Raw genomic sequence first — 115,343 nt, 5'->3', positions numbered from 1 at the left:
TGGATAAGTATTCATTGATTGACATGCCAGAGCTCACAACTAGCACGTTACCACCGCCATTTTTAGCCGTGGTTTTAGCGATATGATTCAGTTCAGTTGTCATCCGTTGTTGCACTGCTTTGGCACTCTCAGCACGGTCTGCAGTCGCCAACTTAGTTTGTTGACTGTTTTCAGCATCTAGCTTGTGGTAAGCATCTTGTAGTTTATTCCAGTAATCTTTGCCCGTTTTTTGCATAAATTCGTCACCATTCTGGTAACCATCTACCTGGGCAAGTTTGTCATTATCCGCAGCAATGGGGTCACCTTCAAAGCTACCATAACCACCTTCACGTAGGTCCTTATTTTGGGTCACATGAATTTTTTTATTACCAGAGTATCGCAACACCTCTTGGGCAGTAACTGTTTGACGGGTTAAATTACCTGAATAGGCAGCCTTAAAATCAGTATGTTTTAACCCTCGGCCTAAGTTGTCAGCCACCTCAACACCATTCTTGGTTAACGGAAAATCACTCCAACCTTGAACGCGCATCATCACGTTGGCGGTTGTCTCACCATGACGTGTAAGATAAATCGTAACGGGCTTGCTACTAGCTAAAATTGGCTGCGGTCGATATGTACCCACCGCAAAGGCTAGGCCGGCAGTTATTGTCGTCAATAAAAGTGCAAAGCGTTGTTTGAATGACATTTGAACACCCCTCAAATATGTTTTTTAGAAACCGCTTACTCATATCCTATCAGAGATTTTTCAGTCAGAACGAATGATTAGAGAGTTCTCTAAAAGTACGCGGCTTCCTATCATTATTTGTTAATCCGTCCGGTTTGAAATGCGCAAGCCGACAGGTCATAATGAGGTTATCAGTCATATTTACTTCTGGAGGTTAAAATGATGCAGCCAATGACGACAACGGTTTCATTAATCAACGATGTCAAGATGCCACAACTTGGCGTCGGCGTTTTCCAAGTTACCGATCAAAAATTAGCTTACCAAACCGTAACCACCGCTTTAAAAATCGGATATCGGCATATCGACACGGCCAGTTACTATGGCAATGAAGCCGCAGTGGGACAAGCGGTTAGTGAAAGCCATCTACCAAGAACTGATCTCTTCATTACCTCAAAGCTGTGGAATAATGTCCGGGGCTACGATGAAACAATTCAGCAGTTTCAAACAACGTTAACCACAATGGGATTGGACTATTTAGATCTATACCTTATTCACTGGCCAGCACCAGGTTATGAAAGTGCTTGGCGAGCCATGGAAGATCTGTACCACGATGGTCAGATCCGGGCAATCGGCGTGGCAAACTTTGAACCTGCCCACATTGAGCACCTGATGAGCACAGCCAATGTGCCGCCGATGGTCGATCAAATTGAAACTCATCCATATTTTCAGCAAACTGAATTGCACGATTATTTAAAAACCAACCAGATTGTTCATGAAGCTTGGAGCCCCTTAGGTGGGGGAAAGAGTCATGAGTTACAAGATCCAGTGATCCAAGGTATGGCAACCAAACATCAAGTGACACCGGCCCAAGTAATTTTGCGATGGCAACTGCAACGAGGTGAAGTTGTCATTCCTAAATCGATCCATGAAAAGCGGTTAATTGAAAATCTTAATTTGGCAGATTTTTCATTAACGACAGCGGACATGACCAAATTGGCCGAATTAGATCGTGGGGGACGGATCGGCCCTGACCCTTTTGATCAAGCATTTTTGCAACGATCGAGTCAATATGCGGATTGGCGCCACTAGCTGGGAGGACCGAAAATGACCATTAACGTAGGTGTTGAAGATTATCAGGAACACTTTGGTCAGCCCACGCATGACGATCAACGACTATTTGAACTACTAACAGTTGGCGTATTTCAAGTCGGCCTTAGCTGGCGAATAGCTGCCAGTAAGTTACCGGTGTACCGTCGAGATTTCGCTGGTATGCAAATTTCGCAAGTAGCTGCTCTAGATGAGCCAGACATTGAACGAATTTCTGCCGATCCAGAAATGATTCGGAATCCACGAAAAATTCGCGCCGTTATCCAAAATGCTAGGGCGATTCGAACCATTCAAGAAAGTGGTACAACATTTGCCGATTATATGTGGGGCTTTGTCAACTTGATGCCAGTAATAACAGACGATTCGACGCTGACGCATTCACGATTTGCCAGTTTGGTTGCTAAACAAATGAAGCAACAAGGGTTTACTTTCGTTGGCCAAACGGTGACGCACATGTTCATGAAAGCAGCGGGGATCATCCAATCATGAGATATGAGATTTTTGATTGTCGTTTAACTTCACCACAGCGTTTTTACAGCAAGAGTGACCAGATCTGCCACAATGGCAACAGGGGTAAGATCCAGTGATTCAATACCTGTTTTAACCAATTGCCCACTCGGGATGTCTTTAACGCTGGTGGGGTAGAAATCGTCGTTTGTTGGTCAACGGCCGGTAGACTAACGGCATTAAAAGACTGTGGCGTCAAACGAACTTGGTAGGCTTGATGACCAGATACAACTGTAATTTTCTCAACGTGGCGGTGGCGGTTATTGATCAGGAGTCGAACGCTATGATCTGGTTGTTGAATTGCTGTTTGATCAATGCCAGTAACATTACTGCGGCTCTTGACACTCACCGTACCTGGTTGAACATCGCGACTGACGCGTTTTAAAATATAATAACTTGGGTTAATCACGACTCGTTCATGTGAAGTGCCAGGATGCAACACATTAATCGGTGCACTGCATGGATTAGTGACCTTATGGGTTGGACCACCGGCGCCGTTTAAAACAAGATTCCAATCTAGATAACCAGTTACGTCATGATTGAAATCGTTAATCATGTCGTAACTGTATCGGGCAGCGGGCGTCCAGCTATGCAACCAAACGCCACGTTCTTGAGTTGCTTCTGTTGCCATAATCTGCTGCGTCGGTTCCTGTCGATGAAAAGTAGTTAAATTGGTAAAATTATCGTCCCAGGCGGGCTGCTTGAATAAGTTGCCCAAGGCCATCTGGGGGTCAAGATTCGCGGCATACCAATGGACGCCAATTCCGGTAACGTATTTTTTCACGCCTGGGTGACGATAAAATGCCGTCGTCCACTGATTAAAGCCCATCATGACCGGTTCAGTCTGATTACTGCGAACATAATCCCAGACGATTATTTTGGTAGGTAAACCAGCTTGTCGCAACTTGGGACCTAGATCATGAGTAATGAAGGACGCTGCCTGATCTGGCGACCAGGTCATTGACTCCCATGCTGAACTCGCTTGTAGTTCGTTTTGCAAAGATAGTGTCTCGATATTAATCCCATAAGCACGTTGATTTTGCAAATACTTGACTAAATACGCGGCATAAACCGTCTTCATCGAGGGTTTTAGCTGATTATTGACCAGAAAATCTTGTCCGGCCCGACGTTGACTCACTTTCATCCAAGCAGGTGGTGCCCAAGGAGCCGCTGATAATGCCAGGTGCGGTTGAATCGCTTGAATCTGTTGTAACATGGGCCGGATGTTGCGATTTTCTGCTTTCATTGAAAAATGACGCAAGCTTGGATCTGACTGTTTGGACTCATAATCATAATTAAATGTTGAAAAATCACAGGAGCCGATCGTTAAGCGAACGTTGGTATAGTGGGCACCGGTTGAACTAAAGTAGGCGTGTAAAATTTGTCGACGATGCGCCGGTGTCGTCTGACGCAATACAGCGGCCGCACTATCAGTTAACGCACCACCAACACCGGTCATGTGCTGGCGTCGCTGATGAGGCAAGACTTGAATGTAGCGTGTATTGGCGGGGAGTTGCTTCATTGTGGTGCCATGAACTTGATGAACGCGATCCCGTTGACCAGCCTGGTTGGTTGTTCTCATAGAAGTGGTTAAGTTGGCCGATTTTAAGGGAACGCTTCTTAAAACGTGGGGTCGGACAAGACCTAATACCGCAATTGTTACCACCAATAGTCCGATCATTGTGGCTAGCCAAGGTCGTTTATTCAAGGTGTTCATCTCCTAATCAGTTTTGATATTAGCCAGCATTGCTGGAAATAACTAGGTTTAACTCAGTTTTTAGTCCTTTGTTCGGCACTTAAACTATGGTTTTTGATGCAGTCGTTAATTTACGAAAGGGGTTCATTTTATGAAAACTGTTAGTATTAATGGCAAACAATTGCCATCGATTGGGCTTGGGACCTGGCATATGGGAGACCAAATTGGTCAACGTTCACAAGAACTTGCGGCCTTACAGGCGGGAATTTCCGCCGGTGCTAGCGTCATTGACACCGCGGAAATGTACGGTAACGGACGTTCAGAAAAATTGGTTGGTGAAGCCATTCGCAACATGCAACGCGACAGTTTATATTTAATCTCCAAAGTCTTGCCAGAAAATGCTAGTGCAAAACGACTGCCGCAACGACTAGATCGCTCATTAATGGCGTTAGGCACTGATTACCTAGATTTATATTTGTTACATTGGCGCGGAATGATTCCATTGTCCGAAACCGTTCAGGCCTTAGAGGATGCCAAGCAGGCGGGGAAGATTCGTGCTTGGGGCGTCTCTAATTTTGACGTCGACGATCTTCAGGAATTACTGTCGGTCCCACATGGTGAAAACGTCAGCGCTAACGAAGTCCTGTTCAACTTACAAAATCGTGGACCGTTGTTTGACCTGCTACCATGGCAACAACAGCATCAGCTGCCATTAATTGCGTATTCACCGATCGCTCAAGGGGATCAATTAGGCGGACAATTGCGGCAAAACAAAATCTTACAGACAATTGCGCTCGCACACCAGACAACTGTGTTTACCATCATGTTGGCGTGGGTGGTCGATCACCCGCACCGCAAGTCTTGGCCATTCCGCAAACAAGCCAACGCCAGCATGCGTTGGCTAATGTAGCCGCTGGTGAAATTCAGCTAACGGATCAAGAGCGCCAACAATTAACGGCTGCCTTTCCAACCCCGACCCGCAAACAACCGCTGGCGGTATTGTAGCCGATCATTAATTGCCTAGTTGTTAGTCATGACTTTAGTTTAACAGGCGCAGTGAACAATTGGGGGACTTTGTTTATTGGCGATTCAAGATCTGTCAACTATACTGAGCGTGGCGGCGAAAACTGGATTAAGTAACCAAAAATAATGCAAAAATAAATGGAGGCAACAACTATGACAGATAAGAATTGGACAACCGCGCAGCTAGAAGCTTTTAAATCACTGGATGATTTTCACGTCGCGCCATTCCACGAAGACATGAAAACAACTGGCACACCAACTTATATTTGGTCAGTTGTCGTTGGGGATGGTCTTTACATCCGTGCTGGCTACGGTCAAAAATCACGGTGGTTCGCTGCCGCGAAACAGCAACGGGCCGGTAAAATTGAACTCGGTGGTCAAACTTATACAGTCAACTTTCAGTGGATCCCTGAAACTGATGACGAAACCTTAATGACCAATATTGATCAGGCTTATCAAGATAAGTATGGGGCGAAGGATCAAACCTCAACCAACATTATGATTGCTAAAGAACCTGATGGGCCGCGAACGACGACGGTGCGAATTTTGCCGGCATAGGCTTTTTGCGCTTCACGTGATGACATGTAAACGTCAACGTGAAGCATTTTTTATTAGTATAGGGTTATGGGGCTTGATTGAGTTGAGCTTGATTGAGTTGATATGAAGTGAAAAAAGATGACTCGAACGAAAAAAAAGCAACTTATCGGAAGTTTGTTGACAGATTTTTGTTTCATTGCGCTGGCGATTTGGGCACTACTGACAAAGGCATTAAGTGGATGGCTTATGATCGCTGTGATCAGCGGAATCGTCGTTTTTATCGGTCTCAGTTGTCTAACGATTAGCAAGCTAATGAAACAAGGCAAATATTGAAGCACGTTCTGACTATGATTTGAGATGATACAGTTAATAAGCAGGTAAGTCGGATAAGCTAAATTTTTCGCTGAAACTTTTGTAAGCCATTTTCTGGTTTACATAATATATATTATACTAAGTTGTATTTCGAGCTGATTGCATGCCGACCATCTCTAAAAGCCGTTTACTAAAGTTGCACCCACGTTAACGATGGATAAACTTTAGTAAACGGCTTTTTTCTTTTTTTATTGAATCGAATTCCATTATTTTCTATGTTCAAACACACTTGATCAATTAAAATCTTGTTGATAATTACCGCCGCCATCACTATTAGATCCAAAATAACAACGTGGCTCAATTCTGGCCGACTTAAAATCGGCCATCCATCGTTAACCAACTAAACCCAGCAATTTCGTCAGTTGTCTGTAAATCAACAAATTGAACCGAAAATATTAGCAATAATTGCTACCATTTGCTCCGCGCCGGTAGTTAAAGCGATGTTCGAAATCATCAATAACAATGTCAGCAATTTCCTTTTTCAATTTAATTAACCCATTTTATCAATTCAATTATGCTTCTTCGATAGTTCTGCTAAGCGTGCCCGCAATTGGTCATCGTAGGCCGTTAGATACAGACCGTACTTGCCCCGTTTCATCAATACATTGAGCACATTAGCAATGAACATCTTATATTGTTGCTGAGTGAACTTCATATCCGGTCGTTTTTTAAAAATCTCTTTGTGTGAATATTTATCTGGCAAAATGGTCATCGTATCCGTCTTTTGATCATAACCAAAGGATGGACCAATGATCATGCCGACATAGTTTAGATCGAACCCCTGCAACGTATAAATCGTCCCAACCTGGTTGATCGAATATTCCCGCTTGGCCCAGGGCGTTCGCTGTGGATCCCATTCATCCCATGGTAATGAAAAAGAGTCCATTTCGACATTGTGTCGCCCCTCAACCCGTGGGAAGCCAGAGGTCGCCACCATTCGACTCATGCCAACAGTTTTGTTTTTCGCCTTAATTGCTTCAAACATCGCGCCAGCAGTGTCAAAAAACTGGTAATCAAACGGCGGTTGTTCTGGAAACGGCTGTAATGGTCGTTGGGCGGTTAAATCATCGATCCATTTAACCTGCTTCTCAGTGGCCACCATTCGATACTGAAAATTCAGATCAAATTGTTTGAACGGATGCTGCCCAATGGTTTTGAATAACAGATCTTTGGACCAGTACATTTTGGATTGAAAGACTTGGTCGAAATCGTAAACGACTACGACGACTTTGGCTAAATTAATCAGATCTGTGAGCTGATTTTGTCCGCGATAATGTGCGTAGGGTTCAGATTTTGAGTATAACAAATGTGCTTCATCCACAAAAATCACATCGTAGTGTTGATGTTGCTTTTGCGCCTCATTAATTAAGGACGTTGGTCGGCGAATATCACGAAGGTTAATCCCCGCAATGCCAGTCGCTAAATCACGATAGGCTTTGTAGAGTTCGGGATGATTAACGACCAACGCACTTTTATAACGGCCGTCAGCGAGATATTGTTTGACCAAGTCCATCAAAACAACGGACTTCCCTGTCCCAGCTGCCCCTTGAATGATCGCCACAGCGTGCTCAGAGCCAGGCAAAGATTGTCCAATATAGTTGTTTATCTCTTTGATCGTGTGCTGTTGTTCATTTGAAAGTTCAGAAACTAAAAATTGTTCTGCCAAAATTTCGTTCATATCAATATAAGTCCAATTCTAATTTGATTGTTTAAGCGATTAAAAACGACCTCAGCGTTTGTCTTATGCCAAGGTCGAAATTACACGACTCGTTTACACGTTGATTATTTTTTAAACCACTGTCGGATTCGTTGCCACCAAGTTAACTTATCAGCAACTTTAGCCGCATTATTGGCAACCCGCGACTCAGATGTGTGCCGTAAGCTATGCCGCAAGCTTTGGGCTGCTAAAATTTGCGTCTCCGTCAGTGGTTCACCACGTTGACCCACCGGCATCGTCCACGCTGCCGTACTATTGAGGGGACGCAAAATTTCTGGGAGTACCTGTAATGTTGGGTGGACGGTGGCAACCGATCCATTAACCTCCAGACTAAGACGAACATCATAAGTTCCCGGCAATTGGTGATTCGCCGTCGGATCCAGATAAGTCATCGCCGTCCAGCGGGTTCGGTCACGACCATTTTGATCACGTGCTAGCGCGACGTAACGAGCTGGAATGGGATCGCCGTCGCCGACGACAATAATTTGATTATGAGCCGTTAATTCAAAAATGTTTTCATAAGCGGTTCGATGAATGGATTTCCCATGATCTGTATAGGAAATTTCCACCGGATAACGTCCAGCACGATTCCAGTCAACGGCTGACATATCAACAACCGCCTTTTCAGCCGGAATTAAACGCCCATCTGCATCGCATAAAGTCCGAATAAACCGTTCGGAATTTGTTTTAGGTCCATTAACATAAGTCGTCTGATTGGCTGTGATAATTGAGACTAAATTAGGCAAAAGCTGGAGAACTTGATGAGCAGCAGCAGTAATACCATTGACGGTGTAGGTTAACATCGCTCCGTAGCGATTACCGGGCTGGAAACTAGCCACGGGTTCATCAAACACCAGTTGAACGTTTTGACGTGCATCAGGATGTCCAGGATCCACTAATTCACTAACAAACTCACTGCTGACTGGCAAGGATTCACCAGCATGAATCGTCACATCACGACCGGCCAGCGAAAATAGATGTAAGTGAGCGGTCGCGGACACTGTTTTCCCCGGATTAGCATATTGTAAGTTAATGCGATAATTGTCCGGGCGATCCCAGTTGATATTGCTGAGATCAACACTGACTTGGTTGGGATCAATTGCCTGACCGGTTGCATCAAACACCGCTTTCACAAAACTTGTTTTGTTCAGACGCGGACCGCCAACATAACTTGTTTGATCGTTGGCAATGACCGTTGCTTGATTCGTGATAACTCGCAATTGATTAGGCAATTCGGCATCAGCTTGTTCGGTTTGTTTTTGATGTGGATCAATCATGTGAGTCACCTCGAATAAGTTGCGGTCATTGACCGTTTGAAAATATTAAATATTTGCTAAGACCATTGTACTCAATTACGGCGTCAATGACTAGGGGCTTCCCACTGAATCCGATTTATTCGTGCGCCTCCCACTCGTTTTCTAGTGTTGAAAAGAGGACTAGACTTCGAAATTCATGGTTCACTAACACATGATCACGAAGCACGCCCTCTTGTTGCATTCCTAATCGTTGGGCAACCGCTTGGCTCGGATAATTGTCAACATCAGCGCTTAGCATAATCTTGTGGAGATTTAATTCATCAAAGCCGATTGTCAGTAAACGATTGACTGAGCGAGTCATGACGCCATGACCCTGGGCTTGGGCTTTCAACCAATACCCAACTTCGGCATGGTGCTGTTCATGATCAATATGATGTAAATCAATACAGCCAACTGGTAAGCCATCGATGACAATCGTCAATGGTAGCATTTCATTGCTGACAAATTTCTGACGTGCATACCGAATGAATTTCAGCTCATCAGCAACCGTCTGTGTCGCATCAGCCCACGGCATCCATCTTCGGAGTTGCTGACGATCTTGCTCGATAATGTCAAAAAGATAATCCGCATCTTCCTCAGTCATGAGTTTAAGTGCCAGATGCGCGTCTATTTGGTGTGTAAACATAAGCTTAGCCTCCGATAGCCATCCACGAAATTAATTGAGTTCAATTAATCACAACTTTTTGTTTGATAGTTTCTAATTTACCACAAATGCTCAATGATAATCATTCGTATTTAGGCCAGTTGACCACAAAAAGGCACTTCACATGAGGTGAGTGCCCTTCCAAACTGGTTTAATTCACATAGAAATATGATAAGCACAATCAGATGTTGGCTCATTTCAGGGGCCTAACATCCCTTTTAGCCTAAATTTTATCAATGACTGACTCCAAGTAGCTCGAACTATCGGCATGATCATGATGAATCGTGTCATAATGGAACCACCGAATTGATTGATGACCAATTCCGAGATCTTTAAAAATAACATTGATCAATGTACTTTCAACATTAGCAGCGTTGATTTGCTGGAAATGTTTCTTAGATAATCCCGCGGTCGTCAATACTGTTGCGCGTTTAATATTGGTTAGTTTCCCAGTTAACAGCCCATTATCGTCCGAATCGTAAGAAACGTTCGGCAACATGACTCGATCAAGAAAACCTTTTAACATAGCAGGTAGACCATACCACCAGATAGGAAAAATTAAGATTAATTCATCTGTTTTAGCTAACGCTGCTTGATATTTTTCGACGAGTGGATCGGTTGAAATACCTTGATTGTAATTATACAAATCCTGCGACGATAATACTGGGTTGAACGAATCTGCGTAAAGATTCAACACTTGATAATCGTCTTGGTTTTCCTTAAACTTGCCGGTGATTTCATTTAACAAGGCGTGATTTAAACTGCCTTCATACGGATGAGCATAGACAATTGTTTTCAATAAAAATGTCCTCCCTAAATTTGATAAGAAAAATATCTCATATCAAATAATGTCGAACAAGTACGCAATTTATTGTAAGTAACTTACCTAAAGGAGAGTAATACCGTTATGTCTAACGAATTTAAGGACTGCCTTTTACCGGCAGGATTAAGCCAAACTGGCTTTAGCTACACACTTAATGAGATTAGGGGCAAATATAAAGTCAGGATTTTATATCTCCTAAGTATTAACGGCACCTTACGCTTCAATGAATTAAAACACGCCGTCAAATCAATTAGTTTTAAATCGTTAACCAATGCTTTGCAAGATTTAACTAATGATCACCTGATTACCCGCCACCAGTTTCCAGAAATTCCGCCGCACGTCGAATATCAATTATCTCCCCGGGGAGAGTCCTTGCTTCCTGTCCTGGATGCAATCTGTCTGTGGGGTGAAAAACATCAACCGTCAGCTAAGGAAAATCGTTCTTGACTTAAAGTTCACTTGAGGGTGTACGCTAGCCATATCCTAGTAAAAGAAGGTCATCAAATTATGAATGTTTTAGTCGTGGGCGCCACTGGGCGTAATGGAATAGCGGTCGTTAAACAACTGCAAACTCAGGGACATCATGTTATTGCAGCCGGTCATAATCCGGTCAAATTGGCGAATATATCAGCCGTTGAACGGGTGGCCATCGATTTAGTGAATGAAAATGTTTCAACTTTAGTCAAAAAAATGCCCGGAAACATTGATGCGCTCATTTTTACCGCTGGCGCAAGCCAATCTCGGCCACAAGATGCCGTTTGGATCGATTTAGATGGTGCCGTAAAAATGATGGATGTTGCTCGTCAACTTAATATTCCCCAATTTATTATGGAGTCGGCTGCCGGCGCAGGATCTCGATCAACTTTTGATGTTTATGATATTCCTTTATATTACGTTACTAAATATTATGCTGAGCGAATTTTAAAGAGTTGTGGACTAATTTACACAATCGTTCGACCAGCAATATTGACCGATCAAGCACCCAGCCATACTGCTGGTTTAGCAAACGAGATGCCACAGATCTCGCGGGCCGATGTCGCCGAAGTTCTTGTTGATGCACTGACCAACGAAAATTTCAAAAATAAATCATTTGATTTATTTGCTGGCACGACACCGCTACAGCTATTGGAGCCTAAATAATGAAAATTCAAACTGCCGCTGAGCTAACTGCCCTAACTGTTTCCACGATTCGCTACTATGATTCAGAGGGACTTCTATGTACTATTCCACGAGATGCCAATGGCTTTCGCGAATTTCGTGACATTGATGTTAAATGGCTTCAAAACATTGAGTTGCTGCGAGAGGGCGGTGTTTCGATTACCACACTAAAGAAAATTGCCCAGTTGAATCATAACGATCCAGAGCTTCGCAATAAACGGGCGATGCTATTAACTGATGAACTGAGGAAGCTCGAACAACGAATAATAAAACTACAGCAGGCTGAACGAATGTTAAAAGATGAAATCGCCAGTCCTACATTCGTGGATTGATCAATTTGGAGTTAACCAAAGGCATGGCCCCCAACTAATCAGAATCGTCTTGCGTCAGTTATATTTAAAACAGTTCCACGCACGTCCAGCCCAGCCTTTTGTAGTATTAAATGTAACGAAACTAGCTTTTATTCCCTGCTAAGATGATTCATAAAGGCCTGCCAGATTTATAATTTGCTTGTCAACGATGAGATAAAATGAACACAAAAGCACCTCAACCAACTAGGTCGAGGTGCTTTAATCAATTACATTTAGGCCTGTTCATCATGAAAAAGGCGCTTCACATTAGGTGAGTGCCTTTTCAAACCACATATACAGCATATATAACCCATGCTGACATCTCAGCACCATATTGATAACCGTCTTCCCAAACCCATTTACCGTCGGCTATTAATTTCCGATGGTTGACCAGAAACGTATCGATCAAAGAGCAAAGTTAATCGTTCAGCTACTGGCGTTGATTCTTCTGATAACGTTTCGGCATGATTAAATCGTCTGATTGTATGCTCGAACTGCCGGCAAAAATCCTCAAAGTGGGCTTGCTCATGAAAGAAAATACTAATGAAGCCTTCTCCTTGATATAAATCATCAGCGTACCCAATCATTTCAGGTGCTAAGATGCGTAGCCAATCAAAATCTTTAATTGGTAACTTAACAATAGCTGACATTTTTCTACTCCCCATCATTTCTAGTTATATTTATTGAGCTTTTAACTCTTGTATTTCTGTTCCCTCAGTTCGACTTAATAAATTGACTTGCTCAAAGCCACGACTGATAACTTCGCGAATTTGAAGATCATATTTTTCTAGCAATTTGTGTCCTGCTTCTGTACTGGTGATATTAATTCTTCGTCGATCCGTCTCGTCATGGTTGATAACAATGAGCTTTTGTGCCAGCAATTCTTTTAAATTAGATGAACACGTCGTCGGTGTAATATGCAAATCTCTACTGACTTTTAGAGACGTCAACGAATCCCCTTCATTATTTCTGATATAGCTCAAGATACTAAAGGCGATAATTCGTAAGCCACTAACTCTCGATACTTGATTACGAATTATTTTCATTTCTTTCTCGATATCTTCAAATCGTGTAAACTCATTCATTATGGCTGCTCTCCCCTAAGGTCTCTTATTAATTATCATTTGCATGTTTTGAAAAAGAAGCTTCAACAGTTAATCAGCTGTTGGAGCTTCTCAAAGTTAATGAATCGATCGTCCAATCCATGAACAACTCCGTAATTTTAAAGTCTTGCTTGGTTAAACGATTCCAAATGGATCTACAAAATTAGGATTTACCTGGGACAAATCTGGTTGCCATTGATGATCGTTAGCAACCCATTGATAATTTGCGCTAAGCGTCACCTCGTGGCTAACTTCATCTGTCTTTGTCACGATGATAAGACCATGATCAAATTCACTACGGTAAACTTCACCATCTTTTGCTTCGATTAAGTCGCGTTTCTGTAATGTAAATTTACTGAGATCAATTGCTGTCATATCCATAAATTAGTTTTTCACCTCTTAATTATCGTTTACGTCGTTTGCCCAAAAGTCCCAATAATCCCAAACCACTTAACAAAGTCATCCACCCAGTTAATTCTTCATTTGTAGCCGCTGAAGTATGTGGTAGCTCATTACTTACTGAAGCACCTGCGGACGTATCAGCCACTGTCTCAAGCGACTTCTTAGAGCCTGCATTATCCAGGCCGTTTTCGGAAGCGTCTTCAATGCGGTCTACCCGGGTGTTCTCTGTGGCACTGGTCTTGTTCTCAACAGCCTGATTATCATTTGGTAAAATCGGCTGTTGTCCGACTTCGATGGTGAAAATTCCCGATTTGGTCGTAACCTGATAATTTTGATTTTCATCATCCACAGCCTTCACACCAATTACATAAACACCAGCCATTTCTCCGCTAGCTCTTAAAACCGTGTATTTTGGCTGAACGCCAGCCGTTGGTTTGCCAACAATAGTTGCCGTTAATTCTGGATCATCCTCACCCTGAGCTTTATGCTGATTAGCGGCAATGATTGTAATGGATACTGGCTCAATCGTGACAACACCAGCGGTAACCGCCGATTTATTCAATGTGAAGTTTGGATTGGCTGCGTTAATTTTAGCAATTCCATGATCATTTAATGTTACAGAATATTGACCAGCATCAACACCAACGTTCGTCCAGTCGAAATCTGCTGCTGAAAGTACTGGTACAGTTGCTCCATTTGTTAATGTAACCTGAGGCAGCGCCTCAAAATGATTCGTTCCATCATAGGATTTATTAATGGTTGAGATTGTGGCAGAAGTCGTCTTAACCGGCTTCGTACTAATTTCAAGCTGTCCTGAGACGGTCTTGATCACATAATTAAGATTGGCAGCCGGATCAACGACAACATTAACTGCATACAAACCAGGAGTTTCACCAGATACACGTTCAATTTTATAGATTGGTTTGGTACCCGCAGCCGGTTGACCCTCTATCTCTGCAGTAAAAGTTGGATCAGATGTACCTGTCTGTTTACTTTGATCATGAACTTTAATTGTTATTGGAGCACGGGTAATGGTCAACCTACCAGCTGAGATATCATCCTGACTCAAAGATTTTCCAGGATTAGCGGCAAGAATCGCGGCAATTCCTGACTCACTCAGAGTGACTTGGTATTCTCCAACATTTCCATTAACCAAACGCCAAACATAATCATTGACCCCCAATTGTGGCAACGTTGCCTGCCCACTTAAAGTCAATGACGGAACTATCTTGAAGGTGCTCAACCCGTCATATACTTTACTAAGTGAGCCAACGATCGCATGCAAAGCAACGACTGGCGCTGACTTGATGGTAAATGTTCCTTTATTCTTGGTGATTTCATAATTCTGATTTTCTTGTGGGCTCGTTTGAACGGTAATCAAATAGGTGCCGAGAACTTCCCCACCTTGCCGACTGAGCACATAATCGAGCTGGTTTCCGTCTGCTGGTAAACCGGTAACTTGCGCCGTCAAGTTTGGTTCAGTCTCACCCACAAACTTACTTTGATTTTCCGGTGTGATGATCACATGGGCCTTATTAATTTGAATGTGTCCGCTGATAACATCGGTCATTGTAAGTTTTTCATCGGGATTGCTGGCATTAATCTTAGCTAACCCAGTATTGCTTAACGTAACCTCATACTCTCCCGCATCCTTACCGACAGCTTTCCAATCAAAATCCTGTGTCGCTAAAGTTGATAAGCGCTTTCCGTTTGACAACTCGACAGTCGGTACCTCAGTGAACGCCGCGTTGCCATCGTAATCCTTGGCTAGATCACCAATCTTCGCGGTAATTATTCGCGGTACCACCGTCATTATTCCTGACTTAGTCGTTAAGACATAGTTAGAATTAGCTGATTGATCAGCCTCAATCAGGATATGATATTGACCAACATGGTCGCCACTTTCTCGATTAATCGTAAAACTTGGCTTTACTCCAGCTTCGGGAACTCCTGAAACCATTGCAATTAATTCTGGGTCAGCATCACCGGCAATCTTGGTGGCATTATTAGCAACAATCGAGACCAACGCCGGAGTGATTGTTACTGAACCTGCGGTAATTTGATCGCTGGTAAGCAGCATATCGGGGTTAGCAGCCAATATTTTGGCCAGACCTTGTGAACTCAGACTTACCATATATTTACCCACATTTGAGCGAATATGTTGCCAATCAAAATCATTTTTGTTAAACGTCGGTACATTTTCAGCGCCTAACAATTGCACATCTGGCACAGTATTGAAAACAGGCGTGCCATCGTAAATTTTCGATAGGGACCCGATCGTGGCCGTTAATGCTTTCTGTACAATAGATAAATTTCCTGGCTGTGTCGTAATTTGATAATTGGGATTGTCAGCTGCGTCCGCATGAAGTTCAATTTCATATTGGCCGACTGTTTCTCCGGCAACACGACTTACCGTATAAATAAGTCGTTCGCCCGCCGCCGGTAATCCATCGATTTTGACATTCAAAACTGGATCAGTATCACCAAATGTCTTAGTTTGGTCGATTGCGTTGATCGTTACTGGTGCTGGAGTGATCGTTACCTCTCCGGGATTTATTGCTTGGATATTCAAACTAATATGATCATTTTCTGCAATAATTTTCGCTCTACCAGCGGCACTGAGCGTGATTGAATAGTCCCCAGCTGCTGCATTCACTTTTGACCAATCAAAATCTGCCCTAGTTAGTTCAGGCAACTTAATCGCACTAGTTGTCGAAATTGCAGGCAACTTTGCAAAGTCGGTCGTGCCGTCATACGTCTTTTTTAACGAACCAACGGCAATATCAACGGCCTGAACGGGCTGAGCGTTAATCACCAAATGGCCAATGTGGGTCGTAATGGCATAATTACGATTAAGCACCTGGTCAACGCTAACTGTGATCTGATAAGTTCCAACAGTTTCACCGCTTACACGACTAAGCGTGTACTTAACTTGCTTTCCATGCTCAGGTTGTCCAGTAATTGTTGCACTCAATTCAGGATCAGTCTGGCCAACGCTTTTAAACTGATCATCAGCACTGATTGATACTGGTGCGCGGGTAATGGTTACTTGGCCGCCTTTAACATCTTGTTCAGCTAAGCTAACTTGAGCGTTAGCCGCTAAAATGGCATTTATTCCCTGTTCATTTAGCGTCACAGTATATTGCCCAACGTTTGGTTCAACATCCGTCCAGTCAAAATCAGTTTGAGTCAGTTCTGGAACTTTGGCGCCATCGCTTAATGAAACTTTTGGTAAATCTGTAAACGTAGTCGTGCCATCATACTGCTTGGTAATAGGTTGGACAGCTGCAGAGATCGGCTGCTTAGGTGCATCGACAATGGTTAAAAAGCCAGATTTTGTTAAGATGTCATAGTTTGGATTATCAGTGCTCAACGCGTTAACCGTGATGGCGTATTGTCCAACAGTTTCGCCATTAGATCGGCTGAGGTGATAAACTACTGCTTGCCCCAAACGCGGCAAACCACTGACACTGGCTGTGAAAGTAGGATCTTTTTCACCAAATTTTTTGGTTACATCGTTGGCAGACACTGTAACTGATGCGCGGGTTATGATGACCTGTCCAGCAGTTACGTCATCCGTACTTAATGAAGTGTCTGGATTCTTCGCAACGATTGCTGAGCGACCCGCCTCATTTAATGTCACTGTTGTTGTTCCCGCCTCAGCACTAACTGTTGTCCAGTCAAAGTCAGCTTTACTTAAATTATCGACAATCTGACCGTTAGATAACTTTACAATCGGTAATTGATCAAAATCATTTGTTCCATCATAAATTTTTGTAAGATTCCCCACCTGGGCCGTTAATTTTTGAATTGGTTTTGGCGTAATCGTTAATTTACCAGGGATCGTTTCCACCAAATAATTGGGATTATCTTGAACGGTAGCGACAATCGAAATATCGTAGGTTCCGGCTGTCTCACCGTCTACTCGAGTCACTTGATAAACGACTTGATCACCATGATCTGGCTGACCGGTAACGCTAGCGGTTAATAAGGGATCCGGCGTACCAATCTGTTTGACCAAGTTATCGGCTGTAATTGTGATAGGTGCTTGGCTGATTCGGACTAAGCCAGCTTCCACTCGATCAGCGGCTAACACTAAGCCTGGGTTAGCCGCGTTAATCGCAGCGATCCCAGCTGCATTCAGCTCAATCTGATATTGGCCCGCAGCCGCGCTAATCTTTTTCCAACTAAAGTCAGTTGAAGCTAATTTTGGCACTTGACCGTTGTTTGTGAGTGTCACGCTAGGAAGTTGATCGAAATCAGCAGTTCCGTCATAAACCTTATTTAAGCCGCCCACCGAAGCTGAAATAGCTTGTTGTGGGGCCGCTTCAATAGACAAATAACCAGATTTTGTCGTAATGAAATAATTAGGATTATCAGCGGCCGAAAAAGTTATGGTGATCAGATAGGTTCCTGCCGCTTCACCGCTTGTTCGTGACACCGTGTATACCGGTGTCACGCCATCAACTGGCTTATTTTCGAGCGAAACGGTTAGCTTCGGATCCGCATCGCCAACAATCTTGACAGAATCATTGGCAATAATCGTAATTGGTGCTTGGACAATCGTAGCCTTGCCCTCAGTCACGCTGGCGGCCGTTAAAATATCATTCGTGTTCGCCGAATTAATCTTCCCGATACCCGATTCATTTAAGGTTACCGAATAGCTGCCGACTTCATTTTTGATTTCTTTCCAGCTGAAATCGTCTTCGGTCAATTTTGGCAATACTGCCCCGTTAGTCAATGTTACAGCTGGCAACTGAGCAAATAGTGTCGTGCCATCGTAGGTTTTGATAATCTGCCCGACGGTTGCCTGAATCGACTGCTGGGGGATAGCGGTAATCTTAAACGAAGCCGCCTTCGTGGTAATCTCATAGTTTGGATTATCACTTAACGAGGCCGTAACCGAGATCACATAGGTACCGATGGTCTCACCACTGACACGTGTCACGCGGTAGACCGGCGTCACACCCTGAAGTGGTTTGCCAGTGAGAGAAGCTGTCAATGTCGGATCGGCTTGACCTAATTGTTTGGCAGCGTTGTTAGCACTTATTAATAATGGCGCTTTATTGATCGAAATCTTGCCGGCGGTAATCGCTGAGGTGGTTAAATTGACTCGTGGATTTGATGCTATAATTTTGGCAATTCCAGTTTCACTTAGAGTCACTTGGTAATCGCCTACGTCAGATTTAACATCCGACCAATTAAAGTCAGTCTTATTCAGTGGTGGCAGAACTGCCCCTTGTGACAAACTCACGCTGGGCAGCTTGTCAAATGTATTGGTTCCGTCATATGTTTTACTGAGGTTACCGATTGTCGCGGTGATATCTTGTCGCGGCGCTTCAGTGATAGTTAGTTTTCCCTCAACAGTTTTGATGAGGTAGTTAACGTTATCTGACGATTTAGCCGTTAAATGAATGGTATATGAACCGACAGCTTCACCCGGATCTCGTTGTAACTGGTAAACAGGTGCGACACCAGCGACCGGGACATTTGCTTTTGTCACCGTAAATGTTGGATCCGCCTGGCCAGCAACTTTTGTTTGACCATCGGCGGTTAGCGTTATTGTGACTGGTTCGATAACAGCTTGACCAGCCGTCACACCACTCGAAGTTAAAGTAAAGTTGGGGTTGGCTGAAATAATCTTACTTATACCACTGGTATTCAGCGTCACAGTATATTGCCCAACTGTTGCCTTAACGTTGTGCCAATCAAAGTCTTCAGCTGAAAGCTGCGGGAGTGAGGCACCATTGCTTAACTTCACCGTTGGGACCTGTAGGAACGTACTCGTGCCATCGTAATCCTTTGAAATGGAACCAATTGACGCTGTAATGTCTTGCTTTGGCGCTGCTTCAATCGTCAATTTTCCGCTGTGGGTTGTCACGGTATAGTTCGGATTATTCGCTGCAACTAAGTTAATGGTAATCGGATAGATTCCGACATTTTCTCCGGTACTGCGAGTTAGAGTATATTTCAATTCGGCACCATTGGTCGGTTGCCCACTTATGGTTGTTGTAAAAGCTGGGTCAGTTTGACCAACCGACTTAACGGCGTCATTAACGGTGATTGTAATAGGTTGTTTTGCGACGGTTACTTTTCCGGCAACAACATTAGCTGCGATCAAAGTCATAGTTGCATTTGCGGCGTTAATCTTACTCAAACCATTAGTACTGAGAGTGACAACATACTGACCAGCGTTGGCACTTGCTTGACTCCAATCAAAGTCGCTTTGCCCTAGCGTTGGAACGATTGCACCATCCGACAAGCTTACAGTCGGCAAATCGAAATTTTCCAAACCATCATAGATCTTAGAAACAGCCCCAATTGTCGCTTGGATACTCTGTTGCGGAGCTGCCGTGATGGTTAAACTCCCAGGATTACGGTTAACAATGTAATTTGGATTATCACTGGCGGTTGTGTTTACCGTAATCTCATAAACTCCAGGAGTTTCACCCGCTTTACGAGTAACTCGATAAATTGGTGGCACACCTTTAGTAGGAACACCGGTGATCTTAACCGACCAGTCTGGATCTGCTGCGCCGGCAACTTTCGTTTGATTAAACGGTGTAATCGTAATCGATGTCGGATTAATAATATAGTGAGCACCAACTACATCACTAGCAGCCAGCGTCTTCCCAGGATTAGCTGCTAAGATAGCTGCGATACCCGTTGCATTTAGTGTAATTGCGTATTCCCCAGCATTAGCTTGAATGTTGCTAAAATCGAAATCAGCAGATGTTAAGGCTGGTACAATCGCATCATTATTCAATGTGACTTTTGGTAACACTGGTACAGCCGTGGTTCCGTCATATGACCGCCAAGCATCGGCAACGGTGGCCTTTAAGGTCTGTGATGGTGTTGCCCCCGTATACGTATAGTGATTCACGACAATTTGCATTTTTGCCGCTACATTATTCGCCGCATCTGCGTGCACATTCTGATATTCACTCTCACCGGTTGAATATGTCGTTTGAGTGAACGTATAATTTGGAATTTCCGCCGGTGTGTTAGGAATTTGCTGTGCATCAGAGACAAAAAGCTGATCATATGTCCCAGAAACAACGTTGGCAGTCACTTCTAAGTAATGGCCAGTCACGGATTTGCCTGTAACTGGATCAACTGGTAGACCGTCGTCACCCAAATAATTTCCTGCCGGCAAACCTGGCTGACTAATCGGTTGAATGAGATGTCCGTTCTGATCTACATTAACGACAACCGCAACGGACTCTCCCTGAAAGGATCGCTGATCAGAGCCTGGTGCATCTGCAAGTACCCCCCACTGGTTTCGTTGCCTAAAAATATTCATCAGTATAGCGGCATAGTACAGCGTGTCCTTTACATCACTGGCAGCATAGGCATTTTGCATCGCTTTAACGTATGGTACGAATAAATCATAGAAAGTTCGATTTGATCCAACATACATGACATCGGACTGTGATTGACTGATATCATAGCTGATACTTGGCATTTGCAAATAGCCTAAGATTCGTGCAACCGCAGTTTGTGCGAGTACCCCTAATGGATCCACGATCGCTCTAAACTGATTCGTCAGTCCCTGATTAGCGAGATCCTCGACAAACTTTTGATATAGATCTGGGTGATTCGTATTTACAACAAGATCACCATAAGCATCAAGTTCTGCACTGATGCCAGTTGGAAGACTAATCTTCTGAAAGCCACTCTGTGCCCGACGACGTTGTTCGGCCCGAACACCATTTAAGTCGAGGGCTGCTAGCGTTGTCATTTGACGTAGTTCAGAAAGTATATTGTCCTGTATTCGCCTCATATCCGTTAAGGGAGAAAGATTGAGTGCCACAGATTTTTCAGTCATCGTTGGCATTATGGTACGCGCCAAAATCGTGATTTGATCAAGTTCTTGCTGTTGATGCTGGGCTAATGCAGTTAATGCCTCATCATCAACTATTTGATCATCTGGATTAGCATCCGCATCCTGCTTTGCTTGTTGTAAAACCTGTTTTCCGGCCAGTACTGTCTGCTGAGCAGTTGACAGAATCGTTTCACTATTGGTCTGAGTTGTTGTCTCACTTGGTGTCGCGTCTTTTGATGTAGTATCACGCTCTTCTATAACCGATGGGTCAGTTTCCTTATCGTTGGTTGGCTTTGGCGCAGGTCTTGACTCATCAGCTGAAGCTGTCGCCACTGCTTTACTCGTATTTGTAGTTATTTGCCCCTCTTCACTTGACTTAGTTAAGCCTTCAGCGTTTTTATTCGCTGATATTGAAGGATTATCAGCAACCGTCGCGATTGGATCCATCTGAGCACTTGGAACTGTTTTAGCTTCGATCAATGATTCGTCGCTAGTCTGCTTAGATTGATCTAACAAGCTTACCGAGGGGTTAGAAATACCGCTGTTATCCGTATCCGCTTGGCCGACCTGCCGCATTCCAATAATGATAGCGATGGCAGAGACGCCGGCGACAACCCATTTTTTCCCCTGCTTATATAGCTTAAAATGAGTTACCTGTTCCCCTAGAATTCTTACTTGTTCATACCCAAATTTTTTCATGTTACTCCCCTCATAACTAATGGTTTTAAATTTGTTCTATGTACAACGGTGACAGCAATACACTGTCACCATCGTCGTCTTTATCGATTTTGTCGGTTCACGTGAAAGATAATTATTAATCTTCTTGTTTACGCTTCTTAGTTGCCAAAGCACCTAAGGCGCCGATCAAACTTAACATCGATAAGCCAATAATTTCACCATTATTATTCTTTTGTTGTGATTCACCGGTCTTTGGTAATCGCCGATCTGAACTTACTGGACCTGTCTTACTGGTTGGTGTATTCACTCGATGAATAACTGGTGTACTTGGTTGATTTTCACCAGGCGTTTCAGCTGGCATGCCAATATTCGGTTGTGGTTCTGGCGTTGGTTCAGGTTGTGGTTCTGGTGTTGGCTCCGGTTCAATAGGTGGCAGCACCGGCGCAGCAGAGATAGTAAAGCGCCCATCGATGACTGAAATCGCATAGTCACTATTTTCGCCACCTGAAACCATTTCGTCGTAGATACCAACTGCCTCTCCAGGTGTTCTCGTAACCGATAATTGACCCAATTCATCTCCATCAACAAGACCTCGCCCGGCCGTCTCTGTTTCAACTGTCGCAGTCAACTCTGGATCACGACTACCATAAACCTTGCCGTTATCGTTGGCCGTAACCGTCACTGGCCGCGGTGTGATAACGAATAATCCATTTTGAATATCGTCAGCAGTGACCTTGTAATTTGGATTAGCTGATTGAATCTTAGCGATTCCAGCAGCACTCAATTTAACAACGTATTTGCCAACGTGCTGACTAGTGATCCCTGATAGATCGAAATCATCAGCGGTTAATTCTGGAATGACAAAGTCTGGGTAATTACTTGGTGCAACCACTTTGTAAATCTTGGGATCAGTTGAAGCGTCGTTGTCGTAGACTTTCGTCGAGCCCTCAACAATTAAGCTGGTCATTTCTGGCGTCTTATTCTTATCTGGATTGTCTGGGTTGACTGGCTTATCCGGATTATTAGGATTAGTTGGCGGTGTCAGTGGCTGAGCCGTAATCGTAAAGGTCCCATTATTATCTGTAATGGTGTAATTACTATTTACAGCGCCGGTTACTGTTTCGACGTAACTACCAACATTTTCACCAGTTTCACGGCTAACCATGATTGTTCCCAAGCTGTCGCCTTCGACTAAGCCGTGTCCTGTTGATTTGGCCTCAATCGTTGCTGTCAATTCAGGATCTTTAGTGCCGTAGACCTTGTTATTGTCATTGGCCGTAACCGTCACTGGCCGCGGTGTGATAACAAACAATCCATTTTGGATGTCATCAGCGGTGAAGCTGTAGTTCGTGTTAGTGTCTTGTAACTTCTTCAAGCCGCTTGCACTCAGCTTGACCACGTAATTGCCAACATTTTGACTTGTGATGCCCGAGAGATCAAAATCATCAGCGGTTAATTCAGGAATCACGAAGTCTGGATAATTACCTGGTGCTAAGACTGTGTAGATCTTGGTGTTTGTCGAAGCATCGTTGTCGTAAACTTTCTTCGATCCTTCAACAACTAAACTGATACGCTCAAGCGTCTTATTCTCATCCGGATTATCCGGGTTGACTGGTTTGTCCGGATTATTCGGATCGGTTGGTGGTGTCAATGGTTGAGCCGTAATCGTGAAGGCGCCAACCTTGTTAGTGACTACATAGTTTTCATTCATTGCCCCTGTGGCGGTTTCAATGTAACTCCCAACATTCTCACCTGTTTCACGGCTAACCGTGATCGTTCCCAGACTGTCGCCGTCAACCAAGCCACGATCGGCTGACTCACCTTCAATCGTTGCCGTTAATTCAGGGTCTTTAGTGCCATAGACCTTGCTGTTGTCGTTGGCCGTAACCCTCACTGGGCGCGGTGTGATAACGAACAATCCATTTTGGATGTCATCAGCGGTTAGCTTGTAATTTGAGTTGGCAGCTTGAATCTTAGCGATTCCAGCCGTACTCAATTTAACGACATAACTACCGACATTCTGACTTGTGATGCCTGATAGGTCGAAATCATCAGCGGTTAATTCAGGAATGACGAAATCTGGGTAGTTGCTTGGCGCTAAGACCGTGTAGACCTTGGTATCCGTGGAAGTATCATTGTCATAAACCTTCTTAGCTCCTTGAACCACAAGGCTCGTGATTTCTGGTGTCTTATTTTCATCCGGATTATCCGGGTTGACTGGCTTGTCCGGATTATTCGGATCGGTTGGTGGTGTCAGCGGTTGTGCCGTAATCGTGAAGTTTCCAGCAATAGTTGTAATGCTGTAATCGGCGTTGTTGGCACCGATCGCTGTTTCGACGTAACTACCAACATTTTCACCAGTTTCACGGCTAACCGTGATCGTTCCCAGGCTGTCGCCTTCGATCAAGCCAGAGTCAGTTGCTTTGGACTCAATCGTTGACGTTAATTCAGGGTCTTTGGCGCCATAAACCTTACTGTTGTCATTTGCCGTAACCGTCACTGGCCGCGGTGTGATAACAAATAGCCCATTTTGGATGTCGTCAGCGGTGAAGGTGTAGTTTGTGTTAGCGTCTTGTAACTTCTTCAAGCCACTTTCACTCAACTTAACCACGTAATTACCGACATGCTGGCTCGTGATACCCGATAGATCAAAATCATCAGCGGTTAATTCTGGGATCACAAAGTCTGGATAAGCGCTTGGTGCCAGTACTCGATAAACTTTGGTATCCGTTGAAGCATCATTGTCATAGACCTTCTTCGAACCTTCAACGACTAAACTCGTCAGTTCTGGCGTCTTGTTTTCATCTGGATTATCTGGGTTGACTGGCTTATCCGGATTATTAGGATCGGTTGGTGGTGTTAAGGTCTGATCCGTAATCGCAAACCAGCCATCAACATTGGTAATCGCATAATTAGTGTTCATCGCACCACTAGCTTTTTCTACATATTTTCCAACTGCTTCACCGGCTTCACGAGTTACGGTGATTGTTCCAAGACTATCACCTTCAACCAAACCACTGCCTTGACTCGATGTCTGAATAGTTGCCGTCAAAATTGGGTCAGTAGAGCCAAATATCTTACTATTGTCATTCGCCGTAACCGTCACTGGCCGCGGTGTGATCACGAACAGCCCATTTTGAATATCGTCGGCGGTGAAGCTGTAGTTCGTGTTAGCAGCTTGAAGCTTCTTCAAGCCGCTTTCACTCAACTTAACCACGTAGTCGCCGACATTCTGACTATTAATACCGCTCAAATCAAAGTCGTTTTCATCTAGGTCTGGAATCACAAAGTCTGGGTAATTACTTGGTGCAACCACTTTGTAAACTTTTGTATCCGTGGAGGCATCGTTGTCATAAATCTTTTTCGACCCTTGAACAACTAAACTGGTGATCTCTGGATTCTTATTGTCATCCGGATTATCCGGGTTGACCGGCTTATCCGGATTATTAGGATTAGTTGGCGGTGTCAGTGGCTGAGCTGTAATCGTAAAGGTCCCACTAGCATTCGTAATAGTGTAATTACGATTTACCGCACCAGTTGCCGTTTCGACGTAACTACCAACATTTTCACCAGTTTCACGGCTGACTGTGATAGCGCCTAGACTGTCGCCATCAACTAACCCACGATCAGTCGACTTACTTTCAATTGTTGCCGTCAATTCAGGATCTTTAGTGCCATAGACTTTACTGTTGTCATTTGCGGTAATCGTAACTGGCCGTGGGGTGATAACGAATAACCCATTTTGTATGTCGTCGGCTGTGAATGTGTAATTTGAGTTAGCAGCTTGAATCTTAGCGATTCCAGTCGTACTCAATTTAACGACATAGCTACCGACACTCTGACTGTTAATCCCTGATAGATCGAAATCATCAGCGGTTAATTCCGGAATGACAAAGTCTGGGTAATTACTTGGTGCTAAGACCGTGTAGACCTTGGTATCCGTAGAAGCATCATTGTCATAAACCTTTTTCGACCCTTGAACCACAAGGCTCGTGATTTCTGGCGTCTTATTCTCATCCGGATTATCCGGGTTGACCGGCTTGTCAGGATTATTCGGATCGGTTGGTGGTGTCAGCGGTTGTTCCGTAATCGTGAAGACACCCTCGTTATTTGTAATCATGTAGTTCGTGTTGGCCGCGCCCGTTGCTGTTTCGACGTAACTGCCGACGTTCTCACCTGTTTCACGGCTAACCGTGATCGTTCCCAGGCTGTCGCCTTCGATCAAGCCGCGCTCAGTTGACTTGGCCTCAATCGTTGCCGTCAATTCAGGGTCTTTAGTGCCATAGACCTTGCTATTGTCGTTGGCCGTAACCGTCACTGGTCGCGGTGTAATGACGAACAATCCATTTTGAATATCATCGGCGGTGAAGCTGTAGTTTGTGTTAGCATCTTGTAACTTGTTCAAGCCACTTTCACTCAACTTAACCACGTAATTGCCAACATTCTGGCTATCAATACCACTCAAGTCAAAGTCGTTTTCACCCAGCTCTGGAATCACAAAGTCTGGGTAATTACTTGGTGCAACCACTTTATAAACTTTGGTATCCGTGGAGGCGTCATTGTCATAAACTTTCTTCGATCCTTGAACCACAAGACTCGTGATTTCTGGTGTCTTATTTTCATCCGGATTATCGGGATTAACTGGCTTATCAGGATTATTCGGATCGGTTGGTGGGGTCAAGGTCTGATCCGTAATCGTAAAGGTCCCATTAACATTCGTAATGGTGTAATCACGATTTACCGCACCAGTTGCAGTTTCCACGTAACTACCAACATTTTCACCAGTTTCACGGCTAACCGTGATGGTGCCTAGACTGTCGCCATCAACTAACCCACGATCAGTCGACTTACCTTCAATAGTTGCCGTCAATTCAGGGTCTTTAGTGCCATAGACCTTGCTATTGTCGTTGGCCGTGACCGTTACTGGCCGAGGTGTGATAACGAATAACCCATTTTGGATATCATCAGCGGTGAAGGTGTAGTTCGTGTTAGCGTCTTGAATCTTCTTCAGGCCACTTTCACTTAACTTAACCACGTAGTTGCCAACATTCTGGCTCGTGATACCTGATAGATCGAAATCATCAGCGGTTAATTCCGGAATCACAAAGTCTGGGTAATTACTTGGTGCTAAGACCGTGTAGACCTTGGTATCCGTGGAAGAATCGTTGTCATAAATCTTCTTCGATCCCTGAACTACAAGGCTCGTGATTTCTGGCGTCTTATTTTCATCCGGATTATCCGGGTTGACCGGCTTGTCTGGATTATTTGGATCGGTTGGTGGTGTTAACGGTTGTGCCGTAATTGTGAAGACACCAGCCTTAGTGGTGATGGAGTAGTTGCGATTCATTGCCCCTGCGGCGGTTTCAACATAACTACCAACGTTCTCACCAGTTTCACGGCTAACCGTGATTGTTCCTAGAGAATCGCCATCAACTAAGCCACGGTCAGCTGATTTGGCTTCAACCGTTGACGTTAATTCAGGGTCTTTAGTGCCATAGACTTTACTGTTGTCGTTTGCCGTAATCGTGACCGGTCGCGGTGTAATAACAAACAAACCGTTTTGGATATCATCGGCTGTGAAGGTGTAGTTTGTGTTAGCGTCTTGTAACTTCTTCAAGCCACTTTCACTCAGCTTAACCACATAGTTGCCAACATTTTGACTATTAATACCGCTTAAGTCAAAATCACTTTCATCCAAGTTAGGAATGATAAAGTCTGGATAAGCGCTCGGGGCCAATACCGTGTAAACTTTGGTATTTGTTGAAGCATCGTTGTCATAGATCTTCTTAGAACCCTCAACGACCAAGCTTGTCAGTTCAGGTGTTTTATTCTCATCTGGATTATCTGGATTAACCGGCTTCTCTGGGTTATTGGGGTCCGTTGGTGGCGTCAATGTCTGATCCGTAATCGCAAACCAGCCGTCAACATTGGTAATCGCGTAGTTACTATTTGCTGCCCCATTAGCTTTTTCTACATATTTGCCAACCGCTTCGCCAGGCTCACGAGTTACGGTGATTGTGCCTAATTCATCACCGTCAACCAACCCACGTCCGTCTGTCATTTGCTCAACAGTAGCAGTTAGATTTGGATCCGCTGTTCCATAAATCTTGTGATTGTCATTTGCAGTGACGTTGATCGGTCGAGGTGTAATCACCAGCAAGCCATTTTGAATATCATCGGCCGTAAAGCTGTAATTAGTGTTAGCATCTTGAAGCTTCTTCAAGCCACTTTCACTCAACTTAACCACGTAATTACCGACATTTTGACTTGTGATGCCTGAGAGATCGAAATCATCAGCGGTTAATTCTGGGATCACAAAGTCTGGATAGTTGCTTGGCGCAACCACTTTATAAACCGCCGGATCAGTAGAAGCATCGTTGTCATAAACCTTCTTCGATCCTTGAACGACTAAACTTGTCAATTCTGGCGTCTTATTTTCATCCGGATTATCCGGGTTGACTGGTTTGTCCGGATTATTCGGATCGGTTGGTGGCGTCAGGGGCTGAGCCGTAATCGTAAAGCTCCCATTAGCATTCGTAATGGTGTAATTACGATTTACCGCACCAGTTGCTGTTTCCACGTAACTCCCGACGTTCTCACCTGTTTCACGGCTAACCGTAATCGTGCCTAGACTGTCGCCATCAACTAACCCACGATCAGTCGACTTACCTTCAATCGTTGACGTTAATTCAGGGTCTTTGGTGCCATAGACCTTACTGTTGTCGTTGGCTGTCACCGTCACTGGCCGTGGTGTAATGACGAACAACCCATTTTGAATATCGTCGGCGGTGAAGCTGTAGTTTGTGTTAGCGTCTTGGAGTTTCTTCAAGCCACTTTCACTCAACTTAACCACGTAATTGCCAACATTCTGACTTGTGATCCCTGATAGATCGAAATCATCAGCGGTTAATTCAGGAATCACAAAGTCCGGATAGTTGCTTGGCGCAAGCACTTTGTAAACCTTGGTATCCGTGGAAATATCGTTGTCATAAACCTTTTTCGACCCTTGAACCACAAGACTCGTGATTTCTGGTGTCTTATTTTCATCTGGATTATCTGGGTTGACTGGCTTGTCAGGATTATTCGGATCAGTTGGTGGTGTCAGCGGTTGCGCCGTAATCGTAAAGGTCCCATTTTCACTTGTAATGGTGTAATTACTATTTCTAGCACCAGCAACAGTTTCCACATAACTTCCGACGTTCTCACCAGTTTCACGGCTAACCGTGATTGTGCCTAGGCTATCGCCTTCGACTAAGCCACGGTCAGCTGATTTGGCCTCAATCGTTGCCGTCAACTCAGGGTCTTTAGTGCCATAGACTTTACTGTTGTCATTGGCCGTAATCGTGACCGGTCGCGGTGTAATGACGAACAACCCATTTTGAATATCGTCGGCGGTGAAGGTGTAGTTCGTGTTAGCGTCTTGAAGCTTCTTCAAACCAGCTTCGCTTAACTTAACCACGTAGTTGCCGACGTTCTGACTGTTAATTCCTGAAAGATCAAAATCATCAGCGGTTAATTCAGGAATGACAAAGTCTGGGAATGCGCTCGGTGCGAGCACCGTATAAACGCTAGTATCTGTTGACGCGTCATTGTCATAGACTTTCTTAGCACCTTCAACGACTAAACTCGTCAATTCTGGTGTCTTGTTTTCATCCGGATTATCTGGGTTAACGGGCTTATCTGGGTTATTGGGGTCCGTTGGTGGTGTCAACGTCTGATCCGTAATTGCAAACTGACCCTTAACATTAGTGATCGTGTAGTTGCTATTAGCTGCCCCACTAACTGCCTCAGCATACTTACCAACCGCTTCACCAGGTTCACGGCTAACCGTAATCGTGCCCAACGAATCACCATCAACTAAACCACTTGCAGTACCTGCCGGTTCAACCGTCGCAGTCAATTCAGGATCTTTGGTGCCATAGACTTTACTGTTGTCGTTGGCCGTAATCGTGACCGGTCGCGGTGTGATCACAAACAAACCGTTTTGAATATCGTCAGCGGTGAAGCTGTAGTTTGTGTTAGCGTCTTGGAGTTTCTTTAAGCCGCTTGCACTCAGCTTAACCACGTAATTACCAACATTTTGACTTGTGATCCCTGATAGATCGAAATCATCAGCGGTTAATTCTGGAATCACAAAGTCTGGGTAGTTGCTTGGCGCAAGCACTTTGTAAACCTTGGTATCTGTGGAAATATCGTTGTCATAAACCTTTCTCGACCCTTGAACCACAAGACTCGTGATTTCTGGTGTCTTATTTTCATCCGGATTATCCGGGTTGACCGGCTTGTCAGGATTATTCGGATCGGTTGGTGGTGTCAATGGTTGAGCAGTAATTGTGAAGACACCATCGTTATTTGTAATCACGTAGTTCGTGTTGGCTGCGCCCGTTGCGGTCTCTTTATAGGAGCCAACATTTTCGCCAGATTCGCGACTCACTGTAATGGTGCCAAGACTATCGCCATCGACCAAGCCAACTTGGTTGCCGGCTGGTTGAATTGTTGCGGTTAGGATTGGATCCTGACTCCCATAGACCTTACTATTGTCGTTTGCCGTAATCGTCACTGGTCGCGGTGTGATAACGAACAAGCCATTTTGAATATCGTCAGCGGTGAAGCTGTAGTTTGTGTTAGCGTCTTGAATCTTCTGCAGGCCGCTTTCACTCAGCTTAACCACATAGTTGCCGACATTCTGACTGTTAATCCCTGATAAATCGAAATCATCGGCAGTTAATTCCGGAATCACAAAGTCTGGGTAATTACTTGGTGCTAAGACCGTGTAAACCTTGGTGTCCGTGGAAGCATCATTGTCATAAATCTTCTTCGCCCCTTGAACCACAAGGCTCGTGATTTCTGGTGTCTTATTTTCATCCGGATTATCCGGGTTGACCGGCTTGTCTGGATTATTCGGATCGGTTGGTGGTGTTAACGGTTGAGCAGTAATCGTGAAGGTCCCATTATCACTTGTAATGGTGTAATTACGATTTACCGCACCAGTTGCTGTTTCCACGTAACTCCCGACGTTCTCACCGGTTTCACGGCTAACCGTGATTGTCCCAAGACTGTCACCGTCAACCAAGCCACGGTCAGTTGATTTGGCCTCAATCGTTGACGTTAATTCAGGGTCTTTAGTGCCATAAACCTTACTGTTGTCATTTGCCGTAACCGTCACTGGGCGCGGTGTGATAACGAACAATCCATTTTGAATATCGTCAGCGGTAAAGCTGTAACTCGTATTAGCGTCTTGAATCTTCTTCAGGCCACTTTCACTTAACTTAACTACGTAATTGCCGACATTCTGGCTCGTGATACCTGATAGATCAAAATCATCAGCGGTTAATTCTGGAATGACGAAATCTGGATAGTTGCTTGGTGCAAGCACTTTATAAACTGTCGTGTCTGTCGAAGCATCATTGTCGTAAATCTTTTTAGAACCTTCAACAACCAAACTCGTTATTTCCGGGTTCTTGTTGTCATCTGGATTATCCGGGTTAACCGGCTTATCCGGATTATTCGGGTCGGTTGGCGGGGTTAGTGGAATCTTGGTGATTTCCAACGAACCTGGCATAACCGTAACCGTATAATTAGGATTATCCGTCGCTGTAGCAGTAATCGTAATTGGGTAGGTGCCAACTTCGGTCGCGTGACTAATGTCATCAATGGTATAAACCAAATCTTCACCGGCAGTTGGCTTGCCGGCCACAACGGCTACGGCTTGTTTTCCGTATTCCTTACCCGTATACACCATGGTCAATTTTGGCCCAGTGATTGTCACCGGAGCTGGTGTAATTTTATAGGTTCCAGTGACTGTAATCCCTTTACCAGATCCAGCTAAGTTCGGATCCAGCGCGCTAAAGTCAGCGCTAGGGTTAACCGCTTCTAAGTGTTTCCATCCAGTAGCTGAGAGAGAAATTGGATACTCCCCAACATTGGCACTCGTGATACCGGTTAGATCAAAGTCAGCTGCTACCCAAGTCGGCGCCACAACACCACTTGGTACGGTCAAGCCTAATTTAGACACATCGACAGTCGTCGTACCATCATACTGCTTACCACTATCGTTGATCGAAATTAACAAGTCATTAGACAATTTATATACGACAATGAACTTCTGCGTAGGTCCATTTGAGTCGGCTTTTTTGTCGAAGAGGCCGTTGGCAACTAACGCATCCTTTAATGAATCATAGATTGCCTGTCCGTTAACAACGATTGGATTGCCATTGCCGTCAACCACCTTAACTTGATAAGTCATTCCATCAATCGCAAAATCGGCATCTGTATGAGCAAAACTGATCTTATCAGTACCGGTCACTGAGCTACTGCCGTTACCGGCTTCTGGATCACCGGTAATGGTCTCATCCAGGTTCTTCATTGAATTAATTAACTCAGCCTTACTTACCGTGTAGTGATTAACAACGACCGCGCTACCGTCAGCTTTAAATGTCGTATCCCCGTCTGTCTTCACAAAGACATAACCAGGAAGGGTCGGCGGAAAGTTAAGAATTTTCCCACCAACGGGGCCTTGCGGATCAATAACAGTGTAAGAACCATCATCATTCAAGACGGCTGAGCCAACCTGATCTGGCACACCATTAATTGGTTGATTGTTCTGGTCAACGGCTTTAATCGTGGCCTTCACGTTGTACGCATCGGTGACCTTGTTAGTCAGAGTTGAATCCGGCGAAATACTGGAACTAATCGTGCTGTAGATAGTGTCTGAAAGACCTGTGTTCGTCGCGCTCGTCGGTGAATAGACGGGGACATCGTAAATGATTTTATTAAAACTCGAAATCTTATCTGCTTGTTGGATCACACTCTTAATTTGTGACCAATCGGTGACTTGGTCTGCCGTGAGCAGCTCACTTGGTAGTGAACCGCTGCCAATCGTCCACTTAGTGCCATCACTAAAGACCATTGTTTTACTACCATCCGTAAAACTAATGAGATTAGTGCTGTAATACATTTTTCCCGGCTCGTCACCTTTCGGATTATTACCGATACTGCCGAGCACAGCAGGACCAGAAATATTCAGTGTAAAACTAGCTTTAGGTTGACTTGGTTGGTTTGGATCCACCATTCCTGCTTGCGGCAGATTCGTGACGTTCCATACTGCATTTAAGTCTTTGGACCAGTTATTTGCTACCTGAACTGCTAAATTCTGAAGCCCAGTAATCGTCCCATCTTTTTCAAGAAAATCTTTCGCCGGATAATTATTCCCGGTTGAGGAAACACCGGTAAACCCATCGGCAGTGCCCTGAATGCCACCTTGGTTAACGACCTGTTGCGGGGCTAAAATGGTGACAGCATAATTTCCAGAACCAACGTATGTCGAGATCTTATCACCGTTAGCTAACGTTAATTGACTATTGCTTGTATAGTCCTTGGAATTAGATACATCCATCTGGATCGTTGAAGTCCCATTAGTAATCGCACCAGAAAGATACTTTAGTCCAGTGGTCGATACACCCATGGCTGCTAGTTGTTCAGCCGTATAGATCCCGTATGTCACACCGTTATCAGGTGTATAAACATAACCTGTTTGACTACCAAACATTTGGTCGATACCACTAATCGCGGCCGCGTCTACCGTAAAATCAACCGCTAAATTAATATATGTCGGTAACGAGAAGCCAGTACCTGTCCAGTCAAGCGTCAACACCTTTTGCCCTGATGAATTAGTGGTCATCGTCATTTTAGGTTTAACAAAACCGTTGATTGAATTTATATCTACACCCGAAGCACTAGTGCTTGCATCATTAGTGAAATAAAACGGAAGACCATTCGCATTGACAACTAAATTTGTTTGGTCAGGAATCGTTACATATAACTTTGGTTCGAAAACTGCTTTATCTGTCCAAGGGCCACGACCATTGCTGGTTTGTACAAAAGGATTATTACTAACTAACTTGTTGCCAGATCGATCAATATTTAATTGACCATTATCGGCCACACCAGAAACGCTCTGCACCGTGAAATTTGCAGTAATCTTTTGTCCTGGAGCAACAGTTCCATTAATCCCTGAGGTTGAAACGTTGACTGGTTTAGAATTTAAAATCTGTACCGCCATCGACTGTTTGATCGTCGCCGGTTGGGTCAAATTTTGAACACTTACGCCGACCGAATAAGTCTTCCCAACTTCGGCCAAATTATTGCCGCGACCTAAAATTGTGAACCCGTATTGCTGAACATGATAACCCAAACGATCATCGTAGGAATACTTGTTCAATGCCATTTCAGGTAATGTTACATAATCCCCATTACCCGAATAGTAGGTTGTCTCACCATCTCCGGCATCACTCTGCGGTGCGATCGGTGTTGATAACTTAATTTGATAACTGACTACATGTCGGCCAGAAGTAATCTTATTACCTGTTGAAAAAGTTCCGGCAGTATCTACTTGACCAGTGATTGGATTCCAGCTCTGCCCACCAGACAATGTTTGTGTCACATTTTGGCCTTCATTATCGATTGCTGTGACAAAGTACGTAGATGGAAAACGCGGTGATTCAGAAATTGGCATCGTAATTCCCGTCGTTGTCAATTGATCAGGAATTGTCACAGTAGCTTCTGCGTCTGCAGAGACGTTGCCGCTATTATAAAGGCGAAAACTGCCCAGAACTTGCCAGTTCGGCATGGAATCGTCATTTGGTACATATGCTTGATTTGTAGAAATAATGCTGCCTATTTCTGATTTTGCTTTATCTGACGATGTCTTAGGATCGAAAACTGTATCATTGATTCCCGTAAAGTCATTACTGGTATCAATCTCTGTCCCGTTTTCTAAATCAGTCTCTCCGAAATAAGTGTGCGTTCCATCTGCCAAGGTCGCATCCATCGAAGCACCTTGGCTAATTCCTGACGAAATAGAATTATAATGTCCCCAAAAATAATTAACCCACACATATGGATCAACCTGCGTTCCTTGTCCGATCAGAGATGGATTAGTCGTCTTAATAAAAATTGTCGTCCCAGGTCCACCAGGTTGTGTAATTGTCTCCAGGCTTCCCCGTTTAGACGCGTTAAGATAAAAGTTCGTCAAATTTGTATTAAGTTCAAAGTCGGCAGGAACTGATACTTGGTACGTTATAGAATTTAGTGCCGGATTTAAATCATCATGAGCAATCGGCGGATTAGTCACGGTTACTTGGTATTGATAGTCTTCTCCAACTGCTAAGGGTGTTCCAGCGGCCATTGCGGTCTTGTCTGAACTAAAATTACCAGAACTTTGATATTGACTAACCGTTCCTGTTGTATGAATAAGCAGATCATTAAATCCCTTGAAATCATCGATACCATCATCTGAATCAATCGGCAAGCCTGTTTGTAGATTACGTTCACCAAAGTACACCTTTTGCCCATTTTGATCCGTGTAGTAACCTGACAACCCCTCACTACTTGTTCCATCCGTACTCCCTGGTGCGTAAGAACCAACAAATTTCGGCCACGAACTATCGTCTGCCTTGAAATCGTTTAAAATCGTACCATCAAATACAATTGGTGTTCCAACACCACCGGGTTGCGTCCAAGTACCCGTCACAAAACTATTTGTAGCAGTGCTTTTGGCAACATTGAGGGAGAATCCAGACGGTGTCGGGAAACTAATATGCACTTGACTCGCCTTGGGCGCCCAAAGTTGTAGATTCATCGTGTAATCGTAGTTTAAACCGGGTAAATGAACGACCTTTTTGTCATATTCCGCTGGAGATTTGATACTTGAGCTAGGCTTAATCAATGGGCTTTTCATGCCAAAAGCGATTGATTGTTCGGTGTCTGTGTTCCCTAGCGTCGCTCCGGTATCAAGATTAATGACCCCAAAATAATGTTTAACGCCATTAGCATCCATCGTATAGCCAGAGGCATTTTGAGCGATATCGTTAAGTGAATCCAAATCTGTACAAACTAATTTAGGCAACTTAACTGAGGAATAAATAGCTGATCCACCGCCACCGGAGTATATCCCATAATCGCTTTGATTGAACAGGCTATCAGTGTTACTGTACAACAACGGCGTACCAACTCCGCCAGGCTGAGACCATCCAGCGAGGTCTTCAGCAATTTTTACACCTTTTGAAACAGGAATTGATAAAACCATCCCTTTGGTATAACTAAAAAATTTCGAATGACTGAATTGTACCCTTATGCCTGGAACATGATAAAAGCTATCACCTGCATTATCAATAACCGAATTTGCGATTGCACTTGGAACGTTCACAGTGATTGCATCAAATGTAATCTCATTATTAATGATCATATTCTGCTGTGCGGAACTGACCGTCATGCCATTAATGGTGACCACGATTGGAAAATTCTGTTTAACAATGCCACCTTTAAACAGATTGTTAACCACAAAATTGGCGGCAAACGTTTGACTCCCAGATTGCCCAGGAATCGTCCATGTTGCTGTCCTACCGGAAATAGTCGGATTACCATTAGTTAGCCCGAATGACCCGTTGGGCAACGTTACTGAAACCTTATCACCGGCCTGTCCAGTAATCACAACCGTTGCATTTAAAATACTAGTAAATTGGCTACTGTAAGGTGTTGTTTCATCTAGCTCTTGTAAAATCACATTATAGGCTTTGCCTTCGCCTTGCCAATCCGCTGCAGGGGTTAAAGACGCTACCGGAGTATACTTACCACTTCCACCTGCGGCCCAATTGATACTGACTTCATCTTTCCCTGTATATTCAGCTGGGTCAATCACTTGCCGGAATTGACTCACCAAACCACTCTGTTGTAATTGCTGCAAGGTTGCTTGGTAGGCTGTATCAGATGGTGCATCGATCACTAAATCACCATATGCATCGACATTGGCGTGTACGCCATCAGCTAATTTGAGCTGACTGTAAGCCGCCTGGGCTTGCCTGAAAGATTGTGAAAGAACGCCCCGTCGGTCAGCGGCAATCATTTCGGCAGCTTGTGCTAGCTCATTGGTCATGTTGGCCACAATTGAACTCGCCATGATCACTTGCGAACTTGCGGTGTTCGTCGTTGTTTGCGAGGTAGCCTCAACAGCAGCCAAAAGCGTCTTGACTTGATCACTTTCGACTTGCTGATGTTGATAAATGGCTGCTAACCCATCATCTCTGACAACATTATCTGTGGTATTCGCATCCGCAGCCGCATTAGCCTGTGATAAATAGGCACTAGCTTGCGCAACACTACTACCAACCTGACTGGTTAACGAACTTGCCGAGTTGGTTAATGAATCATTAACACCAGTTGCGACAGCTTTTTTCGTCGCGCTGTTGGCGGTTGAATCAACTTTGTCACCCGCTGCACTAGTGTTGGTTGCAATATTATCCGCTGATTTTGCTGATTTAACCTGAGTACCATCGCTGGTTGATGTATTGTGAGCAGTTTCCTCACTTGTTTGGGCCGCAGTGCTCGAACTGGCTGTCGAGGTCGCCACCGATGAGGCAGACTCACTTGCCGGAGTTTGCGCCAAACTGACGGTTGACGATGTGCTAGTCTGATCGCTAACGGTCTGACTTGCCGCCGCATCCGCTTGAACCACTAAATCCCCATGGTGGTTCATCGCAACACCTGACACAAAGACCGTTACGCCAGCAACCAGCCATAACTTCCCCTTTTTAAATAACTTATAATGTTCCTTACGATCTAAACTGTCACGAAACAGTCGATCATGATATCCATATGTTTGCATTTACCCTTCGCTCCCCTCATAGTGACCAATTTGTGGAAATGTTCCAATATTGATCGGTTGATGCGTGATCGTTCCCACAACATGCACCTCTTTTAAATGAGTTGGCGCATGTTGTTGAGCGATATTTATCTTCGCCTGTAAATGACTGCCCACTCGTCGCATCTGTCGACGTGATGGAACAATCTTTGTGTATTGCTCCATCGTCAATCTCCTCGTAAATGATGTCGTTGATAAAATGGCTCTAGGTTTTTTTCAACCAACTGCCCAACTGGATCATCGGTGGTGCCGACTAAGAAGTTGGCACCATATTTGACGTACCGATGGGCAGCGACGGCTAGTCGACGAGCTAGCTTATTCCCAAAATCTTTCGAATTGCCGCGCCAGTCAACAATCACTCCCGTTTCAAAGCGGGTTGAGTCTCGTAATTTAAGATCAATCAACCAAGCCCGTTCTGCACCAGCTTGATGTTTGAGCACGCGACTGAGATTATGGGCTAGCTGTGGCGGAACTGGCGACATCATGCGCATACGAAAATCCTCGTCAGTCTGATCTAACACTAGCGGCACAACTTGATGAATATAGTTCCAGTATTCGATCGACAAGGGAAAATTCTGATAACCTGGATTAATCAGTAAGCCGGCCACGTCCATGCGCCCAACTTCACTCATTAATTCATCGCCACTAAACTCTAACGAGCGAAACTCCATCTGACGTAGTGTCGTGTTCATGAAATTATCGAACTTACTTGCCTGTGAGAAGACGGGCACATATTGGTGACCGTCTGCTAAATAAGTGGTCACTGCTAAAGCTAACTGCAGACTAGTTTGCGGTTTTTTTGGTGTGGATTCCGTTCTTGCAATTTGGATAGGTGCCAGAAAGCTCATTGTTAATAATTCAGCAGCAAACCGGCGCTCCGCATCTTGATCTAATGGTTCACCCATGAATTTTTGAAGATAAACGTCAAAACCAGTTTTGGTGAAGGGTAAGACGTTGTGCTCCTCATTATTGGCCGCAATTAGTTCTGCTGATTCTATTTCCATAGCCTCACTCCCTCGACAACCAACTGATTTAGGCTAATAAAGTAATCGCTTTTAACAACGATTCACCTGTTGCGGCTAATTCCGCAACTTGCCGTTGATTATTATTCTTTACCGCTGTCTCTAAGGAATCAGCAATTAACTTGACATTTTCACTCAACGCTTTAACCGGGGTTAACCCGATCAACGTCTCAATCTTCAGATCACTGATTTGTGCATTTGATTGCATTGCTTGTGGTTCTTCCATAACTGTTTACCCCCAAAAGTTCGATTTATTGATTTAGTTTACGAATCGCTTGTAGTAAGTCTTGAGCCGTTCGGGCCAGCTCATTTCGTTGGTCCGTCTGATTAACCTGAGCTAATCCCTGTGCAACCTGCGCAAATGCGTGGACTAAGATCGTTAATGGTTGTTCACTGACCTCGCTTCCTAGATTGTCAGAAACCTCGTGACTTGCTGCCGACCGAGCCACCCTGGTTGTTTCAACCTGACCACTGGTTCTAGGTTGAGACGCCGCAATCGAAGTAACCTCCTGGTTAGATTCATCTGTCGCGATAACGGACAGCTTAGGTTCAGGCTGCTGTTCAATTGGTTTGGGACTAAAGATTGTTTGTACTTGGGCTGCATTTTGCATCTTCATCGCTTCCTCTTCTTTATCGGTTAAACTAATTAACTCGGTTACTGCTGTTGGGTCCTCTGCGTGATAAGCAGTAATTTCCTGGATCTTATCGCCCAGATGATCAGTCAACCAAGTGAAATAACTTGCGTCACGTCGTGGTGGTAATTCTACCGGCGCACTATCGCTAGCTTGTTGGCTATTCGTCAACTGGATTGTCTTGACTAATTCTTGCGTTGGTCCTTCAAGAATTTGAATTTTCCCCAATGGTGCATAAACCAAATCGATGGACTGAGTGTCCATTGACATCGTGCCTGTTATTGATGGTCGGTCGATCAAAACATAGCCAGACAAGACGGGTGTTGCGACCTCATATGCTTCACCAACAGCCTTAAAAATCTTCATCGGTGGAATCAACTGCTGCCCATCACGCGTTCGATAAATGACAGTGACCGCATTTTGTTGCCGTGCTTCATCAATTGGCTCAGGTTCCATAATGTTTTCTCCTTTCTTCCTTGTTAGCGAATCGTTCGCTCGATAAAACAATTGTTCGCAAAACAAATGTGCACAATTTTATTAGGGTGCTAAGCCCCGCCTTCACTTATCCAAAGACGTCAACCTGCTCATAAGTGAACTTGACATCTAATACCTCATTTATCGCGCCTCATTCCCCCTCCAAAGTTATCGAATGAATAATCCGATTGGAACGTTGAAACGCTTATGAAGCAAAGCAATCTCTGTTGATGTCCAATCTGATTTTCGGTTCATCTTACGGTTCACGGTGCTAGCATCCTTTTGTAAGACATTAGCAATTTGTTGCTGTGAAATCTTTCTAGCAGCGAACCAACCACGTAAGGGGTCAATACTTATCATAGTTTCACCTCTTATTATTCTTACAAATTAAATTATTCTTATATATGAGAAATATAAACTAATTTTCATTAAGGTTCAAGAATTAATAAATTATAACTGTGCGTCTTGTGCACGATTCTTGCTAAAATTGCACATAAAAAGAGTTTAGGAGGTCAATATGCACGTACAGTTAACGCCACAAGAAGCTTTTAAGTTTTATCGTCGCCGTCTCAACCTGACTTTGGTCATGGTTCAACAGGTTCTCAATGAGAGATACCATATCAAAATCAGTGTTGCCTCTTTAGCGCGCTTTGAAGATCCCCACAAGGATCTGACTGTCCCTGCCCGGACCTATATCGCACTATGTGATCTTTATCATATCGACATTGACGAATTTAGTGCCGACTGGCTTCAACGATTTATGTAAAGCGACACGGGGTAAACTCTATCGTGAAGGTTAAATTCATTTCATGCACCATGTACACCGTGCAATAGTCACATCAGTAACTGTCAACACTTGATTATCATTCTTATAAAAAGACCTCACCAACTGATCAGCTGATGAGGTCTTTACCTAGGGACTTATTTTGGGTTCAAAAGTGTCTGATTCATAATTTATTGCTTTAATACTTCCCAATACCACTCTTTGAACACCTAAACCGATATTTCGCTTTTTTTCGAAAAAATCGAAGTAAGAAAAGAAAGATAAACTCTTTTCCTACTCCGATTTTGTTTAAGATAGGCCACTAAAATTTCTTTTGTGGCATCAAATTTGGCATCATTTTGACGATGGACTCATTGAGTCGGTTAGCCAAAATCAGTAAAACACCGTTATATCAACGTTTGTAAGCCGCCGTTTTTACTACTGGGCAACGATTCAGCGTAAAAAGATGGACCCGAACAGATTCGAACTGTCGACCTCCTACATGCGAAGCAGGCGCTCTCCCAACTGAGCTACGGGCCCGGAACAAAATTAATTGTATCACTTTGTCAGGCTACCCGTCACAACTATTTTTCAGAAGTCGTGGTCTCAGATTTTGTGGCTGCTTGTTGGGCCAACACTGCCTTTTGTTTGCGCATTGTATAGCGTCGATAAAGCGCCACAAAGCAACCATTGAATGCCAACACAACGATGACACCCCAGATGAACGAGCCATCAAATTCAAACGGTAATAACCAGCCAACCAGTATCCCGGCGATGACACTGAGAACAATCATCAAAGTTGCAATATTGGTTGGCATGGCTGGATTAACTGGTTTTGGTCGATTTTTCATATCTTCACCTACGTCTTTAAAAGTCTGCTATAAGTGTAGACATTCTCCACCGCGGATGCAACTCAATTCAATGGCGTCTTACGCATCAAAATTGGTAAAGGCTTGGCGCAATGTTGTGGCTGTCATTTGAACATCATCAGACCGGGTCAGCATGGAAATGACCGCGGCTCCAGCTACACCGGTCTGGGCAACATTTGCTAAGTTATTTTGGTCAATGCCCCCAATAGCAACTATTGGTTTCTGACTCACTGACAAAAGTTGCGCGAGTCCTGAGATTCCTAAGGCCGGATCGGCATCAGCCTTAGATTGGGTTGGATAAACCGGACCACTACCCACATAATCCACGGCAGTAAGTTCATTTGCATGGTTAATTTGGGCGACCGTATGACAAGAATAACCAATGATCAAACCTGGTAATTCATCAATGACCTGTTCAATTCGTTGGTCTTTTTGACCAACATGAATGCCATCAGCTCGTAAAGTTTGCGCTAAGGCCACGTCATCATCAACAAAAAACGGGATGTTTGCCTGTTGACAAATTTCTTGTAACGCCTTCCCAAGGGCTACTTTTTGGTCCCCAATCAGTGCCCGTGGCCCTTTTTCACGAAATTGAAATGCTGTGATGCCACCCGCAATCGCGGCAGACAGTTGTTCCGGCAAAGTTTGTCCTTGCGGCACATCCTGACTTCCAGCTACAAAATAAGCCTGCAACATTTTCGTGTTAAATTTCATGAGCATCACCCTCGTGAATCTGTGCCCAATGGTTCAAGGGTCCGTGACCATGACCGACAACGATCCCTTGGGCAATGGTGGCGGACACATAGGCTTTACCAATTCGAATCGCCGTTTCAACATCGGCGCCCTTAGCTAGTTCTGCGGTAATGCAGGCCGACAATGTGTCACCCGTGCCATGCGTGTTGTGCGTGTTTAGTCTAGGCGAACTCAACCAAAATGATCGCCCATCGGCTAACAAGACATAATCATTCGCCAATTCAGGGTTGGCTTCGTGGCCACCCTTGACAATGACGTTTGCTGCCCCTAGCGTCTGTAACTGTTCAGCAGCCTGGCGCATCTGCTGATCGGTCGTAATCGTCAAGCCGGTCAGGGCCTCGGCCTCTGGTAAATTGGGAGTTAACACGGTCGCCAGAGGAATTAATTCATCGCGAACCGTGACCACCGCTGCCTCACTCAATAGTGGTGCGCCACCCTTTGCAATCATGACGGGATCAACAGTCAGCGGGCCAAAGTTATAACGCTTTAGATTGGCAACGACTGCTTTGACCCGTTCGACATCTGCTAACATCCCCGTTTTACAAGCTTTGATTGCTAAATCCGCCGCTAAAGAAGCAAATTGTTCATCAATCAAGGTTGTTGGCAGAGCAAAAGCATCCTGAACCCCCAGCGTATTCTGTGCGGTAATCGCGACAAGAACCGTCGCCGCAAAAACGTGACGCTCTTGAATCGTCTTGAGATCTGCTTGCATACCAGCACCACCGCCGGAATCAGATCCGGCAATGGATAATGCCTGGGGAAATTGTGCCACTGATTCAGTTAGTGCCATATTAATTGACCTCCACCTCAAGTAAAGATTTCAAATCGGTCATGCTAACGGCAGCCAAACCATCCATTAATTTAACCGCAAAGGTTCCTGGCTGCTGATGAGTTAGTTGCGCAGTCTGTGCCACCCACTGACCCGTTGCCGCGAAAATGGCAGTGCCAGTTACTGCAGCGGTTAGCGCATCCTCACTCACCGCTAAGAAGGCCCCTAAAACGCTGCTTAACATATCACCGGAACCAACATGGGTCGCAAATAGGGGCGTCCCATTATGAACCATAAACGTCTTGCTGCCATCACTGATGAAATCTTTTTTGCCGGTCATCACCGCAATACAATTAAAACGTTTCGCCACTTCTGCTGCGACTAGCGCATGGTTTACCGTTAAATCGGTCGCGTCAATGCCGCGCGTTGTATCATCTTCGCCAGCAAGAAAGGCCATTTCCCCCGCGTTGGCCCGGATGATGGCTGGCTGAACTTGTTCAACTAAATTAGTGAAGATCTGTTGTCGTTTGGGCAATGCAACCGCGACTGGGTCAATCACAACGGGAACCTGCGCTTGATTTGCAGCCTGACCAACCGCAACCATTTGCTCAACCTGAACTTTCGTCCATGTGCCCAAGTTGAGTGTTACACCGCCTGCCAGCCCCACAAGTTCAGGCGCCTCTTCTGGTGCTTTTGACATGATTGGTGAGGCGCCAATTGCATTCACGGCATTGGCAACCTCGGCAATCGTCACCGCATTTGCAACGGTTAATACAACTGGATTAAGCCGTCGAATAGCGGCTAACAATTCTGGATTCATTTTTTCCTCCTCGGCCAATTTGGACAAGAAAAAACGCTAAAACCACGAAGGCTTCAGCGTTGTCATTCCTCAATCACACTGGCCACTTTCCTTCGCAAGTCTGAACTTACAGGTTCAAAGGGTCCGACCAAGTCGTCTCAGTCCAGCCATGTGGACACCCCTAGTGGAAACTATTTACGTCTAGAATACCGATCTTTGTGCTGACCGTCAATTAGTTTACGCCTTTGTTTGATCTTTATCAGCCCATTGTTGTTTGATGAAGGCTTCGCGCCCACCCATTTCTTCCATTTGGTAGCGCAAAGGATTCTTCTTGTAGAAATCTTGATGGTAGTCCTCTGCAGCGTAAAATGGCTGCGCAGCTTCAATTTTCGTCACGATTGGCTCGTCAAATCGCCCTGAAGCGGCCAATGCAGCTTTCGAAGCCTCAGCAATTTGCCGTTGCTCTGGACTATTCACAAAGATAACGGGTCGGTAACTATCGCCACGATCTTGAAATTGGCCCATGGCATCCGTTGGGTCGGTCTGCTGCCAATAGATGTTAACTAATTGATCGTAACTAATCACGTCTGGATCAAAGGTGATCTTAACCGCCTCGGTGTGACCAGTGGTATGACTGGCAACTTGCTCGTACGTCGGGTTAGGCACATGTCCACCTGTATACCCCGACACCACCGTTTTAATACCTGGAACCGTATCAAACGGCTTTACCATACACCAAAAACATCCACCCGCAAAAATTGCTGTCGCTTCTGCCATGTAAAGTCCTCCTCGATTTAACCTACCTAAGCTAACGCGTTTACTTACTTCTGCGTTATCTGTGGAAATAGGTCAGCATATTGCCCATATCCAGCTGCCTTCAATTGATCCGCAGGAATAAATTTAAGTGCGGCCGAATTGATGCAATAACGCAACCCACCGTCTTCGGCCGGTCCATCGGTAAAAACATGTCCTAGATGGGACTCTGCCTCACGACTCACTACTTCAGTTCGTTCCATGCCAAATGAACGATCCCGATGTTCTTTAACCGATTTGGCGTCGATTGGATGCGTGAACGACGGCCAGCCACAGCCAGCGTCATACTTATCTGTCGAAGAGAACAGCGGTTTGCCACTGACGACATCCACATAAATACCATCTGCATAAAAGGCATCGTATTGACCAGAAAATGGTCGTTCAGTATCGGCATGTTGCGTAACTGCGTAAGCTTCCTTAGATAACTTAGCCAATGCTGCTGCTTTTTGATCTGGATCCATTTAATCAGCCCCCAATTCGTTTAGACCTGTTGTGTCGTGAGATCCTTTAGTTGGACATTAGGATCCAACTGTTCATGATCGCTGGTTAGTCGCAGCGTATTAAACGTGGGGTTTAAATCCAATCGCATCTGATCGGCTAACTGAGCCTTACTATACCCTTTAACCTTAATTTCGCCAAGATTTGAATCAATCGTTTCATCATAATCAGGTATGGCTTGGTCTTGGTCAACCACCAGTAGATCAAAGGCAGTATCCAGCGAGCAAAATCCGACCGCAGAATAAGGACCTACACCATCATCATAGCTTAATAATAATTGTGTATGAGGCTTCATCAAGGGTGCTAATTTTGCTTGAGCAGCCGGTGTAATCATTAATCTCATAAAAGTAGCCTCCTGATCTGTAAATTAAATTCCTTACTACAAGTAAGTATTATCACCCATCTGACCAGATAAGCAAGGGATGTGCTCAGTGCCCCATCGAACTCGTCTAGACTAAAATGATCCTATCTCCCGTTAGGATCATTTTACAAGCAGCTTTATCGAAAGGTTGTGCTCATTTGGCTGCGCTATCGTCAACAATCACAGCCACATTATCATCAATCTGTTCACCCTCGTCAGACAGCTTAATCGCGTGCATTAAGCTGTTAAACGAAGCGTGTAGTTCATGACCCAAGAAACGACCAGAATAGCCCTTGTACCGAACTGGACCAAGGTTAGATGGCAACGTTTCTTCATAATCGCTAACGTCGGCATCTTGGCCAACAATAACGAGCTGAAATGAGACTTGCAAAGCGACTAGGCCATGATGCGAATACGGACCGACCCCGTCGTCATAGCTTAATAACAGTTGATTGCCATCCTTTAACAACGGTTGCAACTGGGCCTTGACTTCATCATCAAATGATAATTCATGTTGTGCTGCCATTGTGACTACCTCCGAAAAATGATTTTAATGATCAACGCTACGAATTAATTATGGCGCGACCGTCACGCGGATACAATCTTTTAAGCTTATTCATTGAGCCTTTAAAAACCAGTCGCGAAGCAAAAACGCGGGAACCAAATCAACCAGTTCCGCTCACAGACGAACTTGCCAATTTAGATCCCGCGCAATCGATTCAAATCAAATTTTAGAAGGCATCTTGCAGTGGTGGTACCACTTGCTTCTTACGTGAAACTACCCCTGGCAAATCAGCGGTATGATTCGTAAGTGTCGTATTGAAGGCCTTCTCAACCGCCGCCGTTGGTTCACCCCAAACGAGCAGGCGAGAATTACTATCCAAAATATTCGTAACGAGCACTAAGAATAGATCATAACCGTTAGCTTGGGCTTCAGTAGCCATGGCCGCCTCAAGTTTAGCTTGGCGAGCAAAAACTTCATCCAAGTCAACCGTGTTGATTTGGTCAATGCGCACCGTCTTGCCGCCCATCTCAAATGATTTTGCGTCCTGCTGAACTAATTCAGCTTCCGTCTTAGCACTTAAATTGGTACCAGCCTTTAATTCTTCGAGGCCGTACGTTTGGTAGTCAATGTCAGCAATCTCGGCTAGTGCAATCACAGCCGCCTTATCGTCATCAGTGGTTGTCGGTGATTTTAATAACAACGTATCTGAGATAATGGCTGATAACATCAAACCAGCCAGCTGAGCTGGGATTTCAATCTTATTTTCGTCAAACAGCTTCGTTAAGATGGTACTTGTACATCCAACCGGTTCCGCCCGATAGTATAAAGGCGATGCCGTTTCAAAATTGGCAATTCGGTGATGGTCGACCACGTGCGTAACGGTGACATCATCGATATCGGCAACGCTTTGTTGATGTTCATTATGATCAACCAACATCACTGCACTAACTTCTGATCCGGCCTTTTCAATCACGCGTGGGGCTGGTTCATCAAAATAATTTAACACAAACTGTGTTTCTTCATTTGGTTCACCTAGGGCAACTGCCTCTGTATCAAAGCCGAGTTGATTTTGCAAATACGAAAATGCCTTCGCCGCAACGATAGCGTCCGTATCTGGGCTTTGGTGTCCAAAAACAAGTTCTTTTGCCATTAGTCTTTTGCTCCTTCACTATTACGATATTTTTCATCATGAATGTGAGTTAGCCGGGTAGTGTAGTCTTGTTCAGCTAAATATTGGTCAAAAGCATTGAGCACACGACCTACCCGCGGAATCTCATCTTTATCTTTACGGAAAACGAACGCTAAGTCAAATTTAATTCCTGGTTCAAATTGAGCTGAATACATGTTATCTTGCGCTCCTTTAGCCAAAATGTAGCTATTTGGCAAGGCTGTGAATGCGCCCGTAGCTGAAGAAAATTCATAAATTTGATCAGGCGTCGTGAACCGGGCAACTGAGTTTGGCGTGTCCACCATCGCATTTTTATAATTTTCACGGATAACTTGATCCAAGTAGTATTCACGCGGATAGGTCACCCAAACATTATTTAAGGTGTCCTTTAAGCGAATCTTTTTACGACCAGCAAATTTCTCATTATGATGAATGAACAATAAGTCTTCGGTAATGATCTTCTTAGACCGATACGGTTTCCAATTCTTAATGCTATCGTCAGGCAGATACATAATCGCTAAATCAATCCGGTTATTCTCCAAGCGATCCCAAATTTCCTTACGCGTTAACATGTGAAAACTGATCGTCACATCTGGATTTTCTTTATAATACTGAATTGCAAAGTCCTCAAAAACAGAATATTCAATCGAGGCGAGCAGCCCGACATTGATCTCGCCAGAGTCGGCCGAGGTCGATTGTTGGATTTCATCCGTGGCTTGATTTAACACCTCGTAAATCTCATGAGTCGCATTCAACATAGTCCGACCGGCTTCAGATAAGCGAAGCTTTTTACCCACGGAGTAAAATAATGGTGCGCCAACCGTCCGTTCTAATTTTTTGATTTGTTGAGTTAATGCTGGCTGGGTTATTCCCAGTATTTGGGCCGCTTGCGTGTAGTTCATTGTATCAGCAAGCTGTAAAAAGTAGGTTAATGTTTTCGAAGAGAAAATTGTCTCCTGCTTACTTTTCATCTTATGGCCACCTTTCTTCGTATTCACTTCATGTATAAATTATATCTTTTCAATACGATAATTGTACGCAGCAATCCCCGCTCCACGCAAGGATTAAATCTTAAACGCAATTATTTTTTAATAACCGAAACCTAATTTTTCTAATCGACCTACCATACAACGATCTGATTTGACTGAAAGGAAAAAGAGTAAGTCCCCGTTTTTGGCGACTTACTCAAAGTTAAGGCATTTTAACTGAGCATCAAAGCCAGCACTTTCATTCGAATGGCAACCGGCAGTCCCTCTGTGTCGACGTCAATTACAAAAGATCCATTTGAATATCTAGCATTCAGTGCATGATCCATGGGCAATATATCATGCCGTATGTCGTGGCTTGTAATAATTTCGACTGGCTGCTGGCTCTTGGCAGGAAAACTCACGAAATCAACGATCTCATGTGGTTCTGCCTTCAAGTCGCGCAAGCACAAGACACCCTTGCGCGCCCGGCTGGTCACAGGAACTTCACTAACAGCCATCTTCTTTAGTGCCCCACGTTGCGTTACCACCATAACTTCATCCGTTTCTGACACTAATTGCAGATTCGTCACAATGTCGCCGTCGCGCAGATCCATCGACTTAGCGCCGCTGGTTCTGGCCCCATTAGTCGGGACCTCGGCTAAGTCATAACGTAAGCCAAGTCCGTGCTGCGACATGAGCATCACCGTAAGCGGCGCCTCCTGGTCCACAAATTGAATGTTGACAACATAATCGGTAGCCGACTTAAACTTTTCATAGACTTGCGCATGTTTACGATAAGTTCGTCCTGGTAATAAATCAGCCAAGGCGGTTTGCTTAATCAATCCCATCTTCGTAGCAATCACAAAACGCCCAGTGGTATCGAGACTGTTAAAGGTGAAGGCTGCGATCAGTGATTCGTCATCAGCTAACCCAATCGATTGAGAAATATGTTCACCCGTATCTTTCCACCGTGCATCAGCCACTTCATGCACAGGTCGGTAAATCAGATTGCCACGATTGGTAAACATGTACAGATGATCTAGCGTCGACACTTTCCGCAATAAGATTGGATAATCTTCTTCCTTTAGCCCGTTATCATCAGTGGATGAAGCTTGGTATGAACGAACTGAACTGCGCTTAATGTAGCCATCGTGAGAAACCATCAAGACGACTTCTTCATCGGCTACCGTGACAGTACGATCAACCTTTAGCTCCTCAATTTCGGCTTCAATTTTAGTTAGTCGCGGTGTCGCAAAGGCCTTTTTAATTGCTTGCATTTGCGCACGCACGACTTGGCGAAGTGAGGCATCATTGGCCAAAATATCCGATAAACGCGTAATTTCTTTTGTCAGTTGATCGTGTTCCTTTTGTAACTCAGTCACGTCAGTATTCGTCAACCGATATAATTGCAGTGTCACAATTGCCTCAGCCTGTGCTTCCGTGAAGTCATACTGTTTGACCAAGTTTTGTTTAGCGTCTTTACGATTTTGGCTCGCTCTAATCGTTGCAATTACCTGATCCAAAATGGATAAGGCCTTGATTAATCCTTCAACAATATGCTGTCGTTGCTGCGCCTTGTCTAAATCAAATCGCGTTCGTTTGGTAATGATTTCACGTTGAAAATCAATATAGGCTTGCAATGCGGTCTTTAAACCGATTCGCTCTGGCCGCATATTGTGAATGGCCACCATATTGAAGTTATAGGTGATTTGTAAATCGGTGTTTTTCAATAAATAATTCAAAATACCTTGGGCGTCAGCGTCTGCCTTTAGCTCTACCATGATCGTCAAGCCCGATCGATCTGACTCGTCACGTACTTCGACGATGCCTTCGACTTTTTTAGCGATCCTGATCTCGTCCATTTTTTTAACCAGCAACGCTTTGTTTACTTCATACGGAATTTCCGTAATTTCGATGGCCTGTTTGCCACCTTTAAGTGATTTAATCGACGTTTGTGAACGGAGCACGACCCGTCCCGCCCCGGTTTCATACGCTTTTTTAAGACCAGAAAGACCCTGCAAAATCCCACCAGTGGGGTAATCAGGCCCCTTAACGTATGTCATTAATGCAGCGGTATCCGCGTTGGGATGGGCTAATAAATACACGAGTGCATCAATTAACTCGCCTAGATTATGCGGTGGGATTTCTGTTGCATAACCGGCCGAAATACCGCTGGCCCCATTCACAAGTAAATTGGGAAAACGCGCTGGTAAAACAGTTGGCTCCTGCTCGGTATCATCGAAGTTTGGCACGAAGTCAACCGTATTTTTATCGATATCCTGTAACATCATATTGGAAATCTTGCTTAACCGGGCTTCGGTATATCGCATCGCAGCCGGTGGATCAGCATCAATGGAACCATTATTTCCGTGCATCTCAACCAACGGATCACGTAACTTCCAGTCCTGACTCATCCGCACCATCGCCTCATAGATCGACGAATCGCCATGTGGATGATAATTCCCCATCACATTCCCAACGGATTTCGCCGACTTACGAAACCCCTTGTCATACGTATTGCCGTCTTTATTCATGGCATACAAAATCCGGCGTTGAACCGGTTTTAGACCATCACGAATGTCTGGCAATGCCCGATCCTGAATGATCGATTTGGAATAACGACCAAACCGTTCACCCATGACGTCTTCAAGTGTTAATTCTTGAATATTTTGTGTTTGCTCTGCCACAGATGCAGCTCCTCTCTAACTTTAGTCACGACTCATCACTTACTTAGCTTTCATCTTCTTGATCCCAAATCGTAATGGTTGGTCCGGCTGACTTTGTCTCTGACGTTGCATCAGCTGGTTGGGGATCAGTGTCAGGCGCCTGATGAGCTGAACTAACGGCCGTATTATCTAAAATGGACCCTTCTTCTTCTAAATTAAAGGCCACGTTTTCTTCAATCCACTTCCGTCGTGGTTCAACTTTATCGCCCATTAACGTTGTCACCCGTCGCTCAGCTAAAGCAGCGTCGTCAATTCGAACCCGAATCAATGTGCGCGTCGTCGGATCCATCGTGGTTTCCCATAACTGATCGGCGTTCATTTCACCAAGCCCTTTAAAACGTTGTAAGGAATAACCGCGTCCAATCTGTTTTTCCTTCTGACCTAATTCAGCGTCAGTCCAAGCGTATTCAATTTGCGTCTTAGCACCGCTACCTCGTTGTAATTTATATAAGGGCGGTAACGCAATATAGACGCGTCCAGCATCAATCATTGGACGCATATATTTATAGAAAAAGGTTAAGAGCAAAATTTGAATATGAGCGCCATCATCATCGGCATCAGTCATGATAATGATCTTGTCGTAATTGGCATCCTTTAAGTTAAAGTCAGCTCCGACACCGGCTCCAATTGTGTAGATCATCGTGTTAATTTCTTCATTTTTGACGATGTCTTGCAACTTGGCTTTTTCCGTATTGAGCACTTTACCACGTAACGGTAAAATAGCTTGAAATTTGCGATCCCGCCCTTGTTTTGCAGAGCCACCAGCTGAATCACCTTCGACTAAGAACAATTCATTTTTCGCTGCATTCTTAGACTGAGCCGGCGTTAGTTTCCCAGATAAGAGGCGTTCTTGTCGGCCCTTCTTTTTACCATTACGACTCTCGTCTCGTGCTTTTCGAGCGGCTTCTCTGGCCTGACGAGCCTGCAAAGACTTGCGAATTAGCATCTGCGCAAATTCGCCGTTTTCCATTAAATAAAAACCTAATTGTTCGTTAACCACGTTATCAACAATGGTTCGCGCCTCATTAGTTCCCAGCTTGTCCTTAGTTTGACCTTCAAATTCCAAAATAGACTCTGGAATCCGCAATGAAATAACCACGGATAGCCCCTCACGAACATCGGAACCCTCAAGATTTTTATCTTTTTCTTTCAATAAACCTACTTTACGGGCATATTCATTGAACGCTTTGGTCCAAGCAGCCCGCAGGCCAGCTTCATGCGTCCCACCACCAGGCGTACGCACATTATTAACGAACGATAACATCGTTTCTGAATAACCATCGTTATATTGCGCCGCAACTTCCACTTCAACGCCTTCCCGGCTACCATCAAAGTACATCACATCGCCTAACGTATCTTTGTCTTCGTTTAAATAGGCGACAAACTCTTTAATGCCTTCAGGATAATGAAATTCTTCCGTCCGCTCTTGTTCAGCGCGTTCATCAGTTAACGTAATCTTCACATTGGTGAGTAAAAACGCAGACTCGCGTAAGCGTTCCTCAAGTGTGCTGAAATTGTAAACAGTCGTCGTGAAGACGCTCGGATCCGGTTTAAAAGAAACAGTGGTTCCGTTAGACTCCTTGGTCTTTCCCAGCTTAACTAATGTACCAACTGGTTGTCCCCCGTTCTTAAAGTCCTCTTGATACTTGACGCCATCTTTGACGATGGTCACCGTTAACCATTCTGATAGTGCATTAACAACCGACGAACCAACCCCGTGCAAACCACCAGAGGTTTTATAACTGCTGTTGTTAAATTTGCCACCTGCATGTAATACAGTAAAGATAACTTCCGGGGTGGGAATACCAGACTCATGCATCCCGACTGGCATTCCGCGACCGTGATCCTTAACGGTAATGGCATTGTCTGGATGAATGGTGACATTGATTTCTTGACCAAAGCCGGCTAAGGCCTCGTCAACGGCGTTATCAACAATTTCATAAACTAAGTGATGAAGGCCACGAGCATCGGTAGAACCAATGTACATCCCGGGGCGTTTACGGACTGCTTCAAGACCGTGTAAAATTTGAATGCTTGTTGCGTCGTACTGTTCGGCTGAAGAAGCCATATTGGTAACATCCTCTCTTAAAAAAACAGTTGTTAATTAATTGATGCAGTTAAGCTATGCCTGTGAAAGGCTATCTAAACTAAAATACCATAGAACTGGCCGACTGACATGGGTAATTTTAACCCAGGTCGCGCATTTAGAATTGATAGTGCACCATTATTCACTTACCAGTCAAGCTGGTCACTCATGGCGGTTCATGCTAAAATGTAAGCCATTCAGTTCGAGCGAAGGAAGATAATCATGGTAAAACTACTCATTATGCTAATCGTTGCCTACCTCCTTGGTGCAATACCTTCAGGAATGTGGGTCGGCAAACTTTTTTTCCATAAAGATATTCGTCAAGAAGGTTCTGGCAACATTGGGACGACTAACACTTATCGCGTACTAGGAAGAACCGCCGGAACGACTGTCATGGCATTAGATATTTTGAAAGGTGCCCTTGCTTCAGGTCAAGTCGCCCTCTTTGGTGCACCAATGATTCATGGTTGGGCCGTCAATGGTTTGCTCATTGGACTAGCGGCTATTCTAGGTAACACTTATTCGATCTTTGATGGCTTTAAAGGTGGCAAGGCGGTGGCGACGAGTGCTGGTATTTTAGCCGGTTATAATTTTCCCTTTTTCTTATTTGCCAGTGCCGTCTTCGCCAGTTTGGTCTACCTTTCAAGCATGGTTTCTGTGGCATCAATGGGCGCGATGACTATTATCACATTTACGTCACTATTGTTGCATGATGGCATTTTGACCACCGTTGCTTTCGTTTTGACCCTGTTTATCTTTTATCGCCATCGCGCTAACATCGACCGAATTATGGCCGGCACGGAAAATCTTGTTCCCTTTGGTAGTTACTACCGCTATCGGCAAAAACACCCGCAAAAAGCTACCGATTCAGACGATCACGCGACACCCACTGACCAGACACCGACCTCGGCCAACAAAAAATAAATTGCCACCTTTGACGACAGGTAAAGACGTTTACTAGCAGTTTTAAAACCGTTAGTAAACGTCTTTTTATATCGATAAATTTAATTTAGAAAAATTCAAGACTAAAGTCAGCGTTAAACATTGATTGCGGAACTAATTGATGAATACCGAACTTGTGCTCCAGTTGACCATCACTCTTCACTGCATCAGCGATTCCCCACCATGGTTCGATGCAAACAAATGACGCTTTCTGCGGAAATGGCGACCAAATGCCCACATAGTCTGCATTCTGCAGTGTCATGGCAACGCCACGTTCGTTTAAATTTGAGGTCAACGTTAGTGTCGTTTCCTGCTGGCCTAAGTCTAGGATCTTGGCGTCCTGCTCAAATAAGTTGTGATTCAACTGTAAGGGCCGTTCCAAATTGATGGTAGTCGGATTTTCAACATCGCTAAACGGACCAGCTAAGGTCAAGGAAGGATAGACTTGCGCTGGCGTAGCTGAAATTGTGTAATCCTTAAAGGTTCCAGCCGTAGTCCCCATTGGAATATTGAAACCTGGATGCCCACCAATGGAGAAGAACAACGGCTCGTGACCAGGGTTCACAACGCGATATTCAACGCTCACTTGGCGTTCGAGCAAACTGTACATCACATCCAATTGGAAGGAAAACGGATATTGCGCGCGCGTGTCGTCATTATCTTTCAACGTAAACGTGACACTTGTTTGGCTTTGACTCGTCACCAAAAAATTCTGATCGCGAGCAAAGCCATGTTGGGTCATATGATACGTGTGATCATTAAATTGATATTGATCGTCATGAAGTCGACCCACAATTGGAAACAATACGGGTGCATGACGACCCCAAAACAACGGATCTGCCTGCCACATATATTCTGTATTTGACTCAATATCACGGACACTGGTCAATTCCGCACCCAGTTCATTAATCGTGACGCGTAACGCCCCGTTTGTTAACGTAATCATGTTCTAACCTCCAATTTTGAATCAAGCAGGCTCATTTTCAAGCGTGAAATAATCGCGTCATTGCTTAGGCTCGTTGGGGCCACCTTGACCATGGTCGACGGCGCGTGGGAAAAAGTTCCGATAATTTTCCTGAAGCTTCGCCTGACTGACGTGGGTGTAGATTTGAGTTGTGGACAAGCTAGAATGTCCCAGCAATTCCTGAACCGTCCGCAAATCCGCACCACCATTTAACATTTGGGTCGCAAATGAGTGCCGCAACATATGGGGATGAAGTGATCCCGGTAAGTGACTTCGCTGCATAACCTGTTTAAGGATATACTCAATTCCGCCCGCAGTTAAGGGATCACCCAGCCGATTAATGAAGACTTGGTCATGCTGTCGATGGTATTTGGTCATGAGTGGTGTACGACATTGTCGCTCATAGTCAGTTAAAGCTGTCGCTGCAAAATGTCCAAAGGGCACATAACGTTCTTTGTCGCCTTTCCCCCGAACTAAGACCATTAAATTTGTCCGATCCAACTGCGCGTACGTTAACTCAGCACATTCAGACACCCGCATTCCCGTCGCGTAGAGCATCTCAAGCAGTGCCCGATCGCGGAATTGTAATGGCCTAGTGCCATCGCCACTAGCTGTCTTCAACAATGTTGTGATCTCATCATCGTACAAATATTCTGGCAGGGCTTCCGGTTGTTGTTTTAAGTTGATATAAACAAACGGATTGTCATGCACTAAATCGTTCTTAACGAGGAAATTAAAAAAAGAACGCAATGAGGACAACTTGCGCGCTGTTGTCCGTCGAGCATCTTGTTGATCGTATAACTCACTTAAGTATACACGAATATCCAAGTGATCCAAGGCGTTCATGGCTGCTTGAGTCGGCTGCTCACCAGTTGACTGTAAAAAATCAAAGAATTCATCAATATCTCGTTGATAAGCGGCAATTGTATTACTGGCGTATCGCCGCTCCACACGTAGATACTCCAAAAAGAGATCTCGCCAACTAGTTGCTGACGAGCGTTGTTTTTCATTCATGATAAAACCCTCGCTAGTTGCTACGTTAGCAAATTAGCGAGGGCTTGACAAGCAATGAATCAGTCTTAATTAAGCAGCTTTTCCGCAGCGTCGCCAGTCTTAGTAGTCATACCAATCGCTGGTAAAAAGTCATCAAGCACCGATAAGGCCCGCTGGGCAACTGCTGTGTTACGTTCATGTTTGTCACGAATTCGTTGTGGCAGGCTCGGGACGATCCCAAAGTTCGCATTCATTGGTTGGAATCGATCAGCGTCGGCTGAAGTAATATAATGCGCCATTGCACCAATCATGGTTGTCTCCGGAAAAATGACCGGCTGTTGACCTAGCGCTAGTCGACCGGCATTAATCCCAGCAACGATCCCAGAAGCGGCACTTTCAATATACCCTTCCACGCCGGTCATCTGACCCGCAAAGAACAAATTCGCTCTTTGCTGAGTCTGATAGGTTGCCTGTAATAACTTTGGTGATTTCAAGAAAGAATTGCGGTGCATGACACCATAGCGAACAAATGTCGCTTGCTCTAAACCAGGAATGAGCCGAAAGACACGCTTTTGCTCGCCCCATTTCAGATGGGTCTGAAACCCAACGATGTTGTACAAATTTCCCGCTGCGTTATCCTGACGCAATTGAACCACGGCGAATGGCCGCTTGCCCGTTCGAGGATCCTCTAAGCCAACCGGCTTCAGCGGTCCATAAAGTAACGTTTGTCGACCACGTTTAGCCATCACTTCAACGGGCATACAGCCTTCGAAGACATCATTATCCTCAAAGTCGTGAACTTCCGCTGTCTCGGCGTGAATAAGGGCGTCATAAAACGCGTTGTACTGGTCTTCATCCATTGGTGCATTCAAATAAGAAGCTTCACCTTTATCATAACGAGATTTCAGATAAACCGTGTTTAAATCAAGTGACGCTTTATTTAAAATGGGCGCTGCTGCGTCAAAGAAATGTAAGTCGTCCTCACCAGTAAAATCTGTAATCGCTTGCGCTAAAGGTCCATCAGTCAATGGTCCAGTGGCAACTACCGTGATACCGGCTGGAATTTCCGTGACCTCACCACTAATAACCGTGACGTTAGGTAAGGCTTTGACTTCGGCAGTGATCTGTTCGGCAAAGGGTTTACGATCAACAGCCAACGCTCCGCCGGCTGGCACAGCATTGGCATCTGCAGACCGCAAAACAACAGAATCCAAATGGCGCATTTCTTCTTTTAATAAACCTGCCGCATTACTGATCTGATTGGCCCGTAAAGAATTTGTACAAACTAACTCGGCAAAATTACCGGTTTCGTGCGCTGGGGTTAACTTAGTCGGGCGCATCTCGTACAAGCGTACCGGCACACCCATTTTTGCAAGGTGATAGGCTGCTTCACTGCCGGCTAACCCGGCCCCAATTACGTTCACAGTGGGCGTCGATTCCATGCTGAAAACCTCTTTCTCATATATTCGTCGTTTTAAACAGTTTAAATAGCTATACTCCGTATTGTAGGCTACTTTGTTAAACGTGTCACCTAAACATTAAGTGTCTACGCACTCAAAAAGCAGCCGGTCACCTTTGACGACCAGCTGCTTGATTAAGCAGTATATTCGATTAAGCCTATTTTTGAACAGCTTCTTCGTAATCGCCATTTGGACAAACAACTTGTTTGCCACCCTTGACCTTCTTTTCAACCAGAAAATGACCATCTTTAGGACAATCACGGCCGATCGGTTTATCCCACGAGACAAAATCACAGTCTGGGAACCGTGAGCAACCATAGAAAACCCGATTACGTTTGGATTTGCGCTCAATGATCTGCCCTTCATGGCACTTGGGACAAATGACGCCAATTTCTTTAACAATTGCTTTCGTGTTCCGACAATCTGGGAACCGTGAACAAGCAAAGAATTTGCCATAACGGCCCATCTTAACCACCATCGGTGCCCCACAAATATCACAATCAAAACCAGCTGGTTCATCCTTGATTTTGATTTTCTCCATGTTGGCTTCGGCTTTTTGAACTTCCGTTGAAAATGGCTTAAAAAACGAATCGACCACTTTGACCCATTCTTCTGACCCCTTTTCAATTCCGTCCAAACGTTTTTCCAAGCCGGCTGTGAACTCAACATTTTCAATATCCGGGAAGAAATCAACAATAACGTTGTTAACAATCTCGCCAAGTTCCGTGGGGACAAACCGTCGCGCATCCAACTTAACATAATTGCGACGTTGAATGGTATCCAACGTCGGAGCGTACGTCGACGGTCGGCCAACCCCATTTTCTTCCAGCGCATGAATGAGATTAGCTTCGGAATAACGTGCCGGTGGTTGAGTAAAATGTTGTTGCGGATCATTCTTAGTCATCTTGACCGTATCACCAACCTCTAGGTCAGGTAGAACATTGTCTTTATCAGCCGCCTGCTTGTAAACTTTCGCGAACCCAGCAAACTTGACTTTTGAACCGTTGGCCCGGAATTGAACATCATTTTGGTCAATGGTCACGGTCATCGTGTCTGATACTTCTGCCGTCATCTGCGAAGCCACAAATCGATTCCAAATTAACTGATATAAGCGAAATTGATCATTAGTTAAATATTGCTTCATCTCAGCGGGCGTCCGATAAACACTAGTCGGACGAACCGCTTCGTGGGCATCCTGAGCCCCTTCAGGTAACTTGCCTTTAACCGGCTTGACCGCCGCATATTCGCCACCAAACTTTTCGTGAATATATTGTGAAGCCTCTTGCTTGGCCACGTGAGCAATTCGTGTGGAATCCGTCCGCATATAGGTGATTAAGCCAACGCTACCGCCTTTGCCAAGGTTAATGCCTTCATACAATTGTTGGGCAGCCATCATTGTCTTACGCGTACGATAGTTTAATTGGCGGTTGGCAGCTTGCTGCATCGTAGATGTCGTAAATGGTGGCTGGGGCATGCGCCGCCGTTCTTTACGAGTCACATCCGTTATGTTAAACAAGGCTTTTTGATCAAGTTGTTTTAGAACAGCCTGCACAGCCGCATTGTCTTTTAAATCAGCCTTTTTACCATGAGTTCCAAAAAAGCTAGCCGCAAATTTTGCCCGACCCTTTGCAAATTCGGAATCAATTGACCAGTATTCCACTGGCTTAAAAGCCTTAATTTCTTCCTCACGTTTAATGATCAACGCTAAGGCGACACTTTGAACTCGGCCAGCGGATAATCCCTTTTTAACTTTTTTCCACAGAATTGGGGAAATGGAATAACCAACTAGCCGATCTAACACTCGGCGCGCTTGCTGAGCATCAACTAAATCCATGTCGATATCTCGTGGCTCTTTAAACGCATTTTTCACAGTATCTTTTGTGATTTCGTTAAAAACCACGCGGTTCTTTTCCTTTGGATCTAGATTTAGCAGATGTGATAAGTGCCAGGCAATGGCTTCCCCTTCACGATCCGGGTCAGAAGCCAGGTAGACGCGTTTAGCATTTTTTGCATCTTTACGTAATTCCTTGATTGTATCGCCTTTACCACGAATAGAAATATAATGTGGTTCATAATCATGATCGACATCGACACCCATCTGAGATTTCGGCAAATCACGAATGTGTCCCTTGCTGGCAACTACTTTGTAGTTCCGACCAAGATACTTTTCAATCGTCTTTGCTTTGGATGGAGATTCGACGATGACCAAATTTTTTTTAACTTTTGATTTGGTTTTAGACGTCGCCATTAGGCCACTCCTTTTAAAAATTCATTTATGAAACATGTCTGCTTGCTCAGTCTATTTGACGTGCTTTTGCAGTCAAATCTAAATCACCATACGTCACCGACCTAACTTCTGTCAAGAATTTCAGCAGGAGTCAAGCTAAATTTCAGGTTATAACATGCCATAGTTTTACAAAATAAGTCAAAAATTTTCTTCTATATAAATGGCAGAGTTGCTTCATCGTCATTCACTCATCACGTAACTCATCCATTAGTTCAGTGGCCGTTGTAATCGGGGTAGCGCCAGCGGCAATCAATGCGTTACAACCTTGTGAGAGCGGGTCGATGATGCGACCCGGAACGGCTAATACATTGCGATTTTCTTGCAACGCAATGTTGGCGGTAATCAGACTGCCTGAATGTTGTGCGGCCTCCGTTACCAACACAGTTTGGGATAGCCCAGCAATGATTCGATTACGCTCTGGAAAACGAAATCTAGCTGGCGGTGTGCCAAGTGGATATTCACTGATCACCAGGTGCCTGGTCATCAATTCGGCTTGGAGTGATTGATGGGCAGCTGGATAAGTCACGTCTAGACCTGTACCGATTACGGCGACTGTGGTGGCCTTATATTGAATCGCCAACTGATGACTAAAGGCGTCAACCCCCGCTGCTAAACCAGAAATAATTGGCGGAGGTGATTGCTTTGTTAACAGCGGTGGCAGTAGCTTTTTCAATGCCAATCGTGAATAAGCAGTTGCCTTTCGAGCCCCCACTACGGCTAGCCCAGCATGAGTCGTTAGTTGCCAATTCCCACGACTAAATAAAACCAACGGTGCTGCATAAAGTTCGCGTAAAAAGGGTGGATAATCAGCATCCAAAATTGTTGTAACCTTGCTGGTTGCTTGATTAATCTCAATTTGCTTAGCCAGTTTAACTGATTGCCAATGGATCTGGGCTTGACGAAAATCATCCGTTGACCAATCTAGAACTTCCGCAACCCGCGTCAATGTTAGCTGTTCATTGATATGCGAACGTAAGTAGGTCCACAATCGGTGCTGCTTGGCCAAACCGGTTCTGGGTAACAAATGAAATTTAACGAGAAAAGCACGATTTGAAGCAAATAAATCGTTCATTATTTTCGGATCACCAACTTTTAAATTCAGACGATTGCTGTACCAAAACATACGTTAAATCGCCGTAAAAAAATCAAAAAAACGCCGCTAAGGCTGATCCTTCGTGCCATGCACCTGTGGTCAGTCTTAGCAGCATTTTTATTTACATTGGTTATCGTAATGCTTTGGCAACAGGACTAAAAGAACGTCGATGAATTGGCGTTACACCAAGCTCATCGATCGCCTGTAAATGCGCTTTAGTCCCATAACCATCATTTTGTTGGAAATGATAACCGGGATAAACACGATCATATAAAGACATCAAATGATCCCGATAAACTTTAGCCACGATGCTAGCCGCGCCAATACTGACGGAACGAGCATCACCTTTAATCAACTTTTCTTGGGGGATCGAGACATCAATCTGCATCGCATCAATCAATAATTGATCCGGCGTCTGTGTTAATGCCAACACCGCATCCCGCATGGCAACGCGCGTGGCTTGATAAATGTTTAACTCGTCAATTTTTTTTGGTGAAGCGACGCCAATACCAACTTGCAAACACTGCGCTAAAATCTGTGGATATAGTATTTCGCGGGTTGCTGCCGATAATTGTTTGGAGTCGTTGACAGCAGTTAAATTAAAATCAGCCGGTAATTCGATCGCACACGTCACCACTGGCCCAGCCAATGGTCCACGGCCAACCTCGTCAATGCCCACGACATGTTGGCGACCTTTAGACCAAGCCTGTCGTTCTAAGGACCAATGGTGTTCGAACTGCGCTTGAACTTGAACCGCTAATTCTAGCCGGTGCTTGGTGGTCGTTATATAATGTTGAACGCCTTCACGAGGATCTTGGTTTAGTTCCACCAACCGTGGATCATCCAGCGCCGTGATCTGGTCAAGTTGTGCTTTGATTTGAGCGATTGTCTGGCGTTTATCATTAGGTGCGTCACTCATCGTCTGGGGCTCCCTGTGTCATCATTGGTACGGTATCAAACGTAAACCGGCCAATTTTCCCTTTTCGCAAATCAAAAATCAGTCGTTCGCTACCACGATCATAATCATCTTTAAACCCTAGACGACGGGTGATGGCGAGCAAAATATCAACATTTGTCGCCTCAAGTTCCGGGGCGCTTAAATGATATCGGTCAGTTAAACGAGCCAACTGCCCTTGAGCGCGCATGAATTCAATTGCCATTAGTGCAATGTCATCCTTAGCAAATAATGCATCCTTAATTGCTCCAGTTAAGGCCAACTTCTGACCCACTTTTGGGTCTTCAAATTTCGGCCACAAAATTCCGGGCGTGTCCAACAGTTGCAAGTCATTACCCGCCTTTAGCCATTGCTGCTTTTTGGTCACCCCGGGACGGTCGCCGGTGATCGCCACTTTTTTATTGACTAGCCGATTTAACAACGTGGACTTACCAACATTGGGGATGCCAGCAACCACGGCCCGAATGACCTGTGATTGGATTCCCTTTTCGGCAGCACGAGCTTGCTGAGCTTTCAAAACTTGTCGAGCCGCTTTAGTCAGTTCACCAACTAGTTTGCGATCGTTAACATCAACGGCAATCGCTGGCTGCTGATGTTCACGATAATAACGTAACCAAGCCGCTGTCTGTCGGTGATCGGCCAAATCACTTTTTTCTAAAATTAATAAGCGAGGTTTATTGGCCACAATCTCGTCTAGTTCTGGATTTCTAGAAGATTCTGGTATCCGGGCATCGACTAATTCAAACACGATATCGATGACTTTTAAATTTTCTCGTAGTTGTCGAAGGGCTTTGGCCATATGACCAGGAAACCATTGAATCTGCGCCATCACAGCACCTACTTTCATTCTTTACATTTCTGACTCTAAGTATTGATGCCACGCATCGTCAAACACATCCATGCTTGGCAAATAATTACCATTTAATTCAAGATATCGTGATAAATCATCAAAATTCGTGGCTTGTTTGGGAAACGCTTGATCCAAAAACGCATTGTTGGCGAATTGGGCCACCGGATCATAGCTAGATGGATTTCGTTGTGTCATCAGGAACTGATAAAAGCTACGTCGCATGAAAACTCCCTTCATGAAAAAATTGGTTATTTAACCTCTTTATTAAAAGCCGCTTGTGGAATACCCGCTTTAAAGATATACGTGCCACTGTTAACATCCAATGTCTCGGCGCGAACTGATAGTGATCGTTTCGGGCCGATTTTGCCTAAATCAAGATTGACCGTATTAGTTTTGGCATCAGCCGTGACGCCCTTAGGAAACTGATAGTGGCGGGCCACAAAGGTCATCACAAAATGAACGGGTAACGGCAAACGTCCGATTGCCATTCGAGTGGCATGTAACTTGATGTTACCACCCTTTGTGACAGTTGGATCCATGATTAATCCATACGTCAGATTAGCCCCTAAGAATTTGGTTTTCCCGTATAACATCGCATGTTTGTTAATAACAAACCGATAGTTGTATTTGTTATTTTTAGTGTGGTTAATGTAATAATCGGCCAACGCATTCACCTGCTTGGTATTCAACTGTACCTGAAATGTTGCGTTGGATTGCTGGACTGGTTGCGTGACTTCCGCTGGTTGAGGAATTGGGGCCGTTGCTTCAAAACCCACCCATAAACCAACGATGATCACCAATCCCGCTAGAATCAAAGTTGCTGTGCGCCAACCGTTGTGTGAACGCGCTTTTTTTGGTGACGCTTGTTGACTTCTTTGTGCCACGTGAGGACTCTCCTTTGTTTTATGGGCGCCATTGTCGATGTTGTTGCATTGTTTTATACAAAACATTGGTCATTTGCGTATAACCGCTGTAATTTGGGTGAAAATGATCCGCTGGCGACAAATATTTATTTAACTCGCCATCTGGATTCGTCATCAGCGATTTTTCAATCGTTTGACCATCAACCCCATTCTTGTTAACTTGCGCATCCTTGCTGGCCAAGGCGGCACGCTTTGCAACCGTATCAAATTGTCCGTAAGACAAGCGTTGGTTGATATCCATAAAATACAACCGCGCAAACGGCTTACCGACTGCTTTTGTCGTTTGATTGAATTCATTGATATAGATATTGAGTTGTGGCACATTCGCAAAGTAAACGTATACCGGATTGTAAATACTAAACAAAAATATCGGCGCAGTTGGATTTAACGAGCGAACCTGCGTCAACAGACTGGTCAATTTAGCGGCATAAGTTCGCTGTGTATTAGCAACCGCAGTATTCATCTTTGCGATGCTTGTCGAGCCATCAGCTGTCGCTGCTTGAAACCCTTGCATCAAATCGTTACCGCCCACCGTCATCACAATCGCATCAGCCGCTTTTAGTTTCTTTTGCATTGCACTGGAAGCCGTTAAACGGGCCTGGATTTGATCTGACCGATCACCAGCCTTGCCGTAGTTACTGGTCGTCACTGTTAGATGATCTTTTTTAATGAGTTGTTGCTTAATTTGCCCAACATAACCACCTTGTTTGCGTTGATCGCCAACCCCTTGGGTTAATGAATCGCCTAAAGCAACTAAATGAACTGATTTAGCCTTAGCCGGTCGTTTCCGCATTTTTTTCACAGGTGTGGGGCGAGTCTGGGCGTTAATCGAAACTTGGCTACTCTGAAATAGCCACCAAGTTGCTAACCCCGCCACCGCCGTTGCAACAACTAGCAAAGTAGCAATTAAGATTTTAAACCGTTTCATATATTCCCTCCCGCCGGCGGCTATTTTAAAAAAGGTTAAGCCCCGACCGCTAGTGATTCACGATCTCGCTCAACCCCTTGAATCATGTTAAGTTTGTTGGTATCTAAGTTTATGCCGGTTAATCGGTATAATACATTAACGCAAAGGCCCCTTGACCAGCATGGGTTGAAATAATTGAGGCCGTCTGGCGAACCACAATTGGTACGTCTGGAAAAAGTTGTCGAACATGCTCGGCAATCTGATTAGCCGTATCCGGTGCGCCCGCATGAGAAATGCCGACGCTGGCGACATGGTCAGCTGCCTGCATATCGGCATACGCTTCGTTTAAAAATTTAGTGATCGTTTTCATACCGCGACCTTTTGTCGTTACTTCGATTTGGCCTTTGATAACTTCCAAACCAACTTTGATATTTAATAGGTTAGACACCAGCCCAACGGCCCGACTGATGCGACCACCGGCCACCAAATTATCCAACTTAATGACGCCCATAAATAGCCGTGAATGATCACGAACCTTAATCGTTTCCGCAACGACATCATCCAGACTGGCACCAGTAGCCGCTAATTTGGCCGCGGCTAGCACCTGAAAGGCTAACCCGCGATCCGTTGTTTGTGAGTCGATCACGGTTACGTTACTACTAGAAAGCTGGGCGGCTTGCCGAGCTGCCTCCACAGTACCAGAAATAGATGCCATCATATTAATACTCAGAACCGGTGACCCATCTGCTCCCAATTGATCAAAGACTTCCACGAAACGACCTAATGGCGGTTGACTCGTTTTGGGTAATGCTTTGGCAGCAACCATTTTCGTCATAAACGCTTCATTAGTAATCGTCTCCCGTTCTACATAAACGGTCCCATCGATCATGACTGAGAGTGGGATGATCGCGATATTATACTGGCTGATTTCCGCTTCAGTTAATCCCGCTGAAGAATCAGTAACGATTTTTACATTCGGCATAACAATTAATCCCACGCTTTCTCCCTGTAATCTTCACTATGTTCCATGCCGTGCTACAATGAAAATTACGAAACAATTAGTACGATCAGTATACCAAATTTTCTGATACTTTTCAGACTTCTCACGTTTTATGCGTTATCTTTGATATTTCACAAGAAAATGAAACTCACGAATTTTGGAGGCAACTCATGGAGCACCCTGTACGCTCGCGGACTTATGAAATCGTAAACGAAATTTTTAACGCGATCACTCACGGAATTGGTTTTGGCTTAGCTATCGCCGGCCTCGTTATTTTGGTTGTTCACGCCGTCCATACCGGATCGTCCTTACGCGTGACAACTTTTGCCATTTATGGCAGTATTCTGGTCTTATTCTACCTGGCCTCAACTCTGTTTCACGCCCTAATTTTTACCCGTGCCAAACATCTTTTTCAAATTTTCGATCATAGTGCAATCTACCTACTCATCGCTGGCACTTATACGCCCTATTGTCTGCTGGTAATTGGCGGTGTTAAAGGTTGTTGGATTCTCAGTGCCATTGTCCTGATGGCGATCTGTGGCGTCATCTATAAAGCACTGTGGTTAGGACGCTATAACGTTATCTCAACCGTCATTTACGTGATCATGGGCTGGATGTGCGTCCTCGCTTTTCCCCAACTCTATCACGGCCTAGGACCTACTGGTTTTTGGCTATTAGTCAGTGGCGGTGTGGCCTTTACCGTTGGTGCTGTCATTTATAGTTTTCAACGAATTCCGTTCGGCCATGTGATCTGGCACCTATTCGTGATGTTGGGAACCATTTTAATGTACTTCTCTGTTTTGTTATATGCATAATCGCAAACGTCCGCATCAATGTATAAATGACATTGGCGCGGACGTTTGCGATTATTGATTCAGATTCAGCTTAAAATTCAACGCGTTCATAAGTTTCAAACCGATACGGCCAAGCGTTCTGATCGTCCGCTGGATGGACGTCCACATTGGTTAAATGCCAATGGTTAACCTCAATCAGCGGCATTTTGGTATCACCATTGAAGGACGCACCAATACGGGTCACGAGTAAGCGATCTGCTTGTGGCATCAGCTCTTGGTATAAGCGGACACCGCCGATAACATACAACTGCTCTTCGCGATGCTGCTGCAAGTATTGCTTCAACATAGCTAAGTCACGCATCAACAGCACACCGGCTGGTTCTGGCAACGTTGCTGAAAGCACAACGTTGGTTCGTTTAGGCAGTGGTTGACCAATTGATAAAAAGGTTTGTTTGCCCATAATCACAGTCTGCCCAATTGTTTGCTGGCGGAAAAATCGAGCGTCGGCCGGCAGGTGCCAAGGCAACTTGCCCTGATTACCAATCACGTGATTTTCATCTTCGGCCCAAATTAACGTTAACATTGCGCCGCCTCCTTACTTTAAACAGCGACGGGAGCTTTGATCGCTGGTAATGGCTCATAATTTTCAACTTTAATATCCTTCATGTCGTAATCGAAAATACTCTCTTTATCGTCGTTAAGCCACAAGGTTGGCGCTGCCTTAGGCGTGCGGGACAACTGTTCAGCCACTTGGTTCATATGGTTCAAATAAATATGAGCGTCGCCTAATGTATGCACAAACTCGCCGACCGCCAAATGACATTCTTTGGCAATCATCGAGGTCAATAATGCATAACTAGCGATATTAAATGGCACACCCAAGAAAATATCTCCCGACCGTTGATACAGTTGACAAGATAACTTGCCATCCGCAACATAAAATTGGAACAAGGTGTGACACGGTGGCAAGGCCATGGTGGGTACATCTTCAGGGTTCCACGCTGAAACAATTAGCCGACGCGAATCTGGATGGGTTTTGATCATTTCAATCACATCACCAAGTTGATCAATCGTCTGCCCCGTCGATGTCTTCCATTTACGCCATTGTGATCCATAAACCAAGCCAAGTTCACCAAAACGGGCTGCAAAATCATCATCAGTCAAAATTAAATCATCAAAACGTTTCTTTTCTAACTGATAAGCGTTGTTAAAATCTGGATCTGACTGGCTGCGTCGGCCAAAATCCGTCATATCCGGCCCCTGATAGACATCGCTATCGATATATCGTTGAAACGCCCACTCATCCCAAATATGGTTCTTATGCTCGAGCAGATAACGAATATTTGTATCTCCGTGTAAGAACCACAGTAGTTCGCTTTTAATGAGGCCGAAGGGAACTTTTTTAGTCGTTAGCAAGGGAAAACCTTCGTTCAGATCAAAACGCATCTGATAACCAAACGTGGATCTGGTTCCCGTGCCGGTACGATCTGTCTTCACATTTCCGTGCTCATAGACATACCGCTCTAGTTGTAAATAGGCATCTTCTAGCATTACGTGGCTCCCTTTCGTCTTCATCCATCAGTAACTAACAGTAACTAACTTAGTTGCTAAACAAACTGACTCAAATACTCCCATCGTTCCATTGCGGTGGTCAAATCAGCATCCACTGTTTCGAACTGTCGCTGCAGATCCGCTAATTTGCCATAATTTGAACCATTTTCCGTCATGGCTTGATTAATCACTGTTTTCTGTTGCTCCAACGCATCAATTTTAGCCTCAATTCCCGCCCATTCTTGCTGTTCTTTATACGTAAGTTTGTGTTTTTCAGGTGCGGGCGACGGTACCTCAGATTCACGTTGATCGCTATGAACGATCGTTGCAGATGCCGACCGCTGCGTTTGGACCTGGGATTGCTGCCGAGCTAAATAATCAGTAAAGCGCCCATTAAACCGTTCAATTTGACCTTGACCATCAAAAATCAACAGCTGATCGGCTACTTTGTCTAAAAAGTAACGATCATGGGACACCGTGATAACCGTACCGGCAAAGTGACTTAAATAATCTTCTAAGACAGTTAAAGTCCCAATATCCAAATCATTGGTTGGCTCATCTAAAAATAACACATTTGGCTGACTCATGAGTAATTTAAGTAAGTATAATCGGCGCTTCTCACCACCTGATAATTTACGAATCAGCGTTCCATGCATGAATCGAGGAAATAAGAATTGTTCCAACAAGTTAGTTGTACTAATTTCGTTACCATCAGCATCGCGAACCGTTTCAGCGACTTCATTAAGATAATTAATCACGCGCTTGTCGCCAGGAATCGGTTCCGTTTGCTGGGTATAATAGGCTAATTTGACGGTCTCACCAATGGTGACCGTGCCACTATCCAATGGCAATCTGTGAGCCAACACGTTTAACAATGACGTCTTCCCAGCACCATTTTTACCGGTGATCCCAATTCGATCGCGAGCTTGAATGAGCAGATTAAAATCGTTTAAAATTTGGTGCTGTCCAAGGGTCAAATTGGCATGTTCCACGTTAATGACTTTTTTACCTAATCGTTGTTGACCCAAATTAATATCGACATCATCATCAGTCTGAACCGTGTGTAGGTTTTCTTTCAGCTCGTTAAAATGGTTCACGCGGGCTTGTTGTTTTGTCCCTCGCGCTTGTGGTGAGGTCCGCATCCACGCCAATTCTTTTTTATAAAGCTGTGTTTGCTTGCGATCCGCGTCTAACTCATGAGCCACCCGATCGGCTTTTTGCGCGACAAAGGCCTGGTAATTCCCTTCGTATTCATACAGTTGACCAAATGATAACTCAAAGATCCGCGTAGCCACGGCATCTAAGAAATAACGATCATGGGTGACGACGAGCACTGCACCACGATAACTAGCTAAATATTTTTGTAGCCAATCAATCGAATCAAAATCTAAATGATTTGTTGGTTCATCCAACAACAATAGATCTGGCGCCTGAATCAACACTTGCGCTAAGCCGACCCGTTTGCGTTGACCACCGGACAATGTGGCCACTGGCTGGTGCAAATCAGTAATATGCAATTGACTTAAAATTGTCTTCACGTTACTTTCAGCAAGCCAAGCATCCTCTTGATTCATCTTGGCTTCTGCCTGCGTGTACCGATTTAACGCGGCGTCATCATTGGGTTGCGCACTAAAATCAGCCAGTGCCCGTTCGTAAGCTCTAATTGTGGCAAAAACTGGTTGCGCTCCGGCAAAGACGGCATCCAAAACTGACAATTGATCATCTAGTTCAGGCACTTGCTTCAAGTAACTAATCCGATAATCATTTGGCGTGTCAATCTGGCCAGCGTCTTGCGGATCAATGCCGGCCAGCGTATTTAGGAGCGAGGTTTTGCCACTCCCATTAGTTCCAATAAGACCAATTCGATCTGTCTCACCGATTAAAAAGGAAACTTGGTTAAATAAGGTCTTTTCACCATAAATTCTTGTTAAATCCTCTGCTCGTAAAGTTTGCATTGCTTCCTTATCACCTGCTATTTCATTTTGATGCGCTAGCGGATTTTTGTTGATCGATAATCCATGCCACTAGAGCCGCGTGCTCATTTTCCACTTCGCCTGCTAGCACCGTATCGACTAGTTGATCAAGGGTCTGACCAATTGCCGGGCCGGGTGCCATGTTTAGTTCAGCAATTAGATCTTTCCCTGTTATGGCCAATTCACGAGTATTTCGAATCGGTAATTTATCATAGGCGTCAAGCCATTGATTAGGGTCTTTGGGACCATAACCACTATGGCGGGCAACGTTGGTCCCAGCTCGGATAGTTTCAGGGTCCAGTTCAAATAGCAATCGCGATTTCACCCGATGATACTGTTGCGCATACGTTAGATGTAATGCCATCACGACTGCTTTTATAATGTGATTAGCCGTCTTCCAAACTTGTAAAAATTCGACCGTATCTTGATAGGAAAGGCCCAAATGCAAGGCGACCATGGTCCAAACTTCGACTTCATCATTCATCGCCAATTGTGGCAAGGTAGCAATCGTTGATAAATCAATCGTATGACCAATAAAGCCCGGGCAATAATCCGCCAATTTAGTTTGAATCATCAAACTAAGGCCTTGTTGAGCAGCCGGACCAATCATCATTTTGACAAATTCTTCATGAATCCGTTCAACCGCAATTTTGCTTAATAAGGGCGCGTGGTCTTTAATTGCGGTTAAGGTTTGGGGTTCAATCGTAAAGTTCAGCTGACTGGCAAAACGCACCGCCCGCATCATCCGTAGCGCATCTTCCCCAAAGCGGGCTTCTGGATCACCAACCGCCCGAATAATTTTAGCCGAGAGGTCATCTAGACCGTGAAATAAGTCTACGACCGTTCCATCTTGCTTTAAGGCCAAGGCATTAATCGTAAAATCGCGGCGCTGCAAATCATCAGCTAATTGCCGAACAAACGTGACTTCATCAGGCCGTCGATAATCTTGATAACCAGATTCGGTTCGAAAGGTGGTTGTTTCGTAACCATTGCCATGGTCCAAAACCATGACTGTCCCATGCTCAATTCCCGTATCAACGGTTCGTTTAAATAAGGCTTTAACCTCTTGTGGATAAGCACTCGTGGCGATATCGACATCATGGATTGGTTTGCCTAAAATCGTATCACGCACCGATCCACCCACGAAATAGGCTTCATACCCTGCCGACTCTAATTTAGCTAAAATTGGCTGAGCGGTTTTAAATTCTTCCGGTAGTTGTGCCAGACGCATACCATGACCTCCTGTATATTTGTTCATCCTGACTTTGGACTCACTAATTTAGTAATTTTTTTCGATAATCGCATCATGCTTCTGTCATATCTTAGCAGAAATTCTCTACGCTGACACTATGGTCAATCTTTTGTTAGTCTGCTATCTTTAGTGTTAATTAAACTGGCAAGCGCTAGATTGGGGACCCTTATGCGACAAGATGAATCAATGCGACTCCGAGATTTTTTGTTTATTGCCGTTGGCGCGGCCATGTATGCGTTTGGCTTAGTGTACGTTAACATTGTTAATCGCTTAGCTGATGGCGGTGTCGCCGGCATTTCCTTGATTTTACGGGCATTATTGCAATGGAATCCGGCCTATACCACATTTGCGATCAACATTCCCCTCTTATTAATTGGGTGGCGCCTATTAGGTCGCCGTTCATTTATTTACACCGTTTTTGGGATTATGATGCTGTCTGTTTGGCTATGGGTTTGGCAGCGAATCCCACTCAGCATCAATATTCATCATGATTTATTCATTGCTGGGGTATTAGCTGGTATCACCGGTGGTTTCGGTTGTGGCCTTGTGTATCGATCTGGGGGCACACTTGGGGGAACCGATATCATTGCGCGAATTTTTGAAAAACAAAATGGTGTGCCAATGGGTCGTAGTTTGTTGGTTCAAGACGTAATCGTCCTAGTCGCCTCACTAGTATACATCGACATTGTTCATATGATGTATACCCTGCTGTGCGCCTTTGTCTTTACTCAAATCGTTAACTTTACTTTATCTGGCGCATACGCTGCTAGGGCAATCATGATTTTAAGTGATAAAAACGAAGCCATCGCTGCAGCTATCATTGAAGAACTTCAACGCGGAGTCACGACCCTGGATGCTCAAGGTGCCTTCACTAACAAACCACGCAAAATGATCTACTGTGTCATTAGCCCACGAGAAGTTCAGACGATGCGACGAATTGTTGATCGGATTGATGATCACGCCTTCATGTCGATTCTACCGGTAGAACAGAATTTAGGCGAAGGCTTCTCTTTCAAAGTTGTTAAACGGCGCTCATTTTTAGACTAAGCTATATAAAAATCTGATCGGATCGGAAAGGAATTTTTTATGTCAACGGCTGACTATCCCTATCAACGAGAATTTGAAGCGGCCCTTGCTCGTCAACCACTAGCGCCAGCCACAATTGCGCAATACCGGGCCGATCTTACCGCTTTTTTCGATGATTTAAACCATACTAATGCTGGCTTTGCTGCCGATCCACAACTAGCCAACATCTTTGATCGCGACATCACCACTTATTTAGAACGCCGCTTGGCTAATCAAACAATGGCGCCAAATACCTATAACAAGACGCTATCACATCTCAATAAATACTTCAGTTATGCCTTCAGCCACCATCTGACACCAGAATTGCCTACGCTAACCCTGCACAGCCGTCCATTAGCCAAACCGATTACTTTAACCATGACTTGGTTAGATGAGCTAGGTGAGTTAGTCGAGGACGGTCAATTACACTTTTATACGCGCTTTAGCCTAGTTTTACTGAGTAAAGGCTTTACAGCCAGTGAATTCTTACAGCCTGGCTTTGAACATACGATTGCTTCCCTAGATTGGCTACCATTTGAACGACAATTTTATCGAGCCTTTCGCCATTTCATTGCGCCTTTGCAGATCAAACAACAGTCAGAGGGCTTATTTCTTAAGCAACGCTTGGATTTAGCTAACCCGCGGCTCACTCTACCAGCCCTACACAAATATTTGCAACAGGATGAATCTCGTGCTGGGTTTCCCTTAGCACCACGCATGCTGCACCAAGCTTATGTTCTTCATTATCTAACGACGCATCGCCAGACAAGTGATCAAGACCTCATGCAAACGTTACGCCTCACCGCCAATGCCTTGAACTATTACCAACGATTGTTAACGCAGCTAATCGACGACGACGTCTTAAAGTAACTTGTTTATCCGATCAAAGTAAAAATAAAAATTGGCGTTTGTTTCTGTGCACCACGTCGCATGGTCAAAACGTGTGACAAACATCTACAAGCTGTGCCTAGCATAAAATGGAGCACCTTCCAAAGGGATGGAAGATGCTCCATTTTTCGCTAGTGCTCGCGCTCAATTCAGTGTTATATCCCACTCGCTTAGTCTAATAGCCCTGATCTTCATAGTTCTCAAGTTCAGCAGCCATTTCTTCGTCGTCTGGTTGTAACTTCAAGTAATTGCGTAAAAGGTCAACAGCTGTATCAATATCCCCCTGTGCACGATAGAAATAAAAGGCTGGCTTTAAAAAGTCAGTATTGGTCTCAAAGTATGGTCGTGCCGCATCATAATAGGTTTGCGCCTGATCAGGCTCCTCCAAACGCGTATATGAAACAGCTAAGTTCCAGTATACCTGGGGGTCCACTTGATCATTTTGGACGTATTGAGAGGCCAAATCAACATTGGCCACATCCTGTTGTTGCTGGACGTATAAGTTACTCAATTGCAACATGAGCGTTTGGTTATCAGGATCTAAAGCTAACCCACGTTTGAAATAATCTTCAGCCGCCGCTTCATCCTGCAAGCGCAATGCAAGATTGGCTGCTTGTCCATACAAGTCCTGATTGTACTCATCGACAGCTAGCCCTTGCTGAGCAACCTTGTAGGCCTCTTCTAGACGATTTTCATCTGTCAATGCCTGCGCCAAAAATGGATATAACGAAGCGTATGATGGATCTTCTTCCTGCAATTGACCAAATGTCTCAATTGCCTTGGCATTTTCTTTTAATTGCGTATAAACAAAGCCTAGCTGGAAACGGACATCCGGTGTTAAATCTCCCTGATGGATTTGTTCAAGATAACCAACCGCTTGTTCAAACTTACCCGCATTCGCATAAGCCACTCCGATTCGGGACACTAAATCAACATCTTCCATTTTAGGGATCCCACGTTTAATTAAATCGAGATAGTAAGTAATTGCCTTTTGGTATTCGCGCATCATGAAATAAAATTCACCTAACGCAAACAGAACCACCGTCTCATCAGGTGCCAACTGCCGAGCCGTCAGCAATTTCTGTTCACTAACTTCGAATAATTCTTCGGATTGATAAAGATCAGCCGCAACCAACAAACTTTGCAAGTAAGCTGGCGAGCTCGGACTAATGGCATTTAAGTAATCAGTAGCGGCATCCAGGTCATCTTCATCGATGGCAATATCGGCCAAACTTGTCCGTAACTCATCCTCGTTGGGATACTGCTTTAATAAATTTTCGTAAATCCGTTGGGCCTTTTTGTTAAAGCCAAGCCCGTATAATTGTTCAGCTAAATTATATAACGTGTTGTCGTCATCTTTACGCAGTGCCCAAGCATAAAGTTTATTAGCCTCATCTAACTGGCCACTTTGTAAAGCGTCTAACATCTGTTCAGAATAACTATTTGCTTCACTCATCTTTAGCCTCCATCACGATTGACACATTAGTGTACGCCATTTTATCGAAAGTTACCAGTCAGGTTACCCTGATGTCAAAGCAAGAATCCCAGCAAATCAATCCAGATTATTGGATCCCAATGATCCCGTAAATCAGCCCGTAAAAAAAGACTCGGTTGCCCGAGTCTCATCCGTCAGTAATAAATTACTTAACGGCATCCTTCAAAGCTTTACCTGGCTTGAATGCAGGTACTTTGCTTGCAGGAATTTCAATTTCTTGCCCAGTTTGTGGGTTACGGCCCTTACGAGCAGCGCGTGAGCGTACTTCGAAGTTACCGAAACCGATCAATTGAACTTTGTCGCCTTTGGCTAAGCTCTTTTGAACTGAAGCGAAGACTGCATCAACTGCAGCAGTTGCGTCCTTCTTGGTTAAACCAGTTGCTGCTGCAACATCGTTAACTAATTGTGCCTTGTTTGCCATGTGAGATTTCACCTCCGGATTTGGGCTTAGACGTTTAAATATGTAAACATCTAGTTGCCATCTCTGAGTGGTCCAGAAATGGCGAAACAATAACGGAAACCCGCATCATTTCACCATTCAATTTACCACACGGGCTCTAATTGAACAAGCAAAAAAGGGCATTTTTCCCTGTTAAATCAATGTTTCAGAGCATTTTTATAGAGAAAGTTGTTCTCAAGCCATCGATTGACTTATACAACTATTTTCTTTGCCGGGCAATTAAGTGAATTGGCGTCCCCGTAAAGTCAAAAGCTTGGCGAATTTGGTTCTCTAAAAACCGCTCATATGAAAAGTGTAATAGCTCTGGATCATTAACAAAAAGGACAAAGGTCGGTGGCTTGATGGCCACTTGAGTGACGTAATAGACACGTAAACGTCGGCCATTACTTGTTGGCGTTGGGGTTGTTGCAATAGCATCTGTGATCACATCATTTAATGTTGAAGACTGAATGCGTTTGCGGTGATTTTCGTCAACTTGTTTAATTAGTGCAGGCAAACGATCCAATCGTTGATGAGTTTTTGCCGAAACAAAGACGATCGGAGCATAATCAAGATACTGGAATTCTTCGCGAATGGTCGCTTCAAAATTCGCCATCGTATGATTATCTTTGGTCAACGTATCCCACTTATTGACCACGATAATAATGGCGCGCCCCGCTTCATGAGCATAACCTGCCACATGTTTATCTTGTTCACGAATGCCTTCTTCAGCATTCAAGACGACTAACACCACATCGCTTTTATCAATGGCGCTCATTGCGCGCATCACGGAATAACGTTCGGTGTTTTCGTACACCTTCCCGCGTTTACGCAATCCAGCTGTATCGACCATGGTGAATTCATCCCCATCTGCAGCCGTAAAGCGGGTATTAATCGCATCTCTGGTGGTCCCTGAAACATCCGACACGATGACTCGCTCTTCGCCCAACAACGCATTGACAATAGAAGACTTGCCAACATTGGGCCGTCCAATTAGGCTGAAACGAATCGTGTCATCATCCTCATTTTCAGCATCTTCAGGAAATTCTTTCACGACAGCATCTAGCAGATCCCCTAAACCGGTGCCATGAGCACCAGAAATTGGGTAAGGGTCCCCAAATCCAAGTGTATAGAAATCGTAAATCTGTTGACGTTGTTCAGGATTATCGGCCTTGTTAACCGCCAATAAAACCGGCTTATCGGCCCGATATAAAATTCGCGCCACTTGTTCATCTTCGTCAGTAACGCCTTCTGGAGCGCTAGTAAGAAAGACAATCACATCCGCCTCGTCAATTGCAATCTCAGCTTGTTCAGTAATTTGAACCGAAAATGGTTGATCCGAGAGATCGATTCCTCCCGTATCAATTAAGTTAAAATGATGTCCCAGCCATTCTGCTGAAGCATAAATTCGATCGCGTGTCACACCTGGTGTATCTTCAACGATCGAAATCCGATCGCCAACTAACCGATTGAAAATGGTCGATTTGCCGACGTTTGGCCGGCCAACAATCGCCACTGTTGGATTTGACATCTCGTCCCTCCTTTAACCTTATTTTTTCACTAACCCGCTTAAACCTCGTCTCAGTGTACGCAATCCAATCCGAATGCGCAACATTCACCTCGAGATTTTGTCCACACTTATGGAAGTTTACGCGCGGATGGGCATAAAAAAATCCCCGGAGACGGGGATTTTCGTAAAGCATGTTCGACTTATTTGTTTAAATCGTCGCCTGTCAAGTCGCCGATGGTAAACCCACCGTCATCATTACCCGTGTAATTTTGAACATCAGAACGTGAAGCGGCTTGGTCGTCTTCATCTTGTTCCGTTTCAACTTGTGGCTTTTCTTCTAAGGCCTTGATGGATAAGCCAAGACGTTGTTGTTCAGGATCAACGTTCAATACCTTCACCTGAACGGCTTGACCAACCTTCAAAACATCGTTAGGTGTTGCGATGTGCTCATGAGAAATTTGTGAAATGTGAACCAAACCTTCAACACCTGGGAAGACCTCGACAAAGGCGCCAAAGTCCGTCAACCGACGAACAGTACCATCCAAGACGGCGCCAACTGGAGCCTTGTCTTCAATCTCATCCCATGGGCCAGGTTGCGTTTGTTTCAAGGAAAGTGAAATCCGTTGACGATCAGCGTCAACATTTAAAACCTTCACGTTGATCTTTTCGCCAACTTTAAGCACATCGCTTGGTTTGTTTACATGTTCATAAGAAATTTCTGAAACATGGACTAACCCATCGACGCCACCCAAATCAACGAAAGCCCCAAAGTCTGTCATTCTGGCAACGGTACCTTCGATCACATCACCTGCAACCAAGGTTTCAAATAAATGAGCCCGCTTAGCTTTGTTTTCAGCTTCGACAATTGCACGGTGAGAAAGAATTAAACGATTCTCACTTGGTTCAATTTCAATAATCTTGAAAGTTAACGTCTGACCCTTAAATTGGTTCAGGTCTTCTACGTAGTGATCTGAAACCATTGAAGCAGGAACGAAACCACGGACACCAGCGTCAACGACTAACCCACCTTTAACGACTTGCGTAACTGTCGCATCGAGGGTGTCACCACTCTGGTATTCTTTTTCAATGGCATCCCAGGCCTTACGTGCTTCAAGACGACGTTGAGAAAGTAAATAACTGCCGCCCTCTTTGTCGTTACCAATTCGGGAAATAACGACAAGATCCAATACATCACCAACATTTAATGAATCTGCATTTGTTGTTAATTCTTTAACTGGAACCACACCTTCAACCCCAGTGTCGCCAATGCCGACAATCGCTTGTCGGTCGTCGTCAATGGCCAAAATTTCACCCTTAACGACATCGCCAATGTTAACTTGGCCCGCGTTATTTAACGCATCCAATAATTCTTTGTTGTCTTCGCTTTCGCTCATCAAAAAATCCTCCTAGTGACAATATCTATTTAACATGATAATCGAAAAGCCATTGAAATACCAGTAAATAAGCCTAACCTTGACGATTTAAATATTTATCAACCAAATCAACGATTTTATCGACGACCTGATCCACAGTCAAGCTCGTTGTATCGAGTAAACTTGCATCTTTTGCTCGGGTTAATGGTGAACTTGTCCGATGAGAATCTTTGTAATCTCGAGCAGCAATTTCTTGCTCTAGCGTTGCTAAAGCAACCGCGATGCCCTTTGCTTGGTTTTCTTTAAATCGACGACGGGCGCGCTCAGCGACACTTGCTTCCAAAAATATTTTAACCTGGGCATTTGGCAAAACCGTTGTCCCAATATCGCGGCCATCCATCACGATGCCACCAGCCGCCGCAATCTGTTGCATCTGCTCTGTTAAAGCGGCTCTAACGGCTGGCAGAGCGGCTACCGTTGAGACATTGTTGGTCACGTCTTCTTCACGGATTGCCCGGGTGACGTCGGTTTCCCCTGCGAACACGCGTTGATCAGGTTGACCAGGCATAAATCGAATCGGCGTTTTCGCGACTGTCCTCATAACGGCTGTCTCATCATTTAGATCAAGACCAGCTTGTAACGCTGCCCATGTAATGGCCCGGTACATGGCCCCGGTGTCTAAATACACATAGTCAAAATGTTTAGCGACCAACTTTGCAACCGTGCTCTTTCCTGCTGACGCTGGCCCGTCAATTGCCACCTGCACCCCAGAATTTTCTGAAACACCCATCTCTTCACTCCTCAGTTAGTTCATATCACTAAGTTTAGTTTGAACTGTTTTATTATAGCTAAAAACCACAATAAAAACGCCGAGAATTGATAGAAATTAAAACATTCCCGACGTTTACTCACGTGCTTAGCTTAGTTATTTGACCCGCAATTGCTGACCGGGAGCAACTTGAGCGCCGCTACTAAGTCCATTTAGCGTCAACAATTGTTGTAAGCTAATGCCATTATTTGCGGCCACTCGATAGAGCCCTTGACCAGCTTCAACGGTCACGTATTTTTCGTCACCATTGCTAGAACTGCTTGATGAAGCGGCACTGGCCGACTCGCTACTCGTTGAACTGGCCGGCGCAGACTCAGTCACGCTGCTCGCTGACACAGCAGCCTGCGCCGTCTTGGTACTGTTTTTTTGATCCTTGGTTTTTACACTAGTTTTCGAACTAGCCGACTTCTTTTTACTAGCTGACACGGAAACCGGTGCTGCACCTTGCGGATGATTAAAGGAATTCATGTTTGAGACGAAGTACCACACTGGCACGGAGGCAAGCGCAATGATAACCAGAACTAAAATCCCCGTGATCAACGAATTATGACTACTCCGTTTACGGTTTGCAGTTCTAGATAATTCGTCGTGATCTGCGGCGAATTGTTTGTCCCATGGCTTTTGCTGTTTGGGATCATTGTTTTGGCTCATGCCTAAGCCCTCCTAAATTTAATCATCGATTACATCCATCTTAGCATAGTCCGTAAACTCAATTGGTAAAGTTTTCGCTAAAAAGTTGGTGTAACTGGTCGCGCCAATGATGCACAGCCGATCGAACATCCGCCGATTGCAGCGAATTGCTCGGTAAATGCAGTCGATCAACCTCAAGTTGAGTTCCCACTGGTGCACAACAGGTCACAGAATGCACTGGGGCTGACTCACCAAAGGTACTCAATAGTTGTGCCCGTAAACAGGTGGTACTGCGCACGTACTTAAATAATTGTGCCAGCGAATGCTGTTGTGACCTGCGACGAGCTGCAAACAAACGTTCAACTTGGTCAATAGTATAGTGATGCGCTCGATAATAACTGATCAGATCATGCGACTCACTAGTTAAATTCACCTGGGGTGTAGCGTAAGCCTCAGCAATTTCGGCGTCCGATGGTAGTTGTAAATTCACAAGATCGACCGGTCGTTGTTGATCGCCAGGAGCCATTACCACCACCGCGAGGCTTGGTTTGCCGTCACGCCCTGCCCGACCAATTTCTTGCACATAATCGTTTAAACTCACCGGTAAATGATAGTGAAAGACAAATCGGATGTCTGCCTTATCAATACCCATGCCAAATGCGCTGGTTGCGCACACTACCTGTAATTGATTTTGCATAAACTGCTGCTGAATCGCAAAACGGGTTTGCCCATCCAAGCCTGCATGATAAGCGGCGGCCGTATACCCTTGGTCAACTAATAACTGGGCCCACTCGCTAGCTTGGGCCTTGCTTGAAAAATAGATAATTCCTGGAAAGGTGGCCTCTTGTAGCAAGGCTAACAGGCGGGTCTCCTTTTGCTGAATCGATGCCACCTGTTCAACAGCTAAAAAAATATTTGGCCGATCAACGGAGTGTACAATGATTTGAGCGGTCTCATCAAACTTTAAAACCCGTTCAATATCTTGCCGGACTTGCTGATCAGCCGTTGCCGTTAAGGCCAATGTGACCGGATACCCTAACTGTTGGCGAACCAGTCCTAAATTTAAGTAGGCCGGACGAAAATCAGGGCCCCACGTTGAAATACAATGGGCTTCATCAACGACCATTAACCCCAAAGGTAATTGCTTTAGCGCATTTAAAACGCGATCATTCAATAACATTTCTGGCGAAACAAAAATAAATCGATACCGGTCCAACTGATTTAGAACTTGTTGTTGATCCGCTGGCTTAAGCATTGAATTTAAAGCGACTGCTCGCCGTTCACCGCGGCGATTAAGTCGTCCGACTTGATCTTGCATTAAAGCCAATAACGGTGAAACAATTAGCGACGGACGATTGAGTAGATAAGTCGTCAACTCATAAATTAAGGTTTTCCCACTACCAGTTGGTAAGACTGCCAAGACATCGCGACCAGCTTGCAAACTATCAATCGCTTCTGCTTGACCATCGTGAAACTGCTGATAACCAAAATGCGTTTTTAAAGCCGCTAATCGTTCTCGGGCGCGACTGACACTTGTTTGTTGTAACTTTAATCGCGGATCATCAGGTTTCACGTGTGTCGGTTCTTGTGTCATGTTTACTCTCCAAAATCTGCGTCAACCGAAACAAAAAGAAATCTGTGGTCACTGCTTGTTGATCGAATTGCCACAAATCGATGTTTTGCGGCATATTACCCACTAGTCGATGGTGAACATCGGCGGATAGAAATTTTGAATAGGGAAATTGATCAATTGGCAGTAAAATGGCTGCCGTTAATAAATGCTCATTGACTGTACTCAACTTTAAACGTCGCTGCTCACTGATCTGCTGACGAGACCGATCTGCTTGAATAGCCTGCAAAGTTTGTTCGATAGAAGCCGACAACTGCGGTTGCCAGCAAGCTGACACAAGCTGTCCCAGTGACGTGCTTGGAGACGAAAAAGCCGCGGCAAATTCTAACCAGTTAGCCAATTGTCGTAGTTCAAGTTCCCAGCTTGGCAATTCAAATTGCTGTGCAAGCTGACTGGTCGTTAATCCCGTCACCGATCCCCCTACGAGTTGGGCAACAAATAAGTTGGCTTGCAATTCTGACTGTTGCTGTAACCAGTCGGCCAATGCCGCAATTGTTTGTTTCTGATCATGTTGTTGATTCACGCGTTCAAACCATGAACGGACTGCCTGACGTGCAGGTCCCCCCACGCTAAGTGGAAAGTAGTTCATTTGGTGATGCGACTGTTGCGCCAGTGCTTGCAGGCCTAATAGGACGGTTTCACGCAACTGATTTAAATGAAGCACCCTCGCCCATTGTCGCGTTGCTTTTGGCAACATCACATCCGCATTGATCCGCGTAGCAGTCGGCGACAACAATAACTGACCATCATCATCACGTTGAACTTGATTATTAGCGACCAGCTGACGAAGTGTGGCTTCAAAACTCGTCCACGTCAAATTAGGCAATGTGTTTAGCCATGACAATACGTCATACCGTAAACTCCAAAATAAAATCGAGACTGTCTTTCGGCCGCGTAAACAATTGTAAATCACCTTCGACCGTCGTGGTTGTGTTGACGATAACAGGGCAAGCAATAATTCTGGTGCCATAATGGCCTCCAACAATAATCAAACTTAAGTCAGCAACAACAGCGATTTAGTCCATTATCGGCGACGTTGATGTGGTTTTGTCGTCTGGCTGACTACCTCACGCAGCGCTAACAATTCTTGAGGCTTTAGTGGCCGGTAATCCCCGGAGGTTAACCCAGTCAAGGTCAACGGACCATATGTTTCTCGGCTAAGTTTTTCAACCGGTGTCCCGATAGCTGCCAACATATTTTTAACTTGGTGATTGTGACCTTCATGGATCGTCAACTGAACCACAGCCGTGTTTTTCCGCCGCTCGATACTCAATATTTTACCCTTGGCAGGGGCCGTCTTATGGCCCGCAATCACTAGTCCATGGCGAAGCTGCTCCAACGCTTCATTAGTCGGAATTCCTTTCACCTTAGCGACATAAGTTTTATCAACCTTGTAGCGTGGATGCATCAGTTGATTAGCCAATTGGCCATCATTTGTTAATAACAATAGTCCGGATGTATCGTAATCGAGTCGACCAACGGGATACACGCGCTCCGTCACCTCTTCTAACAGGTCAACCACCGTCTGGCGGCCCTTATCGTCATGAGCAGTGGAAACCACCCCGCGAGGTTTATAAAGCAAATAATAAACAAATTCTTCTTGCATCAAGGCGACGCCATCAACTTGAATCGCGTCATTGGGGCCAACTTTAGTCCCTAATTCTGTCACCACCTGCCCGTTGACTTGAACGTGCCCGGTGGCAATCAGCGTTTCAGACTTGCGCCGTGACGCGACGCCAGCTTGTGCCATAATTTTTTGTAGTCGTTCCATTGTGACTCCTTTTTTAAAATGCATTATCCGTTGCTGCCTGATCCGAAGTGGTGGTGCTTGGTGAGGCTGCCGACCCTTGGTCCGAAGTTCCTTGCCCGGTTAGTTGCTGATTAAACGCGGTTAAGAACAAGTCTGAATTAAGGGGCTGATCTGTATCGGCTTCTGCCACTTGAGGTAATGGTGGTAATTGCGCGATCGTGGCCAAACCAAAGTAATCTAAGAAATAATTAGTTGTTTGATATAAAATTGGTCGCCCTGGCTCATCTTTGCGTCCGTGAGCTTCAATTAAATTTCTTAAAACCAGCTTTTGCAATGTCGCAGTACTCGACACGCCACGAATTTCATCAATATCGATTCGTGTAACTGGCTGTTGATAGGCTGTAATTGCCAAAACTTCTAACGAGGCTTGCGATAAACTGGTCGCCAAAGGGGCCTCAAAATAACGTTTGATCACCGGCGCTAACTCAACCTTGGTCGCTAACCGAAAAACACCATCATTGACTAGCAAACATAAGGGATCATCCGCGTTGGCTTGATGGCGTTGTTTGATTTCATCCAGTAAATGATTGATTGCTGGGCGCATAAAACCAGTTGCATGAGCCAATTCGGCTAATGAAATGCCCTCATCGCCTGCAACAAATAGTAATCCTTCAACTTGTTCGATATTGGTCATTAATTTGCGTCATCCTCAAAACTTAGTGTCGATGGGAGTGTCTGTTTTTGTCCATAAACCATAATGGGACCATTGATTGTCGTCTGATCACAATGAATCGAGTCCGCTTTAACCAACTCTAACATGGCTAAAAAGGTGGTAACTAATTCATCGGTTCCCGGTGTTTGATCAAATAAGGTCGTAAATTCTTGCGGTTGTCCAGGCTTCAGTCGTGACAATAATTTCTCCATTTGATGGCGGATAGAAAAGGTTTCCGTGGTGACCGTTTTAAAGACCGGTTTAACCTGCTGACGGCGCAGGAGCATTTGATCAAAGGCGGCCTGTAAATCAGCTATTGAGAGGCCGGCAGTCACTGGGGCTAATGCTAATCCTTCCGGAAGTGCACTGGCAGGTCGAGTAAAGTGTTGTTGGCGATCCTGCTCTTTTTGCCGCAACTCACCGGCGGCCCGTTGGTAACGGCGATATTCTAATAACTGCGCGACCAGCTCAGCACGTGGGTCATCCATCGGTTCATCTGCTGGCTCGACCAATGGCTCTGGTTTGGGCAATAATAAACGACTCTTAATTGTCATTAATGTGGCTGCCATCACTAAATACTCACCAGCAACATCCAATTTCAAGACCTTCATACTGTGCAAGTAACCTAAATATTGGCTGGTAATGGCCGAAATTTGAATATCATAAATATCCATCTCAGCCCGTCGAATTAAATGCAGGAGTAGATCTAGTGGTCCTTCAAAATCATCAATTTTAATGGTTGGTTGATTAGCTAAGGCTTGGTTAATTTGGGCTTCACGATCATGGGCGGTTTGACCGGCACGCCTTTTGGTCCCGGATTTAGCGGGCATCAAGGTTCTGCCACCTCATTAACATCGGTGTGGTCGCGATCGTACCCATGAGTTTACGGTCAGGAAACAACTCAGCCACGGCATCTAAAATCGCTTTGCGTGTCTGGTCATTTCGCTCTTGAGGTGATAACGCCAACAGCCGAATCAAAATAAAATCATTTTCTTGTTCAAAACCGACCACGCCGGTAAACTGCTGTTGCTCATTTCGCCAAAGATACATTTCCCGCCCTGTACCTTCCGCGTACCACTGCATTTCAGCTTTTAAGTGGGCCATCTTATGAAAATCTGGTAGGTAAGACAGTAACCCCATGGTCGTTTTTTGATAATCATCACGATATTTAACTAGCATGTAGCTGTCCTCCAATCCCAATTAGGCTCGTGGATGAGCCCGTTTATAAACTTCGGTCAGTCGCTGCTTAGAGATATGGGTATAAATCTGCGTCGTCGAGATATCCGAATGACCTAATAACTCTTGCACAACACGCAGATCCGCCCCGTTTTCCAAAATGTGGGTCGCAAATGAATGTCGCAACGTGTGCGGGGTGACGTCCTTATCAATGCCCGCCGCTTTAACCATTGCTTTTAGATTCTTCCAAACGCCTTGACGAGTTAACTGCCGACCATGAGCATTCACAAAGATCGCGCTGGTCGCTTGTTCTCGAACTAACTGCGGCCGAATCGTTTCAAGATACTGCGTTAACCATTCGCTCGCAATTTCGCCAATCGGAATGAGTCGTTCTTTATGACCTTTACCGATCGTTTTAACGAATCCCAAGTCTAAATGCAGATCATTACCAGTTAAATTAATCACTTCGCTGACACGTAAACCAGTCGCATACATCACCTCTAATAACGCACGGTCTCGGATTCCTAACGGCTTAGTCACATCCGGAACTTGTAACAGGGCGTCCACTTCAGCAGTCGTTAAGACCTGCGGCAAATGATGGGCAGACTTTGGCGGATCAACCTTTAACATCGGATTATCGGTCACGTACCCGTCCCGGGTTAAAAACAAAAAATATTTCCGTAAAACGGAGACAGTGTGAATAACCGTATTGCGAGCTTTGTGCGCTTGATCCTGAGCTTGGAGATAAGTCAAAATGACGTAACGATCCACCTGCGACAATTGCGAAATTTTTTGAGTCACTAAAAAATGATTAAAGGCCCGTAGCTCTCGTTCGTAACTCGTCACACTATTCGGTGCCAAACCACGCTCTACCTGAATATAGCGTAAGTATTCTTGGGCTGGATCCGTTAGTGATTTAGGTTCCTTAATTGTCATGACCCGCTTGTTCGCCTGCCTTTGTCAACGTCAATCCTGTTTCACTCTGCTCGATATAGCGCAGTCGTAACAAGTGTCCGACAGCTCGTTTAAATTGCCCCTTACTAATCCCAAAGTATTCTTTGATTGCTGCTGGACTACTTTTATCAGTAAATGGCAGTTGTTTCATTGGATCGTGATTCAAGGCCGCTAACAGTTGAGCAGCATCTTCATCGATGGCCTGATAAGCACGGGGCTTCAATGATAAGTTCACAGCACCATCTGGACGAACACCAATAACCCGACCAGTGACATGTTCACCAAGACGAGGCTCATGATCACGTTCTGAGGGATGAATAAAGCCCAAATAATAATCGTCCGTCAGCACAAGCGTCCCCGCTAATTTTAATCGGTAGACGGTTGCCGCAATATCCTGATTAACCAACTTTTGTGTCGCACGCCGACTAATAGCTGTGAAGATTTCACTATCCGCCAGATGTCCCCACAGTCGGTTTTTATCGTCAATGACTAAGCTGATCATCAAACGGTCCCCTTTTTGGGGTGTCAGTGCAGCAATCGTCGGTAATTCATCAACAGAAACAACGATGTCTTTGTTAGACAGTCCAATATCCACGAAAACGCCCAAGCCATGTGCAGCTCGCACGACTGTCCCAAAAGCATAATGGCCCACTTGAACTTTAGGAATATTCGTCGTGATTTGATATTGGTGACTTTCGTTTTCGTATGCAAAACCAATAATTTGAGCACCAATTCCCAGTTGATGATCAGCCTCTTGTTTTGCGAACAAAAAAGAAAACCCATCACGCTGAACGATGTAAAAATCGTCGTTTTGGTCCGTTACCTTAGTTTCGATAACGCGACCGAGTAAATCATGCATGCAGACTGCCTCCTGGCAAAAATTGATTGAGCCTATTATAGCAGATGATGAGGTGTGACGCGATGTCAACCACAATTGAGCCAAAATTATCTGAGATCGATATTCCGACAACAAAAAAGCTGTCTCCCAAAACTGGAAGACAGCTTCATTGCATCAATAATTAATCAATTCGCATAACACGCATGATGTTGGTTGTACCCTTAGTACCAACCGGCACACCAGCAGTCACTAAGATGGTATCGCCTTTTTCAGCCAGGCCTTCTTCAACAACCCGTTTCTTAGCTAACGCAAACATATCATCGGTGCTTGCTGGCGCGGTGTCGATCACTGGGTAAACACCCCAGTTAATCATCAAACCACGTTGTGTCCGAGCATCAAAGGTCACCGCTAAAATATCAGCATTTGGCCGATATTTACTAATCATCCGTGCCGTATGACCAGATGCAGTTGCCGCAACAATCGTCTTAACATGCAGGTTACTTGCAGTGCGAGCAACAGCAGCTGCCACAGCTTCAGTGACATCAGACGTGTCATAGTTGTGGTTAATGTGACCGTCAACACTCAAGTCATTTTCAGCCTTGATGTCAATCCGGTTCATCGTTGCAACTGATTCAACTGGGTAATCCCCATTAGCAGATTCACCAGACAACATGGTGGCATCTGTACCATCAAAGACGGCATTGGCCACATCGGAAGCTTCCGCACGAGTTGGCCGTGGGTTTTCTTGCATCGAATCCAACATTTGTGTGGCCGTGATAACTGGTTTGCCTAATTCGTTACAACGACGGATCAATTCCTTTTGAACCAACGGAACATTTTCAGGTGGAATCTCAACCCCCATGTCCCCACGAGCAACCATTAAACCATCTGACACTTCAAGGATATCGTCAAAATTGTCGATACCTTCTTGTGATTCGATCTTCGGGAAAATCTGAACGTGTTGCATGTTCTTTTCTTCAAGCAAAGCCCGGATGTCTAAGACATCTTGCGCCTTACGCACAAATGAAGCCGCGATGAAGTCAATTTCATTGTCTAGACCGAAGCGAATGTCAGAAGCATCCTTTTCGGTGATCCCAGGCAGATTGATGGAAACACCAGGGGCGTTAACCCCTTTACGTGAGCCCAAGACACCATTATTTTGAACAGTGGTCACTAATTCATGCGTGGCATCGTCTTTTTCGTCGATCTTCATGTCAATCAAACCATCATCAAATAACACATGGCCACCGACATGAACATCATCGTAGAGACCTGGGTAGGTCACAGCAATTTTGTCGTGAACACCTTCAAGACTGTCATCCATCGAAATTCGAACTTTATCACCAATCTTGTAGGCAATCTTACCGTCCTTTTGAACCGTGGTCCGGATTTCCGCACCCTTGGTATCTAACATGATGCCGACCGTCTTACCGGTAATCTTTTCAGCTTCATGGACATTATTCATCCGACCCAAGTGTTCTTCATGATCTCCGTGAGAAAAGTTAAACCGGAAAACGTTGGCTCCGGCTTCGATCAGCTTAACAATCGTGTCAACGTCGGTACTAGCTGGTCCAAGCGTGCTAACGATTTTAGTTTTCTTCATAAGAAAAATCTCTCCCTTTGATTTGTGCCACATGGTGGCGAGTTTTTGAGACAGCATGTCTCAATCAATTACAAAAACAGTTTAACACTTTTTAAAACACTCTGTCGCCCTTTTCATTTGTTTTCACAAACATTTATGAAAACAGTGACTTTGTTTTCATTCTTTTCAATCTGCTTAATCTTTTGAAAGCGGGTTCTGGCGAAACACAACATTTTCATTGCCGAAAATTTGTGACAAACTTGCTTTGATCTCGTTAGAAAAGCCTAGGTTATAAGTGGACGCTAATCTAACCGTGCGGCCACTAGCCTGATCGTGAACAATCACCGGATTATCACCATGCATCTGTTGATGTTGGGCTTGAAACCACTGCTGAGCAGTCTCGTCATTGGTGGGGGTCGTTTGTAAATACCAAGTTCCCGTCTGGCGCGTCGTTGGCTGGTTTGCTTGAGTGACCTGAGTGGCTTGATTGGCAAGTTGAAGTGAATCAGCGACAATTTCAAGTTGTCGACCTGTATCAATGCGTCCCCGCACCACCACGACCTGTTCAGGTTGTAACCATGCGCTAACTGCTTGCCAAAGCCGTGGAAAAATGGTGATGGACAATTCGCCAGATGGATCATTCCCGCTGACAAAAGCCATCCGATCACCTTTTTTTGTTCTAATTTCGCGAATTCTACTGGTATACAAAAGGACCGTGGCTGATTGACCGACCGTTAAATCTACCACCGGAGTTGCTTGTAACTGACGACTCAAACCGGTGTATTGTTCAACTGGATGACCTGATAAGTAGGCGCCTAGCACGTCGGCTTCATGAGCTAACTTATCCTTTAAGGGCAGGTCCGGTAACGCTGCAACCTTTGGTTTTAAACCAAGATTACTTTCAAACAGGTCAATATTAACTTGGGCTCCCGATAAGACCCGCGGTAAAAGATCTAACAACTGGGCGCGATTCAGACCGAAATGATCAAAAGCACCAGCATAGATCAAGGCAGTCAGACCTTCTGCTTTGCGAAATTGTGGCTCAATGCGATTTACAAAATTATCTAGATCAGTAAAGGGACCTGATGCTTGGCGACTCGCCAAAACATTGGTCACAAAGTCACGTCGGAGTCCTTTGACATCGCCCAATCCAAAAATAATTTGTCCATTAATTAACGAGAAATCTTGCTGACTCACATTGACATCTGGGGCAGCCACATTCACACCATGTTGCCGGGCCTCCAACAGATACAACTTTATTTTGGTTGAATTACCAAGCACGGAGTTCAATAGCGCCGTAAAGAAGGCCCCCGGATAATGAACTTTTAGATAAGCTAACTCAAACGCCATCTTACTGTACGCTACAGCGTGGGAGCGATTAAATCCATAGGAAGCAAAGTTTTCGATGTAATCATACACCTGTACGGCCGTCGCCTGAGTAAAACCCTTTTGAACTGCGCCATCAATAAAATCATGTCGTAAGGCGTCAATCTTTTCATGATCTTTTTTGCTCATCGCGCGTCGTAATAAGTCGGCCTTGCCCAGGGAGAAGCCGCCCATGACACTCGCCACGCGCATAACCTGCTCTTGATAGACAATAATGCCATATGTTGGCCCTAGAATGGGAGCCAATGCCTGCGCAGGATAGCTGACCGGCTCCTGTCCTTTTTTACGGGCAATGAAATGATCAATATTTTCCATTGGACCGGGGCGATACAGCGCATTGACAGCAACAACTAATTCAAAGGTCTCTGGATGTAACTGACGTAAAACATTCTTAATGCCACTGGATTCGAACTGGAAGACGCCATTCGTCTCTCCTCGTTGAAAAAGTGTTAATGTATCTTGATCCGTTAGTGGAATATCATTCACCACTAATGCCTGTCCCGTCGTTTGCGCAATCGTTGCCAAACTATTGGCCAAGATTGTCAAATTACGCAGACCCAAGAAGTCCATTTTCAACAATCCCAACGCTTCAACCGTATTTTTAGGAAACTGGGCAACTAATAACCCTTCAGACCCAGCTTGAACGGGAACAATCGCGGTTAACGGCTGATCACTTAACACGACCCCGGCAGCATGAGTTGAGGTATGCCGTGGTAGACCCTCTAAGGCGATCGCAGTCTCAAACAAAAGCTGATTTAATGAACTATCCGCAATTAAATTTTTTAGCGGTTGTGATTGTTCTTGGGCATCACTTAAGGTGACACCTAACCCACCAGGAATTGCGTGACTCCAGTCAGTTAATTGATACGTCGATAATCCAAAAACGCGCCCGACATCACGAATCACCTGCTTAGCTCCTAATGTGCCAAAGGTAATGATTTGTCCGACCTTATCGGCACCATAACGATCTCGCACATACAGCAGTAGCTGATCACGTTTGTCATCAGGAATGTCTAGGTCAATATCTGGCATTTGTGCCCGTTGGTCATTTAAGAATCGTTCAAAGAGTAAGTCGTAAGCTAAGGGGTCTACTTCAGTAATGGCCAAAACATAAGCGACTAACGACCCAGCTGCTGAACCACGTCCTGGACCAGTCGTAATCTGATGTTGATGGGCAAAATTCATGACATCCCACACGATCAAAAAGTAATCATCAAAACCGAGCTGGTGAATGACGGTTAATTCATGCGTTAAACGCTTTTGGTAGCGATCAATCAACGGCTGCCCGTCACCCAGTCGCTTTGCTAGGCCTTGCTCACATAAATCACGTAAATAGTGTTCAGCGGACTGTCCGGCTGGTGTCTGAAAGTGAGGAAGCTGTGGTGCTTGGAACGTAAAATCAACCGTGGCCGTCGTGGCAATATGCGCAGTTGCTAAAATAGCATCATTTAAATTTAATTGTTGGTAATGGGCAGTTAATGGACCCGCTTCACGTAAGTACCATGGACCGGTCTGTTGACTTGCAACACCAAGATTCGTTATCTGCTCGCCTGCTTCAACCGCAGCCAATACATTTGTCTTAAATTGATCATCCGGATTTAAATATCGGATAGGATTCATGGCCACGAGTGGCACCTGATTTTGCTGCGAAAATTCTTGCAAATTCTCAATGGCGGTGCCCGATTGCTGGTCACTAACCCCAACGAAGACGGCCTGTTCATCGGCCACCTGCTGCAGCTGCTGAAGTAGGTGTTGGGCCTGACCATCTTGCCCTGAATTGATGAGACGGCCAACTTCGCTTTCTAAACCATTCAAGATGTAAACATTGCTCAACCACGGCGAAATTTGCGTGACCGTCAAAGTTGCATCTGCAGTCAATGTCATTTTCTTTGAAGAAATTTGGATTAAATTTTGATAACCGGCCTGATTTTTCGCCACCAAAGTTAGTGGAAAGACTTGGTCGGGATGCTGTTCAGAATTCAATTCGATCGTCAAGCCAATCAATGGCTTAATGCCAGCCTTTTTAGCAGCGTTAAAAAAATCCACCACCCCGTATAAAACATTAATGTCGGTCAAGGCCAACGCCTCATAGCCGCGTTGCTTAGCCGCGTTCACCAACGCATCAATTCGGATTGGGCTGTGCAGCAAACTATAGCTGCTTAACACCGACAGCGGTACGACCTGGACGGCCTGATCATGAGTTGACCTTGTTTCTGGTTGCACCATGACAACTCCTTTCAAACGTTTGTTCGTACGATCATTATAACAAAAGCGACCGCCCACTGCTGAAGAAGTCCCTTTTAGACAGATAAATCCAATTGAAATCAGTAGCGAGAGTGTTAAACTACTAAATGAAACGAAAGGTGGTCAAAAAATGCGTTATTTAATCGTAATTTTTTGGGGCTTCATCTGGGGTGAAGTGATTGGCTACATCGGTGGTCAACTTGAATTGATGACTTATAAACCGTTGGAAATCGGCATCGTAGCCGCGATTGTTTGTGTCGTCGTTGCTACTTTTACTTATGTGATGGCTGATAAGCCAGCTCCTGTGACTAATGAAGCAAACAAATAGTGCATTCGCTTCTTGGCGGACGCACTTTTTGTTTGGAAAAAAATCAAAAAATATTGCAAAAGAAGCGACCGTACGCAGCCGATCAGGCTAAGTACACTCGCTTCTTTTTTTGTCTGGCTACAGAAGCCTTGAGGCCTTTTTTTAAAGGCGCCTTTTACGCTTCTGTATTCAGTTCACTAATCTTCAAAATAACGTCAACCGCTTGTTCCATCGTTGTCAAAGAAACAAATTCAAAGCGGCTGTGCATGTTTTCCCCACCGGCAAAAAGGTTCGGGGTTGGCAAGCCCATAAAGGAGATCTTTGAGCCGTCCGTCCCACCCCGCACTGGGTAAATCACGGGTTCGATGTTAAGGTCTTCCATTGCTTGTTTTGCCAAATCAACGGCGGTCATATCCTTTTCAAGGACTTCGCGCATGTTGTAATACTGATCTGTCAATGTCACATGAACACGGTCGGTTTCATAATCAGCGTTTAGCTTTTCAGCGATGTCTAGCATCTGTTGTTTGCGTTGTTCAAACACTTTCCGATCGTGATCGCGAATAATATAGGTGAGGGTTGCGTGATCCACCGTGCCATTCATTTTGTACAGGTGGAAGAAACCTTGCCGACCTTCTGTCAATTCGGGACGATCCCCTTCTGGCAAGAGGTTATGGAAGTCGATGCCCACCTGTAAGGCGTTAATCATCACGCCCTTGGCTGTGGCCGTGTGAACTTCTTTCCCATCAATTTCAATAGTTGCTTGGGCTGCATTAAATGTTTCGTATTCTAATTCACCAAGTGGACCGCCATCGACGGTATAAGCAAATTTAGCGCCAAAACCTTTAGCATCAAAGTGATCTGCACCAGTACCGATCTCTTCATCTGGGCCAAAGCCCACATGAAGATCACCATGCTTAACTTCTGGATGATTAACTAAGTAAGCCATCGCGGTGATAATTTCAGCCACCCCAGCCTTGTCATCCGCACCTAATAATGTCGTCCCATCGGTAGTAATTAACGTTTGTCCGGCGTATTTGTGCAAAGCAGGAAATTCAGCTGTTTTTAACACCCACTTACCGTCTTTACTCAAATTAATATCGGACTGTCCATCATAGTTTTCCACAATTTGGGGTGCAATATTTTCAGCATTAAAGTCCGCCGTATCAATGTGTGCAAGAAAACCAATTGGCGTCGTCTGACCATCGTCATTAGCGGGTAGGACCGCAGTGACGTACCCACTGTTGGGATCAGTCTGAATGTCACTCAACCCGATTTCGTTTAACTCCTCAGCAATCGATTTCAAAAAATCAACTTCACGCTGTGCTGATGGAATCGTGGTTGAATCGGGATCTGAACGTGTATTGACCTTCGCATATCCGATAAATCGGGAAAGTAATGATTCATATTTTGCCACAGTTGTCACACTCCTCGTCTTTGATAACCCTAGTGTACTCGATTTAATCCGCTTACACAAAAGTAAATGGATCGGTATTCGGTTGAGATTCAATGACTTCAATGCCCCATTGTTTTTGCAGCGACCATTGTTGCAACAACGTCGCTAGCTTGGGAATACAAATCGCTTCAATATGGTGCCCAGGGTCAACAACCGACAGGCCAGCCGCTAACATGTCATGCCCCGTATGATAATAAACATCTCCTGTCACGTAGACATCGGCGCCAGTGGCCTGCGCTTCGCGAAAGAATTTACCCCCATCGCCTCCTAAAACAGCGACTTTCTTCACCAAGCGGTCTGGTTCATGTGAAATTAAGCGTAATCCTGCTAAATTAAAATACGCCTTGCAGGATCGAGCAAAATCGACCACAGTCTGTGGCTTAGCTAATTGACCGACACGACCCATGGAAACCTCTGGATAAGTCGGGTTTGGCAACCAGCTGGTCACCTGCTGGAGGCCGAGTTGCTCAGCGAGCCAGTCATTCATGCCACCTGGCGCATTGTCGAGATTTGTATGGGCTGCATAGACTGTGATGTGGTGCTCGATAAGTTTGCCGTACATCGCAAGCTGAGGATCAGCGGCAAAATCTAAATTTTTAGCTGGCCGAAACATAACCGGATGATGTGCAAAAATGAAGTCGACCTGTCGTTCAATCGCCTCATCAACGACCTCCGGACGGACATCTAAGGTCGTCATCACCCGGTGAATGTCTGCCTGGCGATCACCGATTTGAAAACCAGTTGGATCGCCAGCTTCGCGATAACTTAATGGTGCAAATTGTTCAAATTGATCAATTAATGTTTGTGCGCGCATGGTCCAAAACCTCCTTAATCGAAGCAATCATCTCTGTCAGCGACGTCACCTTCTCAACTGGCACATGCTGAGCTTGCTTTAATGAAGCTAACACGCGTTGTCGTCGTATCAATTCATGTTGCCACTTTTCAATAAATGCCGTGTTTGGTTGCGCCAATAAGTGGGGGCCAAATTGGATTTGTTGGGCAGTCAAATGAACCGGGGCAGTTACCTTAACAGCGACGATAATCTCATAAATATGGCCCTCATCTTTGAGAATTTCCTCGCTAGTAATTTGATATTGATGTTGAACCAACCATTGGCGTAAATGAGCTTCCCCAACATTAGGCTGCAGGACTAATTTTTCTCTGCCAGATAGCCGTTGCCAACCGCGTGTCAAAATATCACTAATCAATGTACCGCCCATGCCAGCAATCACGATGGTATCTAATTGATCTTGCGGGTTAATAACGGCCAGTCCATCACCCAAGCGTGCCTCAATTTGTTCGGTTAGCCCTTGACTGGCAATTTCTGAACGAGCGTTTTCAAAAGGACCGGCGACCACCTCGCCGGCAATGGCCCGCTGAATTCGGTGTTGTTTGGTCAAAAACACTGGTAGGTAAGCGTGATCGGATCCAATATCTGCCAGTTTTGCTTGATCTGACACTTGATTAGCGACGGCGGCTAATCGTTTTGATAGATGGTTCGCATCCATAAGGTAACTCCTCTCAAATGTAGCTTTGCCTACTTAGTATACCAAGGTTAACCAGCAAACGGATAAGAATCCACCGTTGCCAAATAAGTTTTTAAACTAATCCAAAAATACCCACCGGCCAACAAGGCGGTGGGTATAATTTGGCGATATTAATTTTGCTTATTCTAGAAAATCTTTCAGTTGTTTGGACCGACTTGGATGACGTAATTTACGCAACGCTTTCGCTTCAATCTGTCGAATTCGTTCACGAGTGACGCCAAAGACTTTACCAACTTCTTCTAAAGTTCGCGTGCGACCATCATCTAACCCAAATCGTAATCGTAAAACATTTTCTTCTCGGTCAGTTAGCGTGTCAAGCACACTTTCCAGTTGCTCTTTGAGTAACTCATAAGCAGCATGGTCAGCTGGTGACGTCGCATCTTGGTCTTCGATAAAGTCACCCAAGTGAGAATCATCTTCTTCACCAATTGGCGTTTCTAATGAAACCGGCTCTTGAGCTATTTTCAAGATTTCACGAACCTTATCCGTCGGCATATCCATTTCGGCACCGATTTCTTCCGGAATGGGCTCCCGACCTAAATCTTGCAATAATTGTCGCTGAATCCGAATCAATTTGTTGATCGTCTCGACCATGTGGACCGGAATCCGAATCGTACGAGCCTGATCCGCAATGGCTCGGGTAATCGCCTGACGAATCCACCATGTTGCGTAAGTCGAGAATTTGAATCCCTTTCGGTAATCAAACTTCTCAACAGCTTTCATCAATCCCATGTTACCTTCTTGAATTAGATCCAAGAACTGCATGCCGCGACCGACATACCGCTTGGCAATCGACACAACTAACCGTAAGTTAGCTTCAGCTAGTTCCTGCTTGGCCTCTTCATCGCCTTGCTCGATCCGTAAGGCTAAGGCAACTTCTTCATCCGCTGATAACAACGGCACGCGACCAATTTCTTTCAAATACATGCGGACCGGGTCGTTGATTTTCACACCAGACGGTGCGGCATCACTGGCCTTCAGCTCTTTTTCAGAAACATCACTTTTTTTATTTTTCAAAGCATGTTCGGATGGGTCGCCGTTCTCGTCAACAACACTGATCCCAGCATCCTCAACCTTTTGCATTAAATCATCAATCTGGTCGGCATCCAACTTGAATGGTGTCACCAGCTTCGTCTGTAAGTCATCATACTGAACTTCTTTAGCCTTTTTGTGATCCTTAATTAAGGCGTTAACTGCTTTAGTATAACCTTTTTCATCAAATGCTTTGGTTGTTTCTTGCTTTTCAGACATGCAAGGTCCCCCTTATATTCGCTATCCAGCAAAACAATTAGTCTACACCGAATTTTTAAAAAATCAAGCTTGTTTCAAAGCTTGTTTTTGTTTATACAACTGAATCAGTTCTAGTGTTAGCTGATTCTGTAAATCACGGTTATTTAAACGTTTGGCCTCAGCCATGGCAATATTTTTTTGACGGATGGCCTCATCAATCGGCGCCTGGTTCATGATGATCTGAATGCAATCATCTACATCCGCTAAGTCGTCGCGATCAAACACGGGCTGTTCGGTCACATTGATTAGTGTTTGCTCAAGATCTGCATCATTAACATAATCGAGAAAACCAGCAATTTGCAGGTCGGGATGGGTTTGCTTATAACCCTGAGCCAACAAAAATAATGTCTGGTAAGCATCGTGAACAAAGTGAAAATCAGCATCGGCAGTGACATGTAACCAAACACTTTGATCAGTCAGCAAACGCTGTAACAACAGTTGTTCGGCCCGCTCAACTTGATCTAATTTAGGCGCTTGATAGCTAACGACCTTTTGTGGGGCGGTAGTCGATGATGCTTGTCCAGCGACCGGAATTGGCGCCTGACTTTGGCTAATATCTGCGAGTTGTTGTTGTAGAGACGCCTTGTCCAAATTGAAACGACTAGCAAGTTGATTTAGATACAAGTCTCGCTCAACTGGGGCACTCACCCCAGCCACAATCTTAAGTACTTCATTAATGTAACTTAATTGATCACTCTGATTATCTAAATTACGATTGCGTGCGAGAAATCTTAGTGCAAACCCTACCGGTGTTTCCTTAGCGCCCTCGTAGACAGCGCGAAACTGAGTTGCGTCGTATTTGCGGAGATATTCATCTGGATCCAACCCTTCAGGCATCTGAATGACGCCCAACTGCATATTACTGTGCGAGCCAATCAATGACAACGCCCGGTGCGTGGCATTTTGACCTGCATCATCGCCGTCATAAGAGACATATAATGTCTGGGCCACCCGCTGCAAGATGCCAATCTGTTCTGTCGTTAAGCTGGTCCCCATTGATGCGATCCCATTCTTGATCCCAGCCGAATAGGCAGCAATCACATCCATAAAACCCTCAAATAAAATAACCGCTTCAGCCTTACGAATTTCTCGCTTAGCCAAGTCAAAGTTAAACAGCGTTTCACTCTTATGAAAGATCTTTGTTTCTGGACTATTGAGATATTTGGGGGCATCCGGATCTTTCGTGAGCAAACGCCCTGAAAAAGCAATCACCTTACCACTGGCATTACGGATTGCAAACATGACGCGCCCGCTGAAACGATCACGTAATTGGCCATCTTGATTCTCGATAAACAGCCCCGACGTACGCAACAGTTGATAATCTACATGGCGTTCTTCAAATAATGGTTTTAGTAAACCTTCAGCTGGTGCAAAACCAATATTAAACGTATTGAGAATTTCATCTGTTAAGCCGCGCTGATGCAGATAACTCAGGGCAGCTTCACCAACTTGAGTGTTCATCAACACGTGATGATACAGTTTGGCGGCATCCTCGTAAAGTCCAATTAACTGGCCAACTTCTGAATTGGACTGGTCCGCATCAGAATGCCGAAATTCATCAGCAATCGTGATGTTAGCTTCGTCGGCCACCTGTACTACGGCCTCGGGAAAGCTGACATTATTGAGTTCCATCAGAAATTTAAAAACATTGCCGCCGCGGCCACAGCTAAAACAGTGAAAAATTTGTTTTTCTTCATTCACGGAAAAAGATGGCGTTCGCTCTTCATGAAACGGGCATAACCCAAATAAATTTTTCCCTGATTTTTTTAATTGGACGGTTTGACCAATAATATCGGCAATATTGACTGAGGTGCGGACATTTTCGATGATTTCTTCTGGAATTCTTGTTGCCATCTCGTCACCTCCATTCACGCTTACTAAGCGTAAAAAGACGCACTTTCCGACATCGTGAACATCCTCGTTACGCGAAGCAAAAAATGCGACTGAAAATAGACCTACTTACACACAATGAATATTATACACGCTGTTTCTGCAATGTACAGTATTTTGATTGGTGTCCGTTAAGTCCAAGATATTAAATTATTTTGTCAAGTGATCCTGTAGATATGCTAGTAAGACGACGGCGTTGTTGTGTTGCTCATCTTTCGCCCCATAAACTAGCGTTACATTCCCGTGCGCCAAGCCAGCCTTGATCTGTGCGATAAAGGCTGGCATTTGTGGATTTTTATCTAATTCAGTGTCATAAGCCCGTTTGAATGTCGAAAATCCCGCTGGATCGTGACCAAAACGTTGACGCACTTCAGTAGACGGGGCGATTGTCTTCACCCAGTAGGTCAATTTGGCTTTTTCCTTACTGATTCCTCTAGCCCACAGTCGATCCACAAAAATTCGTTCACCATCATCGTCGCTAATTGGAGCATAGATTCGCTTAATCGCTAACACCATCAACGACCTCCTTTGCGTAGGTAATCTGAGTTTACGGCACATTGATCATGATTACAAACAAAGCAGACACCGTGAAGGAATCTGCTTTGTCAGCTTAACCTGATTAAATTAGCCTACCTTATTTCACGACCAATTGATTTAAATCACCTAATTGCAACGTCAACTTAGTCAAACGCGCCAACTGATTTAGCCGGTTCTGCCGTACAGCTGCGTCATCAACCATGACCATGGTCGCCTCAAAGTAGGCGTCAATTACTGGTCGTAACTGAGCCAGCGACTGATAATTTTCTTCACGGCTCTGCTGATCAAAATGGTCGGAAATCTCATTAACAGCATCGTATAAATGCTGCTCCGCGTCATTCTCAAACAAGCTTGGATCAACCGGAAAATCGGTCTGTTTGATGACAGATTGCGCTAACCGAGTAACCCGATTCAGCGCCTCGACGACATCCTTAAAGTCTCCATCCTGAAGATGATTAAGGAGCACAGTAGCATCATCCATCATCGTCTCAACATCTGAAGTATCTGCGTTAGTGGCTGCTTCGACAATGTCGTGGCGAATGTTTCGATTACCAAACCATTGACGAACCCGATCTTGCATAAACTGTTGGATCTTGTTACGTCCATCTGCTAAATTAGCCATCAAGTCAGGACTCAGTTGGGCATGCTGCTGAGTCAAGGCAGCTTCGAATTCACGACTCATTTTAACGAGTGGCACATGCCAACCACGATCATGCAGAATCCGCACAATACCAAAGGCTTGTCGGCGTAGCGCATAAGGATCATTCGAACCGTTTGGAATCATCTGCGCGGCAAAGAATGTCATAATGCTATCGAATTTATCAGCAATCGCTAAAACAGCGCCAATATTGGATTGAGGTAATTCACCCTCGGCCGAAACGGGCTGATAATGCTCACGAATTGCCTGTGCCACCGCTGGTCGTTCACCGAACAAGAGCGCATACTTTTCGCCCATCACGCCTTGAAGTTCAGCAAATTCACCCACCATACCAGTGACTAAATCAAACTTATAAATGTCACTGGCCCGTTGCAGGTCCGCTAACTCAGCGTCCGTTAACCCCACCCGTTTGCCAATGAGTTGAGCCATAATTCCAGCACGCTTCATGTGTTCCGCCATTGAACCGATTTTATCGTGAAAACTAACCCCCGCTAATTTTTGAACATAGAAGTCAATATCATGCTTTTGATCTTCTTGGTAGAAAAACATGGCATCTTCCAAACGCGCCGTTAACACCTTTTCATTGCCCGCGATCACGTTGTCCAAATAGTTAGTATTGCCATTTCGGACGGAGACAAAATTTGGCAATAGCTGCCCAGTTTGATTTTGAACATGAAAGAAACGTTGATGGTCACGCATCGAGGTAATCAAGACTTCATCCGGAATCGTTAAGTATTTTTCGTCGAATTGACCGGCAAAAGCTGTCGGCCATTCGACCAAATTATTAACTTCTTCCAGTAAATCCTCGTCAACCGCCACAGTCCAATCGTGAGCCGTTGCCAGTTGTTGGATCTGTTCACGAATCCGTTGTTTACGTTTGGCAGCATCAGCGATGACGAAGACGTCCGCTAGTGCATCCTCGTAATCTGTCGCCTGCCCTAATTCAATTTCGTGACCAAGGAAGCGATGACCTTGCGTCGTGCGACCAGTCGTCAAGTTCAACAAATCAAAAGGCAGCACTTGCTCATCTAGTAACGCGACCAGCCAGCGAATGGGGCGCACATATTGGAACTTGTGGCTATGCCCCCATTTCATCATCGTCGGAAAGGTCATGGCGGTGATCACATCCTTCATTCCCGTCAATACTTCAGCGACTGGCGCGCCACTTTCATGTTTAGTCACAAAGACATAGTCCTCACCTTTAATCGATTTAAACGTAATGTCATCGGTGGTCGCTCCTTGCCCACGAACGAACCCTTGAGCCGCTTTTGTCCATTGACCAGCGTCATCTTGGGCAATCTTTTTTGCCGGCCCTTTGACTTCTTCATCAATATCTGGTTGTTGATCTGCCAAGCCGCTAACCAAAACGGTCAACCGGCGTGGTGTGGAGAACGGAGTGATCTTGGTAAACGTCATGCGTTGCTCGGTTAAAAAAGCGGTGGTCCGTTCAACTAACTGATTAATACTAGGTGTGACCACGTGAGCTGGAATTTCTTCTAACCCAATTTCTAATAAAAAGTCATGTGTCATCATGTTTATTTGGCCTCCTGTTTCCGCTGGCGGGCAGCTTGTTTAGCCTGTCGTTTTTCCCAAGCTTCAACTAATTGGGTGCGTTTTGCTTCATCTTTAATTAGTGGAAAACCACGTTTGGCACGTTCGTTGACAAATGTCTTAGCCACGCTACGAGCCATATTACGAATCCGGCTCAGATAACCAGCTCGTTCCGTAACTGAGACTGCACCACGAGCGTCCAATAAATTAAAGGTATGCGAACACTTTAAAATATAATCGTAGGCTGGATGAACCAAGCCCTTAGCTAAATTAGCTTGCGCTTCCTTTTCAAAATCATCAAAAAGGGTCAATAACATTGTTTGATTGCTTTCCTCAAACGAATATTTGCTGTGCTCAAATTCTGGCTCTTTGAAAATATCGCCATACAAAACACCGTCACTCCATTCCAAATCAAACACGGAATTGACATCTTGGATATATGACGATAATCGTTCTAGGCCGTAAGTAATCTCAGCAGCGACCGGATTCATTTCTAAGCCGCCGACAATCTGAAAATACGTAAATTGAGTAATTTCCATGCCGTCCAGCCAAACTTCCCAGCCAACTCCAGCACATCCCATCGATGGATTCTCCCAGTTGTCTTCAACAAATCGAATATCGTGTTCTAAGGGGTCAATGCCCAATTCCCGTAAACTATTCAAATATAAATCTTGAATATTGTCTGGCGCCGGCTTCATTAACACCTGAAATTGATGGTGCTGATATAACCGATTCGGATTCTCTCCGTAACGACCATCTGCCGGCCGACGACTTGGCTCAACGTAGGCCGCATTCCACGGTTCCGGCCCGATCGCCCGTAAAAAGGTATAGGGGCTCATGGTTCCGGCCCCTTTCTCCGTATCATAGGCCTGCATGAGCATACAGCCTTGTGCCGCCCAGTATTGTTGCAAAGTCAAAATGATTTGTTGGACAGACAGCTTCTGATCCACATGATTCTCCATAACCTAGCTCCTTAAAGTTTATTTGATGGCGTTACCTGGCCCGGTTACATCATCGAGTTGAAAAGAAAACGTCCCTCCATCGACAAATGGCCTGTCGATGTAGGGACGTGAAAAATTACGCGGTTCCACCCTACTTCCCGATGACTCGGGCAGCTTCATTTCAGTTAACTCCCAAAATGCCAATTACTCGAAATTTGGATCAGGCTACCACTATCCCTGACTCGCTGGACCATCTCTCGAGAACCCTTTTTGATCACCGTTAACGTGATTTAATTAAATAACTCCTTCATCATAAGCATCCGTTAGTCTGTTGTCAATTTAAACTCATAGCCGCACAATCAGATTCATGACGTCTGATCGTCGTGGTTGTCTGATAAAGTAGCTTGTTCTCGACGCTGGCGCAACACTTGTTGATCATGCATCAATTGATCTTCCCAGGAAGCCATTTGGTCAATGAAATGTTTAGCTCGTAGATGTAAACCAACACTATTTTCATAGATTAAATCAATCACCATGCGTAGCCCACGTTTAGTTCGATCGGAAACAGCAATCGTCGTAATTTTATCCAAATCAATTAGCGAGAATTGCCGCAAATAAAAAATGGTGCGTTGATCGAGATGTAACCGATGGGCATCTTGGTCGAAATGATTCGCACAGATTAAACCACCATATTTCTCTGAATAATCAAAGGGGAGATCCGTCCGACCGCAAATGGCACAATGTTGTAACTGCGGCGCCACACCAAAAGCAGAGAGAAGTTGAATTTCAATAATATTGGTAATAATTTGCGGATCGAGCCCCTGGTTGATGAGGGTCAACGCTCGATCTGTTTTCAAATACCAATTTTCAATCAATTGACCATCACGAAAAGCTGCATCAATGAGGCTCAAAATATACGTTCCATAAGCATTCTTTTCGATATCATCATTGACGCTTGTATATTGCGCCGTTTGCTTCGCCGCGTTAATAAAACTAAGACCGTCATCGTTCAGGCTCCCCACATAGCGACCATGGGTGAACGGTAACAACGCACTGTGTAAACGAAAGCCACGGCGTTTGGCGCCTTTAACAAAAAACATCTTTTTGCCATATTCCGCGGTAAATATCTTAATCAGTTGATCACGTTCTCGATAGTCTTTGGTATACATGACAATGCCGTGAAAGTCGACATTCTGATACGTTGTCATCGTCTTCACCTCCCGGAAACTAACCTAAAATAAAATCGAAACGTTGCCGTGGCGACCACTGCCCGTTTCGATAGCTAATCATTAATAATCCTGTGATTTATACCCATATTCTCGCAGGGCAGAAGGTTTGTCACGCCAATGTTGTACGACCTTGACCCATAGCTCTAAGAAAACGCGATCACCAAGCAATGGTTCGATATCGGCGCGAGCACGGGTGCCGATTTCCTTTAGCATCTTACCACCCTTGCCAATAATGATGCCTTTTTGTGACGTTCGATCAACGATAACTGTTGCTGAGATATGCACCAATTCATTTGGTTGACCATCACTACGGGTGCCACCGCGCCGTTCTCGTTTCATCGATTCTACTTCAACCGCCACTGAATGAGGCACCTCGTCGCGAGTTAACTGTAAAACTTTTTCTCTGATGAGCTCAGCGACCACAAATCGTTCAGGATGATCAGTGACTTGATCCTCGGGGTAATATTGCGGTCCCTCGGGCAAGTCATGAGCCAACTGCTGTAAAAACTCGTCGACATTGTTACCTTGTAAAGCCGAGATTGGATAAACTTCTTGCCACTTTAAGGCATCTTTATATTGGTCAACAATGCTCAGCAACTTGTCCGGGTGAATTTGATCAATCTTATTAATCACCAGATAAATTGGCTTTTTGATCGTCTTTAACCGATCGATAATATAGTTGTCGCCGGCACCGCGCGTTTGCTCCGCATTCACCATAAACAAAACAGCATCAACTTCATTTAAAGTCGAGATTGCTGAATTGACCATGAACTCATCCAACTTACTCGTTGGTTTAAAAATTCCTGGCGTATCAATAAAGACAATTTGTTCTTGTGAGGTCGTATAAATACCCTGAATCTTATTGCGGGTTGTTTGCGCGACATTACTCATAATCGCAACCTTTTGACCAACTACTCGATTCAAAAACGTTGATTTACCAACATTAGGCCGCCCAACGATTGCCACAAATCCTGAGTGAAATTTCGTTTGTTCCTGCATAACTTCGGTGTACTCCTTTAATTGATTAACCCAAAAGTGCCCACAACCGGGGGACGAAAATTAACGCGCCCGTGATGATCGCAAAGACTGCCGCAACAACTACCGCCCCAGCAGCCACATCTTTCACCCGTTTGGCCAATGGATCAAAACGACCATGGGTGATTAGATCGGTTAAGGACTCTGCGATCGTATTGGCAAACTCGGCTAGCATGACTGTAAAAATCGCTAACGTAATCCACAGCCAATCCATGCGGCTGATTTGTAAAATCACACCAACTAGTAACGCACCCACGGCAAAGACCAGGTGATAGCGCATATTGGGTTCATGATAAATAATATCCACAATCCCATCAACGGCATGTCGTAATGCCTGACTAAAGTGCTGATTTTTTTGCGTCTGTTGTTTATCGGGTGAGGCCATAGTCATCCAGTATCTTTCTTTGCAGGTCAAACATCACTTTTTCGTCGGCAGGATCCATGTGGTCGTAACCGTTCAAATGAAGGAAACCATGAACAAGCAGAAAGCCCAGCTCTCGTTCATATGAATGACCTAAATACGTTGCTTGATCAGCGACCTTATCTACCGAAATCATAATGTCACCAATGTTCTTTGGAATTTCGGCTAATAACGCGTCATCCATAATGATCGCATCTTCGTCATCAGGATCTTCCTCGATGGCAAAACTAATCACATCGGTTGGCTTATCCACACCACGATATTGCTGATTAATTTGTTTAATTTCAGAATTGTTCATCAATGTCACTGACATTTCAGTATTGTCAGGCAAATCGAGCTCTCGACCAGCCGCCGCCAATATATCGCGCACCAAAGTCATGTGTGCTTCAGTGACACCCTCAGTTGTGTGATCAAAGATTTCTAAGTCCATCATTATCCTTTCGTTGTTGGCTGATCAGACTGTGAGCGTCGATCATAGGCATTAATGATGCTTGCAACAACTGGATGGCGCACCACATCATCCGCATCAAAGGTAACAAAGCCAATATGGGAAATGTTTTGTAACAGATTTTGGGCGTCGACTAAGCCAGAATGCGTATGCCCGGGCAGGTCAATTTGCGAAATATCGCCGTTGACGATCATTTTGGAACCAAAGCCCAAGCGGGTTAGAAACATCTTCATTTGTGCATTTGTCGTGTTTTGTGCTTCATCCAAAATTACAAAGGCCGAATCTAAGGTGCGGCCACGCATGTAGGCCAGTGGCGCAATTTCAATTACTTCACGGTCTAATAACCGTTGAGTATGCTCCGCCCCCAAAATTTGATACAGCGCATCGTAAATTGGGCGTAGATAAGGATCAACCTTCTCTTTTAAATCACCGGGCAAAAAACCGAGGCTTTCACCAGCTTCAACGGCTGGTCGGGTGAGAATGATCTTCTCCACATCACCACGTTTGAGCGCCGCCACAGCCATCACGACGGCCAAAAAGGTCTTCCCCGTACCGGCCGGCCCGATGCCAAAAGTAATGTCATTATGACCAATTGACTGCACATATTGACGTTGACCGTAGTTCTTCACTCGAATTGATCGACCGCGATCGTCTTTAATTAACGTCTGCTTGTAAAGGTCTTGAAAGTATTCCAATGTGCCCCGTTCAGCCATTGTCATCGCTGATACGACGTCCGTCCGATTCAGTGTAATTCCTTGTTTAATCAGTTGGACTAAATTATCGATAATGGCAATTGCTTGGTTGACGGGCGCCTCTTGATCACCACCAACTGTAATCAAGTCACCAAATGGATGAACATTGACGTTCAAACCTTCCTCCAGCATTTTTAAATTAGCATCGTTAGCGCCCACTAGTGCGGCTTCTAAATCCGGCGTGGACAACCGAAAACTGCGTTCAAATTTAAAATGGTTTTCTGCCAAAAAAGTCTCGCTCCTTTGCGGTCTTTAACCGCGTCTTATTCGTTATTACTAGATTTTATTTTAGCATAAAGCCAACCAAAAAGACGACCGCCAGTGTTTTGACGATCGTCTGGTGACTATATTTTCAACAATTAGTTTTGGAGCAATTTTTTAACGGCCTGATTAACCAGTTTCCCATCAGCTTTTCCTTTAACCTTTGGCATAACAGCTCCCATTAACTTACCAAAGTCGGCTTGACTGGTTGCCCCAACTTCGGCAGCCGTTTGCTTGACCACATCATTAACTTCGGCAGCCGTCAATTGAACTGGCATGTATCGTTCAACGATCGTAATTTCAGCTTTGGTCTCATCAATTAAATCTTGCCGACCAGCCCGTTCAAATTCGTCCAATGATTCACGTCGTTGCTTTAAACCACGAGCCACAACCGCGATTTCTTCATCTTCATTCAAGTCATGGCCTAACTCGATTTTTTCGTTCATAATCGCTGATTTCAATGAACGAACCACATTTAGCTCGATCTTATTCTTCGCTTTCATCGCTGTCTTTAAGTCATCATTCAATTGTGTCAATAATGCCATACTGATAACCTCCTCAAAATTTAAAATCAACCGATGAAAAAACGCCAGCCGCGGCTGACGTTTACGGTTAATTAAAACCGGCTCTTCTTGTTTTTACGCTTCCGAGCAGCCTCTGACTTAAGCTTACGCTTAACGCTTGGCTTTTCATAGAATTCCCGTTTACGGTATTCTTGAAGGGTTCCGTTCTTAGAAACGGTCCGTTTGAAACGCCGGAGAGCATCATCCAAGGATTCGTTTTTGCGAACAACTGTCTTTGCCATTGTGAAATCCCCTCCCTTCGGGCGTTTAGTAACGGTTTTGTACAATGTGCACTTAACTGTCCTTAAAAGATTATACAGAAACCCGTCTAAATCGTCAATTATTCTCGAACAATTATTCCTAAAAAGCTCAATTATTTGAGAAAAGCAGTAAAATCCGCTTGGCGCGCAATGTCAGCCACTAAATGGTCATTAAACTGCCCCGCCTTTAACTCAGCAATTTCGTAACCATACGGCGCCCGCTTGTCTTTAGGATTATGCTCTGGATCAACTGCCACATATGGTGTTTCCATAATCTTGGGCACCGCTTCAAAACGCGAATCGTGCGCAATCGCATTCAAACGCTTGAAACCAATCGTACCATATCCCAAATTAGCGTGTCGATCCTTATGCGCGCCTCGAGGATTCTTTGAATCATTTAAATGGATCACTTTCAGTCGATCCAATCCAATGATCTGATCGAACTCGCTGATCACCGTCTCAAAATCATCCTTAACCGCGTAACCGGCATCACTTGTGTGACATGTATCAAAGCAGATTGACAACTTCTCGTTTAACGTCACACCATCGATCATTTGAGCCAGTTGGTCAAATGAAACTCCAACCTCAGTGCCTTTACCGGCCATTGTTTCCAGCGCAATTTGCACCTGTTGGGTCGGGCTGAGAATTTCATTTAACCCCTTGATAATCGACGCAATCGCGGCGGATGCACCGGCGCCAACGTGGGCTCCCGGATGTAGCACAATTTGTTCAGCACCGATTGCATCCGCACGGCGAACTTCTTCACGAAGAAATTCCACCGCGAAAGCAAAGTTATCTGGCTTATACGTATTCCCCAAGTTGACAATATAAGGTGCATGAACAACCACATGCGCCAAACCATGTTCAGCCATGTAGGCCTTACCGGCTGAAATATTCAACTGATCAATGGCTTTACGTCGCGTATTCTGTGGTGCGCCCGTGTAGATCATAAACGTATTAGCCTGATACGATGCCGCCTCTTGAGCGGACCCTAACAACATTTTTTGCCCACTCATACTGACATGTGACCCAACTAACATTGAACATTACTCCCTTTGCAATTGTTTTAGACAAGCTTTTTCAGGTCTTAGTTGAAGCTAACTAAAGTCGCGGCTCATAAAAGTTCCCTAAGATTCGCTCAATGTTACTTAGCGAAACGAAGGAATTAGGATCAGATTCGTTAATCGCTTCTTGCAATTCACCGACTTCGTAACCAGAGATCACAGTAAATAGAATCGCTTTTTTATTGTGTCGATATGCCCCTTCTGCACCATGGACAATTGTGATTCCTCGACGAATATGATGTTGAACAGAGTCGATGACGGTTTTCGGCCGATCCGTAATAATCATCACTTGTAGGCGTTGTTGCCGAGTATAGACCATGTCCATTACCCGTGCGTTAATAAAGATCCCAATTGCGGAGTAAAAGGCATACGGCCAGCCAAAGACAAAACCAGCAGCGATCACGATAAATGCATTAAAGGTCATGTTAATGGTGCCAATTTTACGCCCAGTGGCCCGGCGAATGACGATCCCTAAGATATCTAATCCACCAGTTGAAATACCATAACGCAATGCTAAACCCGTGCCAAAGCCATTGACAGCACCACCAAAAATTGCACAAATAATCGGATCAGTCGTTAACGTTACCGGGTGCAAGACGCGAATCATAATGGTCGACAAGCCGACCGCAATAACTGTAAAAAAGGTGAACCGATGGCTAATTTTAAACCACGCCAAAATAAATAAAGGAATATTTAGCGCAAACAATAATTCACCAATTCCTAAATTCACCCCTAGGTAACGCGTTGACAACGTATGCACCAACTGTGCTGCCCCCGTAATTCCTGATGAATAAATGTGACCAGGGTTCCAGAAAAAGTTTAAGGCGATGGACACACAAATGGAGTAAATGAAGGCCGTGCCTAATCGGCCAGTATATTGGTGTCGCTCGATCAATTGTTGCAAATCATTCATGACGACTGTCCTTTTAAATTGTGATATCCCGATTATAACAAATTTTGAACGTTCACAGCGATTGAAGTCCAAGTTACAACAGAATCATTCCGCACAAACCGCTGGTTGGATTCCCGTCATGGTATACTATCATCATGACATTTTGGAGGTCACCATGAACATTCAAGCAAATCAATTCTACCGTGAGCCCTGGTTTGGCATTGTCCTTACTGTGCTATTCTTTCCAGCTGGGGTTTACGTCATCTTTAAGTTTGGCGCTTGGCAGCGTCGCACTAAAGTGTGGCTGAGTCTGGGACTATCTATTCTGTGCGTCATTGTTTGGACGATCGCCGGTCTAGCACCAGCCTCTTCGAACCAAAGCGTTGGCCAATCGTGGTTATCGACTAATAAGAGTGCTAAAGCGACCACGGTCACCCCGAAAACCAAGCTATCTTTTGTCGTCGACACTAGCGGCAACGTCCGGCTTCATGGCACCACTAATTTACCTGATCGCAGTCAACTGAAGGTAATCGTTAGCCAAAAAAACGTGGTCTTAGGCGACCAGGTCAAGGTTAAGCATGGTGGGTTTACTTCTGGCAAGTTAACCAACGCTGGACGTCCCCTACCGACTGGAACTTATCGTGTCCACCTAACCAATGATTCCTGGACGAATCAACCGCAATCCGTCCGCACAAAGTTAGGTCCACATGGTGAAAATTTACGCGGTGTCGAAACGGTTAAAGCGGGTAAATCACATCGAATTGATTTTACTACCACAGTGAATTATCAACCTTAATTTTCTGACAAAACAGCGTGTCAACAGCTTACTGTCCAACCGGCAGCTTTGATGTTGACACGCTATTATTATTTTTGTGTGAAGGGATGATCTGAATGATTAAATAACCCGATACTCCGTAGAAATGACAAGGTTGTCTCAGGCCCTAAGAACTCAAATCCCTGTTGATGTAACTGTTTAGCAACGGCCGTGGCCGCTGCTGTTTGTTCAGGACGATCAGCAGCCAAACCGGTTTCTTTAAACTGCTGTAAGTACTGGTCAAATGATTGGCCATTCTGGCGCAACTTCATAATCACTTGCGCATTATTAATCACTGCACGAATCTTACGTTCGTTGTGAATCAGGCCGGGCACGGTCAGCAAACGTTCGACATCTTCCTCCTCAAAAGCCGCCACTTGTTGCACCGCAAAATCTTTAAACGCCTGACGAAAAATCGGTAATTTATTGATGACCATTCGCCAATTCAATCCTGCCTGAAAGACTTGCAATGTAAGGCGCTCAAACAGTGCATCGTCATCATGAATTGGCTGCCCAAATTGAGCCCGATACGCCGCTGCTTCACCTGTTAGTTCTGCCATCACCACGACCTTCTTTCTATTCGTTAAACCAAGGATACCGTAAAACGCCTCAGAAGAAGTAAAATCCTCCCCGCCAGTCACATAATCTAGCAGCCATTTTCACTCGAATGACTAAATGCACTTGTGACTAAATCCGCTTGGTTACAGTATTCATTAAAAAAACGAGTTTGTAACATCACTGATAAAAGACGGCACGATCTTTGCTTTAAATTCATAATTATATTTGGTCATAGTAAAACCCCCAGAGTTGGACAAAATCCAATTCTGGGGGTTCACTTCACCTGCCAAAGTACGTTAGGTGCTACCTTTTTTGTTAGTGCTCGCGCTCAATGTTGCGTTATGTCCCACTATCACATTTGCTGACTCGCCTTTAAAAAAAGTGTATTTGCTTTGCCTATGCTTCTGATGCGCCGGAGGTTCCGTCGACAGCTGGCGCCGGCGTTGCAGGGGCGTCAGTCTCCTCGGAGGCCCCGGCAGTTGCATCAGGTTGACTTTGGGCTGGTGTGACCGGCTTTTCAGAAGCGCCCGCAACAGCATCAGGATGCGCGGTCGGATCTGGCGTAAGTTTTTGCCCAGTCGCCTGTAAGTAATAGCGAATCGTTGGCATTAAATCAAGCACCCACTCATTGATGCCCAAATACTTGTGATCATCATCGCGCATAGCTTTGTAATAATGCATGATAAAACGATCAGGTCCGTTTCCTGGGACGGGCATCTTAACCAGATCCGTTTTGCCGGTCCGCAAGGCATTAATCACTTCGGCAACATGTTTAACCGCTCGTGGCGGATGGACCATCGCCATTGGATCGCCCACTTGACCAGGTCGTCGTGGTGCCAACATTGCTTTCGGATCATCCGCCATCTTATTGTAATAGATAAACTGATTGTTACTGTCAGCATAGGTCAATTCCATTGGCATCGTGTTTAAGAAGGCATTCAGTTGATCAACCGTCAATAACCCACGATCTAATTTTACATACTGATTTCCTTCAGCTGCCTGGGTTACCATTGCTGCTTGCTCAAGCCAGTCGTCAGCTGCCATATCGACACCAGCAACAGTCGTCGAGATACTGCCAGAAGCTGTTAAGTCCTCCTCTTCACCGCTTTGTGGCTCATTCATGAGGTTAATAACTTTAACGAATTGCACAAATTTACTCAAGGTACTGCCGAGGAAGGCCACCGTCTTATCATCCTTCAGGTTGTCTTGTTCATCAAAGGCTGATTTTACATTGGCTAGTAAAAACTCGTTACCTGGGAAAACAACGGCATTGACGCCAGGTGATTCTAAAATCTGACGCAGCATTAATTGAGCTCTAGAAGAACCTTGATCATAGAATGACGCACCCACAATCATGACCGGTTTTCCAGAAAATGGATGAATATCGTAAGAAAGCCATTCAATTACATTTTTGAGCGCTGGGGTCAGCGTATGGTTATGTTCAGGTGTGGCAATAATCACTCCATCAGCGGCTAAAATCTTTTGATTGAGGTACTGGATTGGTTCACCATTGGTTTGATTGTTTTCTTGATCGAACATTGGCACGTCATTAATATCAAGGATCTCAACATCGACTTGATCACTGAAATGACTAGCAATGAATTTCATCAAGAGGCGGTTATAAGACACGTCCGCCACTGATCCGACGATTCCAACTAGCTTCATAATTTTTACTCCCTCCACTTTTAATCGAGCTTATCCCACGAAAAATCCTTGGCTTCTTGTTTATTGAGTTCATCAGCATGATTAAGCTGTTTAGTCAGCGCTACAAACGTCTGAAAATCAGCAAACAGTCCGTCTAATTTGGCTACCTTTTCTGCATCCTTCAAGCTACCATCATCATTAAACATGCCTAAAGAATTACCCAACAAAAATTCAGAACTCGGCATAATCCGTGCCCGTAATTCCGGTGAATCTAGAATAATGCGTAAATGTCCTTGTGCTCTTGATGAACCTAAGGAACCAAAGGAGGCACCAGTAATCATCACCGGCTTATTCACAAATGGATGAATTCCATATGATAACCAAGCCAGTGTGTTCATCAAAACCGCAGGAACTGAGTGATCATATTCTGGCGTACTGATGATGACACCATCGGCCGCCTCAATTTTCGCCGCCATTTCACTGACCCGTTTCGGCACTTGTTTGTCAGCAGGTTTGTTGAACATTGGTAGTCCAGAAATATCAAGTAATTCGATTGTCGCTTGATCAGCGAAGTGCTGTTGCATAAATGTTAAGAGACGTTTGTTAGTCGACTCTGTCGAAATCGTTCCCACGATTCCAATAAACTTATTCATGTGTCTTCGTTCCTTTCATCAACCACTGTTTAGATGTTGAAGCTGTTTACTACTCATTCATTGTAATTAATTTCACATCAAACAACAAGCTGATTATGCCGCTTATCAACTGATATATGGCGCTTTATTGGTATCGTTTTCATTTGTAACGTCACAAGCTTTACCAGCGAGGTACAAAAAAGGTGTCTCCACGATACGTGGAAACACCTTGCTCAATTACTGCTGAAAACTATTGAAGTTCGTGAAAATCATACTAATTTTCATCTTGCGGTTGTTGAACAGCTAAATGTAATTCGTTTAATTGCTGCGTGGCAACCTCACTAGGGGCAGCGGTCATGGGTTCCGTTGCTTTCGAGTTCTTCGGAAAGGCAATCACCTCACGAATATTGTCAGCCTCAGCAAGCAAGCGAGCAAAGCGATCCAAACCGATTGCCAAACCACCATGCGGCGGGAACCCGTAATCTAAGGCATCTAATAGAAAGCCAAACTGAGCCCTTGCTCGTTGTGGCGTAAAGCCTAATGCATGCAACATCTTTTCTTGTAGTTCACGCGTGTGAATCCGGATTGATCCACCACCCAGTTCCAAACCATTAAGGATAATGTCGTAACTTTGTGCGTGGGCTTCATAAGGATTTTCACCCTCGTTTAAGAAATGTTCATCCCCTTCATTTGGCATTGTGAAGGGATGATGCGCCGGTACCCAGCGTTGGTCACCTTCGTCATATTCGAACAAAGGCCAATCGATCACCCAGACGAAGGCAAATTTATCTGGGTCAATCAGGTCGAGTTCTTTCGCAATTGTAACGCGTAGGTACCCCAAACTGTCGGCGACAACCTTCCGCCGGTCAGCAACAAAGAGGATTAAGTCCCCGGTTTTGGCTGCAGTTGCGGCGGTTAACGCCGCAAATTGGTCATTCAAGAACTTGGCTACTGGCCCATTAAAGGCGTCCTCAGTCACTTTAACCCAAGCGAGTCCTTTCGCCCCAAAACGTTTGATATAGTCGGTCATGCCATCAAGTTGTTTACGTGAATAATGATCCGCACCACCTGGCACCACGATTGCCTTAACTTGACCACCAGCGGCCACAGCACCACTAAAGACTTTGAATGAACTGTCTTTCAATTGCGCTGACAAGTCAATCAGCTCCATGCCAAACCGCAAATCCGGCTGATCGGTACCAAAGCGATCCATGGATTCCTGCCACGTAATGCGATTAAACGGCAAATCGACGGTCAGATTGCGCGTATTTTTCATAACACGAGCGATTAAACCTTCCGTCATGTCCATAATATCGTGTTGACTCATGAAGCTAGTTTCCATATCAATTTGCGTAAATTCAGGTTGGCGGTCGCCACGCAAATCTTCGTCCCGGAAACAACGTGCAATTTGATAATAGCGATCGAATCCCGCGCCCATTAGCAATTGTTTAAACAACTGCGGCGATTGTGGCAGTGCATAAAAATGACCGGGATAAATTCGACTAGGCACCAGGTAATCCCGAGCTCCCTCAGGCGTGGACTTCGTTAAATCTGGCGTTTCAACGTCGATGAAACCATTTTCGTCAAAATATGAATGGACGGCTTGGGTGATTTTACTACGTAGGATTAAATTATGTTGCATCTCCGGCCGGCGCAAATCTAAATAACGGTACTTTAATTTCAAATCTTCAGCCGCTTCGACACCATTGCTGATGTCAAAGGGTGGCACCTTCGATTTGTTCAAAATTTCAGCGCTGCTAACCTCCACTTCGACTTTTCCAGTGGCCATATCAGGGTTAACTTCTTTTGCACTGCGCGCCTTAACTAGGCCGCTAATTTTAATGACATATTCGCTGCGCATCTGTTCAGCAACCGCCAACGCGGCCTCGCTATTAGCAGCACTAAAAACAAGTTGGACAATGCCTTCACGATCTCGTAAGTCAATGAAAATTAACTTACCTAGATCACGCCGCTTTTGCACCCAGCCAAATAACGTGACTTGTTGACCTTCGTAGCTTTCATTGATTAAACCTGCATACTGTGTACGTTCCATTCAATCTCCTACTTTCTCAAACTCAATTCGTTCTTAATCTTCATCGAAGTATTTATCGAAGATGCTGGCAAAATCCGCATAAATAGCCGACATCGGTAAACTAATCTCTTCACCCGTTTGCATACTCTTGAAATTAACCGTCTGTTGGGCTAATTCGTTGGCGCCAACGGTCATTGTAAAACGGGCGTTCCGCCGATCAGCCGTCTTAAATTGCGCCTTGGGCTTTCGATCCAAATAATCCCGGTCAGCACTAAAGCCTGCATTACGGATCGCCTGAACAAGTTGCAACGTAGCCACATTTGTTTCTTCACCAATGCCCACAACATAGACATCCAGCGGATTTGAAATTGGTGCTTCGATGTCAGCATCTTGTAATAAGAGTAGTAAGCGTTCCATTCCGATACCAAAGCCAAAGCCTGGCGTCTCTGGGCCGCCAAGTTCTTCAACCAACCCGTTATATCGACCACCGCCACAAATTGTGGTCCAGCCGTGACCGAGAACGTCAGCATCGCTCTCAATTTCAAAAATTGTGTGATTGTAATAATCCAATCCCCGCACCATTGTTGCATCCACCTCATAGGGAATTTCTAAGGCGGTTAACATTTGTGTCACGGTGTCGAGGTGCTTTTGGGCTGCAGGGGTTAAGTAATCTAAAATCGAGGGAGCACCAGCCACGATGTCTTGATCTTGGGGATCTTTACTGTCTAATACTCGTAACGGATTTTTGTGCAATCGCGCTTGTGAATCTTCACTCAACTCATTGAAGTGTGGGGTTAAATAATCAACCAACGCCTGATGATAATCCGCTCGTGTCTGCGCATCGCCGAGTGAATTAATGGCCAATTTCAGTCCGCTCAAACCTAAATGAGCAAAGAAGTCCATTGCCATCGCCATAATTTCCACATCTAAAGCTGGGGCATCACTACCAAACGCTTCGACGCCAATCTGGTGAAATTCTCGCATGCGTCCAGATTGTGGCCGCTCATAGCGAAACATTGGTCCCATGTAAAAGACTTTGTAAGGTTTTTCCTGTTCAGGCGCGTACAGTTTGTTTTCAACATACGCTCGCACCACTCCAGCCGTCCCTTCTGGCCGTAACGCGATATGCCGTTCACCCTTATCATAAAAATCGTACATTTCCTTGGTGACAACATCGCTGGTATCACCAGCTGATCGAGCAAAAACATCGAAACTTTCAAACATCGGTGTCCGAATTTCATGAAATTGGTAATCATCAAATAATAACCGGGCCATATCCTCCACGTAACTCCATT

Annotated in this window: 94 protein-coding genes, 1 tRNA gene, 1 pseudogene and 1 riboswitch (2 of these 97 running past the window's edge); of the genes and pseudogenes, 14 read left to right on the top strand and 82 right to left on the bottom strand. The window is 44.8% G+C overall.

Translation table 11 applies throughout. The features are described from left to right. On the bottom strand, positions 1-685 hold the 5' portion of the coding sequence (locus AC27FN_RS01635; RefSeq protein WP_487166287.1) for a histidine phosphatase family protein. It extends 140 nt beyond the left edge of the window; only the first 685 of its 825 coding nucleotides appear in the window; its start codon is at positions 683-685; the stop codon falls past the left edge of the window. A gap of 201 nt (positions 686-886) precedes the next feature. Between AC27FN_RS01635 and AC27FN_RS01630 the strand changes: the two genes are divergently transcribed. Continuing rightward, positions 887-1,753 carry an aldo/keto reductase gene (locus tag AC27FN_RS01630; RefSeq protein WP_487166582.1) on the top strand — a complete coding sequence of 289 codons (867 nt, stop codon included), beginning with the start codon at positions 887-889 and terminating at the stop codon, positions 1,751-1,753. Between the two features lie 15 nt (positions 1,754-1,768). After that, positions 1,769-2,260, top strand: a complete 492-nt coding sequence (locus AC27FN_RS01625) for a DNA-3-methyladenine glycosylase I (protein ID WP_487166286.1) — start codon at positions 1,769-1,771, stop codon at positions 2,258-2,260. 43 nt (positions 2,261-2,303) lie between these two features. Here AC27FN_RS01625 and AC27FN_RS01620 read toward each other — a convergent pair whose 3' ends face one another. Beyond that, positions 2,304-3,986 carry a glycoside hydrolase family 30 protein gene (locus AC27FN_RS01620; protein ID WP_487166285.1) on the bottom strand — a complete coding sequence of 561 codons (1,683 nt, stop codon included), beginning with the start codon at positions 3,984-3,986 and terminating at the stop codon, positions 2,304-2,306. A gap of 139 nt (positions 3,987-4,125) precedes the next feature. Here AC27FN_RS01620 and AC27FN_RS01615 point away from each other — a divergent pair. Further along, a pseudogene (locus AC27FN_RS01615) lies at positions 4,126-4,979 on the top strand (aldo/keto reductase). Positions 4,980-5,150: 171 nt separating this feature from the next. Then, on the top strand, positions 5,151-5,555 hold the full coding sequence (locus tag AC27FN_RS01610) for a DUF2255 family protein (RefSeq protein WP_487166284.1): 405 nt from the start codon (positions 5,151-5,153) through the stop codon (positions 5,553-5,555). Positions 5,556-6,414: 859 nt separating this feature from the next. On the opposite strand, the gene AC27FN_RS01605 is transcribed toward AC27FN_RS01610, so the two are convergent. From AC27FN_RS01605 to AC27FN_RS01590, 4 genes are all read right to left on the bottom strand, one after another. Beyond that, positions 6,415-7,584 (bottom strand): DUF2075 domain-containing protein, encoded by a 1,170-nt coding sequence (locus AC27FN_RS01605; RefSeq protein ID WP_487166283.1) that lies wholly within the window; start codon positions 7,582-7,584, stop codon positions 6,415-6,417. A 104-nt stretch (positions 7,585-7,688) separates the two neighbouring features. Then, a complete protein-coding gene (locus tag AC27FN_RS01600; protein ID WP_487166282.1) occupies positions 7,689-8,900 on the bottom strand; it encodes a hypothetical protein in 1,212 nt (403 codons plus the stop codon). Positions 8,901-9,015: 115 nt separating this feature from the next. After that, positions 9,016-9,564 (bottom strand): GNAT family N-acetyltransferase, encoded by a 549-nt coding sequence (locus AC27FN_RS01595; protein ID WP_487166281.1) that lies wholly within the window; start codon positions 9,562-9,564, stop codon positions 9,016-9,018. Positions 9,565-9,805: 241 nt separating this feature from the next. Next, the gene (locus tag AC27FN_RS01590) at positions 9,806-10,381 is read right to left on the bottom strand and encodes an NAD(P)H-dependent oxidoreductase (RefSeq protein WP_487166280.1); all 576 of its coding nucleotides are present in this window, start codon (positions 10,379-10,381) and stop codon (positions 9,806-9,808) included. A gap of 108 nt (positions 10,382-10,489) precedes the next feature. Here AC27FN_RS01590 and AC27FN_RS01585 point away from each other — a divergent pair, with 108 nt between their 5' ends. Genes AC27FN_RS01585 through AC27FN_RS01575 form a run of 3 tightly spaced genes read left to right on the top strand, consistent with a single transcriptional unit; the run spans position 10,490 to position 11,895 of the window. Then, a complete protein-coding gene (locus AC27FN_RS01585) occupies positions 10,490-10,852 on the top strand; it encodes a winged helix-turn-helix transcriptional regulator (protein WP_487166279.1) in 363 nt (120 codons plus the stop codon). A 60-nt stretch (positions 10,853-10,912) separates the two neighbouring features. Then, on the top strand, positions 10,913-11,545 hold the full coding sequence (locus tag AC27FN_RS01580; protein WP_487166278.1) for an NAD(P)H-binding protein: 633 nt from the start codon (positions 10,913-10,915) through the stop codon (positions 11,543-11,545). Then, on the top strand, positions 11,545-11,895 hold the full coding sequence (locus tag AC27FN_RS01575; protein ID WP_487166277.1) for a MerR family transcriptional regulator: 351 nt from the start codon (positions 11,545-11,547) through the stop codon (positions 11,893-11,895). The genes AC27FN_RS01580 and AC27FN_RS01575 overlap by 1 nt, the downstream gene beginning before the upstream one ends. A 377-nt stretch (positions 11,896-12,272) precedes the next feature. Here the strand turns inward: AC27FN_RS01575 and AC27FN_RS01570 are convergent, their stop codons facing one another. From AC27FN_RS01570 to AC27FN_RS01525, 10 genes are all read right to left on the bottom strand, one after another. Next, on the bottom strand, positions 12,273-12,563 hold the full coding sequence (locus AC27FN_RS01570; RefSeq protein WP_487166276.1) for a hypothetical protein: 291 nt from the start codon (positions 12,561-12,563) through the stop codon (positions 12,273-12,275). A gap of 30 nt (positions 12,564-12,593) precedes the next feature. Further along, a complete protein-coding gene (locus AC27FN_RS01565; protein WP_487166275.1) occupies positions 12,594-12,998 on the bottom strand; it encodes a MarR family winged helix-turn-helix transcriptional regulator in 405 nt (134 codons plus the stop codon). Between the two features lie 153 nt (positions 12,999-13,151). Then, positions 13,152-13,397: a hypothetical protein gene (locus tag AC27FN_RS01560; RefSeq protein ID WP_487166274.1), complete on the bottom strand. Its 246-nt coding sequence runs from the start codon at positions 13,395-13,397 to the stop codon at positions 13,152-13,154. A 22-nt stretch (positions 13,398-13,419) separates the two neighbouring features. Continuing rightward, complete coding sequence (locus tag AC27FN_RS01555) at positions 13,420-21,942, bottom strand: MBG domain-containing protein (RefSeq protein WP_487166273.1); 8,523 nt, start codon at positions 21,940-21,942, stop codon at positions 13,420-13,422. A 115-nt stretch (positions 21,943-22,057) separates the two neighbouring features. Then, positions 22,058-37,582 carry an MBG domain-containing protein gene (locus tag AC27FN_RS01550; protein WP_487166272.1) on the bottom strand — a complete coding sequence of 5,175 codons (15,525 nt, stop codon included), beginning with the start codon at positions 37,580-37,582 and terminating at the stop codon, positions 22,058-22,060. Further along, positions 37,583-37,783 carry a hypothetical protein gene (locus AC27FN_RS01545; protein ID WP_487166271.1) on the bottom strand — a complete coding sequence of 67 codons (201 nt, stop codon included), beginning with the start codon at positions 37,781-37,783 and terminating at the stop codon, positions 37,583-37,585. A gap of 2 nt (positions 37,784-37,785) precedes the next feature. After that, the gene (locus tag AC27FN_RS01540; RefSeq protein ID WP_487166270.1) at positions 37,786-38,622 is read right to left on the bottom strand and encodes an enhanced serine sensitivity protein SseB C-terminal domain-containing protein; all 837 of its coding nucleotides are present in this window, start codon (positions 38,620-38,622) and stop codon (positions 37,786-37,788) included. Between the two features lie 28 nt (positions 38,623-38,650). Continuing rightward, positions 38,651-38,866: a hypothetical protein gene (locus AC27FN_RS01535; RefSeq protein ID WP_487166269.1), complete on the bottom strand. Its 216-nt coding sequence runs from the start codon at positions 38,864-38,866 to the stop codon at positions 38,651-38,653. Positions 38,867-38,891: 25 nt separating this feature from the next. Beyond that, positions 38,892-39,728, bottom strand: coding sequence for a MucBP domain-containing protein (locus tag AC27FN_RS01530; protein WP_487166268.1), 837 nt, complete (start codon positions 39,726-39,728; stop codon positions 38,892-38,894). Positions 39,729-39,914: 186 nt separating this feature from the next. Continuing rightward, positions 39,915-40,106 carry a helix-turn-helix domain-containing protein gene (locus AC27FN_RS01525; RefSeq protein ID WP_487166267.1) on the bottom strand — a complete coding sequence of 64 codons (192 nt, stop codon included), beginning with the start codon at positions 40,104-40,106 and terminating at the stop codon, positions 39,915-39,917. Between the two features lie 157 nt (positions 40,107-40,263). On the opposite strand from AC27FN_RS01525, the gene AC27FN_RS01520 reads away from it, so the two are divergent. Continuing rightward, complete coding sequence (locus tag AC27FN_RS01520; protein ID WP_487166266.1) at positions 40,264-40,512, top strand: hypothetical protein; 249 nt, start codon at positions 40,264-40,266, stop codon at positions 40,510-40,512. A 464-nt stretch (positions 40,513-40,976) separates the two neighbouring features. On the opposite strand, the gene AC27FN_RS01515 is transcribed toward AC27FN_RS01520, so the two are convergent. The 13 genes from AC27FN_RS01515 to parE all read right to left on the bottom strand — a co-directional run bounded on the left by AC27FN_RS01515 (position 40,977) and on the right by parE (position 52,806). After that, a tRNA-Ala gene (locus AC27FN_RS01515) sits at positions 40,977-41,049 on the bottom strand. Positions 41,050-41,093: 44 nt separating this feature from the next. Further along, positions 41,094-41,360 carry a hypothetical protein gene (locus AC27FN_RS01510; RefSeq protein ID WP_487166265.1) on the bottom strand — a complete coding sequence of 89 codons (267 nt, stop codon included), beginning with the start codon at positions 41,358-41,360 and terminating at the stop codon, positions 41,094-41,096. A gap of 78 nt (positions 41,361-41,438) precedes the next feature. Beyond that, complete coding sequence (gene thiE / locus AC27FN_RS01505; protein WP_487166264.1) at positions 41,439-42,098, bottom strand: thiamine phosphate synthase; 660 nt, start codon at positions 42,096-42,098, stop codon at positions 41,439-41,441. Continuing rightward, on the bottom strand, positions 42,082-42,921 hold the full coding sequence (thiD, locus tag AC27FN_RS01500; RefSeq protein WP_487166263.1) for a bifunctional hydroxymethylpyrimidine kinase/phosphomethylpyrimidine kinase: 840 nt from the start codon (positions 42,919-42,921) through the stop codon (positions 42,082-42,084). Before thiD ends, thiE begins: the two co-directional genes overlap by 17 nt. A gap of 1 nt (position 42,922) precedes the next feature. Continuing rightward, complete coding sequence (gene thiM, locus AC27FN_RS01495) at positions 42,923-43,720, bottom strand: hydroxyethylthiazole kinase (protein WP_487166262.1); 798 nt, start codon at positions 43,718-43,720, stop codon at positions 42,923-42,925. Positions 43,721-43,790: 70 nt separating this feature from the next. Beyond that, a riboswitch (TPP riboswitch) is annotated at positions 43,791-43,892 on the bottom strand. A gap of 44 nt (positions 43,893-43,936) precedes the next feature. Continuing rightward, positions 43,937-44,476 (bottom strand): peptide-methionine (S)-S-oxide reductase MsrA, encoded by a 540-nt coding sequence (gene msrA, locus AC27FN_RS01490; protein WP_487166261.1) that lies wholly within the window; start codon positions 44,474-44,476, stop codon positions 43,937-43,939. A gap of 44 nt (positions 44,477-44,520) precedes the next feature. After that, the gene (msrB, locus tag AC27FN_RS01485; protein ID WP_487166260.1) at positions 44,521-44,973 is read right to left on the bottom strand and encodes a peptide-methionine (R)-S-oxide reductase MsrB; all 453 of its coding nucleotides are present in this window, start codon (positions 44,971-44,973) and stop codon (positions 44,521-44,523) included. A 20-nt stretch (positions 44,974-44,993) separates the two neighbouring features. Next, positions 44,994-45,353 (bottom strand): iron-sulfur cluster biosynthesis family protein, encoded by a 360-nt coding sequence (locus AC27FN_RS01480; RefSeq protein WP_487166259.1) that lies wholly within the window; start codon positions 45,351-45,353, stop codon positions 44,994-44,996. A gap of 172 nt (positions 45,354-45,525) precedes the next feature. Then, positions 45,526-45,897, bottom strand: coding sequence for an iron-sulfur cluster biosynthesis family protein (locus AC27FN_RS01475; RefSeq protein ID WP_487166258.1), 372 nt, complete (start codon positions 45,895-45,897; stop codon positions 45,526-45,528). A 205-nt stretch (positions 45,898-46,102) separates the two neighbouring features. Beyond that, complete coding sequence (locus AC27FN_RS01470) at positions 46,103-47,026, bottom strand: manganese-dependent inorganic pyrophosphatase (protein WP_487166257.1); 924 nt, start codon at positions 47,024-47,026, stop codon at positions 46,103-46,105. Continuing rightward, entirely contained in the window at positions 47,026-48,015 is a 990-nt protein-coding gene (locus AC27FN_RS01465) for a LysR family transcriptional regulator (protein WP_487166256.1), read from the bottom strand. Before AC27FN_RS01465 ends, AC27FN_RS01470 begins: the two co-directional genes overlap by 1 nt. Before the next feature lie 230 nt (positions 48,016-48,245). Next, the gene (gene parC / locus AC27FN_RS01460) at positions 48,246-50,699 is read right to left on the bottom strand and encodes a DNA topoisomerase IV subunit A (RefSeq protein WP_487166255.1); all 2,454 of its coding nucleotides are present in this window, start codon (positions 50,697-50,699) and stop codon (positions 48,246-48,248) included. A 43-nt stretch (positions 50,700-50,742) separates the two neighbouring features. After that, complete coding sequence (gene parE / locus AC27FN_RS01455; protein WP_487166254.1) at positions 50,743-52,806, bottom strand: DNA topoisomerase IV subunit B; 2,064 nt, start codon at positions 52,804-52,806, stop codon at positions 50,743-50,745. A gap of 240 nt (positions 52,807-53,046) precedes the next feature. Between parE and plsY the strand changes: the two genes are divergently transcribed. After that, positions 53,047-53,748, top strand: a complete 702-nt coding sequence (gene plsY, locus AC27FN_RS01450; protein WP_487166253.1) for a glycerol-3-phosphate 1-O-acyltransferase PlsY — start codon at positions 53,047-53,049, stop codon at positions 53,746-53,748. A gap of 85 nt (positions 53,749-53,833) precedes the next feature. On the opposite strand, the gene AC27FN_RS01445 is transcribed toward plsY, so the two are convergent. From AC27FN_RS01445 to AC27FN_RS01395, 11 genes are all read right to left on the bottom strand, one after another. Beyond that, positions 53,834-54,712, bottom strand: a complete 879-nt coding sequence (locus AC27FN_RS01445; protein WP_487166252.1) for an aldose 1-epimerase family protein — start codon at positions 54,710-54,712, stop codon at positions 53,834-53,836. 57 nt (positions 54,713-54,769) lie between these two features. After that, positions 54,770-55,744: a tyrosine recombinase XerC gene (xerC, locus tag AC27FN_RS01440; protein WP_487166251.1), complete on the bottom strand. Its 975-nt coding sequence runs from the start codon at positions 55,742-55,744 to the stop codon at positions 54,770-54,772. 65 nt (positions 55,745-55,809) lie between these two features. Further along, complete coding sequence (gene trmFO / locus AC27FN_RS01435) at positions 55,810-57,165, bottom strand: FADH(2)-oxidizing methylenetetrahydrofolate--tRNA-(uracil(54)-C(5))-methyltransferase TrmFO (protein WP_487166250.1); 1,356 nt, start codon at positions 57,163-57,165, stop codon at positions 55,810-55,812. A 175-nt stretch (positions 57,166-57,340) separates the two neighbouring features. Then, positions 57,341-59,431 carry a type I DNA topoisomerase gene (gene topA, locus AC27FN_RS01430; RefSeq protein WP_487166249.1) on the bottom strand — a complete coding sequence of 697 codons (2,091 nt, stop codon included), beginning with the start codon at positions 59,429-59,431 and terminating at the stop codon, positions 57,341-57,343. A 223-nt stretch (positions 59,432-59,654) separates the two neighbouring features. Continuing rightward, complete coding sequence (gene dprA / locus AC27FN_RS01425; RefSeq protein ID WP_487166248.1) at positions 59,655-60,542, bottom strand: DNA-processing protein DprA; 888 nt, start codon at positions 60,540-60,542, stop codon at positions 59,655-59,657. Positions 60,543-60,693: 151 nt separating this feature from the next. Then, the gene (locus AC27FN_RS01420) at positions 60,694-61,482 is read right to left on the bottom strand and encodes a ribonuclease HII (protein ID WP_487166247.1); all 789 of its coding nucleotides are present in this window, start codon (positions 61,480-61,482) and stop codon (positions 60,694-60,696) included. Next, complete coding sequence (gene ylqF, locus AC27FN_RS01415) at positions 61,475-62,347, bottom strand: ribosome biogenesis GTPase YlqF (RefSeq protein ID WP_487166246.1); 873 nt, start codon at positions 62,345-62,347, stop codon at positions 61,475-61,477. The genes AC27FN_RS01420 and ylqF overlap by 8 nt, the downstream gene beginning before the upstream one ends. Positions 62,348-62,368: 21 nt before the next feature. Further along, on the bottom strand, positions 62,369-62,590 hold the full coding sequence (locus tag AC27FN_RS01410; protein WP_487166245.1) for a YozE family protein: 222 nt from the start codon (positions 62,588-62,590) through the stop codon (positions 62,369-62,371). A 26-nt stretch (positions 62,591-62,616) separates the two neighbouring features. Then, complete coding sequence (locus tag AC27FN_RS01405; protein ID WP_487166244.1) at positions 62,617-63,252, bottom strand: YpmS family protein; 636 nt, start codon at positions 63,250-63,252, stop codon at positions 62,617-62,619. 19 nt (positions 63,253-63,271) lie between these two features. Beyond that, on the bottom strand, positions 63,272-64,219 hold the full coding sequence (locus tag AC27FN_RS01400; protein WP_487166243.1) for an SGNH/GDSL hydrolase family protein: 948 nt from the start codon (positions 64,217-64,219) through the stop codon (positions 63,272-63,274). 118 nt (positions 64,220-64,337) lie between these two features. Beyond that, complete coding sequence (locus AC27FN_RS01395; RefSeq protein WP_487166242.1) at positions 64,338-65,180, bottom strand: DegV family protein; 843 nt, start codon at positions 65,178-65,180, stop codon at positions 64,338-64,340. A gap of 188 nt (positions 65,181-65,368) precedes the next feature. Here AC27FN_RS01395 and trhA point away from each other — a divergent pair, with 188 nt between their 5' ends. Beyond that, a complete protein-coding gene (gene trhA, locus AC27FN_RS01390; RefSeq protein WP_487166241.1) occupies positions 65,369-66,013 on the top strand; it encodes a PAQR family membrane homeostasis protein TrhA in 645 nt (214 codons plus the stop codon). A gap of 70 nt (positions 66,014-66,083) precedes the next feature. Here trhA and AC27FN_RS01385 read toward each other — a convergent pair whose 3' ends face one another. From AC27FN_RS01385 to AC27FN_RS01370, 4 genes are read right to left on the bottom strand one after another with little or no spacing between them, the layout of a single operon-like run. After that, entirely contained in the window at positions 66,084-66,575 is a 492-nt protein-coding gene (locus tag AC27FN_RS01385; RefSeq protein WP_487166240.1) for a dihydrofolate reductase, read from the bottom strand. A gap of 17 nt (positions 66,576-66,592) precedes the next feature. Further along, positions 66,593-67,543: a thymidylate synthase gene (locus AC27FN_RS01380; protein ID WP_487166239.1), complete on the bottom strand. Its 951-nt coding sequence runs from the start codon at positions 67,541-67,543 to the stop codon at positions 66,593-66,595. 56 nt (positions 67,544-67,599) lie between these two features. After that, a complete protein-coding gene (locus AC27FN_RS01375; RefSeq protein ID WP_487166238.1) occupies positions 67,600-69,498 on the bottom strand; it encodes an ABC-F family ATP-binding cassette domain-containing protein in 1,899 nt (632 codons plus the stop codon). Positions 69,499-69,520: 22 nt separating this feature from the next. Continuing rightward, entirely contained in the window at positions 69,521-70,747 is a 1,227-nt protein-coding gene (locus AC27FN_RS01370; protein ID WP_487166237.1) for a CCA tRNA nucleotidyltransferase, read from the bottom strand. A gap of 189 nt (positions 70,748-70,936) precedes the next feature. Between AC27FN_RS01370 and AC27FN_RS01365 the strand changes: the two genes are divergently transcribed. Next, entirely contained in the window at positions 70,937-71,815 is an 879-nt protein-coding gene (locus AC27FN_RS01365) for a YitT family protein (protein WP_487166236.1), read from the top strand. A gap of 39 nt (positions 71,816-71,854) precedes the next feature. Then, positions 71,855-72,703, top strand: a complete 849-nt coding sequence (locus AC27FN_RS01360; RefSeq protein WP_487166235.1) for a site-specific integrase — start codon at positions 71,855-71,857, stop codon at positions 72,701-72,703. Positions 72,704-72,896: 193 nt separating this feature from the next. Here AC27FN_RS01360 and AC27FN_RS01355 read toward each other — a convergent pair whose 3' ends face one another. The 16 genes from AC27FN_RS01355 to dnaE form a co-directional block, all read right to left on the bottom strand. Next, on the bottom strand, positions 72,897-74,177 hold the full coding sequence (locus AC27FN_RS01355; protein ID WP_487166234.1) for a tetratricopeptide repeat protein: 1,281 nt from the start codon (positions 74,175-74,177) through the stop codon (positions 72,897-72,899). 184 nt (positions 74,178-74,361) lie between these two features. After that, the gene (locus AC27FN_RS01350; protein ID WP_407882341.1) at positions 74,362-74,637 is read right to left on the bottom strand and encodes an HU family DNA-binding protein; all 276 of its coding nucleotides are present in this window, start codon (positions 74,635-74,637) and stop codon (positions 74,362-74,364) included. A gap of 238 nt (positions 74,638-74,875) precedes the next feature. Beyond that, positions 74,876-76,186, bottom strand: coding sequence for a ribosome biogenesis GTPase Der (gene der / locus AC27FN_RS01345; RefSeq protein ID WP_487166233.1), 1,311 nt, complete (start codon positions 76,184-76,186; stop codon positions 74,876-74,878). Positions 76,187-76,365: 179 nt separating this feature from the next. Next, positions 76,366-77,559 carry a 30S ribosomal protein S1 gene (gene rpsA, locus AC27FN_RS01340; RefSeq protein ID WP_487166232.1) on the bottom strand — a complete coding sequence of 398 codons (1,194 nt, stop codon included), beginning with the start codon at positions 77,557-77,559 and terminating at the stop codon, positions 76,366-76,368. A 73-nt stretch (positions 77,560-77,632) separates the two neighbouring features. Then, positions 77,633-78,328 (bottom strand): (d)CMP kinase, encoded by a 696-nt coding sequence (gene cmk, locus AC27FN_RS01335; RefSeq protein ID WP_487166231.1) that lies wholly within the window; start codon positions 78,326-78,328, stop codon positions 77,633-77,635. A 135-nt stretch (positions 78,329-78,463) separates the two neighbouring features. Beyond that, on the bottom strand, positions 78,464-79,018 hold the full coding sequence (locus tag AC27FN_RS01330) for an SAG1386/EF1546 family surface-associated protein (protein WP_487166230.1): 555 nt from the start codon (positions 79,016-79,018) through the stop codon (positions 78,464-78,466). Positions 79,019-79,076: 58 nt separating this feature from the next. Further along, complete coding sequence (locus AC27FN_RS01325) at positions 79,077-80,591, bottom strand: RecQ family ATP-dependent DNA helicase (RefSeq protein WP_487166229.1); 1,515 nt, start codon at positions 80,589-80,591, stop codon at positions 79,077-79,079. Next, the gene (locus AC27FN_RS01320) at positions 80,560-81,597 is read right to left on the bottom strand and encodes a helix-turn-helix domain-containing protein (RefSeq protein ID WP_487166228.1); all 1,038 of its coding nucleotides are present in this window, start codon (positions 81,595-81,597) and stop codon (positions 80,560-80,562) included. Before AC27FN_RS01320 ends, AC27FN_RS01325 begins: the two co-directional genes overlap by 32 nt. Positions 81,598-81,651: 54 nt before the next feature. Then, a complete protein-coding gene (locus AC27FN_RS01315; RefSeq protein ID WP_487166227.1) occupies positions 81,652-82,398 on the bottom strand; it encodes a pseudouridine synthase in 747 nt (248 codons plus the stop codon). Between the two features lie 13 nt (positions 82,399-82,411). Further along, positions 82,412-83,071 (bottom strand): SMC-Scp complex subunit ScpB, encoded by a 660-nt coding sequence (scpB, locus tag AC27FN_RS01310; RefSeq protein WP_487166226.1) that lies wholly within the window; start codon positions 83,069-83,071, stop codon positions 82,412-82,414. After that, positions 83,071-83,919, bottom strand: coding sequence for a segregation and condensation protein A (locus tag AC27FN_RS01305; protein ID WP_487166225.1), 849 nt, complete (start codon positions 83,917-83,919; stop codon positions 83,071-83,073). Before AC27FN_RS01305 ends, scpB begins: the two co-directional genes overlap by 1 nt. Beyond that, on the bottom strand, positions 83,909-84,268 hold the full coding sequence (locus AC27FN_RS01300; protein ID WP_487166224.1) for an N-acetyltransferase: 360 nt from the start codon (positions 84,266-84,268) through the stop codon (positions 83,909-83,911). Before AC27FN_RS01300 ends, AC27FN_RS01305 begins: the two co-directional genes overlap by 11 nt. 21 nt (positions 84,269-84,289) lie before the next feature. After that, complete coding sequence (xerD, locus tag AC27FN_RS01295) at positions 84,290-85,201, bottom strand: site-specific tyrosine recombinase XerD (RefSeq protein WP_487166223.1); 912 nt, start codon at positions 85,199-85,201, stop codon at positions 84,290-84,292. Beyond that, complete coding sequence (locus AC27FN_RS01290; RefSeq protein ID WP_487166222.1) at positions 85,191-86,078, bottom strand: CvfB family protein; 888 nt, start codon at positions 86,076-86,078, stop codon at positions 85,191-85,193. The genes xerD and AC27FN_RS01290 overlap by 11 nt, the downstream gene beginning before the upstream one ends. A gap of 160 nt (positions 86,079-86,238) precedes the next feature. Continuing rightward, positions 86,239-87,660: a pyruvate kinase gene (pyk, locus tag AC27FN_RS01285; protein ID WP_487166221.1), complete on the bottom strand. Its 1,422-nt coding sequence runs from the start codon at positions 87,658-87,660 to the stop codon at positions 86,239-86,241. Positions 87,661-87,834: 174 nt separating this feature from the next. Continuing rightward, positions 87,835-91,248 carry a DNA polymerase III subunit alpha gene (dnaE, locus tag AC27FN_RS01280; RefSeq protein WP_487166220.1) on the bottom strand — a complete coding sequence of 1,138 codons (3,414 nt, stop codon included), beginning with the start codon at positions 91,246-91,248 and terminating at the stop codon, positions 87,835-87,837. A gap of 151 nt (positions 91,249-91,399) precedes the next feature. Here dnaE and AC27FN_RS01275 point away from each other — a divergent pair, with 151 nt between their 5' ends. Then, positions 91,400-91,597: a YjzD family protein gene (locus AC27FN_RS01275; protein ID WP_487166219.1), complete on the top strand. Its 198-nt coding sequence runs from the start codon at positions 91,400-91,402 to the stop codon at positions 91,595-91,597. Between the two features lie 154 nt (positions 91,598-91,751). Here AC27FN_RS01275 and pepT read toward each other — a convergent pair whose 3' ends face one another. The 17 genes from pepT to AC27FN_RS01190 all read right to left on the bottom strand — a co-directional run bounded on the left by pepT (position 91,752) and on the right by AC27FN_RS01190 (position 108,389). Next, positions 91,752-92,990 (bottom strand): peptidase T, encoded by a 1,239-nt coding sequence (gene pepT, locus AC27FN_RS01270; RefSeq protein ID WP_487166218.1) that lies wholly within the window; start codon positions 92,988-92,990, stop codon positions 91,752-91,754. A 52-nt stretch (positions 92,991-93,042) separates the two neighbouring features. Beyond that, positions 93,043-93,843 (bottom strand): Nif3-like dinuclear metal center hexameric protein, encoded by an 801-nt coding sequence (locus tag AC27FN_RS01265; protein WP_487166217.1) that lies wholly within the window; start codon positions 93,841-93,843, stop codon positions 93,043-93,045. Then, a complete protein-coding gene (locus AC27FN_RS01260; protein ID WP_487166216.1) occupies positions 93,821-94,537 on the bottom strand; it encodes a tRNA (adenine(22)-N(1))-methyltransferase in 717 nt (238 codons plus the stop codon). Before AC27FN_RS01260 ends, AC27FN_RS01265 begins: the two co-directional genes overlap by 23 nt. A gap of 159 nt (positions 94,538-94,696) precedes the next feature. Continuing rightward, positions 94,697-95,827 (bottom strand): RNA polymerase sigma factor RpoD, encoded by a 1,131-nt coding sequence (rpoD, locus tag AC27FN_RS01255; protein WP_487166215.1) that lies wholly within the window; start codon positions 95,825-95,827, stop codon positions 94,697-94,699. 63 nt (positions 95,828-95,890) lie between these two features. Beyond that, positions 95,891-97,720, bottom strand: coding sequence for a DNA primase (gene dnaG / locus AC27FN_RS01250; protein ID WP_487166214.1), 1,830 nt, complete (start codon positions 97,718-97,720; stop codon positions 95,891-95,893). 186 nt (positions 97,721-97,906) lie between these two features. Beyond that, positions 97,907-98,272: a DUF488 domain-containing protein gene (locus AC27FN_RS01245; RefSeq protein ID WP_487166213.1), complete on the bottom strand. Its 366-nt coding sequence runs from the start codon at positions 98,270-98,272 to the stop codon at positions 97,907-97,909. Positions 98,273-98,390: 118 nt separating this feature from the next. Next, complete coding sequence (gene glyS, locus AC27FN_RS01240; RefSeq protein WP_487166581.1) at positions 98,391-100,481, bottom strand: glycine--tRNA ligase subunit beta; 2,091 nt, start codon at positions 100,479-100,481, stop codon at positions 98,391-98,393. A 5-nt stretch (positions 100,482-100,486) separates the two neighbouring features. Beyond that, on the bottom strand, positions 100,487-101,452 hold the full coding sequence (gene glyQ, locus AC27FN_RS01235) for a glycine--tRNA ligase subunit alpha (protein ID WP_487166580.1): 966 nt from the start codon (positions 101,450-101,452) through the stop codon (positions 100,487-100,489). A gap of 356 nt (positions 101,453-101,808) precedes the next feature. Beyond that, positions 101,809-102,651, bottom strand: coding sequence for a DNA repair protein RecO (gene recO / locus AC27FN_RS01230; RefSeq protein ID WP_487166212.1), 843 nt, complete (start codon positions 102,649-102,651; stop codon positions 101,809-101,811). Positions 102,652-102,732: 81 nt separating this feature from the next. Further along, on the bottom strand, positions 102,733-103,671 hold the full coding sequence (gene era, locus AC27FN_RS01225) for a GTPase Era (RefSeq protein WP_487166211.1): 939 nt from the start codon (positions 103,669-103,671) through the stop codon (positions 102,733-102,735). Between the two features lie 25 nt (positions 103,672-103,696). Then, positions 103,697-104,098, bottom strand: a complete 402-nt coding sequence (locus AC27FN_RS01220) for a diacylglycerol kinase family protein (RefSeq protein ID WP_487166210.1) — start codon at positions 104,096-104,098, stop codon at positions 103,697-103,699. Further along, positions 104,076-104,558 (bottom strand): rRNA maturation RNase YbeY, encoded by a 483-nt coding sequence (gene ybeY / locus AC27FN_RS01215; RefSeq protein ID WP_487166209.1) that lies wholly within the window; start codon positions 104,556-104,558, stop codon positions 104,076-104,078. The genes AC27FN_RS01220 and ybeY overlap by 23 nt, the downstream gene beginning before the upstream one ends. Positions 104,559-104,560: 2 nt before the next feature. Next, positions 104,561-105,556, bottom strand: a complete 996-nt coding sequence (locus AC27FN_RS01210) for a PhoH family protein (protein WP_487166208.1) — start codon at positions 105,554-105,556, stop codon at positions 104,561-104,563. Positions 105,557-105,687: 131 nt separating this feature from the next. Next, positions 105,688-106,134, bottom strand: a complete 447-nt coding sequence (locus tag AC27FN_RS01205) for a GatB/YqeY domain-containing protein (RefSeq protein ID WP_487166207.1) — start codon at positions 106,132-106,134, stop codon at positions 105,688-105,690. Positions 106,135-106,205: 71 nt separating this feature from the next. After that, positions 106,206-106,394, bottom strand: coding sequence for a 30S ribosomal protein S21 (rpsU, locus tag AC27FN_RS01200; RefSeq protein WP_017261952.1), 189 nt, complete (start codon positions 106,392-106,394; stop codon positions 106,206-106,208). A gap of 131 nt (positions 106,395-106,525) precedes the next feature. Then, the gene (locus AC27FN_RS01195; RefSeq protein ID WP_487166206.1) at positions 106,526-107,452 is read right to left on the bottom strand and encodes a deoxyribonuclease IV; all 927 of its coding nucleotides are present in this window, start codon (positions 107,450-107,452) and stop codon (positions 106,526-106,528) included. 61 nt (positions 107,453-107,513) lie between these two features. Then, the gene (locus AC27FN_RS01190; protein WP_487166205.1) at positions 107,514-108,389 is read right to left on the bottom strand and encodes a YitT family protein; all 876 of its coding nucleotides are present in this window, start codon (positions 108,387-108,389) and stop codon (positions 107,514-107,516) included. Between the two features lie 154 nt (positions 108,390-108,543). Here AC27FN_RS01190 and AC27FN_RS01185 point away from each other — a divergent pair, with 154 nt between their 5' ends. After that, complete coding sequence (locus tag AC27FN_RS01185) at positions 108,544-109,164, top strand: hypothetical protein (RefSeq protein ID WP_487166204.1); 621 nt, start codon at positions 108,544-108,546, stop codon at positions 109,162-109,164. A gap of 68 nt (positions 109,165-109,232) precedes the next feature. Here the strand turns inward: AC27FN_RS01185 and AC27FN_RS01180 are convergent, their stop codons facing one another. From AC27FN_RS01180 to hisS, 5 genes are all read right to left on the bottom strand, one after another. Continuing rightward, a complete protein-coding gene (locus AC27FN_RS01180; RefSeq protein ID WP_487166203.1) occupies positions 109,233-109,742 on the bottom strand; it encodes a DNA-3-methyladenine glycosylase I in 510 nt (169 codons plus the stop codon). 394 nt (positions 109,743-110,136) lie between these two features. After that, positions 110,137-111,405, bottom strand: a complete 1,269-nt coding sequence (locus AC27FN_RS01175; protein WP_487166202.1) for an NAD(P)H-dependent oxidoreductase — start codon at positions 111,403-111,405, stop codon at positions 110,137-110,139. A 20-nt stretch (positions 111,406-111,425) separates the two neighbouring features. Continuing rightward, the gene (locus AC27FN_RS01170; protein WP_487166201.1) at positions 111,426-112,037 is read right to left on the bottom strand and encodes an NADPH-dependent FMN reductase; all 612 of its coding nucleotides are present in this window, start codon (positions 112,035-112,037) and stop codon (positions 111,426-111,428) included. Between the two features lie 253 nt (positions 112,038-112,290). Then, complete coding sequence (gene aspS / locus AC27FN_RS01165) at positions 112,291-114,069, bottom strand: aspartate--tRNA ligase (RefSeq protein WP_487166200.1); 1,779 nt, start codon at positions 114,067-114,069, stop codon at positions 112,291-112,293. Positions 114,070-114,102: 33 nt separating this feature from the next. Continuing rightward, a protein-coding gene (gene hisS / locus AC27FN_RS01160) for a histidine--tRNA ligase (RefSeq protein ID WP_487166199.1) crosses the window boundary here: on the bottom strand, positions 114,103-115,343 show its 3' portion. It continues 55 nt past the right edge of the window; only the last 1,241 of its 1,296 coding nucleotides appear in the window; its start codon lies beyond the right edge, outside the window; it ends in the stop codon at positions 114,103-114,105.

Source organism: Furfurilactobacillus sp. W61-4 (genome assembly GCF_057545565.1).
This window is presented reverse-complemented; position numbering and strand designations above follow the sequence as displayed.

What these genes read in the sequence shown, in the direction of transcription:
- AC27FN_RS01290 (WP_487166222.1), bottom strand. Translation starts at nt 86,078, where the DNA reads ATGCATGATTTACTCGGTCGCGTTATCGAAACTAAGGTAACGGACCAA.
- AC27FN_RS01300 (WP_487166224.1), bottom strand. Translation starts at nt 84,268, where the DNA reads ATGCTAGTTAAATATCGTGATGATTATCAAAAAACGACCATGGGGTTA.
- AC27FN_RS01520 (WP_487166266.1), top strand. Translation starts at nt 40,264, where the DNA reads ATGCACGTACAGTTAACGCCACAAGAAGCTTTTAAGTTTTATCGTCGC.
- era (WP_487166211.1), bottom strand. Translation starts at nt 103,671, where the DNA reads ATGCAGGAACAAACGAAATTTCACTCAGGATTTGTGGCAATCGTTGGG.
- glyS (WP_487166581.1), bottom strand. Translation starts at nt 100,481, where the DNA reads ATGACACATGACTTTTTATTAGAAATTGGGTTAGAAGAAATTCCAGCT.
- AC27FN_RS01575 (WP_487166277.1), top strand. Translation starts at nt 11,545, where the DNA reads ATGAAAATTCAAACTGCCGCTGAGCTAACTGCCCTAACTGTTTCCACG.
- der (WP_487166233.1), bottom strand. Translation starts at nt 76,186, where the DNA reads ATGTCAAATCCAACAGTGGCGATTGTTGGCCGGCCAAACGTCGGCAAA.
- thiE (WP_487166264.1), bottom strand. Translation starts at nt 42,098, where the DNA reads ATGCTCATGAAATTTAACACGAAAATGTTGCAGGCTTATTTTGTAGCT.
- dprA (WP_487166248.1), bottom strand. Translation starts at nt 60,542, where the DNA reads ATGAACGATTTATTTGCTTCAAATCGTGCTTTTCTCGTTAAATTTCAT.
- AC27FN_RS01565 (WP_487166275.1), bottom strand. Translation starts at nt 12,998, where the DNA reads ATGAATGAGTTTACACGATTTGAAGATATCGAGAAAGAAATGAAAATA.
- AC27FN_RS01170 (WP_487166201.1), bottom strand. Translation starts at nt 112,037, where the DNA reads ATGAATAAGTTTATTGGAATCGTGGGAACGATTTCGACAGAGTCGACT.
- AC27FN_RS01375 (WP_487166238.1), bottom strand. Translation starts at nt 69,498, where the DNA reads ATGCAAACTTTACGAGCAGAGGATTTAACAAGAATTTATGGTGAAAAG.
- AC27FN_RS01245 (WP_487166213.1), bottom strand. Translation starts at nt 98,272, where the DNA reads ATGGTGTTAGCGATTAAGCGAATCTATGCTCCAATTAGCGACGATGAT.
- AC27FN_RS01195 (WP_487166206.1), bottom strand. Translation starts at nt 107,452, where the DNA reads ATGTTAGTTGGGTCACATGTCAGTATGAGTGGGCAAAAAATGTTGTTA.
- xerC (WP_487166251.1), bottom strand. Translation starts at nt 55,744, where the DNA reads ATGAATGAAAAACAACGCTCGTCAGCAACTAGTTGGCGAGATCTCTTT.
- AC27FN_RS01570 (WP_487166276.1), bottom strand. Translation starts at nt 12,563, where the DNA reads ATGTCAGCTATTGTTAAGTTACCAATTAAAGATTTTGATTGGCTACGC.
- AC27FN_RS01185 (WP_487166204.1), top strand. Translation starts at nt 108,544, where the DNA reads ATGAACATTCAAGCAAATCAATTCTACCGTGAGCCCTGGTTTGGCATT.
- AC27FN_RS01525 (WP_487166267.1), bottom strand. Translation starts at nt 40,106, where the DNA reads ATGATAAGTATTGACCCCTTACGTGGTTGGTTCGCTGCTAGAAAGATT.
- AC27FN_RS01445 (WP_487166252.1), bottom strand. Translation starts at nt 54,712, where the DNA reads ATGATTACGTTAACAAACGGGGCGTTACGCGTCACGATTAATGAACTG.
- pyk (WP_487166221.1), bottom strand. Translation starts at nt 87,660, where the DNA reads ATGAAGAAAACTAAAATCGTTAGCACGCTTGGACCAGCTAGTACCGAC.
- AC27FN_RS01630 (WP_487166582.1), top strand. Translation starts at nt 887, where the DNA reads ATGCAGCCAATGACGACAACGGTTTCATTAATCAACGATGTCAAGATG.
- cmk (WP_487166231.1), bottom strand. Translation starts at nt 78,328, where the DNA reads ATGGGTGTTTCAGAAAATTCTGGGGTGCAGGTGGCAATTGACGGGCCA.
- AC27FN_RS01595 (WP_487166281.1), bottom strand. Translation starts at nt 9,564, where the DNA reads ATGTTTACACACCAAATAGACGCGCATCTGGCACTTAAACTCATGACT.
- thiM (WP_487166262.1), bottom strand. Translation starts at nt 43,720, where the DNA reads ATGAATCCAGAATTGTTAGCCGCTATTCGACGGCTTAATCCAGTTGTA.
- trmFO (WP_487166250.1), bottom strand. Translation starts at nt 57,165, where the DNA reads ATGGAATCGACGCCCACTGTGAACGTAATTGGGGCCGGGTTAGCCGGC.
- AC27FN_RS01600 (WP_487166282.1), bottom strand. Translation starts at nt 8,900, where the DNA reads ATGATTGATCCACATCAAAAACAAACCGAACAAGCTGATGCCGAATTG.
- AC27FN_RS01395 (WP_487166242.1), bottom strand. Translation starts at nt 65,180, where the DNA reads ATGCCGAATGTAAAAATCGTTACTGATTCTTCAGCGGGATTAACTGAA.
- AC27FN_RS01360 (WP_487166235.1), top strand. Translation starts at nt 71,855, where the DNA reads ATGTCAACGGCTGACTATCCCTATCAACGAGAATTTGAAGCGGCCCTT.
- AC27FN_RS01420 (WP_487166247.1), bottom strand. Translation starts at nt 61,482, where the DNA reads ATGAGTGACGCACCTAATGATAAACGCCAGACAATCGCTCAAATCAAA.
- rpoD (WP_487166215.1), bottom strand. Translation starts at nt 95,827, where the DNA reads ATGTCTGAAAAGCAAGAAACAACCAAAGCATTTGATGAAAAAGGTTAT.
- AC27FN_RS01480 (WP_487166259.1), bottom strand. Translation starts at nt 45,353, where the DNA reads ATGAGATTAATGATTACACCGGCTGCTCAAGCAAAATTAGCACCCTTG.
- AC27FN_RS01410 (WP_487166245.1), bottom strand. Translation starts at nt 62,590, where the DNA reads ATGCGACGTAGCTTTTATCAGTTCCTGATGACACAACGAAATCCATCT.
- AC27FN_RS01550 (WP_487166272.1), bottom strand. Translation starts at nt 37,582, where the DNA reads ATGCAAACATATGGATATCATGATCGACTGTTTCGTGACAGTTTAGAT.
- topA (WP_487166249.1), bottom strand. Translation starts at nt 59,431, where the DNA reads ATGGCGACGTCTAAAACCAAATCAAAAGTTAAAAAAAATTTGGTCATC.
- AC27FN_RS01350 (WP_407882341.1), bottom strand. Translation starts at nt 74,637, where the DNA reads ATGGCAAACAAGGCACAATTAGTTAACGATGTTGCAGCAGCAACTGGT.
- AC27FN_RS01260 (WP_487166216.1), bottom strand. Translation starts at nt 94,537, where the DNA reads ATGGATGCGAACCATCTATCAAAACGATTAGCCGCCGTCGCTAATCAA.
- AC27FN_RS01510 (WP_487166265.1), bottom strand. Translation starts at nt 41,360, where the DNA reads ATGAAAAATCGACCAAAACCAGTTAATCCAGCCATGCCAACCAATATT.
- AC27FN_RS01305 (WP_487166225.1), bottom strand. Translation starts at nt 83,919, where the DNA reads ATGCCCGCTAAATCCGGGACCAAAAGGCGTGCCGGTCAAACCGCCCAT.
- scpB (WP_487166226.1), bottom strand. Translation starts at nt 83,071, where the DNA reads ATGACCAATATCGAACAAGTTGAAGGATTACTATTTGTTGCAGGCGAT.
- AC27FN_RS01545 (WP_487166271.1), bottom strand. Translation starts at nt 37,783, where the DNA reads ATGGAGCAATACACAAAGATTGTTCCATCACGTCGACAGATGCGACGA.
- thiD (WP_487166263.1), bottom strand. Translation starts at nt 42,921, where the DNA reads ATGGCACTAACTGAATCAGTGGCACAATTTCCCCAGGCATTATCCATT.
- AC27FN_RS01175 (WP_487166202.1), bottom strand. Translation starts at nt 111,405, where the DNA reads ATGAAGCTAGTTGGAATCGTCGGATCAGTGGCGGACGTGTCTTATAAC.
- ybeY (WP_487166209.1), bottom strand. Translation starts at nt 104,558, where the DNA reads ATGGACTTAGAAATCTTTGATCACACAACTGAGGGTGTCACTGAAGCA.
- AC27FN_RS01370 (WP_487166237.1), bottom strand. Translation starts at nt 70,747, where the DNA reads ATGCGTCTGGCACAACTACCGGAAGAATTTAAAACCGCTCAGCCAATT.
- AC27FN_RS01365 (WP_487166236.1), top strand. Translation starts at nt 70,937, where the DNA reads ATGCGACAAGATGAATCAATGCGACTCCGAGATTTTTTGTTTATTGCC.
- AC27FN_RS01560 (WP_487166274.1), bottom strand. Translation starts at nt 13,397, where the DNA reads ATGGATATGACAGCAATTGATCTCAGTAAATTTACATTACAGAAACGC.
- msrB (WP_487166260.1), bottom strand. Translation starts at nt 44,973, where the DNA reads ATGGATCCAGATCAAAAAGCAGCAGCATTGGCTAAGTTATCTAAGGAA.
- AC27FN_RS01540 (WP_487166270.1), bottom strand. Translation starts at nt 38,622, where the DNA reads ATGGAAATAGAATCAGCAGAACTAATTGCGGCCAATAATGAGGAGCAC.
- AC27FN_RS01205 (WP_487166207.1), bottom strand. Translation starts at nt 106,134, where the DNA reads ATGGCATTATTGACACAATTGAATGATGACTTAAAGACAGCGATGAAA.
- AC27FN_RS01400 (WP_487166243.1), bottom strand. Translation starts at nt 64,219, where the DNA reads ATGAAACGGTTTAAAATCTTAATTGCTACTTTGCTAGTTGTTGCAACG.
- AC27FN_RS01220 (WP_487166210.1), bottom strand. Translation starts at nt 104,098, where the DNA reads ATGACTATGGCCTCACCCGATAAACAACAGACGCAAAAAAATCAGCAC.
- AC27FN_RS01315 (WP_487166227.1), bottom strand. Translation starts at nt 82,398, where the DNA reads ATGGAACGACTACAAAAAATTATGGCACAAGCTGGCGTCGCGTCACGG.
- dnaG (WP_487166214.1), bottom strand. Translation starts at nt 97,720, where the DNA reads ATGGCAACAAGAATTCCAGAAGAAATCATCGAAAATGTCCGCACCTCA.
- AC27FN_RS01320 (WP_487166228.1), bottom strand. Translation starts at nt 81,597, where the DNA reads ATGGCACCAGAATTATTGCTTGCCCTGTTATCGTCAACACAACCACGA.
- AC27FN_RS01625 (WP_487166286.1), top strand. Translation starts at nt 1,769, where the DNA reads ATGACCATTAACGTAGGTGTTGAAGATTATCAGGAACACTTTGGTCAG.
- AC27FN_RS01610 (WP_487166284.1), top strand. Translation starts at nt 5,151, where the DNA reads ATGACAGATAAGAATTGGACAACCGCGCAGCTAGAAGCTTTTAAATCA.
- AC27FN_RS01330 (WP_487166230.1), bottom strand. Translation starts at nt 79,018, where the DNA reads ATGAGCCAAAACAATGATCCCAAACAGCAAAAGCCATGGGACAAACAA.
- AC27FN_RS01535 (WP_487166269.1), bottom strand. Translation starts at nt 38,866, where the DNA reads ATGGAAGAACCACAAGCAATGCAATCAAATGCACAAATCAGTGATCTG.
- plsY (WP_487166253.1), top strand. Translation starts at nt 53,047, where the DNA reads ATGGTAAAACTACTCATTATGCTAATCGTTGCCTACCTCCTTGGTGCA.
- rpsA (WP_487166232.1), bottom strand. Translation starts at nt 77,559, where the DNA reads ATGAGCGAAAGCGAAGACAACAAAGAATTATTGGATGCGTTAAATAAC.
- AC27FN_RS01380 (WP_487166239.1), bottom strand. Translation starts at nt 67,543, where the DNA reads ATGCTAGAAGATGCCTATTTACAACTAGAGCGGTATGTCTATGAGCAC.
- AC27FN_RS01585 (WP_487166279.1), top strand. Translation starts at nt 10,490, where the DNA reads ATGTCTAACGAATTTAAGGACTGCCTTTTACCGGCAGGATTAAGCCAA.
- trhA (WP_487166241.1), top strand. Translation starts at nt 65,369, where the DNA reads ATGGAGCACCCTGTACGCTCGCGGACTTATGAAATCGTAAACGAAATT.
- AC27FN_RS01475 (WP_487166258.1), bottom strand. Translation starts at nt 45,897, where the DNA reads ATGGCAGCACAACATGAATTATCATTTGATGATGAAGTCAAGGCCCAG.
- rpsU (WP_017261952.1), bottom strand. Translation starts at nt 106,394, where the DNA reads ATGGCAAAGACAGTTGTTCGCAAAAACGAATCCTTGGATGATGCTCTC.
- AC27FN_RS01275 (WP_487166219.1), top strand. Translation starts at nt 91,400, where the DNA reads ATGCGTTATTTAATCGTAATTTTTTGGGGCTTCATCTGGGGTGAAGTG.
- recO (WP_487166212.1), bottom strand. Translation starts at nt 102,651, where the DNA reads ATGACAACGTATCAGAATGTCGACTTTCACGGCATTGTCATGTATACC.
- AC27FN_RS01190 (WP_487166205.1), bottom strand. Translation starts at nt 108,389, where the DNA reads ATGAATGATTTGCAACAATTGATCGAGCGACACCAATATACTGGCCGA.
- AC27FN_RS01555 (WP_487166273.1), bottom strand. Translation starts at nt 21,942, where the DNA reads ATGAAAAAATTTGGGTATGAACAAGTAAGAATTCTAGGGGAACAGGTA.
- AC27FN_RS01605 (WP_487166283.1), bottom strand. Translation starts at nt 7,584, where the DNA reads ATGAACGAAATTTTGGCAGAACAATTTTTAGTTTCTGAACTTTCAAAT.
- parE (WP_487166254.1), bottom strand. Translation starts at nt 52,806, where the DNA reads ATGGCTTCTTCAGCCGAACAGTACGACGCAACAAGCATTCAAATTTTA.
- AC27FN_RS01325 (WP_487166229.1), bottom strand. Translation starts at nt 80,591, where the DNA reads ATGACACAAGAACCGACACACGTGAAACCTGATGATCCGCGATTAAAG.
- AC27FN_RS01265 (WP_487166217.1), bottom strand. Translation starts at nt 93,843, where the DNA reads ATGCGCGCACAAACATTAATTGATCAATTTGAACAATTTGCACCATTA.
- AC27FN_RS01470 (WP_487166257.1), bottom strand. Translation starts at nt 47,026, where the DNA reads ATGGCAAAAGAACTTGTTTTTGGACACCAAAGCCCAGATACGGACGCT.
- AC27FN_RS01180 (WP_487166203.1), bottom strand. Translation starts at nt 109,742, where the DNA reads ATGGCAGAACTAACAGGTGAAGCAGCGGCGTATCGGGCTCAATTTGGG.
- AC27FN_RS01530 (WP_487166268.1), bottom strand. Translation starts at nt 39,728, where the DNA reads ATGGAACCTGAGCCAATTGATGAAGCACGGCAACAAAATGCGGTCACT.
- ylqF (WP_487166246.1), bottom strand. Translation starts at nt 62,347, where the DNA reads ATGGCGCAGATTCAATGGTTTCCTGGTCATATGGCCAAAGCCCTTCGA.
- msrA (WP_487166261.1), bottom strand. Translation starts at nt 44,476, where the DNA reads ATGGCAGAAGCGACAGCAATTTTTGCGGGTGGATGTTTTTGGTGTATG.
- AC27FN_RS01355 (WP_487166234.1), bottom strand. Translation starts at nt 74,177, where the DNA reads ATGAGTGAAGCAAATAGTTATTCTGAACAGATGTTAGACGCTTTACAA.
- aspS (WP_487166200.1), bottom strand. Translation starts at nt 114,069, where the DNA reads ATGGAACGTACACAGTATGCAGGTTTAATCAATGAAAGCTACGAAGGT.
- AC27FN_RS01465 (WP_487166256.1), bottom strand. Translation starts at nt 48,015, where the DNA reads ATGAAAAGTAAGCAGGAGACAATTTTCTCTTCGAAAACATTAACCTAC.
- AC27FN_RS01580 (WP_487166278.1), top strand. Translation starts at nt 10,913, where the DNA reads ATGAATGTTTTAGTCGTGGGCGCCACTGGGCGTAATGGAATAGCGGTC.
- AC27FN_RS01385 (WP_487166240.1), bottom strand. Translation starts at nt 66,575, where the DNA reads ATGTTAACGTTAATTTGGGCCGAAGATGAAAATCACGTGATTGGTAAT.
- xerD (WP_487166223.1), bottom strand. Translation starts at nt 85,201, where the DNA reads ATGACAATTAAGGAACCTAAATCACTAACGGATCCAGCCCAAGAATAC.